114 protein-coding genes, 5 tRNA genes and 2 pseudogenes (1 of these 121 only partly in view) are annotated in these 113,209 nt (G+C 53.1%); 57 read left to right on the top strand and 64 right to left on the bottom strand.

Annotated features, from left to right (window positions below; genetic code table 11):
* Positions 1 to 106: 106 nt before the first annotated feature.
* The 7 genes from AOY23_RS05175 to AOY23_RS05145 form a co-directional block, all read right to left on the bottom strand.
* Positions 107 to 676: a hypothetical protein gene (locus AOY23_RS05175; protein WP_054177747.1), complete on the bottom strand. Its 570-nt coding sequence runs from the start codon at positions 674 to 676 to the stop codon at positions 107 to 109.
* A gap of 196 nt (positions 677 to 872) precedes the next feature.
* Positions 873 to 1,676: an antitermination protein gene (locus AOY23_RS05170; protein WP_054177746.1), complete on the bottom strand. Its 804-nt coding sequence runs from the start codon at positions 1,674 to 1,676 to the stop codon at positions 873 to 875.
* Positions 1,673 to 2,533 carry a hypothetical protein gene (locus AOY23_RS05165; RefSeq protein WP_054177745.1) on the bottom strand — a complete coding sequence of 287 codons (861 nt, stop codon included), beginning with the start codon at positions 2,531 to 2,533 and terminating at the stop codon, positions 1,673 to 1,675. The genes AOY23_RS05170 and AOY23_RS05165 overlap by 4 nt, the downstream gene beginning before the upstream one ends.
* Positions 2,533 to 3,501 carry a toprim domain-containing protein gene (locus AOY23_RS05160; protein WP_054177744.1) on the bottom strand — a complete coding sequence of 323 codons (969 nt, stop codon included), beginning with the start codon at positions 3,499 to 3,501 and terminating at the stop codon, positions 2,533 to 2,535. The genes AOY23_RS05165 and AOY23_RS05160 overlap by 1 nt, the downstream gene beginning before the upstream one ends.
* Positions 3,498 to 5,114, bottom strand: coding sequence for a DEAD/DEAH box helicase (locus AOY23_RS05155; RefSeq protein ID WP_054177743.1), 1,617 nt, complete (start codon positions 5,112 to 5,114; stop codon positions 3,498 to 3,500). Before AOY23_RS05155 ends, AOY23_RS05160 begins: the two co-directional genes overlap by 4 nt.
* Positions 5,115 to 5,528: 414 nt before the next feature.
* Entirely contained in the window at positions 5,529 to 5,846 is a 318-nt protein-coding gene (locus AOY23_RS05150; RefSeq protein WP_054177742.1) for a hypothetical protein, read from the bottom strand.
* The gene (locus AOY23_RS05145) at positions 5,818 to 6,042 is read right to left on the bottom strand and encodes a helix-turn-helix transcriptional regulator (RefSeq protein WP_048236560.1); all 225 of its coding nucleotides are present in this window, start codon (positions 6,040 to 6,042) and stop codon (positions 5,818 to 5,820) included. Before AOY23_RS05145 ends, AOY23_RS05150 begins: the two co-directional genes overlap by 29 nt.
* A gap of 98 nt (positions 6,043 to 6,140) precedes the next feature.
* Between AOY23_RS05145 and AOY23_RS05140 the strand changes: the two genes are divergently transcribed.
* The 18 genes and pseudogenes from AOY23_RS05140 to AOY23_RS05065 all read left to right on the top strand — a co-directional run bounded on the left by AOY23_RS05140 (position 6,141) and on the right by AOY23_RS05065 (position 19,097).
* Positions 6,141 to 6,809, top strand: coding sequence for a LexA family protein (locus tag AOY23_RS05140; RefSeq protein ID WP_054177820.1), 669 nt, complete (start codon positions 6,141 to 6,143; stop codon positions 6,807 to 6,809).
* Between the two features lie 171 nt (positions 6,810 to 6,980).
* Positions 6,981 to 7,274 carry a hypothetical protein gene (locus tag AOY23_RS05135; protein WP_054177741.1) on the top strand — a complete coding sequence of 98 codons (294 nt, stop codon included), beginning with the start codon at positions 6,981 to 6,983 and terminating at the stop codon, positions 7,272 to 7,274.
* Positions 7,275 to 7,347: 73 nt separating this feature from the next.
* On the top strand, positions 7,348 to 7,737 hold the full coding sequence (locus tag AOY23_RS05130) for a S24 family peptidase (protein ID WP_054177740.1): 390 nt from the start codon (positions 7,348 to 7,350) through the stop codon (positions 7,735 to 7,737).
* A gap of 107 nt (positions 7,738 to 7,844) precedes the next feature.
* Positions 7,845 to 8,069 (top strand): hypothetical protein, encoded by a 225-nt coding sequence (locus AOY23_RS05125; protein ID WP_054177739.1) that lies wholly within the window; start codon positions 7,845 to 7,847, stop codon positions 8,067 to 8,069.
* Entirely contained in the window at positions 8,070 to 8,435 is a 366-nt protein-coding gene (locus AOY23_RS05120) for a hypothetical protein (protein ID WP_054177738.1), read from the top strand.
* Entirely contained in the window at positions 8,428 to 8,640 is a 213-nt protein-coding gene (locus AOY23_RS05115; RefSeq protein ID WP_054177737.1) for a hypothetical protein, read from the top strand. The genes AOY23_RS05120 and AOY23_RS05115 overlap by 8 nt, the downstream gene beginning before the upstream one ends.
* Positions 8,612 to 8,833, top strand: coding sequence for a ParE family toxin-like protein (locus AOY23_RS22965; protein WP_023325729.1), 222 nt, complete (start codon positions 8,612 to 8,614; stop codon positions 8,831 to 8,833). Before AOY23_RS05115 ends, AOY23_RS22965 begins: the two co-directional genes overlap by 29 nt.
* Positions 8,830 to 9,054 carry a hypothetical protein gene (locus AOY23_RS22960; protein ID WP_054177736.1) on the top strand — a complete coding sequence of 75 codons (225 nt, stop codon included), beginning with the start codon at positions 8,830 to 8,832 and terminating at the stop codon, positions 9,052 to 9,054. The genes AOY23_RS22965 and AOY23_RS22960 overlap by 4 nt, the downstream gene beginning before the upstream one ends.
* Positions 9,055 to 9,154: 100 nt before the next feature.
* Positions 9,155 to 9,466 (top strand): hypothetical protein, encoded by a 312-nt coding sequence (locus tag AOY23_RS05105; RefSeq protein ID WP_054177735.1) that lies wholly within the window; start codon positions 9,155 to 9,157, stop codon positions 9,464 to 9,466.
* Positions 9,456 to 9,665 (top strand): hypothetical protein, encoded by a 210-nt coding sequence (locus tag AOY23_RS22955; RefSeq protein WP_000050710.1) that lies wholly within the window; start codon positions 9,456 to 9,458, stop codon positions 9,663 to 9,665. Before AOY23_RS05105 ends, AOY23_RS22955 begins: the two co-directional genes overlap by 11 nt.
* The gene (locus AOY23_RS05095) at positions 9,620 to 10,792 is read left to right on the top strand and encodes an Arm DNA-binding domain-containing protein (protein ID WP_054177734.1); all 1,173 of its coding nucleotides are present in this window, start codon (positions 9,620 to 9,622) and stop codon (positions 10,790 to 10,792) included. Before AOY23_RS22955 ends, AOY23_RS05095 begins: the two co-directional genes overlap by 46 nt.
* A 343-nt stretch (positions 10,793 to 11,135) precedes the next feature.
* Positions 11,136 to 12,338 carry an integrase domain-containing protein gene (locus AOY23_RS05090; RefSeq protein WP_054177733.1) on the top strand — a complete coding sequence of 401 codons (1,203 nt, stop codon included), beginning with the start codon at positions 11,136 to 11,138 and terminating at the stop codon, positions 12,336 to 12,338.
* A gap of 87 nt (positions 12,339 to 12,425) precedes the next feature.
* The gene (locus AOY23_RS05085) at positions 12,426 to 13,418 is read left to right on the top strand and encodes a ParA family protein (protein ID WP_054177732.1); all 993 of its coding nucleotides are present in this window, start codon (positions 12,426 to 12,428) and stop codon (positions 13,416 to 13,418) included.
* Positions 13,415 to 14,284 carry an SIR2 family NAD-dependent protein deacylase gene (locus AOY23_RS05080; protein WP_054177731.1) on the top strand — a complete coding sequence of 290 codons (870 nt, stop codon included), beginning with the start codon at positions 13,415 to 13,417 and terminating at the stop codon, positions 14,282 to 14,284. The genes AOY23_RS05085 and AOY23_RS05080 overlap by 4 nt, the downstream gene beginning before the upstream one ends.
* Before the next feature lie 1,216 nt (positions 14,285 to 15,500).
* Complete coding sequence (locus AOY23_RS05075; RefSeq protein ID WP_321164305.1) at positions 15,501 to 18,119, top strand: autotransporter outer membrane beta-barrel domain-containing protein; 2,619 nt, start codon at positions 15,501 to 15,503, stop codon at positions 18,117 to 18,119.
* A 167-nt stretch (positions 18,120 to 18,286) separates the two neighbouring features.
* Positions 18,287 to 18,487, top strand: a pseudogene (locus tag AOY23_RS22950) (transposase); the annotation flags it as partial.
* Between the two features lie 6 nt (positions 18,488 to 18,493).
* Positions 18,494 to 18,664: pseudogene (locus AOY23_RS23185) on the top strand (IS3 family transposase); the annotation flags it as partial.
* Between the two features lie 79 nt (positions 18,665 to 18,743).
* On the top strand, positions 18,744 to 19,097 hold the full coding sequence (locus AOY23_RS05065; RefSeq protein ID WP_054177729.1) for an ester cyclase: 354 nt from the start codon (positions 18,744 to 18,746) through the stop codon (positions 19,095 to 19,097).
* Between the two features lie 140 nt (positions 19,098 to 19,237).
* Here the strand turns inward: AOY23_RS05065 and hxlA are convergent, their stop codons facing one another.
* From hxlA to ptsG, 4 genes are read right to left on the bottom strand one after another with little or no spacing between them, the layout of a single operon-like run.
* Positions 19,238 to 19,870 (bottom strand): 3-hexulose-6-phosphate synthase, encoded by a 633-nt coding sequence (gene hxlA, locus AOY23_RS05060; protein WP_054177728.1) that lies wholly within the window; start codon positions 19,868 to 19,870, stop codon positions 19,238 to 19,240.
* 25 nt (positions 19,871 to 19,895) lie between these two features.
* On the bottom strand, positions 19,896 to 20,459 hold the full coding sequence (hxlB, locus tag AOY23_RS05055; RefSeq protein WP_054177819.1) for a 6-phospho-3-hexuloisomerase: 564 nt from the start codon (positions 20,457 to 20,459) through the stop codon (positions 19,896 to 19,898).
* Positions 20,459 to 21,301, bottom strand: coding sequence for a glucose-6-phosphate isomerase family protein (locus AOY23_RS05050; protein ID WP_054177727.1), 843 nt, complete (start codon positions 21,299 to 21,301; stop codon positions 20,459 to 20,461). The genes hxlB and AOY23_RS05050 overlap by 1 nt, the downstream gene beginning before the upstream one ends.
* Positions 21,302 to 21,320: 19 nt before the next feature.
* Positions 21,321 to 22,847: a glucose-specific PTS transporter subunit IIBC gene (gene ptsG, locus AOY23_RS05045; RefSeq protein WP_054177726.1), complete on the bottom strand. Its 1,527-nt coding sequence runs from the start codon at positions 22,845 to 22,847 to the stop codon at positions 21,321 to 21,323.
* Positions 22,848 to 23,069: 222 nt separating this feature from the next.
* Here ptsG and AOY23_RS05040 point away from each other — a divergent pair, with 222 nt between their 5' ends.
* From AOY23_RS05040 to AOY23_RS05030, 4 genes are all read left to right on the top strand, one after another.
* Positions 23,070 to 24,743, top strand: a complete 1,674-nt coding sequence (locus AOY23_RS05040; protein WP_054177725.1) for an SgrR family transcriptional regulator — start codon at positions 23,070 to 23,072, stop codon at positions 24,741 to 24,743.
* 320 nt (positions 24,744 to 25,063) lie between these two features.
* A complete protein-coding gene (locus AOY23_RS22490; protein ID WP_087603053.1) occupies positions 25,064 to 25,363 on the top strand; it encodes a hypothetical protein in 300 nt (99 codons plus the stop codon).
* Positions 25,364 to 25,848: 485 nt separating this feature from the next.
* On the top strand, positions 25,849 to 27,087 hold the full coding sequence (locus tag AOY23_RS05035; RefSeq protein ID WP_054177724.1) for an AAA family ATPase: 1,239 nt from the start codon (positions 25,849 to 25,851) through the stop codon (positions 27,085 to 27,087).
* A complete protein-coding gene (locus tag AOY23_RS05030) occupies positions 27,080 to 27,838 on the top strand; it encodes an HNH endonuclease (RefSeq protein ID WP_054177723.1) in 759 nt (252 codons plus the stop codon). Before AOY23_RS05035 ends, AOY23_RS05030 begins: the two co-directional genes overlap by 8 nt.
* Positions 27,839 to 27,898: 60 nt before the next feature.
* On the opposite strand, the gene AOY23_RS05025 is transcribed toward AOY23_RS05030, so the two are convergent.
* The 11 genes from AOY23_RS05025 to idnD form a co-directional block, all read right to left on the bottom strand.
* Entirely contained in the window at positions 27,899 to 28,501 is a 603-nt protein-coding gene (locus AOY23_RS05025) for a site-specific integrase (RefSeq protein WP_054177722.1), read from the bottom strand.
* A gap of 214 nt (positions 28,502 to 28,715) precedes the next feature.
* The gene (locus tag AOY23_RS05020; RefSeq protein WP_054177721.1) at positions 28,716 to 29,414 is read right to left on the bottom strand and encodes a hypothetical protein; all 699 of its coding nucleotides are present in this window, start codon (positions 29,412 to 29,414) and stop codon (positions 28,716 to 28,718) included.
* 443 nt (positions 29,415 to 29,857) lie between these two features.
* On the bottom strand, positions 29,858 to 30,790 hold the full coding sequence (locus AOY23_RS05015; RefSeq protein ID WP_054177720.1) for an S-4TM family putative pore-forming effector: 933 nt from the start codon (positions 30,788 to 30,790) through the stop codon (positions 29,858 to 29,860).
* Complete coding sequence (locus AOY23_RS05010; RefSeq protein WP_054177719.1) at positions 30,790 to 31,794, bottom strand: nucleotidyltransferase family protein; 1,005 nt, start codon at positions 31,792 to 31,794, stop codon at positions 30,790 to 30,792. Before AOY23_RS05010 ends, AOY23_RS05015 begins: the two co-directional genes overlap by 1 nt.
* A gap of 490 nt (positions 31,795 to 32,284) precedes the next feature.
* Positions 32,285 to 33,697: a hypothetical protein gene (locus AOY23_RS05005; RefSeq protein WP_054177718.1), complete on the bottom strand. Its 1,413-nt coding sequence runs from the start codon at positions 33,695 to 33,697 to the stop codon at positions 32,285 to 32,287.
* Positions 33,698 to 33,880: 183 nt separating this feature from the next.
* Positions 33,881 to 34,435: a hypothetical protein gene (locus AOY23_RS05000; protein ID WP_054177717.1), complete on the bottom strand. Its 555-nt coding sequence runs from the start codon at positions 34,433 to 34,435 to the stop codon at positions 33,881 to 33,883.
* A 230-nt stretch (positions 34,436 to 34,665) separates the two neighbouring features.
* The gene (locus AOY23_RS04995) at positions 34,666 to 36,291 is read right to left on the bottom strand and encodes a GMC family oxidoreductase (RefSeq protein ID WP_081005625.1); all 1,626 of its coding nucleotides are present in this window, start codon (positions 36,289 to 36,291) and stop codon (positions 34,666 to 34,668) included.
* 424 nt (positions 36,292 to 36,715) lie between these two features.
* Entirely contained in the window at positions 36,716 to 37,714 is a 999-nt protein-coding gene (gene idnR / locus AOY23_RS04990) for a DNA-binding transcriptional regulator IdnR (RefSeq protein WP_054177716.1), read from the bottom strand.
* A 79-nt stretch (positions 37,715 to 37,793) separates the two neighbouring features.
* Positions 37,794 to 39,113, bottom strand: coding sequence for a gluconate:H+ symporter (locus AOY23_RS04985; protein ID WP_054177715.1), 1,320 nt, complete (start codon positions 39,111 to 39,113; stop codon positions 37,794 to 37,796).
* Positions 39,114 to 39,176: 63 nt separating this feature from the next.
* Entirely contained in the window at positions 39,177 to 39,941 is a 765-nt protein-coding gene (gene idnO, locus AOY23_RS04980; protein ID WP_054177714.1) for a gluconate 5-dehydrogenase, read from the bottom strand.
* 23 nt (positions 39,942 to 39,964) lie between these two features.
* A complete protein-coding gene (gene idnD / locus AOY23_RS04975; RefSeq protein ID WP_054177713.1) occupies positions 39,965 to 40,996 on the bottom strand; it encodes an L-idonate 5-dehydrogenase in 1,032 nt (343 codons plus the stop codon).
* A gap of 352 nt (positions 40,997 to 41,348) precedes the next feature.
* On the opposite strand from idnD, the gene yjdI reads away from it, so the two are divergent.
* Both yjdI and AOY23_RS04965 read left to right on the top strand, forming a co-directional pair.
* A complete protein-coding gene (gene yjdI / locus AOY23_RS04970; RefSeq protein ID WP_038157366.1) occupies positions 41,349 to 41,579 on the top strand; it encodes a 4Fe-4S mono-cluster protein YjdI in 231 nt (76 codons plus the stop codon).
* Between the two features lie 11 nt (positions 41,580 to 41,590).
* The gene (locus AOY23_RS04965) at positions 41,591 to 41,863 is read left to right on the top strand and encodes a GNAT family N-acetyltransferase (RefSeq protein WP_054177817.1); all 273 of its coding nucleotides are present in this window, start codon (positions 41,591 to 41,593) and stop codon (positions 41,861 to 41,863) included.
* Between the two features lie 82 nt (positions 41,864 to 41,945).
* On the opposite strand, the gene AOY23_RS04960 is transcribed toward AOY23_RS04965, so the two are convergent.
* Genes AOY23_RS04960 through AOY23_RS04945 form a run of 4 tightly spaced genes read right to left on the bottom strand, consistent with a single transcriptional unit; the run spans position 41,946 to position 46,326 of the window.
* Positions 41,946 to 43,448, bottom strand: coding sequence for an MFS transporter (locus tag AOY23_RS04960; protein ID WP_054177712.1), 1,503 nt, complete (start codon positions 43,446 to 43,448; stop codon positions 41,946 to 41,948).
* Complete coding sequence (locus AOY23_RS04955) at positions 43,448 to 44,680, bottom strand: cytochrome P450 (protein WP_054177711.1); 1,233 nt, start codon at positions 44,678 to 44,680, stop codon at positions 43,448 to 43,450. The genes AOY23_RS04960 and AOY23_RS04955 overlap by 1 nt, the downstream gene beginning before the upstream one ends.
* Positions 44,677 to 45,330: an HAD family hydrolase gene (locus AOY23_RS04950; protein ID WP_054177710.1), complete on the bottom strand. Its 654-nt coding sequence runs from the start codon at positions 45,328 to 45,330 to the stop codon at positions 44,677 to 44,679. Before AOY23_RS04950 ends, AOY23_RS04955 begins: the two co-directional genes overlap by 4 nt.
* A gap of 6 nt (positions 45,331 to 45,336) precedes the next feature.
* Positions 45,337 to 46,326 (bottom strand): ScbA/BarX family gamma-butyrolactone biosynthesis protein, encoded by a 990-nt coding sequence (locus AOY23_RS04945; RefSeq protein WP_054177709.1) that lies wholly within the window; start codon positions 46,324 to 46,326, stop codon positions 45,337 to 45,339.
* A 202-nt stretch (positions 46,327 to 46,528) separates the two neighbouring features.
* Between AOY23_RS04945 and AOY23_RS04940 the strand changes: the two genes are divergently transcribed.
* The 3 genes from AOY23_RS04940 to tcp all read left to right on the top strand — a co-directional run bounded on the left by AOY23_RS04940 (position 46,529) and on the right by tcp (position 49,494).
* Positions 46,529 to 46,843, top strand: a complete 315-nt coding sequence (locus AOY23_RS04940; RefSeq protein WP_038157374.1) for an ArsR/SmtB family transcription factor — start codon at positions 46,529 to 46,531, stop codon at positions 46,841 to 46,843.
* Positions 46,844 to 47,094: 251 nt separating this feature from the next.
* A complete protein-coding gene (locus tag AOY23_RS04935) occupies positions 47,095 to 47,727 on the top strand; it encodes a homoserine/threonine efflux transporter (protein WP_054177708.1) in 633 nt (210 codons plus the stop codon).
* A 102-nt stretch (positions 47,728 to 47,829) separates the two neighbouring features.
* Complete coding sequence (tcp, locus tag AOY23_RS04930) at positions 47,830 to 49,494, top strand: methyl-accepting chemotaxis citrate transducer (RefSeq protein WP_054177707.1); 1,665 nt, start codon at positions 47,830 to 47,832, stop codon at positions 49,492 to 49,494.
* Between the two features lie 43 nt (positions 49,495 to 49,537).
* Here tcp and AOY23_RS04925 read toward each other — a convergent pair whose 3' ends face one another.
* The 7 genes from AOY23_RS04925 to AOY23_RS04895 are packed head-to-tail and all read right to left on the bottom strand — an operon-like array spanning position 49,538 to position 57,908.
* The gene (locus AOY23_RS04925) at positions 49,538 to 50,920 is read right to left on the bottom strand and encodes an amidohydrolase family protein (protein WP_054177706.1); all 1,383 of its coding nucleotides are present in this window, start codon (positions 50,918 to 50,920) and stop codon (positions 49,538 to 49,540) included.
* A gap of 12 nt (positions 50,921 to 50,932) precedes the next feature.
* The gene (locus AOY23_RS04920; RefSeq protein ID WP_054177705.1) at positions 50,933 to 51,883 is read right to left on the bottom strand and encodes a carbamate kinase family protein; all 951 of its coding nucleotides are present in this window, start codon (positions 51,881 to 51,883) and stop codon (positions 50,933 to 50,935) included.
* Positions 51,880 to 53,433, bottom strand: a complete 1,554-nt coding sequence (locus tag AOY23_RS04915) for a xanthine permease (protein WP_054177704.1) — start codon at positions 53,431 to 53,433, stop codon at positions 51,880 to 51,882. The genes AOY23_RS04920 and AOY23_RS04915 overlap by 4 nt, the downstream gene beginning before the upstream one ends.
* Before the next feature lie 11 nt (positions 53,434 to 53,444).
* Entirely contained in the window at positions 53,445 to 54,863 is a 1,419-nt protein-coding gene (locus AOY23_RS04910) for a YlbE family protein (protein ID WP_054177703.1), read from the bottom strand.
* Complete coding sequence (fdrA, locus tag AOY23_RS04905; protein WP_054177702.1) at positions 54,863 to 56,410, bottom strand: acyl-CoA synthetase FdrA; 1,548 nt, start codon at positions 56,408 to 56,410, stop codon at positions 54,863 to 54,865. The genes AOY23_RS04910 and fdrA overlap by 1 nt, the downstream gene beginning before the upstream one ends.
* Positions 56,388 to 57,263 (bottom strand): oxamate carbamoyltransferase subunit AllH family protein, encoded by an 876-nt coding sequence (locus AOY23_RS04900; protein WP_081005624.1) that lies wholly within the window; start codon positions 57,261 to 57,263, stop codon positions 56,388 to 56,390. The genes fdrA and AOY23_RS04900 overlap by 23 nt, the downstream gene beginning before the upstream one ends.
* Before the next feature lie 39 nt (positions 57,264 to 57,302).
* Complete coding sequence (locus AOY23_RS04895; RefSeq protein ID WP_054177701.1) at positions 57,303 to 57,908, bottom strand: ankyrin repeat domain-containing protein; 606 nt, start codon at positions 57,906 to 57,908, stop codon at positions 57,303 to 57,305.
* A 394-nt stretch (positions 57,909 to 58,302) separates the two neighbouring features.
* Here AOY23_RS04895 and AOY23_RS04890 point away from each other — a divergent pair, with 394 nt between their 5' ends.
* From AOY23_RS04890 to AOY23_RS04880, 3 genes are all read left to right on the top strand, one after another.
* Positions 58,303 to 59,235 (top strand): LysR substrate-binding domain-containing protein, encoded by a 933-nt coding sequence (locus AOY23_RS04890; RefSeq protein ID WP_054177700.1) that lies wholly within the window; start codon positions 58,303 to 58,305, stop codon positions 59,233 to 59,235.
* A gap of 68 nt (positions 59,236 to 59,303) precedes the next feature.
* A complete protein-coding gene (locus AOY23_RS04885) occupies positions 59,304 to 59,603 on the top strand; it encodes an ArsR/SmtB family transcription factor (protein WP_054177699.1) in 300 nt (99 codons plus the stop codon).
* Positions 59,604 to 59,612: 9 nt separating this feature from the next.
* Positions 59,613 to 60,140: a rhodanese family protein gene (locus tag AOY23_RS04880; protein WP_054177698.1), complete on the top strand. Its 528-nt coding sequence runs from the start codon at positions 59,613 to 59,615 to the stop codon at positions 60,138 to 60,140.
* A 72-nt stretch (positions 60,141 to 60,212) separates the two neighbouring features.
* Here AOY23_RS04880 and stpA read toward each other — a convergent pair whose 3' ends face one another.
* The gene (gene stpA, locus AOY23_RS04875; RefSeq protein WP_054177697.1) at positions 60,213 to 60,614 is read right to left on the bottom strand and encodes a DNA-binding protein StpA; all 402 of its coding nucleotides are present in this window, start codon (positions 60,612 to 60,614) and stop codon (positions 60,213 to 60,215) included.
* Positions 60,615 to 61,089: 475 nt separating this feature from the next.
* Between stpA and alaE the strand changes: the two genes are divergently transcribed.
* The gene (gene alaE / locus AOY23_RS04870; RefSeq protein ID WP_054177696.1) at positions 61,090 to 61,539 is read left to right on the top strand and encodes an L-alanine exporter AlaE; all 450 of its coding nucleotides are present in this window, start codon (positions 61,090 to 61,092) and stop codon (positions 61,537 to 61,539) included.
* 32 nt (positions 61,540 to 61,571) lie between these two features.
* On the opposite strand, the gene AOY23_RS04865 is transcribed toward alaE, so the two are convergent.
* On the bottom strand, positions 61,572 to 61,919 hold the full coding sequence (locus AOY23_RS04865) for a DUF2002 family protein (RefSeq protein WP_054177695.1): 348 nt from the start codon (positions 61,917 to 61,919) through the stop codon (positions 61,572 to 61,574).
* Between the two features lie 162 nt (positions 61,920 to 62,081).
* Here AOY23_RS04865 and AOY23_RS04860 point away from each other — a divergent pair, with 162 nt between their 5' ends.
* The 8 genes from AOY23_RS04860 (at position 62,082) to proX (ending at position 70,056) form a co-directional block, all read left to right on the top strand.
* The gene (locus AOY23_RS04860) at positions 62,082 to 62,408 is read left to right on the top strand and encodes an ElaB/YgaM/YqjD family protein (protein ID WP_054177694.1); all 327 of its coding nucleotides are present in this window, start codon (positions 62,082 to 62,084) and stop codon (positions 62,406 to 62,408) included.
* Positions 62,409 to 62,680: 272 nt separating this feature from the next.
* Entirely contained in the window at positions 62,681 to 62,926 is a 246-nt protein-coding gene (gene nrdH / locus AOY23_RS04855) for a glutaredoxin-like protein NrdH (RefSeq protein ID WP_054177693.1), read from the top strand.
* Positions 62,923 to 63,333: a class Ib ribonucleoside-diphosphate reductase assembly flavoprotein NrdI gene (nrdI, locus tag AOY23_RS04850; protein ID WP_054177692.1), complete on the top strand. Its 411-nt coding sequence runs from the start codon at positions 62,923 to 62,925 to the stop codon at positions 63,331 to 63,333. The genes nrdH and nrdI overlap by 4 nt, the downstream gene beginning before the upstream one ends.
* A complete protein-coding gene (nrdE, locus tag AOY23_RS04845; RefSeq protein WP_054177691.1) occupies positions 63,306 to 65,450 on the top strand; it encodes a class 1b ribonucleoside-diphosphate reductase subunit alpha in 2,145 nt (714 codons plus the stop codon). The genes nrdI and nrdE overlap by 28 nt, the downstream gene beginning before the upstream one ends.
* A gap of 10 nt (positions 65,451 to 65,460) precedes the next feature.
* Positions 65,461 to 66,423, top strand: coding sequence for a class 1b ribonucleoside-diphosphate reductase subunit beta (gene nrdF, locus AOY23_RS04840; RefSeq protein ID WP_054177690.1), 963 nt, complete (start codon positions 65,461 to 65,463; stop codon positions 66,421 to 66,423).
* Positions 66,424 to 66,778: 355 nt separating this feature from the next.
* On the top strand, positions 66,779 to 67,981 hold the full coding sequence (gene proV / locus AOY23_RS04835) for a glycine betaine/L-proline ABC transporter ATP-binding protein ProV (protein WP_054177689.1): 1,203 nt from the start codon (positions 66,779 to 66,781) through the stop codon (positions 67,979 to 67,981).
* Positions 67,974 to 69,044, top strand: coding sequence for a glycine betaine/L-proline ABC transporter permease ProW (gene proW / locus AOY23_RS04830; protein WP_054177688.1), 1,071 nt, complete (start codon positions 67,974 to 67,976; stop codon positions 69,042 to 69,044). Before proV ends, proW begins: the two co-directional genes overlap by 8 nt.
* A gap of 16 nt (positions 69,045 to 69,060) precedes the next feature.
* The gene (gene proX / locus AOY23_RS04825; RefSeq protein WP_054177687.1) at positions 69,061 to 70,056 is read left to right on the top strand and encodes a glycine betaine/L-proline ABC transporter substrate-binding protein ProX; all 996 of its coding nucleotides are present in this window, start codon (positions 69,061 to 69,063) and stop codon (positions 70,054 to 70,056) included.
* Between the two features lie 45 nt (positions 70,057 to 70,101).
* Here proX and AOY23_RS22485 read toward each other — a convergent pair whose 3' ends face one another.
* Positions 70,102 to 70,443, bottom strand: a complete 342-nt coding sequence (locus AOY23_RS22485) for a hypothetical protein (protein ID WP_152958435.1) — start codon at positions 70,441 to 70,443, stop codon at positions 70,102 to 70,104.
* A gap of 310 nt (positions 70,444 to 70,753) precedes the next feature.
* On the opposite strand from AOY23_RS22485, the gene AOY23_RS04820 reads away from it, so the two are divergent.
* The 6 genes from AOY23_RS04820 to emrB all read left to right on the top strand — a co-directional run bounded on the left by AOY23_RS04820 (position 70,754) and on the right by emrB (position 76,621).
* A complete protein-coding gene (locus AOY23_RS04820; RefSeq protein ID WP_054177686.1) occupies positions 70,754 to 71,938 on the top strand; it encodes an MFS transporter in 1,185 nt (394 codons plus the stop codon).
* Positions 71,939 to 72,073: 135 nt separating this feature from the next.
* Positions 72,074 to 72,820, top strand: a complete 747-nt coding sequence (locus AOY23_RS04815) for an AzlC family ABC transporter permease (RefSeq protein WP_054177685.1) — start codon at positions 72,074 to 72,076, stop codon at positions 72,818 to 72,820.
* Positions 72,810 to 73,145, top strand: a complete 336-nt coding sequence (gene ygaH / locus AOY23_RS04810) for an L-valine transporter subunit YgaH (RefSeq protein WP_054177684.1) — start codon at positions 72,810 to 72,812, stop codon at positions 73,143 to 73,145. Before AOY23_RS04815 ends, ygaH begins: the two co-directional genes overlap by 11 nt.
* 91 nt (positions 73,146 to 73,236) lie before the next feature.
* The gene (gene mprA / locus AOY23_RS04805) at positions 73,237 to 73,767 is read left to right on the top strand and encodes a transcriptional repressor MprA (protein ID WP_049849900.1); all 531 of its coding nucleotides are present in this window, start codon (positions 73,237 to 73,239) and stop codon (positions 73,765 to 73,767) included.
* A gap of 127 nt (positions 73,768 to 73,894) precedes the next feature.
* Positions 73,895 to 75,067 (top strand): multidrug efflux MFS transporter periplasmic adaptor subunit EmrA, encoded by a 1,173-nt coding sequence (emrA, locus tag AOY23_RS04800; RefSeq protein ID WP_054177683.1) that lies wholly within the window; start codon positions 73,895 to 73,897, stop codon positions 75,065 to 75,067.
* A gap of 15 nt (positions 75,068 to 75,082) precedes the next feature.
* A complete protein-coding gene (gene emrB / locus AOY23_RS04795) occupies positions 75,083 to 76,621 on the top strand; it encodes a multidrug efflux MFS transporter permease subunit EmrB (protein WP_054177682.1) in 1,539 nt (512 codons plus the stop codon).
* A gap of 52 nt (positions 76,622 to 76,673) precedes the next feature.
* On the opposite strand, the gene luxS is transcribed toward emrB, so the two are convergent.
* The 16 genes from luxS to mltB form a co-directional block, all read right to left on the bottom strand.
* On the bottom strand, positions 76,674 to 77,189 hold the full coding sequence (gene luxS / locus AOY23_RS04790; RefSeq protein WP_054177681.1) for an S-ribosylhomocysteine lyase: 516 nt from the start codon (positions 77,187 to 77,189) through the stop codon (positions 76,674 to 76,676).
* Between the two features lie 151 nt (positions 77,190 to 77,340).
* On the bottom strand, positions 77,341 to 78,897 hold the full coding sequence (gshA, locus tag AOY23_RS04785) for a glutamate--cysteine ligase (protein ID WP_054177680.1): 1,557 nt from the start codon (positions 78,895 to 78,897) through the stop codon (positions 77,341 to 77,343).
* Positions 78,898 to 78,975: 78 nt separating this feature from the next.
* The gene (locus AOY23_RS04780; protein WP_054177679.1) at positions 78,976 to 79,404 is read right to left on the bottom strand and encodes a YqaA family protein; all 429 of its coding nucleotides are present in this window, start codon (positions 79,402 to 79,404) and stop codon (positions 78,976 to 78,978) included.
* On the bottom strand, positions 79,401 to 79,967 hold the full coding sequence (gene yqaB, locus AOY23_RS04775) for a fructose-1-phosphate/6-phosphogluconate phosphatase (protein ID WP_054177678.1): 567 nt from the start codon (positions 79,965 to 79,967) through the stop codon (positions 79,401 to 79,403). Before yqaB ends, AOY23_RS04780 begins: the two co-directional genes overlap by 4 nt.
* A gap of 119 nt (positions 79,968 to 80,086) precedes the next feature.
* Positions 80,087 to 80,401, bottom strand: a complete 315-nt coding sequence (locus AOY23_RS04770; protein ID WP_054177677.1) for a BON domain-containing protein — start codon at positions 80,399 to 80,401, stop codon at positions 80,087 to 80,089.
* A 251-nt stretch (positions 80,402 to 80,652) separates the two neighbouring features.
* Positions 80,653 to 80,729 (bottom strand) — tRNA-Arg (locus tag AOY23_RS04765).
* 31 nt (positions 80,730 to 80,760) lie between these two features.
* Positions 80,761 to 80,837 (bottom strand) — tRNA-Arg (locus AOY23_RS04760).
* Between the two features lie 31 nt (positions 80,838 to 80,868).
* Positions 80,869 to 80,945, bottom strand: a tRNA-Arg gene (locus AOY23_RS04755).
* Positions 80,946 to 80,976: 31 nt separating this feature from the next.
* A tRNA-Arg gene (locus AOY23_RS04750) sits at positions 80,977 to 81,053 on the bottom strand.
* 4 nt (positions 81,054 to 81,057) lie between these two features.
* Positions 81,058 to 81,150, bottom strand: a tRNA-Ser gene (locus AOY23_RS04745).
* Positions 81,151 to 81,433: 283 nt separating this feature from the next.
* Positions 81,434 to 81,619, bottom strand: coding sequence for a carbon storage regulator CsrA (gene csrA, locus AOY23_RS04740; protein ID WP_000906486.1), 186 nt, complete (start codon positions 81,617 to 81,619; stop codon positions 81,434 to 81,436).
* A gap of 237 nt (positions 81,620 to 81,856) precedes the next feature.
* Positions 81,857 to 84,487 (bottom strand): alanine--tRNA ligase, encoded by a 2,631-nt coding sequence (gene alaS / locus AOY23_RS04735; protein ID WP_054177676.1) that lies wholly within the window; start codon positions 84,485 to 84,487, stop codon positions 81,857 to 81,859.
* Between the two features lie 132 nt (positions 84,488 to 84,619).
* Entirely contained in the window at positions 84,620 to 85,120 is a 501-nt protein-coding gene (recX, locus tag AOY23_RS04730; protein WP_054177815.1) for a recombination regulator RecX, read from the bottom strand.
* 68 nt (positions 85,121 to 85,188) lie between these two features.
* Positions 85,189 to 86,253 carry a recombinase RecA gene (gene recA / locus AOY23_RS04725; RefSeq protein WP_054177675.1) on the bottom strand — a complete coding sequence of 355 codons (1,065 nt, stop codon included), beginning with the start codon at positions 86,251 to 86,253 and terminating at the stop codon, positions 85,189 to 85,191.
* Positions 86,254 to 86,338: 85 nt separating this feature from the next.
* Complete coding sequence (pncC, locus tag AOY23_RS04720; RefSeq protein ID WP_054177674.1) at positions 86,339 to 86,836, bottom strand: nicotinamide-nucleotide amidase; 498 nt, start codon at positions 86,834 to 86,836, stop codon at positions 86,339 to 86,341.
* A gap of 144 nt (positions 86,837 to 86,980) precedes the next feature.
* Positions 86,981 to 88,063 carry a lytic murein transglycosylase B gene (gene mltB / locus AOY23_RS04715; protein ID WP_054177673.1) on the bottom strand — a complete coding sequence of 361 codons (1,083 nt, stop codon included), beginning with the start codon at positions 88,061 to 88,063 and terminating at the stop codon, positions 86,981 to 86,983.
* A 227-nt stretch (positions 88,064 to 88,290) separates the two neighbouring features.
* Here mltB and srlA point away from each other — a divergent pair, with 227 nt between their 5' ends.
* The 7 genes from srlA to gutQ all read left to right on the top strand — a co-directional run bounded on the left by srlA (position 88,291) and on the right by gutQ (position 93,201).
* A complete protein-coding gene (srlA, locus tag AOY23_RS04710; RefSeq protein ID WP_054177672.1) occupies positions 88,291 to 88,854 on the top strand; it encodes a PTS glucitol/sorbitol transporter subunit IIC in 564 nt (187 codons plus the stop codon).
* Positions 88,851 to 89,825, top strand: coding sequence for a PTS glucitol/sorbitol transporter subunit IIB (gene srlE, locus AOY23_RS04705; protein ID WP_054177671.1), 975 nt, complete (start codon positions 88,851 to 88,853; stop codon positions 89,823 to 89,825). Before srlA ends, srlE begins: the two co-directional genes overlap by 4 nt.
* A gap of 12 nt (positions 89,826 to 89,837) precedes the next feature.
* A complete protein-coding gene (srlB, locus tag AOY23_RS04700; RefSeq protein WP_054177670.1) occupies positions 89,838 to 90,200 on the top strand; it encodes a PTS glucitol/sorbitol transporter subunit IIA in 363 nt (120 codons plus the stop codon).
* Positions 90,201 to 90,217: 17 nt separating this feature from the next.
* Positions 90,218 to 90,997, top strand: coding sequence for a sorbitol-6-phosphate dehydrogenase (gene srlD / locus AOY23_RS04695; protein ID WP_054177669.1), 780 nt, complete (start codon positions 90,218 to 90,220; stop codon positions 90,995 to 90,997).
* Positions 90,998 to 91,041: 44 nt separating this feature from the next.
* The gene (gene gutM / locus AOY23_RS04690) at positions 91,042 to 91,401 is read left to right on the top strand and encodes a transcriptional regulator GutM (RefSeq protein WP_054177668.1); all 360 of its coding nucleotides are present in this window, start codon (positions 91,042 to 91,044) and stop codon (positions 91,399 to 91,401) included.
* Between the two features lie 68 nt (positions 91,402 to 91,469).
* The gene (srlR, locus tag AOY23_RS04685) at positions 91,470 to 92,243 is read left to right on the top strand and encodes a glucitol operon DNA-binding transcriptional repressor SrlR (RefSeq protein ID WP_054177667.1); all 774 of its coding nucleotides are present in this window, start codon (positions 91,470 to 91,472) and stop codon (positions 92,241 to 92,243) included.
* Positions 92,236 to 93,201, top strand: coding sequence for an arabinose-5-phosphate isomerase GutQ (gene gutQ, locus AOY23_RS04680; RefSeq protein WP_054177666.1), 966 nt, complete (start codon positions 92,236 to 92,238; stop codon positions 93,199 to 93,201). The genes srlR and gutQ overlap by 8 nt, the downstream gene beginning before the upstream one ends.
* On the opposite strand, the gene norR is transcribed toward gutQ, so the two are convergent.
* Positions 93,198 to 94,712, bottom strand: a complete 1,515-nt coding sequence (norR, locus tag AOY23_RS04675; protein ID WP_054177665.1) for a nitric oxide reductase transcriptional regulator NorR — start codon at positions 94,710 to 94,712, stop codon at positions 93,198 to 93,200. The genes gutQ and norR overlap by 4 nt on opposite strands.
* A gap of 185 nt (positions 94,713 to 94,897) precedes the next feature.
* On the opposite strand from norR, the gene norV reads away from it, so the two are divergent.
* Both norV and norW read left to right on the top strand, forming a co-directional pair.
* Complete coding sequence (gene norV / locus AOY23_RS04670) at positions 94,898 to 96,340, top strand: anaerobic nitric oxide reductase flavorubredoxin (protein ID WP_054177664.1); 1,443 nt, start codon at positions 94,898 to 94,900, stop codon at positions 96,338 to 96,340.
* A complete protein-coding gene (gene norW, locus AOY23_RS04665) occupies positions 96,337 to 97,470 on the top strand; it encodes an NADH:flavorubredoxin reductase NorW (protein ID WP_054177663.1) in 1,134 nt (377 codons plus the stop codon). The genes norV and norW overlap by 4 nt, the downstream gene beginning before the upstream one ends.
* 12 nt (positions 97,471 to 97,482) lie before the next feature.
* Here the strand turns inward: norW and hypF are convergent, their stop codons facing one another.
* From hypF to AOY23_RS04650, 3 genes are all read right to left on the bottom strand, one after another.
* A complete protein-coding gene (hypF, locus tag AOY23_RS04660) occupies positions 97,483 to 99,708 on the bottom strand; it encodes a carbamoyltransferase HypF (RefSeq protein WP_054177662.1) in 2,226 nt (741 codons plus the stop codon).
* A gap of 63 nt (positions 99,709 to 99,771) precedes the next feature.
* Complete coding sequence (gene hydN / locus AOY23_RS04655) at positions 99,772 to 100,317, bottom strand: electron transport protein HydN (protein WP_054177661.1); 546 nt, start codon at positions 100,315 to 100,317, stop codon at positions 99,772 to 99,774.
* Positions 100,318 to 100,450: 133 nt separating this feature from the next.
* The gene (locus AOY23_RS04650; protein WP_054177660.1) at positions 100,451 to 101,464 is read right to left on the bottom strand and encodes a LacI family DNA-binding transcriptional regulator; all 1,014 of its coding nucleotides are present in this window, start codon (positions 101,462 to 101,464) and stop codon (positions 100,451 to 100,453) included.
* A gap of 203 nt (positions 101,465 to 101,667) precedes the next feature.
* Here AOY23_RS04650 and ascF point away from each other — a divergent pair, with 203 nt between their 5' ends.
* Positions 101,668 to 103,113, top strand: a complete 1,446-nt coding sequence (gene ascF, locus AOY23_RS04645) for a PTS cellobiose/arbutin/salicin transporter subunit IIBC (protein ID WP_054177659.1) — start codon at positions 101,668 to 101,670, stop codon at positions 103,111 to 103,113.
* Between the two features lie 24 nt (positions 103,114 to 103,137).
* A complete protein-coding gene (locus AOY23_RS04640; protein ID WP_054177658.1) occupies positions 103,138 to 104,562 on the top strand; it encodes a 6-phospho-beta-glucosidase in 1,425 nt (474 codons plus the stop codon).
* A 43-nt stretch (positions 104,563 to 104,605) separates the two neighbouring features.
* Here the strand turns inward: AOY23_RS04640 and hycI are convergent, their stop codons facing one another.
* Positions 104,606 to 105,061, bottom strand: coding sequence for a hydrogenase maturation peptidase HycI (gene hycI / locus AOY23_RS04635; protein ID WP_054177814.1), 456 nt, complete (start codon positions 105,059 to 105,061; stop codon positions 104,606 to 104,608).
* A 167-nt stretch (positions 105,062 to 105,228) separates the two neighbouring features.
* Between hycI and AOY23_RS04630 the strand changes: the two genes are divergently transcribed.
* Entirely contained in the window at positions 105,229 to 106,923 is a 1,695-nt protein-coding gene (locus AOY23_RS04630; RefSeq protein WP_235501653.1) for a sigma 54-interacting transcriptional regulator, read from the top strand.
* 22 nt (positions 106,924 to 106,945) lie between these two features.
* On the opposite strand, the gene AOY23_RS04625 is transcribed toward AOY23_RS04630, so the two are convergent.
* The 7 genes in view from AOY23_RS04625 to AOY23_RS04595 are tightly spaced (at most 11 nt apart) and all read right to left on the bottom strand, a layout consistent with a single transcriptional unit that may run on beyond the window.
* Positions 106,946 to 107,353 (bottom strand): formate hydrogenlyase maturation HycH family protein, encoded by a 408-nt coding sequence (locus tag AOY23_RS04625; RefSeq protein ID WP_054177656.1) that lies wholly within the window; start codon positions 107,351 to 107,353, stop codon positions 106,946 to 106,948.
* Positions 107,350 to 108,105, bottom strand: a complete 756-nt coding sequence (locus AOY23_RS04620) for an NADH-quinone oxidoreductase subunit B family protein (protein WP_054177655.1) — start codon at positions 108,103 to 108,105, stop codon at positions 107,350 to 107,352. Before AOY23_RS04620 ends, AOY23_RS04625 begins: the two co-directional genes overlap by 4 nt.
* A complete protein-coding gene (gene hyfH, locus AOY23_RS04615; RefSeq protein WP_054177654.1) occupies positions 108,098 to 108,652 on the bottom strand; it encodes a hydrogenase 4 subunit H in 555 nt (184 codons plus the stop codon). The genes AOY23_RS04620 and hyfH overlap by 8 nt, the downstream gene beginning before the upstream one ends.
* A 10-nt stretch (positions 108,653 to 108,662) precedes the next feature.
* On the bottom strand, positions 108,663 to 110,396 hold the full coding sequence (locus AOY23_RS04610; RefSeq protein WP_054177653.1) for a hydrogenase large subunit: 1,734 nt from the start codon (positions 110,394 to 110,396) through the stop codon (positions 108,663 to 108,665).
* Positions 110,393 to 111,982 carry a hydrogenase 4 subunit F gene (locus AOY23_RS04605; protein ID WP_054177652.1) on the bottom strand — a complete coding sequence of 530 codons (1,590 nt, stop codon included), beginning with the start codon at positions 111,980 to 111,982 and terminating at the stop codon, positions 110,393 to 110,395. The genes AOY23_RS04610 and AOY23_RS04605 overlap by 4 nt, the downstream gene beginning before the upstream one ends.
* 4 nt (positions 111,983 to 111,986) lie before the next feature.
* Positions 111,987 to 112,637, bottom strand: coding sequence for a hydrogenase 4 membrane subunit (gene hyfE / locus AOY23_RS04600; protein ID WP_054177651.1), 651 nt, complete (start codon positions 112,635 to 112,637; stop codon positions 111,987 to 111,989).
* Between the two features lie 11 nt (positions 112,638 to 112,648).
* Positions 112,649 to 113,209, bottom strand: partial view of a hydrogenase 4 subunit D gene (locus AOY23_RS04595; protein ID WP_054177650.1) — the 3' end only. 882 nt of this gene lie beyond the right edge of the window; 561 of the gene's 1,443 nt are visible here — the last part of the coding sequence; its start codon lies beyond the right edge, outside the window — the gene reads right to left on this strand; the stop codon is at positions 112,649 to 112,651.

Genomic DNA, 113,209 nt, shown 5'->3' with positions numbered 1-113,209 from the left:
GGTGATAGCAAACCTCAACAACCTGCGGAACAAAAACCAAAGCCATCACAGGGCTCTGCTGACTTTACGACTAAACGCGTACTGGTTGGTGACTCTGCCGATCCATTCAGGAAAAACAAAAAGTAATCGCTGAAACAATTAATGCGATTACCGGGGCGAGGATTGTGACCATTCTCGCCCTGTCAAGGCTTTTCCGAAGGGCTGAGTTTAATATGCGCAATTCATCAGCAGTATCCGTTAAGTTTTTAAGCCGATACCGGCGCAGAACAGGTAAAACCTCTTTAGGTCCGGTGTAACCATTATTCCGCAAATACTGATAATTCAAATCAGTTATATTTTTATATGTTTCTGTATACAGACATTCTGGCGGTGAATGAATAAGAGCGCGCACCTTAGCAGAAAGGCCTGCGTGAACCAGATAAATCGCACACCATGTCCACAAAAAAATAAAAGCTGTCAGTCCTGCGGTCAAATAGTCCCAGCTTGTCTTCTGTGTCAATAGCAGGAATGATGAACCAATCCCTACAATTTGAATATTGAGCAACTTATATCCGTTCTCGATATTGATGGTGTTCGATTGATAGGTTTCCTTGATGGATGCCTCTCCCTGCTTTTCAAGAAAATCAACGAGTTCATCATCAGCATCCAGAAAATAGTCATCGGGTATATTTATCATTTTGTCCCCTACTCAGGATCCTGAAATGCGGTAAATCTTACCTGAATGTCTGCCGACGAGATATCACTGTCATCAGAAAAGCAAAAACCCCGCCAGATGGCAGGGTTCATAATCAGTTTCATTTGGATGTACGTATCCATGATTAGAAGCATACAAGACAACTTCGGACAAAATCAAGTCCTATGTCGTGAAAATGCTAAAATTTATCCACATCATCATTAAAACTGGTCGTTTTCTGAAAAGCAGCATCAGCCTTACGCTCTTCCTGGTAACAAATATCCACCAGCGACTCAAGAAACAGCTTCCAGTTGCGTGTCCATGTCCTTACGTGCAGTTCTGGCAAACGCCTGAGAATCGCTTTATATGCCGCAGTAGACGGTACCGATGAAAAACCGTTTCCAGAGCAACGCTCACAGGTTTTAAACACCGGCGCACCACGTTCTTTTGTAGCAATACGGTCGAGCACTTCGCCTTTTCCACCACAACGGCAGCGGGCTTCCAGTTTCCCCTTACCGTTACAGGCGGTACAGAGACGTTTAACCTGTTCACGTTCAATTTTTGGCGCAACAATCTCATCACCATCGATGTTATAGAGTCCGGGATACTTAACCACATCCTCACACCCTTCAATAAGCCCTGTCCCGTTGCAGGTGTGACATGTCACGCTGGTGGCAGCAGAGCGGGAGTATTCCGCAAAGGCAAACTGCGCCAGTACCAGCATGCTCCAGCCAAATTCACCACCAGCGGCTTTACGCACGTTCTTCGGTGCAGCGTCCATCGCATGACGCGCCAGAGCCTGAACCGCCAGTTGCTCATCCGATTTACTGATGCCCGCCTTACCAAAGAACGCCGCCAGACCAAACCGCGCGCGGCTGCTGGTGGTACCAATGGCCGCCATAACATCGGTGCCGGTGAGACGATCCGGAGAGGTGCCTTTCACGCTGTCGCTGATGTGCATCCCCTGTGGGCTGAAGTGTTTTAGCGATGCCTCAAGCTTCATTGTTCGCACTCCCCAACCAGATTAAGAATGACCGCCGCGCCGTGGTTTTCCATGTACTGACTCTTTTCACTTTCAAGGAACCAGCGACATACCTCGATAGCTTCTGCTCGCGTCACGGGTTTGATGGTTGCCAGCAATTTTTCAAGGTAGCGCTCTCGGTCATATACGGATTCGTGATGCTCGGAATAACCAAACTCATAGCCCTGTTCTTTAGTTGCAGTGTGGCGAACGCTGTAGAGCCAGTCCCAGTAAACAAACTCACGAACAACATCAGACAGCGTATAAGGCTCAGGCATCACATCGCGATACCCCTCAACAAATGCCCGACGCTGTTCATCAATTTCGTTCATACGGCTGCCGTTAATGCTGCCAGCTTTCTTCTCGACAGCAGTCCAGCCCCAAAGGTGATCGTCGATAAATTTCGGGGAAGACTTGATTACTCGCTCGGCCTCCACATCTTCGAGCGCAGCCTCATAGCTACCGAACGTAGCGCGCACATCAGCAGCCTTTTTGATGTTCTTACGCGCATTCTCAATAGCCCTAGCCGGATTATCCATGCCGATGGTACCGAAAGCTACCTGGAAAGGATCGCCACCATTCGCCAGCAGATAACGGGAATACCGTTCCTCGGCCTCTTTTGGAGAGATTTTAATTTTCTCCAGCGCGGCTTCTGCAGCATCCAGATGTGCCGGTTCATTCAGGTGGATGACCTCCAGCACCCAAAGATAAGCATCAGTCTGCTTATGCCCGGTAATTCTCCGTTGCTCAGGCAGAGGCTTGATGTTTGCGAGGGCTGAGCTGTGAGCTGCCGTCGGGATGGTGAATAGTGCTTTATGTTCGTTGTTATCTGTACGCATTACGCAGCCGCCTTTTTCTTGTGGAAAACCAGCTCACGAACCTGATCACCGTTCATGAGCATGTTGTTGAAATCATCGTGATCGGGCCAGTACACGCTCACGCGCTGCAGGTCATTCTTTGCCAGTAGATTGGCATGAGCGCATTCATAGGCCGCAGCCAACCCGGTAGCGCTGTTCTCGTCACGGTCAGCAAAAATAATGAGGTGCTTAACGCCAGCCGGAACGCGGAATTTCTTCATGAAGTTTGCCGTCATGGTTGCCCAGGTATTTACGTTGTAAATCTGGTGCGCTGACAGAGCCGTTTCGATGCCTTCGGCGATGCCAAGTGTGCTGGCTACCGGGAACATCCGGATCGCTACTGAACGGGCGTGATCAAGATAGTTATCTTCCTGCAGGGATTTTTGGCGCTTTGCACTGGTGCCGATATCTGCCTTTTTTGCTCCATCGAGTAATGTCTGGTGCAGATAGCACAGTTCCCCTTTATCGTCGGTGGCGAGGGAATAAAGCGACTGATACACCCTCCCGGCATGGCGCTGCTTGTCGTTGAAGCGAATCGCTTCAAGAGGCAGACTGAAAATACCGCGCGCATTGAGATACGCAGCACCAGAAGTGCCACGCAACGATTGCAGATTCGCAAACTTATTCAGAACCTTTGTACGCAAGCTGGTAGCGCTGCTACTGACCGGGATTTTTACACGCTGAAAATCATTACCGATCAGGTGGTCTATTTCCCTGCAAACCTCATTAAATGGCTTCCCCTGTGTCAGGGAGACAAGCTTCATACCGTCACCGCTGCCGCAGGTACAAATCCACGTCCCCCGACCGTCGCGGTCGTCAATACGTAGCTTGCCGCGCGCTCCACATACCGGGCATTCGCCTTTAAAGTGGTTTTTACCGGTGATCGGCGGAAGGCCGAAGTGCTCAAAGATGGTAGGCCAATGCCCAATTGCTGCTTCTGCCGTCTTCATGCTCGTTTTCCAAACTGCTGTTTGATATCGCTAATCACTTTCTGTGCTTGCCGAATGGAGGATGGCGCAGGTGCACCAGATGCCGCCTGCATACGTTTGGCCTTCTCCTGACCTTTCGCATAAGCAATCAATTTGTGCCGGATGAAATTCGAAACGGTTGGTGTGATCTCCATCGGGAAATCGCTCAGCCCGTTAGGCCACTCGTCAAAACGATCGCGAAAAGTGTTTGCACACCAGCCATCACTAACGGGATTTTTCCCCTGCGATACGCGCTGGCGCTGATAGAATTTGATCTGACTCCACCAGGCCTGTTTCTCTGCCTTTGTGGGCAGATGCTGGTTTTTACCCAACTTTTTGAGTTTGCGGCCGGTATCAGTATCGACGTCCTCACCGCCCAGCGGCTTATGTCCACATTTCGGGCATACGTACACACCAGCGGGTTTCATGTAGTGGCATTGAGAACATTCATGGGGGAGTTTTTCGGCCCGTTCCTCAGCTGCGCGGCGTGCGCTTTCCTCCATGCCATCAGACTTACCAGGGAGATCGTCATACTCGATAGAATCCGGATAACCGAGGCGGTGTACTGTGCCACTATGATCGAAGATGAGGCAGGATTCTTTACCCGGTGCGGTGCGCAGGCCACGCCCGAGCGCCTGCAGCCAGCGAATTTCGCTTTTTGTTGGCCTGGCGTAGATGATGCAACGAACGTCACTATCAAAGCCGGCCACCAGAACGCCCACACTAACGATGATTTTCGTTGCACCGGTTTCAAAGCGGTGAATGATGGTCTGGCGCTCATCCACTGGAGTGTCGGCGGTCATAACCTCAGCGTTAACACCCGCCAGGTTAAACTGGATTGTCAGGTAATTGGCATGGGCTACGTTGACGCAGAAAGCGATGGTAGGCAGATCCCGGCCATTCTCCAGCCAGTTCTGTACGATGTCGCCCACCAGAGTAGAGCCACACATGATTTCAGCCAGCTGCGTTTCGTTGTAATCGCTACCGTACTCAAGCGAAGACTTGGTTTTTACGCCTTTCAGATCCGGCTTTGTTGGCGCGTAAAATTCGTATTTACTCAGATCGCCACGCTGGATTAACTCGCCGATGGTGGTCGGCTTAATCAGTCGGTCATAGTATTTGCCCAGGAACGGTGAAAACGGTGTACCCGACAGGCCAATCACCTTTACGCCTTTGCCGCGTAGACGTTCGATATCCTTCAGGATGCGTTTTTTACGCAGGTGTGCTTCGTCGATAATCAGCAGATCGATATTTTCAGGAAAAACACGACGAATAAGCGTGTCGGCGCTGGCAATCTGAATTTTCCGGTCCGGATCGTAGTTCGGGTGATCCGCCCAGATATACCCGATTTCATCCCCCGGTAGCCCATACTCCACGAACCGATTAGCCGTCTGACCGATCAGGATGGTGTACGGTGCACAGAACAGGACACGCATACCATGGCTGACAAATCCGGCGACGATGAAGGCGGCCAAACCCGTTTTACCGCTACCGGTTGGCGAGTACACCATGAAGGTGTCGTTTGCCTTCCAGTCACGGCGCAACATGTTTAGCGCTCGTTCCTGTGCAAAATTCGGCGTGATCGTCAGCTCCATTGTGCTGCCCCCGTGCTGATGAGATAATAATTTTGTGATGTGGTTTTCATGGATTCCCCCTCACATGACTGGTGGCCTCCCCAAAGGCTGCCAGCCTCCCTTCTGATTCAGCTCCTCTGAAAAATTCACTCTTCCAGGAAGAACCCTTTTCGTTTCTCAGCGCCTGAGCGCTTTGTACTACCTTGCTGATACAGGTGTTTTTTTTAATTGCGCCCTTAAGACAGAGATCTACTTAACCAATGGATCTCTCCTGTTGGAAAAGACCCTATTCCTGCCCCTACACCCAATCCCCCCTTACCCCCCTTTCCCTCTTCCCCATAAAAACGTACTACTTACCTAGTACATGTGAGGAGTTGGGTCAGTTGGTTGCCAACCTGAACAGGCACCTTTAAGCCTGCTCCTGTTCGGGTACCTTTAAACCCGAAACAATGAGGAGCGCGATTGCGATCCAGCCAGGGGAGGTTCGGCGGTATACCCCTGTAAGGCTCTGCCCTGATTTCTCACAAACAGGCGAAGCCTTGTGTTTGCTTCATGCCTTGCCCGGTTCTCCTTGCGGTAGGAAACGGGTTCAGCTTCGAACGTCTCCTGATACACAGCTGCATAACGCTGGATAGCTTTTTGTCGTGCAGTTGGTGTCAGGCTAAGTAACTGCTGCTTAATCCACTCGGCATCCGCTTGTGAGTAGGTTTCCGGCAGCATTGCGTTATCGAAGTTGCTCTCCGGTATGCTCATCGGAAAAAACCTCATCCAGACTGGTTTCATATCCGAGCTGCTTAAAAGCGCTCACAATGCGTTTCCCAACTTCAATATCTGGGATTCGACGACCAGTTTCGTAGTGGCTAACGGCCCCTTGAGAGCTAGCGATCAACGCTGCCAGCTCACCCTGGGTCACTTTTGCTCTCAGCCTTAGGCTCTTGATACCGCTCATTCGGATAGTTCCTATCTAAATAATACATAATGTACTATACACGCTTAAAACAATAATACAAAATGGAAGTTGCTCAAAAAATACGGATTGTAATAATCATGTCTATGAAACAGAGATGGCAGGACCTGGCTAAATCCAGGATGAAAGAAGTCGGAATGACTCAAGAACAGCTAGCTGAAGCACTCGGCATGACGCAGGGTGGGCTAGGCCATTGGCTGAACGGAAGACGTGAACCTAACTTGGAGGTCATAGCTAAAATTTTTAAAATTCTACAAATGCCAGGTTTTGTGGTTGACGCTGAAGGCGCTGTGAGCGACGCAAGAGCTGATCACAATGTGTCATTTCACGGAATCAATGAAGCGAAAGGAAGCTACCCCGTAATCAGTTGGGTGAGCGCAGGGGATTGGATGGAAGCAGTAGAGCCATATCATAGGCGCGCGATCGAACGCTGGTATGATACAACCGTAGAATGTTCAGAAGATTCATTTTGGTTAGACGTCAGAGGGGATTCAATGACCTCGCCAGCAGGGCTTAGCATTCCAGAAGGCATGGTTATACTGGTCGATCCTCAAGTTGAACCCATCAACGGGAAGTTAGTTGTCGCTAAGCTCGATGGGGATAACGAGGCCACTTTCAAAAAGCTGGTTATCGATGCAGGCCAACGATTTCTCAAACCGTTGAATCCTCAATACCCGATCATTCCCATAAACGGTAATTGCCGTATTATCGGCGTCGTAGTAGACGCAAAAATAACCAACCTACCATAGAGCACAAGCCGCGTAAGCGGCTTTTTTTATGTCTATCTCCACTAAAACAGACAAAAACACCTTTATAAACAACAATATAAAAATTAATACATCAGATTAATCCGTTTTGTATTGACGTAATTTAATACGTTATGTATTGTTATTTCATCGGCAAACAACGGAGCCAATGAGATGAACATAACATCCCAACCAAACCCAGCGAGCGAGGAATTTGATATCCACGCTAAGCTCAAAGCAGCAAATTCGCACTGGTCTTATTGTTATGCGGTGCAGCCTTGCGAGAAAGGATTTAATTACCAATTTAATACAACGTTTGTTGGTGAGATGGAGTTCGCCGTTTACGAACGCATCGATAATTATTTTGTATTAGTTGATTTCTTCAAGTCATATGATGGGGCGTGTGATCATGCTAAAAAAATCATTGATGACCATCCTGACATTAAAAAAATGTTCTCTGCCATTTAACTAACTAATTAACTCAATTATTCATTATTAACACCTTTCTCGGTGGGAACAAACTCACCCTGAGGAAATGAAAATGCAAAATGCACCTAACCCAATCAATAAGCCAGTTGCATATCCACGTGAATTATTTATTGCCGAAGAAGGCAAGTATACACCAGGCAAAATAATGACATGTCAGATGGGTGGGGATTCCATGCAGCCAACCAGCCAACCATGCGAACTGATCGCTTTCGCTGACTGTGGAGGGAAGATTTCACAGCCAGGGATTTATGTTCTTACCCGTGATGTTTTCGGTCGACCATGTGTATTTGTTAAGCGTGTTGAGCCAATGTCGGACGGTGCTTTGGTGATAATTTCCGATAATCATCATTACGAGACTTTTACTCTTGATGCCGATGAGCAGAGCGATATGCAAGTGCATGGCCGGGTTATTGCCTCAATGACTATGAGGCGCTTCGTATGACTTTCATCATTGATAAATCGGCATACAGAGCAGCGTGCCTTTATGCGGCGTGCGGTTACGAAGTAATCGCCAGGCTTTATCTTAAAAAAGCATATGGGAGGTAAACAATGCCAATTCAAGAACGCCAAGATATACAAGGCGTAAATGTTAAAGCTGAGCAGTTAAATGCCTTAATGCAAACAATTCACGCACACCACGAACAATTCGACCGTCACCAACTGGATGGCCTTTTAGGTCTGGCTTATGACCTAGCCAGTTTGATTTATAGCTGGACAGAGAAGGAAGAAACAATCGTTTTAGCGAATGAAGATGCGCAAAGAGAGATTAAATGAATGGATAATTTAATTAACACTTATCGCCGACGAATTTTAAAGGCTGCGTTACTACGCCACCAGCGTAAAACCGGAAGCACCTGCATCATTATTAATATGCCTAAGGGTGGAATAAACACAGTCGAATTAACAGAAATACTGCTTGATGGTCTGTTGAGACGATTCGAAAAGCTGGCTCTCAGTGAATACGGGAATGTCGACGGCGTAAAAACTATTAGAGGAATTTACAGCAACGCCGTGGATGTGAATGGCAGCGGTGAGTTCCTGACAGAAAGCGGAAAGGCATTAATCGACGATCTCATTGCTGAGCTGGTCGAGTTTGCCAAGAAACAAAAATCAGTCACAGCGGAGACAAGCCATGAGTGAGCAGACACCAATTATCACGCACGAACCAGTAAATATCGTGCTGACGATCGAGAACGGGAAAGTTATCCACGCGCGCCCGGTTCAGAACGGCGAGGTTACAGCATCGCTGGAGACATTTTTATGGATGGCTGAGCAAGCCGGTTACACGGTCACCCCACCAGCAGGAGAGAAGGACAATGGCCCTGACAGCGATACGAATTCCTGAGTGGGTACACCTGCAGGCGGTCCATGTACTCCGCCAGTTCAGGGCTAGGCGGATTCATCCCTGCCGTATGCACGGCTCCGGAAACCTGAGCCTGAGGGTTAATCGCCGCTGGCGGCTGCTGTCCCGAGACGGCGGCCAGAACTGGGAAGTAATGAGCCATGAACGATACAGCAAACTGAAGGACAGAAAATGAAAATTCAACATCAGGACTATGGCGCCGTGGCAAACATCGTTATCACAAGCACTCTGTTTGAGTTCCGTAAACATAACCGAGTGGTAGATGTCACGCTGCTAAACACCCCCGGCATCGTAGCAACCCGTAGCGGGATGTTCTTCATGAGAACTGTTTTATCCGGCAAGTCCCGGGACATGCTGCGTGCATACAGATCTGTTTTTCGGGAGACGTCACGATGAAGTATTTCCTCCTCTCTGTGCTGTTTGGCCTGTTGCTGGTGGCCGTCGTGTTCGGCGCGCTGATTGAGTATAAATTTTTGATAGGTTTCTGAGGCATGCCATGAAAAAAGGTACCACTGAAATTATTGAACGCTGGACCCGTTTAGCAGCGGAGGCCAAAAAGCTGGGGCTCGCCACCATCCCGATCGACCCTGAAAACATGTTGATGGTACTGGAGGAACTGCCAGCCAGTTCGGCGGAAAAGTCCGCCGATTGCCAGAACGACCATCAGGCTGCGATCGACATCTTGCGCGACAGAGCTGCTCGCGAACTTGATGGTGGTTTTCGCGCACATCACAACGCCCTGATTTATGCAGCGAATGAACTGGAAAATGCCCAGGCTTTCGGGCAGGAGGTCAGCCATGAGTCTTGACTGTGTACCCCTTTCTACGTACTGCAGGGACGCGGGAGAAACGGTAGAAGCCGTTAACAAACGGATACAAAGGGGGTTATGGAAGGAGGGAGTACATGTATTAAAAGTCGATGGCGTTAAAGAACGCTGGATTGACTTAACGGAGGTTTCAAAGTGGGCAAGAAAGAACAAGGATCATTATCTCTCCCAAGAGGAGTAACCATCCGCCAGCATAAAACTGGCGACACTCTGGTTATCACTTTCACATACAAAGGGGTTCTGTGCCGGGAGCCCCTCTCCAAAATGGAAGCAAACGCGCGCGGTGTGAAGTATGCCGAGCGCCTGCTCGGGGAGATACAAAACCAGATCGTCAGTGGCACCTTTGAATATGCGAAATATTTCCCCAACTCCAAAAAGCTGGAGCTGTTCGGGGTAGTGAAGAAGACCAAAAATATAAAGTCTTACCTGGACGAGTACCTGAAAATCTGCCAGAACCGCAACCTGTCCCCGTCGACTATCAACGGTTATGAAAAATGCCTGTCGGCGCTGTCAGCTCTGCATAAACTCCACGTGTCAGAACTGACGCCAGCGGTCCTTAAAAACTGGATAGCCAGCCGGAAAACAAAGCTGAAAACGACCAGGAATAACCTTTCATTTCTGCGCAGCGCCATCGATGAAGCTGTTACGGATGGCCTGCTGACCATTAACCCGGTAACCCTCGTCAGCGCCAGCCGGTACCACGTGATCGACAGCAGCCCAAGCACCGACGATTACGAGGTGGACCCGTTCACGCCAGCGGAAACCCTCGCTATCTACCAGAGCTGCAGGTACCCGGAATGGGAAAACCTGTTCCGCTTTGCTTTCAATACCGGTCTGCGGAGTTCCGAACTGTGCGCGCTGCGCTGGCCTGATCTCGACACCATAGCGAACACAGCTCACGTACAGGCGGCCAGTGTCGTAGGGGTACTCAAAGGCACCAAGACAAAAGCCGGTACCCGTAAGGTTGATCTGAACAGTGAGGCGCTGGCAGCCCTGCAGGCGCAGAAGAAATACACCTTTATGAAAAGTGAGTTCATATTCAGCGATCCGAAAACGGGAGAGCCCTGGGCGAACGCCGACGCGATCCGTAAAAAAGCATGGGTGCCTACCCTGAAAAAAGCTGGCGTGCGCTATCGTAACCCGTACCAGACGCGGCACACATTCGCCACCAAGCATATTAGCCAGGGCGTTAACCTCTTCTGGCTTGCCGGACAGATGGGCCACAAAGGGCCGGAAATGATATTCCGCAACTACGGTAAATACCTGGCTGAATATGACGGTAAAACCGCGATTTCAGCCGCGCTGTAGCGGAGGGCAATATTTCAAAATGTTGGACAGAATCATGACGTTAGACAGACCTCAATATGCACGTAAAATGCACTTAAGGCCTGTCACAGTGACAGAATTGTTTATTTTCAATGAGTTAAATACCTTTCGGACGCGAGTTCAACTCCCGCCAGCTCCACCACTTACTTTTCCGGATACGTCCGGGGAAATCCTGAAAGCCCGCATGGCACAAGCCCTGCGGGCTTTTTTGTGTCTGTCGTTGTCCGAGAACATCCGGCTAAATCCAGAGAAAATTGGTACACGTTTAGGTACACGCTATACTGTGGTCCATTAAACGTGTACCAATTATGGAAGGGATCCAGACATGGCGCGCATCACACGCCCCCTCACTAACAACGAAATCCTTAAAGCCAAACCTCGGGAAAAAGATTTCACCCTGCATGATGGTGACGGCCTATTCTTGCTCGTCAAAACCACCGGTAAAAAACTCTGGCGCTTCCGCTATCAACGTCCGGTCAGTGGCACCCGAACTAATTTGAGTCTCGGCTCATACCCTGCCCTTACTCTCGCAGCAGCTCGTCAGATCCGCGACCAGCACTTAACCACGCTCGCACAAGGTATGGATCCGCAACAGCAACAAGAGCAGACATCAGAACAACGTCAGATTGAGCTGGATAGTATTTTCTCAACTGTGGCCGCCAACTGGTTCAAAATGAAGAGCAAAAGCGTCACTGAAGACTACGCCAAAGATATTTGGCGCTCTTTGGATAAGGATGTGTTCCCTGCAATAGGCGCAATACCAGTTCAGGAGATTAAGGCCAGAACGATTGTTGAAGCATTGGAACCAATCAAAGCACGTGGTGCATTAGAGACGGTTCGCCGCCTGGTACAGCGTATTAACGAGATAATGATTTACGCAGTCAACACTGGCCTGATTGATGCGAACCCGGCATCTGGTGTCGGAATGGCATTTGAGAAACCGAAAAAGCAAAACATGCCGACGCTTCGGCCGGAAGAATTGCCAAAACTCATGCGCTCTCTGGTGATGTCGAATCTCTCAGTTTCGACCCGCTGTCTAATTGAATGGCAACTTCTGACGCTCGTTCGCCCGTCAGAGGCTTCTGGCACTCGCTGGACTGAGATCGACTTGGATGCAAAGCTCTGGACAATTCCTGCCAAACGAATGAAGGCTAAACGTGAGCACATTGTGCCTTTGTCTACTCAGGCATTGGATATTCTTGAAGTGATGAAACCCGTTAGTGGCCATCGCGAACATGTCTTCCCGAGCAGAAACGATCCAAAACAACCGATGAATAGCCAGACTGCTAATGCTGCTTTAAAGCGTATTGGATATGGTGGTAAATTAGTAGCACATGGTTTACGTTCAATAGCCAGCACAGCTATGAACGAGGCGGGTTTTAATGCTGATGTTATTGAATCAGCTCTTGCACATTCTGACAAGAATGAAGTGCGAAGAGCTTATAATCGCTCTACCTACCTTGATAAGAGAGTTGAGCTAATGAACTGGTGGGGTATAGTCTCTAAAAGCAGCGCCATAGTTAAGTAGTAAGGCAGAAATCTTTAGGTAGTTTGGACGTCAGCTTTGCAAAGGCAAGCTGATACTATAAAAAATCATTCCATAACCGGAGTTACTGTGAAAAGTATAGGTTTTTTCAATAATAAAGGTGGTGTTGGTAAAACAACTCTATTGTGTAATGTCGCTGCTTCATTGGCTATCCAGTACAGCAAAAAAGTTTTAGTTATTGACGCTGATCCACAATGCAATGCCTCTGCTTACCTACTTGGCGAAGACGAGCTTGAAAATATTTTCTTAAATACCGATTTTTACAGCATCGATTCTTTTTTTGATCCAGTGCGAAGAGGACAAGGTTACCCTCAACAAATGCCTGAAATCGTCAGAAGTCAAAGGTTTAATGTTGATTTGATTGTAGGAAGCCCAAAACTGTCAATCAGAGAGGATCTTTTAGCAACTGATTGGGCTGCAACAAGAAACGGTGAACACCGTGGCTTCCAAACCACTTATGTATTCAAAGAATTAATTTCTAGGTTAGATGCTTACGATATAATCCTGATTGACATGGGACCATCTCTTGGAGCGTTGAACAGAGCTGTAATTCTTGGTGTTGATACATTCCTAATGCCTCTTTCAGTAGATATATTTAGTATGATGGCCGTTGAGAATATTATTAAATCCTTCAATAACTGGAAGCTGGCACTTTCTGATGCCATTCAAAAATATAAAGATGAGGAGGGTAACGAATTCAAAATTTCAGATAAACCAGTCAAATGGGATTTAGACTTTGCTGGCTATGTCATGCAACAATATAGAGCCAAAAGCAAAGGCGGAGTACGTGAGCCAGTTGCTGCTTTTGAGCGAATAATTAGCAAACAAAAAGACGAGTTAGTTGAACTTTGTAATTTCTTCAACTCAGATATTAATAAACTTAATCTAGGTGAAATTCCGACCCTCAGTAGTGTGGTACCTCTATCCCAACAAGCTCACGCTCCTATTTTTGAATTATCCGCAAAAGACGGCATTGTTGGTTCTCAGTATACTCGTGTGTCGGAAGCTGCGGAATTCTTCCATAATATTGCGTCTAATCTCCTGGAGCGTTTTGAAAAATGATTTCATGGCCAGAGTCTTTGATTGACACTATTGCGCGACGCCGCAGCGTGATTATGATAGGTGCTGGAGTTTCAAAAAACTCAGCCAATAATACTGGGAAAAGACCTGCAACTTGGGAAGAATTTCTCAGGACATGTTTAGATGAGATACAAGATCAAGGTTGTATCACTCAATTATTAGATCAAAAAGACTATTTAAGTGCATGTGAGATAATTAAAGAAAAACTCACAAGAGATGTGTTTATCGACAAGGTTCAAACAGAGTATCAAAGAGCAGGTTACAGGCATGCTGAAATCCATGAGCACATATATAACCTTGACGCATCGATAGTCGCCAGCCCAAATTTTGACACTATTTATGATTCCTATGCCCGTGGCGTCTCAGATGGCACTCTAATAATAAAAGATCATACCAGCATAGATACAGCCAACTATTTGCATGGTGGTGACACAAGACTGCTACTCAAGACTCATGGTTCTGCAAACGACCCTCAAAATATAATATTTACTCGTCGCGACTATGCTGAAGCCAGAACAAAGCATGTTTTATTTTATGAAATAATAAAAGCATTAGCATTGACCCATACTTTTTTATTCCTTGGTTGTGGTACGGACGACCCTGACATCCGAATGTTATTCGAAGATATTCAATTTGCACATGGAAGAATGCCTTACCATTACATGACGCTTCCAAATGGGGAAGTACATGATGATTTATTGAATATTGCATCAAAGTCTATGAGAATAAAATTCTTACCCTATTCACCAGACAATGGTCATTTAGAGTTAACTGAATCATTGAGACTTTTGGTTGAAAAGGTTGAAGAGCATAGGATAGAACATTTAAAAGAGTCGCAAAACTGGTAAAACACAATACCAAGGCCATAATATACAGGAGGCTTTTCATGCCTCCTATGATTAAATTAATTATTACCCCCGTAAACCAAACAAATCCCATCTATGCTATTCCTCTTAAACAACAATTAAATTTCAACACATCCACTGAGCTATCTAAAATAAAATAAATTTGGAACTAACGTCAGCGCGCAATGCTCTCCCCGCCCCGCCTGCCCGCTTAAGGGGGCGCTTTTAATGCAGGTGCATGACCAGACTCAGGGAGCGCCAGTGCTGGTGTAAGTATCCCGCATAATCGTGCCATTCACATTTAGAGATCGCCCGGCATATCCTTACCGAACTGGGTCAGGAAGCGCGCCTGCCGGAGCTGTTGATTTCATCCGAAGCCCCTGACGCACGAGATGTGCGGCTCAACACAAATAAACTGGCCGCTGCGGGGGTGACTTTTACTGAGAGTCGCGCAGCGCTCAGTCAATGTCTCAAAGAATTTGGATTTTAACTTCGCCCAGGTTCATCCCTTATCCCATTTCCGTCAGATTCTGCGTGGTGAATAAAAACAAAAATTCCGCTTTTGCGCCTGGCGAAAGCGGATTCCTGTCACTCGCCCTACTCTTATTCAGCTTTCAAGCCAAAAAAAATAAATAATTTAAGGTTTTTATATCTTAACCCCCTTCCGCTCACCCATTCTCATTCAGGCTTTTAAGCCAAAAAATAAATAATTTAAGGTTTTTTATATCTTAACTCACTCATATAACAGAATTTAATAGCAAGAAAGATTTAAGACTATTTCATTATGATTGGGTCCGATCGGTTGCTAATATAATCACAACAGAAACCAAATAATAAAATACAACCTTAGCGTGTTAATTATATTCCCGGAAAAGATTTCATTATTGGAAATAAAACACTGCGATAGAAACACGCTTATTCAACTTTATTAAAAACCATTCTCTAATATACGGATTTAAAAGGTACATTTATGCTGTCTTTCTATTATCACCGGGAGTTCAAACCGAGAAAAATTGCACTTATTATGAGTACAATACTGGCCTCCGGGTCCGCCTGTGCGGCGGATGACTCGCTTTATATAACTCCCGCATCCCCTGAACAAACGGTCACCATTAATAATGATTCGGTCTGGTCACGCATTAGCGTTTATTCTCCAAATGCTGACGTAATCGTAAATGGCAAAACAACCGTTAATGGCCAGGCCGGAATTTCACCGGATGTGGCAATCAGCCAGAACGGTGGAAAGCTGGATTTAGGCGATGGCTCCGTTGTGAACTTTACCTCTGATCAGATCCACGCAATTGGTAATGACGATGTGATTGAGCTGTATGGCGACGGTCGATTTACGGCGAAGAATCTGACGATCAACAGCACAGGCGCTGCCTTCAACGGGATCGGCGCACATGGCTCGAACCATCTGGTGCTGAAAGGCACCACGAATATTAATCTTAATACGACCAAAGAAAACATGCTGTTTCCTATGGCCCGCGCCGAAGGGATCTATCTTCAGAGCCATGTGTCAATGGACGCCGAAAATATCAATGTAACCTACCGTTCTAATGGCCCGGACACTATTGGTATTAATGAAGCATCCGGCCTTTGGCTATGGAATAATGAAGCCTCGGTTAATATTACCGGGACAACAAATGTTGACCTTGAAACCTCAACCCAGGGTGCGCTCTATGGGGTAAACCTTGCGGATACAAACGACGCAAATGGCGCCCGCAAGCATGTTTTCATGAATGAAGTTAACATCAAAATGCAGAGCAACATCGCCTATAACCCGGCGGTGCATAATGCAGTTTCCGGCTTTTTCACGATTTATGCGAACGCCGAAACGGAAGTTAATAAGCTGAATATTAATGCGTCCAGCAACAATGACCTTTACGGCCTTCATTTTGGTACAAATACCAGCGACGATAAATCGATCACCACGATCCATGAAGCGAACATCTACCTGAAAGGGGGAGAAAAATCCCGCATTTCAGGGGTCACTAATTCAGCAAATAACAGCATCATCGGCAAATTAACCGTCGATACAGAAGGCGGCGAAAACGTCTATTTGCTCGACCGCGTCGGCAAAAAAACACATTTCCTCGGCGACGTCACGCTGGGTAGCCAGAAGGCATACGATACGACCGCCGGCACCCTGTATTCGATTTATAACTCCGCGACGATCGATGGCGTCAAGCTGGTCGCGTGGGGCAAAATCTCTGCCGATCCGTATTCCGTCATTGATATCGCTACGGCGGATAATTCGTATCTTTATGGGGATTCTGAAATCTGGCGAACGGTATCGAATTCGAACATCGGCGTCATCAACATGACGCTGAACGGTGGCAATACGCGCTGGGATATGACCGGAAATTCAAAAGTCACCAACTTGACGCTGAAAGACGCGACGCTGAACTTCCTGCATGAAGACGGCGCCGCAAGCCGATCCACCCGCGCCACACCTGGCTTTAAGACGCTAACGCTGAATGGCGACTACCACGGTGAAAACGGTCATATCGTGATGAACACCGCGCTGGGTGATGACGCTTCGGAAACGGACCATCTGACCATCAACGGCAACACCAGCGGTTCGACGACCGTCCAGGTGAAAAACGCGGGCGGTAACGGCGCGCTGACCACCAACGGTATCGAGTTGATTAGCGTGGCGGGCGCCTCTGACGGTGAATTTAAGCAGTCCGGTCGTATCGTTGCCGGTGCGTATGACTATAACCTGCTGCGCGGCAACGGGCAGAATGCCAACAACTGGTATCTGACCAGCGCCCTGTCGCCGGAACCGGTTGACCCCGTCGATCCAACGCAACCGACGCCTGCGCCAGCCTCACCAGAAGCCCCGGCGACAAAACCGGAAGCGCTGGTCCGCCCGGAAGCGGGCCTGTACGGCGCTAACCTGTACGCCGCGAATACGATGTTTAACCATCGTCTGCAGGACCGTCTGGGCGAAACGCATTACACCGACGCCATCACGGGCAAAGAGTCTGTCACCAGCCTGTGGCTGCGTAACAGCGGCGGTCACACGCGCGCTCATGACAACAGCGGCCAGCTCGGCATTCAGAGCAATCGCTATGTCATGCAACTGGGCGGCGACATTGCCCAGTGGAGCACCGACAATCAGGATCGCTACCATGTCGGCGTGATGGCGGGTTATGCCAACCAGAAGAGCCGCAGCAACAGCAACAAAACGGGTTATCGCGCGGATTCATCCATCGACGGTTACAGCGTCGGGATGTATGGCACCTGGCTGCAAAACAACGAAACTCAGGAAGGCGCGTATGTGGATACGTGGGCGCTGTACAACTGGTTTGACAACACCGTCTCAGGTGAAGACGTTGCCGCGGAGAAATACAAATCCAAAGGTTTTACCGGTTCTGTAGAAGCGGGCTATACCTGGAAACTGAGCGATCTGAGCGAGCGGTCGGCGGTGTATATCCAGCCGAAGGCACAGGCAACCTGGATGGGCGTCAAAGCCGACTCCCATAAAGAAACCAACGGCACGCGTGTCGAAGGCAAAGGGGATGGCAACCTGCAGACCCGCCTCGGCATCCGTCTGTTCGGCAAAGGTCATAACTCGCTCGATGACAACACCGGCCGTAACTTCCAGCCGTTTGTGGAAGTGAACTGGATCCGTAACAGCAAGGACTTTGGCGCAACGCTGAATGGCGAAAGCGTGGACTACGCTGGCACGAAGAATATCGGAGAAGTAAAAGCTGGTGTTGAAGGTCAGTTGAATAAGAATGTCACCCTGTGGGGCAACGTGGCGCAACAAGTGGGGGATAAGGGTTACAGCGATACCTCCGCGATGCTGGGCGTCAAAGTCGCATTCTGATGCTAAGAAAGCCGGGAATTTCCCTAATGCTGGTCACTTAAGGTGATCAGCATTTTTTCATGCTGGCTATTTCTGGGCTTTTACTCTCAATTCCCTGGGGTAACTGAATCGCCACAGGTTTAACAGACACCTCAGAGTCATTTAAAATGGCTTAAAGAGAGGTGCATATGAGCAGTATGCTTTATCCTGAAGAGTTTAAAATTGAAGCCGTCAAGCAGGTTGTTGATCGTGGCCATTCTGTTTTCAGTGTCGCAACACGTCTCGATATCACTACCCACAGTCTTTATGCCTGGATTAAGAAATACGGGCCGGACTCTTCCACCAACAAAGAACAGTCAGATGCTCAGGCCGAGATCTGCCGACTCCAGAAGGAGCTGAAGGGTGAACGGATAAAGAAAAAGATCGACGGAACGCGGGAAGAAGCCCGTAGCGATATTTTTGATTACATCGAAATGTTTTATAACAGTAAGCGTTGGCATGGTTCGAGTGATCAGACGCCACCAACAGAATATGAAAATCAATATTATCAACGGCTCAGAAGTGTCCTGATTACCTGTGGCGATTCAAAGTTTTTGATGCTATGGTACAGCAAAGGGAATATTTACGGGTTTGGAGGAAAATTACATGAAGCCAAAAGAAATAGTTTGCCAATGGGTTGACGCATTTAATAATGCAGATGTAGAAATTATTTCAGAATTATACGATGATAATGCAATAAACCATCAGGTTGCCAATGAGCCAGTTATTGGGAAAGAGGCTATAAAGAAAATGTTTGAACAAGACTTTTCTTTCCCGGAAATGGTTTGTATCGTTGAAAACATTTTCGAAGATGGACAATGGGCAATTTTGGAGTGGCGTGACCCATTAGGTTTGAGAGGTTGCGGTTTTTTTCACATAGTAAATAATAAAATTTTATTTCAAAGAGGCTACTGGGATAAGCTATCTTTCTTAAAACAGCACAATTTGCCTATTGAATAAAATGAATATGTACCTTATATGAATAGTTTGCAAATTTCTTAAAATGTGTATTAAGGGAAGTATAATAACTTCCCTTAAAATGGTTATGATATCAACATTGTATTAAAACATAGCCATTGGTGAAAGTACTGATCATATCATTAATGCTGCAACAAAACCTGTGAAATCTTCCGGGCTTCACCTGCCGGGTCAACCGCATGTGTAATCGCGGACCCCACGATCACCACGTCCGGCCCCAGCAACGCATAGTTCTTCACTGTCTGGCTGCTGATACCGCCCGCAACGGCAATCCGGGCTTTGCGGCGGGCTTTTAGCATCGTTTGCAAATCATCAATCGGCTTGCGTCCCGCTGCCTGCTGGTCTGTGCCGGTGTGTACCGCGAGCATATCTGCGCCCGCCTCTTCCAGCAGGTGAACCCGCGCGGGCAGATCGTCGACACAGATCATATCCACCACTACCTGCTTTCCGGCCTCTTTTGCCGCCCGGATGCAGGACTGAATGGTCAGCACGTCGGTTACACCTAAGACCGTGACATAATCTGCCCCGGCGTCGAACAGCATTTGCGATTCAAAATGACCGCCATCCATAATTTTTGCATCCGCCAGCACTTCTTTATGTGGATATTTTTCTTTAATCGCTTTAATCGCATTCACGCCTTCACGAATAAGAAAGGGCGTCCCCACTTCAATAATATCAATATCGTTAACGACCTTATCAATGAATACCAGTGCTTCAGGCAGGGTTAACTCGTCCAGGGCTAGCTGTAATTTCATGTTTGTTTCCTTAACTATCGAATGACTATTCGAGGTTGGCGTGCAGCGCAAAACCTTTGGTTAAGCGATATCCCGTCGACTGCGCCAGATTCACAATCATGGCGTCGCCCAGCACCATTACCGCCTCCTCAAAAAGGCTGCCGCCGGGCAGAATGCCTTTCACGTTATCGGGTCCATCCGGCAGCTTGTCGGTATAGGCTGGGATCCTGACCGTCACATCCGCCAGGCTACCCAGCGTGGAATCCGGGAAAATGGTCAGTAAAGCCACCCTGCCCTCCAGTTGTTTCGCTTTGGTCGCAACGTTGACCAGCGACGAGGTTTCACCCGATGCACTGGCCAGCAACAGTAAATCGCCTTTTTGCAGCGCAGGCGTGACCACATCGCCGACGATATGTACGTTCAGACCGATATGCATCAGGCGCATCGCAAAGGCTTTCAGCATTAACAGCGAACGCCCGGCGCCAAAAACAAATATCGCGTTTGCCTCAGCGATGGCCTGCTCCAGACGGGCCAGCGCAGCACCATCAATACGCGTCATTGCCTGATGCAAATCAGTACAGGCCACGCCCGCAACAGATTGCGTCTCCATCATTTACCCTCCTGACAGAACGGAAATAAGGCGTCCTGATACTGGAGCATCGCCATGATTTCCCCTACATAATCATCAACATGGCCGAGGAAATGAAAACGTTCCGGTGCGGCGCGATATCGTTGATAAAGCGGCGTATCGAACGTAATACCGAGATGGGAATTCTCTTTGACCGTCGCGAATTTTATTTCCGGAATATGCGGATAGTAGTGATTCTTCCGCACACATAATTGCCCGTTATCTTCAACGATATAACAGGCCATACCGTGGTAAAACTGCACCGTGTCATAGTGAACCGCGCAGGGTTTATACGCCAGGTTACTGAACACCAGCGGCTCGTCGCCGATATTAATGGAGCAGTGACCGTAATTCGGCGGCACAATGATGCTTTGCCCTTCCTTCACCACCGCCACGATGACATCGTCCACCACCAGATCTTTTGGCGCGACAGAAAAGTCCGGCGACTTTTGCAGAATATAGGCCGCCGTGCCCTTAATCACTTCATACACTTCCGGATGAGTATTACGCCGCGTGTCGTTATAACCGTGATAATGACCGCTGGTCTTTTTACGCTCCCCGCCAATCGTCCCCGGCATGATGATGGTGATGTCATACTGATACTGATCGGCAGAAAGCCGGTCCTGATCCTCCGGGAAACTGAGCCCACGATAGACATCGTACGCCTGTTCATCCCGCAACCCCTCGGTGAACTCCGGTAATACCACCGCCATCTGCCCGGCGCTTTTACGGCCAAAACCCAGATAGTTCAACGGTGGTTTCAGCGCCATTACACCGTCATCATCGAGATAAAGCGGTAACCCACTGTGCTGTAGCTGTTTCATTTCGCCTCCTGTATACACGTCATACTTCAAGTTGCCGCTGCGTTTTAACCGCGCGGATCTCCTCTTTCAGTCGATCAGATTTCATGCCAAATACGCTTTGTATGTTGTCCCCAACTTCGACGACACCCGCCGCGCCAAGCTGCTTCAGCAGCGCCTTGTCCACCAGCGTCTTATCGGTAACGTCAATGCGCAGACGCGACATACAGGCTTCGATGCTGGTAATGTTCTCCAGCCCGCCATAAGCCAGAATGATGCCGCTCACCAGCGCGTCCTGTTCGTTTTCCTTTGCCACGGTTTTTTCATCAACTTCACGCCCCGGCGTCAGCAAATTCCAGCGGCGGATGGCAAAGGTAAACAGGAGGAAGTAAACCGTCCCCATCACCAGCCCAACCGGGAAGACCATGTACCAGTGCGGTGCGCGCGGCAAAACGCCAAAGAAGAGATAGTCAATAAGCCCGCCAGAAAATGAGAGCCCGATGTGCACGCTGAACCACTCCATCAGCAGGAAGACCAGGCCAGCCAGCACGGCATGAATGCCATACAGCACGGGCGCGACAAACAGGAAGGAAAACTCAATCGGCTCGGTGATGCCGCAGACAACAGAGGTGATCGCCCCGGAGAGCATAATGCCTTTCACCCGGGCTTTGTTTTCCGGGCTGGCGCAGCGATAAATCGCCAGCGCAATCGCCGGAATACAGAACATCTTGATGGGTGTCAGCCCGGCCATGAAGGTCCCGGCGGTGATCGGCACCTGATCTTTTAACTGGGCAAAGAAGATGAGCTGGTCGCCATGCACTACCTGTCCGGCCTTGTTCACGTACTCACCAAACTGCAGCCAGAACGTCGGCCACCAGACGTGGTTAAGACCAAACGGGATCAACAACCGCTCCACAAAACCGAACAGGAAAGCGGAAACGCCCGGCCCCTGCACCGTCATGGTATTCGACAGACCATTGATCAGATGCTGGACAGGAGGCCAGATAATGGCCATCACCAGCCCGACAAACAGCGCGGCGAAGGAGGTGACAATCGGCACGAAACGCTTGCCGGAGAAGAACTCCAGCCATGACGGGAGCTGGATGCGGTAATACCTTTTGTACAGCCAGGCGGCGATAATCCCGATAATAATGCCACCGAAGACGCCGGTCTGTAGCGAAGGGATGCCGAGCACCATCGCGTAGTCCCGCACCTGCGACACAGACTCCGGCGTGATACCCAGAAACTGGCCGATGGTGACATTCATAATCAGAAAACCGGCGATCGCCGACAGCCCGGCAATCCCCTGATCGTCACTCAGGCCGACCGCAACACCCACCGCAAACAGCAGCGGCAGGTTGGCGAAGATCGCGCTGCCCGCTTCCGCCATCAGCTTTAGCACGTGAACCAGCCAGTCAGCACCGAGAAATGGCAGGCTGGCGACAATGTTGGGATCCTGAAAGCTGACGCCGAAGGCCAGCAAAATACCCGCGGCAGGCAGCATGGCAATGGGGATCATTAATGATCGCCCTATGCTTTGTAACATTTGCAGAAGGTTTATTCTTTTCATCTCGTTCTCCTGAGCGCCTCTTCATTACACGGATTCGCACAACAGCATGTTCTGTTTCAAACACGTTAAGTATCCGAACCTGTGGTGATGAAAAAAACAGCAACCGAAGACGAAAGATATTTCCGGTTTTGGCTTAAAACCGGAAAATTTATGAAGGCAATCACGTCAGAAACGCTCAGAAAGGGATAAAACAGGAAACCGCGTGGGGATGGAGGCACTATCATGAGCACCTTTGAGGCACATTTTCGCAGACTGCACGCCCGCTACGGTGCGGGCCAGACGCATGAATTACAGATGCAGGAGATTGCCACTATCTTCGGCTGTTCGGTGCGTAACTGCCGTATCGCGCTAAAAAAGATGCATCAGGAAAAATGGCTCGACTGGCAACCGCAGCGCGGACGCGGCAGACGATCACGGATCCACCTGTTAACCTCGCCGGAAAAACTGTTCAGCCAGAACGTCAACAAACTGCTGGAGAAACAGGATTACGGCAACGTGCTGCGATTTATCGGCAACGACAAATATCTGCTGGATCGTCTGAGCCTCTGGCGCTTTGGCGTGCAGGACAAAAGCAGCGAAAAGCGGGTGCGCATCCCCTACTATCGTAATCTGGAGCCTCTTAATCCGCTCGTCCCCTTGCGCCGGACCGAACGCCATCTCCTGCGTCAGTGTCTGAGCGGGCTGACACGCTATGATGCCGTTCAGGGCAAGATTGTTCCTGATATCGCGCATTACTGGACCCACAACGACGACTTTACCCGTTGGGAATTCTGGCTCAAATCCACCGCGCGCTTTGCCGATGGCGATGAACTGAATGCCAGTGCCGTTCAGCGCTGCCTGCTCGCCGCCAGCCAGAGCCCGCAGTTCGCGCCACTTTTCAGTCCCCTTAAATCCATTACCGCTGACGCCCCATGGCATCTGGTGATTGAAACGCATCACCCCGTCAGACGCCTCGACTACCTGCTCGCGACCCAGCCCACGATGTTGTTTGATTATCACCACGGCAAAATCCGCTGTACCGGCGCCTTTCATATCCAGGAACACAGCGACAACTTCATGGTTTTGCGGCGCAATGAACACTGGCATCAGGCGCGTCCAGGGCTGGACGAAATCACCATTTTTACCTGGGCGCCGGAACATATCAGCATGAGCTTTATTCCTCTGCTGTTGGGTGAAAAGGCACAGGATGACCGCCCGCTGAATGAGCGTCGTCTCGAGCAGGGATGCTGCTTTGTTCTGCTCGATCATGAAGGCGCCTTTGCGGATGATGCCGGCAGAAGGTTTATCAATTACCTGCTGCAACCCATCGAACTCCTCAACCAGACGCAACTTCCCGACGAATACGCGCTCATCCTCTCTGTTGCTCAGGGCATGCTGCCACAGTGGAATCACCGCCCAGTGGATTTCGGCGGGATCACCGCACCGTTTAATCTTCGTCTGCCCGTCATCATTAGTACCTTTCAGCAGCCGGAACTGGTGGAGCTTGCCGGGGCGATTAGCCGCCTGCTTGAGTGCTGGCATATTCGCAGCGAAATACGGGTCGAGGCATTTGAACGTTTTAACACCCAGGCACAACGACCCGCTGATATCTGGCTCAGCAACTTTATGCTCGATACCCTTTCCGTTCCGGCGTTTCTTGAATGGTTGTCTTCCACCGCACTGTTTACGCGACTGCCTCAACGACAAAACCTCAACACGCTGCTGCCCGCCATTCTTAACAACAGCGATAAACAGGCGTTTTCGGCGATTGCCGCCTTTTTCCATGAAATCACCCACCAGCGATATGTGATCCCTCTGCTGCATCACTGGATGGAATTTGCGACCGAGAAGTCATTTACCTGGCGGGATTTAAATACACTGGGATGGCCGGATTTCCGCCAGGTGTGGCTGGAGTAATGGCTATATTCTGCAATTCCAGAGTCGAAGTGCTCGTGAATTGCTCACCGTTATCTCTCACTGAAGTGGCTGTGCTCATGATGTTTCAGTAGCCTGGCGAGCCAGGGGCAGATTTTCAGTAAAAAATATCGGCTTGTATTGAGAATGACCGCACCGTGAAGATGCAGACTGCCTGGACATCCCTTTGTAGCTCAGAGAAGAAAGATTTTGAGTGCATGATGTCCGCTATGAGCGAGAAGCGGACATTCTTGTACAAAGCATGGCGTCGGATTACAGTGAGATCATTGATTGATAAGTGAGTCGAATCAGAACAGTAGCCAATGAAACAAAAACTTCGCAAACGTAACCAAGACTGGATATCAAGGCAATTGCAACGTGCGCAAAAAGAGGAAATGCCGTTAAGTTTCTTTATTAACTTTCCCTCAATACGAGCAACTGCTTGTAATGGTGAGCGCCTTAAACGGCGTGGTCGTCTCAAGCCGGACTGGAGTCGCGCATTGTTTCATCAGGGTTGGGGAGAAGTGCCGATTGTTGGGCCGAAAGGTACAGTTTACTGGTTTGAAGGATTTGATAAGGAACAGTTGCCTGTTGAATGGGTGCCGCTGTGGGAAGATGCATGAATGTATTGGTTTTGATTTGATCTCACAGTGCAACACACAATCAACTCTTATAGTCTGCTGTGAGCGAGGAGCGGAAACTCGGCTTTCTGACATATACCATGACAACAAGCTCTCCAGAAGTAACAATCCACACAATTCAAAAGCATTTCGCTATCTCATTAGTCTATTTAGATTATTTACAAGCGAAATCATCTTCTCTTTCTGGAACTGGTATAGTTGGTACAGTCAAAGTCTACTTGGATGTCAATGTCGATTTATTGTACTGAAAGCTCATAACGTCTGTAAGACTGGGTATCCCAGCTTTCTTCGACACTTCCGTGAACGCTAACAGAGAGGTATTGATGGTGACTATCACCTTGCCAGTGTTGCGTAGTAATTTATAGACGACTATAACGCATTGACGCTACGAAGAAGTGATAACTACTTAATAATTTGCTAAAAATGTGATTAAATTAACTTACTACTCACATGATTAAGACTTAAAGATGACTATAGAAGCGCTGCATATAAAAAATGTAAGGCATTTTCCGGAGATAAATATCTCATTTAATTCCGGGTTTAATTTCATTACTGGACCAAACGGATGTGGTAAAACTTCACTATTGGCTACAATTGCACATTGCCTAGCTTGGAATCCCGCATACTCCCGGTTTAAAGAAGGCTCTGAGTATTGGGTAGATATAAAGCAATCAGGCAAGCAATTCCGTTTTGGAATGGGCCCAGGATGGTTTCTTTCTAGCTCTTATAGGAACAATGAAATTAAAAGCTGGAATGCTCCAACTTCAGAGTCAGGAAGGGAATCATTTATTCCTAACGCAGTAGATAAAATATTAAGCTTGCCTCCATTATTTATTGGTGCACAAAGAAAAATAAATTATAAACAAATCCAGGGGTTATCTCGCGAGCAAGATGCAGAGCATAGCAAACAACTTTATATACTTGATTCATTAAGCCAGATTTATAGTGAAAGTGAACGAGAAGTGAAGCAGTGGCTTATAAATCGTTATTTCATTATTGAAAAAGAATGGGCGTGGGAAGAAAAGAAAAATTGGAAACACCTTGAGCAATCCCTATCTAAAATAGGGCCATTTAATAGTAATTTTAACTATGTGCGTATTGGCCGAGACCTTGAACCCGTATTCTCTTTATATGGTAAGGAATGTTATCTTGAAGAACTTTCTTCAGGTTTTCAAGCCATATTGTTCATTATTATTGCCATATTTGAGTGGGTTGAATCGTGTTTACCTGAAGGCGAGAGGGATGTTCAAAAGGCATCGGGCACCGTCTTGATTGATGAGCTTGACAATCATTTGCATCCGGAATGGCAGTTCACAGTCAGGGATGGTATTGAAAAACTATTCCCCAATATTCAATTCATTATAACAACTCATTCCCCACATCTTCTTTCTTCAGCAAAAGAAAACGAAATAATCATGCTACCGGGTTCATACCCTGAAGAGCGATATGATTTCTCTCCGTCAGAAGATGCTTATTCCGGTTGGAGTACTGATATGATTTTGAAGGAATTAATGGGAGTGCGTAGTTTAGATAACAAACGCTACGAGAAACTGGTTCATACATGTTTTGATAATATTGTAAAAAATGACCTTAATGCTCTCAAAGAGAGCTTTGCAAAGCTTGAGGCTATATGTCATCCTGGTGATAGCGTCTTAGTGGTACTCAAAGCTCGCATAGCGGGGATGGAGGCTAAAAAGGATGATTAAGTTAGAACGTCCAGCAAAACCACAAGTGCTTGTGGATAACGCAGCAGAATGGACGCGTAATTTGATGTCGCTTGTAGCAAAATATAAGGAATACAAAAAAATCCCTGAAAAGGAAAAAGAAGCAATACTGAAATATTATCGACACCCTGATATTAAGGAAGCACTTAGGAAAAGTTCTTTTGACAAATGCGCATTCTGCGAAGGAATTCCAGGTAAAACCGGTTTTGCTGAGATTGAGCACTTTTACCCAAAGAGTGACTATACTGATAAAGCATTTGAATGGGATAATCTTCTTTATTCCTGTAAGCAATGCAATAACAACAAGCTGAGCCACGATACGATGCGTGAGCCAATTATAAACCCTTATGATATAGATCCACAGGGGGCTTTCACCTATCAGGATATAATGATTTACCCTGTCGACGGACCTCTTAAGGAGGTAGCAAAAAAAACAATTGAAGTTTGCGGACTGGCTGATGGACGGCTCTTCAGTGCAAGAGCCGATGTATTAGTGAGTTTGCGAAATTTCGAGAGCGACATACAGGAGGCTCTAAACGATTACAAAGAAGCAGATACGGACAAAAAAAGATCAAGCCGAATCAGAAAAATAAACAATGCGTTGGGAAAAATTGATGAATTAATTCAGCCACAAGCACAATTATCCGCCTACTGCAAGCATTTCCTCGATAATTCTGTGGTATATAGAACGGCTAAAGAAACTGTGGATGATTTTGTCCAGCAACATAGCTAACTTAGATTGTATGGTTACGTCCGCTCCTGGCACAGGGCTGCTGTTGCAGCCCTGACAACCTTAGACTTCAATCGATTCAGAAATCTCTAGCGCATCATCGACTTCAATGCCCAGATAACGGACTGTGCTTTCCAGTTTCTTATGGCCCAGCAGAAGTTGAATCATCCGGAGATTCTTGGTTTTCTTGTAGATCAGGTAAGGTTTTGTTCTTCTCATGGAATGTGTGCTGTAAAGCGAATCTTCGAGACCAAGCTTTTCTACCCACCCATGAAAAATTCGGTTGTATTGCCGGGTTGATATGTGCTGGTTAGTTCCGACCCGAGATCGAAACAAGAAGTCTTTACTGTGCAAATTGCCAAGCTTTATCAATGCAGCAACAGCTTCTCTTGTCCCCTTGGTTAACTCAAATTGCACCGGGCTACCGGTTTTCTGTTGCAACACAGTTGCTCTGCTTGAAACAGAGCTACCATATGCAACATCAGATACTTTTAGTTTGACCAGATCACAGCCCCGCAGCTTACTGTCCAGGGCCATATTGAACAGAGCTAAATCGCGCGTTTTACCTTCCAGTTCAAGCCGGATTCGTATCCCCCAGATATGAGATATCTGAAATGGTCTTTTTTGGCCGATGATACGGTCTTTGTTCCACGGTGACGTGTTCATACTCAAATCTCCTGCAATGTGGGAGATTTGAGTATGGTTGTCCCTTATGAGGGACGAGCGGAAGCTGGCTGCCGAAGCAGTGGCGATTCATGATGTACAATATGATGAGTAGAATCACTTATTAGTATCTGAATCTGGTTGGACCGTAAATATTTACCCCGCTACTCTGTTGCTCGTGATTTGCCTGTACAAGCCAAGGCGGGGAAACTCACCTTTATATTTTTTTTGAATTCACAATCACTGGTTGTTCACTAAACAAATTCCTATTTAAAGTAAACCTATAGCACTCATTGTTGTTTCTTCGTAGATACATCACTCCCCATTGCTTTACTCCGCAATCAGATAGAAATGACGCATCCGACAAGATAGCTATCTTTGCGACATAATCTGAAGATATAGCGGCAAGAAAGAACGGAATTGCTACAACAATCACCAGAGATTGAAGTATGGTAACAAACCTGACAAAGATTGATTGCTCATAATAAATTTTTGTCCGTTCGGGGAGGAAACCAACAACGTTACCAGTAATCATGCCTACTGCACTGAATATACCGGCGACAAGCACCAAGAAGAAGTACAGAACACAAATAGAAATAGGAATAGCAACAACGGCAGGGGAAAATTTCAAATACTCCTCATCAACACCATAAATCACACTAAGCATTTTTAGTGTCAACACATATGAAATAAACCATATCACTATATTATAAAACTTAATAGCGAATGCACTTTTTATTATTTTTGCCAGCATATATCTTTCTGGGTATAGCTTATACAAGCTGTAGATGAACAAAACTGAAAATGCGATAAAAAAATATTTGAACTTCAGAAGTAGCAGCCCAGTCGCAACAACTCCTAACGATAGCAAAAAATCCTTTGTTTTCTCTCTCGTGGCATCATTCTTATCATTCATAGTAAATTTCCATCAGGGCTTTATGAACAGCAGACATGTAAAATTAACAAATACGCTTCCAATTGTTTACCCTCCCATTTTATTGTTTGGTTTTAAATTATTATGTGGCGAAGAGTTTGGTTTGAAGTGTTCACCTAACTGTTCACCCTTTATATAGGAATGTTAACAACTTCCGCTTCTGGCACGAAGCCGTCGATCAAGGGGGAGGCATGTCCGCTCTGAGCGAGGAGCGGGCGTCCGTAGTCACTCTCACCACTGATTAAGTATTCTTCAAATCACGGTGAGTTAATCAATGGGAGGTGTAAGCACATCTATTTGAGTTCCACATGCCTTTGAGATTTCCGAGTATTCAGCCCTAAGCCAGCACTCTTCTGGCGACAGGTTTCAAAAAATTTCCCGACACTTTATAACCATCAAAATATAAATAATTGATTAAAGAACTACTACGATGGTGTTGCAATGCCTTCTAATTGTGAAGAATATTCTTCAAAAATTCGATCGTATCGCTCTTCATCTGTAGTCCGATTTCGTTTATGCATAAAATCAGGTACCGGATTCCCTGTTGCCCTGTAGTTAAAAATTTGGTCCTGAACTAAACGCGACTGCTTTTCTAACGCTTTTTTGTCGTAAGCATGCTCTTTTACTACTTGCCTAAGAGTATTCTCAACAAGTGTGCGAAGTTCGTCTGCGCGGGCGACAGATTTCTTATTCCCACTAACGTACCGATAATAAAATTGGTAAGTTGGAAGCAATATTGCTACAAATGCAATAAATTGTAGATATGTCGGATTGGTGAAAATAAATGTTATAGCAAACATAATTACGTTCAGCGCCAGGATAATACTCAGAAATGTTGAAGTTTTCCTTTTTAGACCTGCATCCCATCCCATGTTCTTACTTTGACAGAGCATTACCATTAAAGGAGCTGAAACGCTCATGGGAGCATTAAGGTACCAGTTGTGGAGGCGACGTTCACCTTCAGTAGCTAAGTGTTTCTGGGCATACTCTATACTTTCAGAAATAGGTATTTTTTTCCCAGCAACGATATCATTCCATTCCATGTTAAACAAACTGGTATCATACTCCTCCTGAATACGAGCTGCTTTTTTCTTACAGTTACTGACATATTCCATTATGAAGTGGTTAATAATGAAGAATACTAATCCGTAGATCGTAAGAAGTGTTTTTATCCATGGACCCGTATAGCCTGGATAAAAACTCATTACAAAGAAAATTAATGATAGTATTGATGGGATAACTACCCCCGCAAAAAAACCTTTCATTAGAATAGATTTTACTTCAGAGTAGATCTCACGCTGCCCAGCAAGAAGTTTGAGCATATGAGGCTCATTCTGCTTTTCATAGAAATCGTTCATTATACGTTTCCTACTGGAAAATATTTACCTAACACATTCTGCCATATTTTTCCGGATTTTTCGGGGTCAGTAAATTCTATCGATAGAGCCTCTTTTGCCTTGTTGGCATCGTCAAGTGCCATTTCTTGCACCTTTTTCTGCTCTTCTGAACTTAAATGATTTATATCACCTTGGAAGTTTTTTTGATCACCAACATAACCGACGATTGCAGTAGCTAGCACTTGCAAAGCATCTGCAAATTCGATATCGAGATATTCTGACATTGAATCTTTATTAAGTTCGTCATAGTGGTTTAGCATAATAGTTTCGAGTAGATATGAGCCTATTGCAGGTACGCCGCGCTTACGCTTCCAATACTTAACTAAACGAATTACATTCAATACCTTACCACTATGCTTTTGGTTCACTCTAGTCGCACGGTCTTTATCAATACGCGGGTCAGTCTGTTTCCAGTTACCGCTGCCGTCTGGGATCAGGTAAAATGTGTTTCCATAGCTGTCTGGTGAAGTGATGAAGGCTGGAACAATATCAAAATTCCATGTATAGGATTTCAGATTGAGAGTTGCTGCCTCTCCTTGACGTTTGCTATCAGCGCTCGAGTATTGAGGGACAGATTTTAGCGATGAAACAAATTTGTTGACAACTCTGCGTGAATTTACCCACGCACCAGTTTCGTTCAGGTAGTTTTGGAAACGGGAATTTGTCCCCGGAGATATATAGAAGGTTTTGCCGCTTTGAGTGTATGTGCTACCTTCAGCATGCATGACAATCATCATATCGATGTCATCAAGTTCACGAATTTTTGTTCTTCTGGAGAATGAACCAAACCACATTTTAGGCGTAGTGCTCAAAAGTGGGAATTCATCATCTTTATCTGGAAACCTGGTCAACTGCTCATCGACTAACCAGTCACGGCTTCTTCTTCCTTTGCGTGTTTCATCTGCATCTAGATTAACAAAGTTGTTCATGAGGCTATTGAAAGCAGTACTAACCTGATAAGCCATTTGTTTTTTCCTTGTTCTGGTACTACGTAAAGCAAAAGTAAACCATATGGAGGGAATCCGTACAAAAAATCAAACTCACAACATGTGGTGCTTATTTTTTATCTTATACGCACTATGTTGTGTTTTTCATCAAGCAAGTTTTCATTTCTATTGATGTAGAACAAGGTATAAATGTGAAAGCAGGAATGGTGCGGGATTAGAGCGATTGCAAAATTTACATTTTTAATGATGAATTAAAGATCATACTCATCAAGCTATGAGCATTGACATGCTCCCCTCTAATTAATGTTGTGCGGACTTAGCAATGTCCGCTCCTGGCACGAAGCGGACAGCCGACGGTAGATTTAATCATCTTCATCTTTTGAGCGAGGAATGAACGTACGAAATTGTTCTCACCGCTGAGAGGCATTACTAACATTGCCGTGTGTTAAGCATCGAGGATGCAGGTCATAAAAGGCTCACCGGATGAAGCGGTGAGCCTGTTCGCTCATTAACGTATCACACTAACATTTTCCAGTTTCACCAGACTTTCAGGTTTATCACCCAGTTGCTGAGCGACCGGGACGAAAACGTTGAGATCTTGCAACCAAGCTAGTTTGCTACTGCTATCCAGTTGCCCTTCATAAGTTGCATGACACTCAACTAATAGATATTTCCCGCTAAATTCAGGTGCAATGCTATGTGCGTCCCCCTCTCCCGTTACTTCACAGCGTAACGTTGAAGCAGTAACTTTCTTATCGGAATTAATATGGTCCAATTGTGCCTGATATCGTTGACCATTCACTAATGGGAAACGCAGATCCGTCTGCAACTTGTTTAGCAGTGAGGAACCATTACTAATGGACATGGTGAACTTCAGCTGTAACTGATTAGCCAGCGTTAAACGTTGTACCGTCCAGACACCATAATCTTCCAGCTTGCGAATATAACCATCCGGTTGTGCATCCAGCTGTACTTTGACCTTACCGAGCGAGCTTGCTTCTGTATAACGAACCTGTTTAAAACGCGGAAGTGCCCAGGGTTTGATCAATGACTGTACCTGGTGCTCAATTGCAGCAGAAAGGGGAAATTTATCCAGCCACTGCGGATTATTATTACTCAGATCGGGCATTGATGGCCCCATCAACGTTGATGCCGGTTTGTTAGTGTCGGATACAAAGTGCCCTTCGGCTTTGAACGTTTTTCCGGCTGGTAACTGGCAGAGCTGCTCAAAGCGTTGCGCCATTTGAGTGTTAATTTTAAAACTACTCTTGCGGCGAACAATATCAGCAGTGATGAGTGAGTCCGTAACGCGCCCCTCGCTGTCGAAATTCATTGCAGCAACAGCGTCACCCTGGTGGGTTTTGCAGTTATATAAGTAGTGCTCAATCTTTAACTCAAGCGGCGCATCGTAAGGCGGTTCCCAGATGATATCTGCAAAGTCGTATCCCAAGCGTACCGATAAAATGTCACCGACATGATGGATGCTATTCACATCGATAAGATCGGTAATGCCAGCTGTTGACGTGGCTGATAATCTTTCCCACCGAGTATCTTTTATCGGTAGCTGGCAAACCGTGCGGATATCCTCTGCCGTCATCTGCTTATCATCCTGTGCAGGCGCATAGCGAAGATAGTTGTTTCCGTAATAGCGAGCTTTGGTAAGCCCCTCCTCATTCAGTAAATCCTTATACAGAAGCTGTGCCTTGCCCTGCTTACAATCAACAGAACGCCATTGCTGAGCTGTTTTTCCGTTATTGAAGTTTAACGACACCATGTAATTCACACGATCGTGGATTCTGACTACAGACAAGGGGTTAATGCCACCATCTGTCAATGCAGGCTTATCAGCAGCCTGAACGAAAGAAAACGGTAAGAGAGACAGAAAAAAAAGTGGGCACATTAAAGGGCGTACGTAGTACATACATGTTCCTTCATATATTGATTAAGAAATAAAGGTATCGGCATAAGGAATAAATTGTTAGTCTGACTTGACAGGCACCTTATAGAGAAACGTAACATGAGGTTAGCAACGTCCAACTTTATGGGGTCAGTCCACTCGCAGGCTTTCCTCCCCCCAAACATAACGCTTTGCAAACAAACAGCATCAGTTATATTTCTTTTCCCCCAGCATCGAAACGGTATACGGGCATTCATCAAAACTTATCGATTTTGTTTTCTCACCCGTCGTGATATCCGTGATATCGATGTCATTACCGAGGGTGCCGATCTCGTAGGTATGGCCTTTCTCGGCATTAAAGGTAGAACTCCATGTCCGGCTCAGGTCAATGCCGTACTGGCTTTGTTCATGGAAAGTCCACCAAATCTTATACTTTTCTTCAGACTTGATCGCATATTCGAGATAGCCGCGTTTAGCGTAATTCGCGGAAACGGGTGCAATCCCCGGTACGGTTTTGGAATAACTGGTTTTGATGCCCACGACGGCAAGCGATGCTGTCATGCCATAGGGTTTATCCAGCCGTATGCAATTCCCTGTCGGGATGAGTTTCTGGATCCGTAATGCGGTGGGTTGTCCTGAATTATCGACCCGGATATAAGCGACATCGCTGCCCTGATAATCCTTCAATTTATCTGCCATATCCAGTGAACAGCCAGAGAGAAATACACATGCTGATAACGCCACTAACCCCTTGTAAAACATACAACAACTCCATTTATCGTTAAAATTTACTGATAAGATTATTTGTTTTAGCGCACCCAGATTACGGGTTATGGCGACAGAGTGCTATGGGGTTTTTAACAAAAGACATCACGAGAAATACTTCGCCATGATCCTGATAATATTTTAGATATTACCGTTTAATATTCCGGCATAAGTAAAATAAAAGAGCGCTCACACAACACAATGAGCGCTCTGATCACCACGACCTCTCAGAAATAATGCGATCCCATCGTCTGCAACCCATGCGCTGCTTTGATGAGATCGGCGGCACGTTCACCGATGACCACACAAGGCGCCATGATGTTGCCTACAGGGATCCTCGGCATTACTGACGCATCGGCGATGCGTAGATTCTTAATGCCGTATACCCGCAGTTGCCCGTCGACGACCGACATCGCATCGCGCCCCATTTTTGCCGTACCGCATTGATGCCAGAAGGTCACCGCTGAGTTGCGCAGGAACTGCTCCATCTCACGGCGCTCACGGTACAGCGGCGTCACTTCGCGTTTGATGAGGTTATCAAATCGCGGATGGTTGCCAATCGCCCGGCACAGTTCAACGGTGGCGAAGGCCGCTTCCAGATCCTCCGGCTCACTGAGCACGTTAGGATCAATCAACAGCGGATCGTCAGGATTCGGGCCTGTCAGACTCACGCTACCACGGCTTTTCGGACGCGCCAGCCCTGCAAACATGGTCCAGCCATGCTCGGGGGGATCGATCCCCACTTCCGGCGGCGACGGTACGGCGAATTCAAGCTGACACTGCAGGAGATCCGGCGCATCAAGTCGCGAATCGCTCTTCCAGTACAGCGTCGACTCGCAGCCACCCGCGTTGATCGGCTGGGGCGTGCGATACTCCCACGTGCAGCCGAAAGCAATATGATCCTGATGATTTTGCCCCACACCAGGATGATGCTCGACCACGTCGATACCGTGCTTGCGAAGCTCGTGCTGCGGGCCAATCCCCGACTGCATCAGCACTTTCGGGGTCTGGATAGCCCCCATCGACAGAACCACTTCGCACAGCGCGCCAATCCGGCAGAGCTTGCCGTTGATCACTGCTTCCACGCCAATGACCTGCTTGCCTTCGAACAGCAGACGCGTCACCAGCGCATGCGTCACCACCGTCAGGTTGGGCTGATACATACGCGGATAAACGTAGGAGCGGTAGAGCGACTGGCGTCGGCCATCACGAATGCGTAAATCGGCAATCGCCACCCCGCCCGGGCCTTCCATCATCTCACCGTTAGGGCTGTCAAAACGCGGAATGCCGAAGGCGCTGGCGGCCTGCAGCGTGGCATGCACCAACGGCTGCGGTTCTGCTGCCGGGGCGACATAAACCGGCCCGCCGCTACCACGACGTCGCTGATCGGGCGCACCCTGCCAGTTCTCGATTCGTCGGTAATAGCCGAGGATAGACTCATATTCCCAGCCTGAATCGCCCGACTCCGACGCAAAATAATTCCAGTCGGTTTTATGGCCGCGCGACCAGACCATCACATTAATACTTGAACCACCACCCAGCCCCTTTCCCATATTTAAGGGCAGCCGCCGACCGTTAAGGTGCGGATTAGGTTCGCCGACGAAATTCCAGTCGTATTTAGAACCCAGATTCAACGGCCAACTACCGGGGTCGGAGATGGTTGGGCTGACATCATCATCGCCCGCTTCAAGAAGCAAGACTTGTACACCCGGCAGCTCGGATAAACGTGCGGCAACGACACACCCGGCTGAACCAGCGCCACAAACAATGAAGTCATAGTTCGACTTGAGCCCAAAGGTAAGCGAACCGTGCTCGTCCGCAGCACCGATCTTGCTGAAAGAATCAACACTCATTTTAAATCCTCTTAGATATTTACAGTTAGAGTTCCTTACAACCACAACTATTGCGATCGTGCTCCCTGAACATCTCTTAACTGCATACCTGTGCTGAGAAGGATCGTACCTCTGTCGACTACCCGGTCCGTGCCAGCAAACGCGGCAGTATTAGGGAAGCATGAAAAGCAATTCTCCACGCTCTCGCCAGGTTTAAAGGGGTCTCCAGAAATACCCACCCGCGAAAGCAGAACAATGTTTCACCCTAAGACAAACTTGTTAAAATCTTGTGACAAGTAATATGCCGCGATAATAAACAAAGTAAATAGTCGCTATTATGAACAATTCAGATCATTTTCTTATAAGCCCACAGGACGTGGGGTCAAGGCAGGAGGTAAAGTAAAAAGCAGGATAATTCCTGGAGGCGCAAGGCTCAGAAAGGGAATTACAACGTATTACCGTGGTAAATCTGGTACCCAAGATCCACCGTATTGTGGTTGAGATCATCGTTCTTGAGTTTGTCGAGCAGCATTTGCGCGGCCATGCGGCCGATGTCAAAACGAGGGGTTATCACGCTCGCCAGGCTTGGGATCATCTGCTTGCCCATTTCCAGACCGTGGAACCCGGCGATGGAGATCTGCTCCGGGATCGCCATTCCCCGTTCGAAACACAGCAGCAGCGCGCCCATGGCGATATCGTCATTGGTACAGAACACGCCGTCGGTGTCGGGAAAAAGGGTAAGGGCTTCATTCATCAGTTGCATGCCGAGGTTAATCGACGAGCTGGCGCGAGGGTTGATACGATGCGCCTCCAGGCCGCGCCCGGTCATGGCGTCGCAATAGCCGCGAAACCGCAGTTCATCGCGAATGTCGTCTTTCGATCCCAGGTAGATAATTTTACGGCGCTGGCGCTTGTCGAGCATGGTGGTCACCATGTCGAACGCCGCCTGGCGGTTGTCGAACCCCACTTCCATGTCGAGCCGTTCGCCCTGCAGATCCATCAGTTCCACAATCGGAATTTTGGCGGAGCGCAGGAATTTTACCGTCCGCAGCGTGTGGAATTTCTCCGACAGAATAATGCCGTCAATATTATAAGAGAGCAGATTAATGACCGATTCCTCTTCCGATTCGCGGTCATAGTTATAGTTGGCGATCAGCGTCTGATAGTTATGCCCGGACGTCACCGACTCGATCCCGGCAAGAATGTCGGCGAACAGCTGATTCTGAAATGAGGGGATCAATACACCAATGGTATAACTTTGCGCGTTCAGCAGAATGCCCGGCGCGCGGTTAGGAACGTAGTTGATCTCCTCCATGATTCTGGCGATGCGCTCCCCGGTTTCCTTCGAGACCTTTTTCGGGGAACGGAGATAGCGGCTGACCGTCATTTTGGTGACGCCCGCCAGGGTGGCGATATCCTGTAGTGATATCCTGTGGTTTCTCATCATCTCTCCGGATTCGACGCCTGTCCCGGCTGGCGCTGAGGGAAAGCGGCGCCCTTTCCCTCAGTTTTACACCAAATGATTAATGCAAAATAGCGTTCAGGCTCAGAACACCAATTAAACCCATGAATGAAATCAGTGTTTCCATCACGGTCCAGGTCCGCAGCGTTTCGCCCACGCTGAGGTTGAAATAGCCCTTAAACAGCCAGAATCCCGGATCGTTGACGTGAGAGGCAATCACGCTCCCTGCCCCGGTCGCTAGTACCATCAACGCCGGATCGGCATGAGTGACGTTGATGATTGGCAGAACCACGCCAGCCGTGGTGATTGCCGCGACGGTCGCCGAGCCCAGCGCGATACGCAGCACCGCCGCCACGGTCCAGCACATCAGCAACGGAGACAGCGACGTGCCGTTCATCAGTTGCGAAATGTACTGCCCGACGCCGCTGTCCACCAGCACCTGCTTAAAGGCACCGCCACCGGCGATAATAAAGACGATCATCGCGATAGCGCCAATCGAATCCGCCGCCATATCCATCACTTTTTCGAGAGTACGCCCGTTGCGCATCCCGAGAGTGAAAATCGCGATCACGATAGCAATAAACAGCGCCACCGCCGGGTTACCGATAAATTCAAAAAACACCCGTACGCTGTTGCCTTTCGGCATTGTGATTTCACACACCGCCGCGATAGCCATCAGGATCACCGGCATCACTGCGGCGAAAATACTGTTCCAGAAGCCCGGCATCTCTTCTTCACTGAAGATCCGCGGGTTAAACAAGCCTTCCGGCGGCGTTCTTTCAAAGCGGGTCAGCAGTTTGGAAAACAGCGGACCGGCGACGATCACCGTCGGAATGGTGATGATCAGGCCATACAGCAGTGTGGTGCCGAGGTTAGCTTCAAAAATCGTGGCGATCGCGGTCGGGCCGGGGTGCGGCGGCAGAAAACAGTGAGTCACTGACAGCGCGGCCACCATCGGCACACCAACGTACAGCATCGGCAGCCCGGCTGACGCCACCACGGTAAACACCAGCGGTAACAGCAGGACGAAACCGACTTCAAAGAACATCGCCAGACCGACCACCAGACCGGTGATCATCAGCGCCCACTGCACACGTTTTTTACCGAACGTGGCAATCAGCGTGGTGGCGATACGCTGCGCGGCGCCGGTGTCGGAGATCATCCGCCCGAGCATCGCGCCAAAACCAAGGATCATCGCCAGCCCGCCCAGCGTTCCGCCAATTCCCCCCTGAATAGAATGCAGTACCGCCTGCGCATCCATCCCTTCCGCAAAACCTACCACAGCCGCAACAAGGACAAGGGCGATAAAGCCGTTGACCTTAAAGCCAATCATCAGCACCAGCAGCAGTGCAACGCCTGCTGCAATTATTATTAAAGGCATAGTCGTATCTCTTATCAGTGCCAGAAAAGCAGCGCTTGCGCGCTGCACAGGATTGCGACGACGTCAGACAGCCACCAGCATGCCGCCATCGACAAACAACAAATGCCCGTTGACGAAATCAGACGCTTTCGAGGAGAGGAACACCGCGGCGCCAATCAGTTCCTGCGGATCGCCCCAGCGCGCGGCAGGCGTACGTTTGCACAGCCAGGCGGTGAAGGCTTCATCTTCCACCAGCGCTTTGGTCATCTCGGTCTGGAAATAGCCCGGCGCAATGCCGTTGACCTGAATGTTGTAGCGCGCCAGCTCAACGCACATGCCGCGGGTCAGCATTTTCACCGCCCCTTTCGACGCCGCGTACGGGGTGATGGTGTCGCGGCCCAGTTCGCTCTGCATTGAGCAAATGTTGATCACTTTGCCCGCTTTGCGTTCTACCATCCGCCGGGTCACCGCTTGTGACACAAGGAAAACCGCCGTCTGGTTGACCGAAATCACGTCATTCCACTCCTGCTCAGGGAATTCGGTGAACGGATGGCGACGCTGGATCCCGGCGTTATTCACCAGCACATCAATAGGGCCAACCTGCGCTTCAATCCGCGCGATGGCCTCGTCGATTTCCTGTTTGTGGGTGACGTTGAACGGTGCCGCAACCGCGCGGATGCCTGCGCTCTGTAGCTTATCCACCGCCGCTGCTGCACGTTCCTGGGTAATATCGTTGACGATAATCTGCGCGCCATATTTACCCAGCCCGGTCGCCAGTAAATAGCCGATGCCCTGCGCTGCACCGGTAATCAGGACATTTTTGCCCTCAAGAGAAAAAAGATCGTTCATGCTCACATTCCTTATTTAATGTCTCAGAAAACTAGCTGGACTTTTGCTGCCTGCGATTTGTCGCCCGCGAATTTCAGCGCCTGCTCAAGTTCAGTAAAGGGATATTCACCGCTCAGCAGCGGCAACGGATCGATGACGTTATTCGACAGCCACGACACGGCGGTATTGAATTCAGTGGTAAAACGGAACGTGCCTTTGAGGGAAATTTCTTTGGCGATCAGCATCATCATCGGGAATTCCGGGACTGCGCCGCCCATGCCTACCTGCACCATCACGCCTTTGGCGCGGGTTACTTCGAGACACGTGGTGATGGAAGACGGATGACCGGAAACCTCAAAGCTGACATCGAAATAACCTTTCTCCGCTTTCCACGGCGCGAGATCGTCATGCTGCGGGTTAATCAGCGTGTCGGCGCCCATTTTTGCCGCCAGCGACAGTGAACGCGGGCTGACATCGGCGCAGACAATTTCCGCCGCACCGAGCGTTTTCACCGCGCTGAGGATCAGGCAGCCAATCGGGCCGACGCCGGAAATAAAGACCCGTTTGCCCTGTAAATCACCGGCTTCGTGCGCCGCATGGATCGCCACCGCCAGCGGTTCAGCAAAGGCCATCACTTTTTCATTGGCGTCTGGTGAGAACGGAATACACTGCGCGGTATCCACCACTTTGTAGCGGGTAAATCCGCCATCGACGTGCGGAAAGTACATCGCGCTGCCAAAGAAACGCATTTCCGTACACTGGTTTTCTTCATGCTGCAGACAATATTTGCAGTGACCACACGGTTTCGATGGATTCACCGCGACAGTCTGCCCTTCTTTTAATTCTGCGGAATCGGTATGAACAATTTTGCCAATAACTTCATGGCCAAGAATCATTGGCGCTTTTACGGTGAAATTACCGACTTTACCTTCCTGATAATAATGTAAATCGGAACCACAAATACCGCCTCGCGTTATTTGTACGAGTGTTCCTTTATTATTCCACTCTATTTCCTGGTCGCTAACGGCAACAGTTTTCTTGCCCGCGACAACGCAGGATTGTGTTTTAACCTTCATATGTTCCTCACTGGTCAGGCATTAACCTCAGCGGCATTTAAACGGTTTTATTTGCGCCAATTCGTGACCAGAGTCACATTAAAAAATTGTTACACCACAATGTTACGCATAACGTGATACGTCTTTAACTTCTTCCTGCTGATCGTGAAAATGGTTGAAAGTGATATTTTGACGGGCGCATGCAGCTAAAAAACGAAACCGGTTTTATTATTGAAAATAATAATATCGCGATATTTTTCACAATCGCTGTTGCGGCGTAAGACGGAACAGAACGATTCCGGCGCACTACTCTGGCAAGAAAAAGGCTATGCTTATTGTTGCAGCAAATAACAGAGCATTCAGAGGTCATGTCATGGATAAGGAACTTGAGGACGCAGGCTACCGGGTTTATCACGGTGAGAAGATTGACGTCTATTTTAACACCGCCATCTGTCAGCATTCAGGTAACTGCGTGCGCGGCAGTCATCAGTTGTTTAATCTCAAGCGTAAACCGTGGATCATGCCGGACGAAGTCGGGGTGGATACCGTGGTGAGCGTGATTGATACCTGCCCCAGCGGCGCGTTGCAATATCGACACAAATAAGCGAGAAGATGATGGAAATACTGGAAGGCCACAACAAATTCTACGTCAACGACGCACAGGGCCAGCAGGTGGCGGAGATTGTCTTCGTCCCGACGGGCGAGAATCTGAGCATCATTGAACATACCGACGTTGATCCGAGCCTGAAAGGCCAGGGTGTGGGCAAACAACTGGTCGCCCGCGTGGTCGAAAAAATGCGTCAGGAACATCGCAAAATCATTCCACTTTGCCCGTTTGCAAAGCATGAGTTTGATAAAACCCGCGAATATGACGACATCCGCGCATAAAAAAACGCACCGGTTCTCACGCCGGTGCGCAATTCATCCCTGAAATGATACTTCCCTCTACCGTCCCCACAACAGCAAAACGTTAAGCTTTCACCGCCTTATTGCGCATCATCAGCACGATAAACAGCGAGGCGACTAAGGAGATTGCCAGCAACACTAACAACGTGTGGCTGAACGCCTGGGTATAGATGTTTTCCAGAATCGAGGCTTCCTGGCCGGAGACGCGGGCGAAGGCGTTGCCCGACACCACGTCAGCAATAAACTGTTTGCCTGATTCCCCCGCAGGCATCGGTTGCGATCCCAGCGCGTGGAAAATCCCGGTAGCCATCAGCGAACCATAAATCGCTACCGCAATGGCTTCGCTGCCCAGGCGGAAGGTATTCAGAATGCCCGCCGCGCGGCCGACTTCGTGGTGATCGACCACGCTCAGCGCAATGCCATCCACCAGCCCGGCGGAAAGCCCCATCCCGGAACCGACCAGCAACAGGCAAAGGATGATTTCGCCGAGCGGGATATCACCCGCGCTGAACGCCCACAGCAGCAGCAGACCGACGATGAACAGCACCAGGCTGACAATGAACAGCACATCAGCAGACACACCACGCGTGACCAGTTTCCCGGCCACCAACGGCAGCACCAGCACTGGCGTGGTGAGCGCCAGCATCACCAGCCCGGAATCAAGCGGCGACAGGCTTTTCACGGCGATAAGCCAGGTCGGGAACCAGGTCAGCAGGGTGACGAAACAGAAGCTCGCCACCACCGGGATCATGATCATCGACAGAAAATAGTGGTTGCCCAGCAGGGAGAAATTCACCATCGGGTGAGCGGCTTTTTTCTCCACCAGCACAAACAACGCCAGAATCACCACGCCAACGGCAAACAGACCAAGGGTGATGTTGTCCGTCCAGCCGCGCTCTGCGCCCTGGGTGATACCGGTCATCAGCAGGAACAGCGCCACGATGAACAGCACAATGCCCGCCGCATCAAGCGACGGTTTTTCCGTACGCTTTGCTGCCGCCGGAACAGCGCTGGTCAACAGCAACACTACAAACAGCGCAATCGCATGGACGATGAAAATATCCCGCCATCCGGCGATGCTCAGCAGCCAGCCGGAGATGGTTGGCCCGAAGGTGATGCCTAACCCGGCGGTGGTGCCAAACAGCGCAAACGCGCGGGTACGCTGCGCGCCGCTGAAAGTCTGGATCAGAATGGCGCTACCACAAGAGAAGATCGCCGCGCCGCCAATGCCGGCCAGCGCACGCGCGGCATCCAGCACATAAATGTTATCGGCATGCCAGGAGAGCAAAGAAGCAAGGAAATAGAGACTCGCCCCGGCGATGAACGAGCGCTTGCTGCCGAACACATCGGCCAGCCCGCCCCATGCCAGTGTGAAGCTGGCAAAGGTTAAGTTAAACGCATTGACCACCCACTGCAGCGATGCTGTCTGTGAATGGAGATCCGCGCTGATTGCCGGCAGCGCAATGGCCGTCCCGGAAATCGAGGTTGGCACGACGAACACTGCAATCAGAATGCAGAGTAGGATCATGCTATGCGATGATTTTGCTTCGACAACGTGTGTTTCCATTATTTTATTGAGCCTTGTTTACGGGTAATACAAACCGGGAGCTGTGCAGGTCTCCTGAGAATAATTCCTTCATTCCAGATAAAGTTTTCCGGTAATACGTCGTGGGCTAACTGCAAATCAGGCGCAAGCTGGCTTATGGTTTTTATTGCCGTGCAGATTTCCAGTTTTGCCAGTTCCTGTCCCATACAGTGGTGCATGCCATAGCCAAACTGCAGATGGCGAGGCCCGTTGCGGAACGGATTAATGGTCAGCGGTTGCGGATAGACTTCCGGATCGCGGTTGGCGAGAAACACGTCCGGGAAAATGGTGTCGCCCGCCGGGATACGCTGGCCAGACAGTTCGATGTCCTCGCTACAGATGCGCGGAAACGCCGAGGCGGTGCCGAGGTTGGTAAGGCGAATCAGCTCGTCCACCACCTGCGGAATGGTCTCTGGCTCCGCGACCACCTGCTGCCACAGCGTGCCAGTGCACAACAGGGCGTAGAAAATTTTGGTCATCACCGTGAGCGTGTTTTGATCGCCGCCGAGCAGCGAACCGAGCAGGATCGCGGTGATTTCATCGTCATTGAGCGGCGGCGTGGCGCTGTCGCGCATCGCCACAAAGCGGGCGATCAACCCTTCGTCGTGATGCGACCGCACGCCGGTGACATGCTCGCGGACGTAGGTGTAGAGCGCGGTAAACTTCTCAATGAGATCGTCCACCTGCTGCGGATTGGCTTTTTGTACCGTCACGCTCAGCACGCGGAAATAGTCTTTCTCCTCCAGCGGAATGCCGAGCAGCAGGCAGTTGATCTGCACCGCCAGCGGGTCGAGCACATCCTGATAGAGGTCAAAACGCGACGCAGAAAGCGGGCGCTGCATCAGAGTTTCGATGACATCGACAATATGCGGCGCCAGCCACGCCAGACCGCTGGCGCTGTAGTCTTTCGCCACAAAACGCTTCATGCGGGCGTGATGCGGAAAATCCAGGTTCAGCAACAGATCTTTCGGTGTCAGCGTCGGGAGAATACTCGGCGCATCGGGGAGGTTGGACGGACCACGCAGGCAACTGTTACTGGTGAGGACTTTTTTGACGTCGTGGTAGTTAATCACATGCCAGGCTTCATGCCCGCTCAGCAGTCTGATTTTGCCTGCCTGCTGATAGGTGGCGGGTTGCAGCGTTTGATAACCCGGTGTGCAATCGTAATGCGGAATGTCGGCGACGGACGGGAAACGTTCAGATATCACGCTCACAGGGCAATCTCCTGTTTCTGTAGCAGTTGGGCGATCTCCGCCACCACGCTGGAACTCTCTTTGAAGTGCACGCTTCGCCAGCCGCTGCGTTCAGCCGCCATGCAGTTTTCCAGCATGTCGTCGATGAGCAGGCATTCGTCCGGGCGGACACCGGCCTGTTTTGCCGCGATGTCAAAGATTTCCGCTTCGGGTTTGCGGTAGCCCACTTTGCAGGAGTCGACTATCGCATCCGCGAGGTCGCTGATGCCAATGACCCGCTTCCAGTGATCTTCCCATTCCACTACGTTGTTGGTGAGGATCCCGGCCATTAACCCGGCGGCTTTGACCTTGTGAAACAGATCAATCATCAGCTGGTTCGGTAAAATTCCGTCGAACCATTGCGCACCGAACATTTCCAGTTGCGCCCGTGAGAGATCAATTTCCGGCGACGACAGCGCAATCTTTTGCCGGATACGCGCGCCCCACTCGGCTTCGGTAATCAGCGCTTTTTCAATGGGGGTGAGCACCCCCATATTCATGTCGTCGGCGACCTCTTTCATCCCCCGCTGTAATATGGCTGGCGGAATACCGGTTTTCAGGTAATACGAGGTAAAGAGATCCGGAATCGATGGCGACAGCACGCCCCCAAAATCAAACCAAATAATTTTCATACTGTTTTACTTAAAGGTAATAGTGAGTTCAGCCGTAGAGACTGTTTTCTCGTCCTGAGAAATCGTCATCGGAATGACGGTGCTTTTTTTATCTTCCGTCAGGTAAATTTCACCCAGCAACGCATGGCAATACGCTGGCGAATTAAATTCGCAGAAACGGGTAAAATTAACGTTATAACGGCTGATGACCAGATCGTAACAGCGGGTGCCCAGCCGACTGCGCATCGCCAGCAGTGCGGTTTGACGGTAGGCTTCCATCAACAGCATGCCCGGTACATGGTCGAGCGGATGGTCAAAAATGGACGGGTGCGACTGGTCAACAATCACCGTGGTGGTAATGCCAGGCTCACTGATGTCCGCATTGCCGACGACCACGTTCAGCGGCAACTGACGCCCGACTTCCAGCATTTCGGCGGGTACCACGGCGGAATAATCATGATGTTCCAGCGGACGCTGGCTACGCAGACGGTGCCATTTTTTGTCATCCATCCACGAGATATTCATGATTTTCTGCGCGCAGCACAGACCATCGACATAAATATCCATGCGGAAAATAAGGCCGGTCAGTTCTGACTTTCTGAATTTGCGCTCGATAATATCCACTTCGACAATGACGTTTGAGCACTCAGTTTTGTACGGAATTTCACTTTCAAAAAGGGTGAAATCGGCGTCATCAAAGACAAATTTTGCGCTGTAAGGAACGGCGAAAAAGTTATGCGTGACGTAAATCGAGGTCTGACGGCAAATTTCCAGTAACAGGATCGCGTCATATACCCGTTCGCTCGATTTTCGAAAAGGGAGATCGTTAAAGTAAATATGTGATTTGGGTAAATACCCGGCGGTTATGTATTTATTATCGTGGATTTTTCTGATGTCTGTTAAAAAGACTTCGCCCACTGCCGCACGATGCACACAAGATTTCGGTATGGTGTTCTGATAATTATATGAACCGGTCCTGATTATGAATTCTGATTCAACATCTTCGATGAAAGACATGTTAACCCCATTAAATCAATCATTAATCTCAGGATTAGGGTTATCTCACTGAGTCGTAGTAAGATAACCATTAATCGTTCGCCCCACATCGTACGTATCACCCCACGCGTACGTTCGATGTCCATCGAACACCTATAAAATTCAGGATTCCTGGAAATTTGTCAAGAATCTGTTAAGAGAAATCTGTAAATCAGGAGAAAGAATGGAAGAAAAGGTTAGTGAAGAATCGTTACCCTTTGATATGGTTAAAGTATTTAAAGCTCTTGCCGATCCTGTTCGTTTGACGATTGTGCGGGGCTTGCTGGCTGACAGTCCGGGAGCGGAGCGTCACTGTTCCACTTTTGGGCTCACCGTCACACGCGCCACTCGCTCACATCACTTCAAAGTGCTGCGTGAAGCGGGGCTGATCCGCGTCGTTGACAAGGGTAATATGGCCGTCGCTGTACTGCGGTGGGATGAAATTGAACACGAGCTTCCAGGCCTGGTTCAGCTTATTCGTCATACTGACAAAGAATAATCAACGTGCTATGGAGTATCACCAGAAAATAACACACTGAATGTGTGAATATCATTATTAAATACATATCAGTGGAATAAACTTCTGGCTGTTCTGAATAGTCCAGCCAGAAGCGTCTGATTTATTTCCTTGTCCACCGATTTTCTGTTAATTCTTTTTTCAATGTTACACTAACCCGTGACCCTCTTCGCAGCGAAGGGGTTATCTTACCGCTATGATTTCCCGGAGTCTTCAACGCAGGTGAATTCGCCATGGAACCTTTGCACGCCATTCTGCTTACTGTCGGTCTGTTTGTTCTGACCTTTTTCAATCCTGGCGCAAACCTGTTCGTGGTGGTGCAGACCAGCCTCGCCTCCGGGCGGCGCGCGGGTGTGTTGACCGGGCTTGGCGTGGCACTGGGCGACGCACTCTATTCCGGCCTCGGCCTGTTCGGCATGGCGACGCTCATTACTCAGTGCGAGGGGCTCTTTTCGGCGATCAAAATTGGCGGTGGCGTCTATCTGCTGTGGTTCGCGTTTAAAAGCATGCACCGACAACCGTCGCCGATGACGCCCGCGCTGACCCACCCCATCATCGCGCCGTGGTATGTCTTTTTCCGTACCGGGACGATCACTTGTCTTTCCAACCCGCAGACGGTTCTGTTTTTTATCAGTATCTTCTCCGTCACCCTCAGCGCCACGACGCCTGGCTGGGCCAAATTGCTGGCATGGCTGGGGATTGTACTCAGCTCCATCACCTGGCGGCTGTTCTTAAGCCAGGCCTTTTCCCTGCCCGCCGTCCGGCGGTCTTACGCCAGTATGCAGCGCATCGCCAGCCGGGTGATCGGCGCGGTGATTGGCCTGTTTGCTGTCAAGTTGATCTGGGAAGGTGTGATGCGGAAATAACATCAGCAAAAGGGTCGTTTATTGCGCGATTGTTAAATTTAAGTTTGATAATTTCGCGCCGATATTACTTAGGCAAACCTGCCTAAATGATGGACGATCGCTATGCTGAAAAATACTCGCGTTATAACCGGAATTATTATCGCGTTGGGGGTATTTTGCCTACTCCAGGCAGCAACCGGGGGCCTGTTTTATTCTGCGGTCAGTAATGACCGGCACAATTTCCAGCGCTCCGGGATCCTCAATGCTCAACAGGAAAATCTAAGCGACAGTGTTAACACTTTGATCAAAACCCGCGTCACCGTCACCCGTGTGGCGATCCGTTTTCTGAAAAATCAGCGCGATCCGGCCTCTCTGGAGGCGATAAATAAACTGCTCAACACCGCCGGAGACTCCCTCAACAACGCCGAAAATTATTATAAATCCTGGCAGGGACTGCCGCCCGTTGCCGGGCAGAGCGCGGCGCTGACAACGGAGATGGATAAAACCTTCCGGCAGATGCATGACGTACTGCGCCAGTCGATAGACTACCTGCGCGCCGACAACTATCAGGCCTATGGCGATCTTGACGCCCAACAGGCACAGGACGATATGGAAGCCAGCTATAACCGCTGGCGGGCAGAAAACAACACGTTGTTGAAGGGCGCTGCCGAGGCTAACCAGCGCAGTTTCATCAACATGCACTGGACGCTGGGGGTGATCCTGCTCTCTGTGATTGCCGTGCTGATTGTGATCTGGTTTGGCCTGCAGCATCTGCTGCTGAAGCCGCTGCGCAGCATCATGGACCACATCCTCACCATCGCCCGTGGTGATCTGACGCAGACGATGGCCATCGACAGTCGCAACGAAATGGGGCAACTGGCGGCGAGCCTCAATGAGATGCAGCAGTCGCTGGTGACCACCGTCAGCGCCGTGCGTGGCAGCACCGATTCCATCTACACCGGCGCAGGGGAAATTGCCGCAGGCAGTAACGATCTCTCTTCCCGCACCGAACAGCAGGCGTCATCGCTGGAAGAGACCGCCGCCAGCATGGAACAACTGACCGCCACGGTGAAACAGAACACCGATAACGCCCGTCAGGCGACGCAACTGGCGAAAGCCGCCTCGGAAACCGCCGCCCGCGGGGGCCAGGTCGTGAATACCGTAGTGCGCACGATGAGCGAAATTGCCGACAGTTCACAGCAAATCGCCCACATTACCAGCGTCATCGACAGCATCGCGTTCCAGACCAATATTCTGGCGCTGAACGCCGCCGTTGAGGCAGCGCGCGCCGGGGAACAGGGGCGCGGTTTCGCTGTGGTGGCTGGTGAGGTGCGCACGCTGGCCAGCCGCAGCGCACAAGCGGCGAAAGAGATCAAAGGGCTGATCGATAACTCCGTCAGCCGCGTCAACACCGGCTCCAGTCAGGTGTCCGACGCCGGTAATACCATGAAAGAACTGGTGGAAGCAGTGACCCGGGTGACGGATATCATGAGTGAAATCGCCTCGGCGTCTGATGAGCAGAGCCGGGGCATTGAACAGGTGAGTCTGGCCGTGTCGCAGATGGACAGCGTGACGCAGCAGAACGCCGCGCTGGTACAGGAATCCGCAGCCGCCGCGGCGGCGCTGGAAGATCAGGCCGAACAGTTGCGCCAGGCAGTAGCGGCGTTTCGCCTGAATGGTTCATCAACCCCCGACGCGAAACCGGCAGCCAGTGTGAAAGCCCCGGCACGGCTGCGCCCGGTGGCCGCTGCGCCGACCGGTGGCGACGGCAACTGGGAAACATTCTGACAGCCTCTTCAGCCCTCTCCGCACGGAGAGGGCTTCCGGCGTTTTACGCCCCGACGCTTCCCCACACCATTTTCCCTTTGTGGAACGTGGCGGTACGGGGAGAAATGCGCGCCACGGCTTCCGCAGAGCAGGAAGCATCCACCAGCACAAAGCTGGCGTCATCCTGCGCTTTCGGCCAGACGCGTTCCCCTTTGTCGTTCAGCGGCAGCACATCCCCCGTCGCAAAAGAGAGCGCACGGGACAGCGTGCCTTCATTCGGACGGATATAGAGCTGTGCGTAGAGGTTCGCTTTTTCCAGCATGTCGCCGAGACCGTACGGTGACCAGTGGTCGATCACGCTGTCGGTGCCGGTCATTACAAACACGCCGCTATCCCGTAGCTGTTTCAGCGGCATGTGCAGCGTGCCGATCGGCACCGTCGAGGCAATGGTTATCTGCTGCGCCGCCATGCGGGTCGCCAGCGCAGCAACCTGGTTCTCATCGAGCGTGGCCAGCGCAAAGGCGTGACTGATGGTGAGTTTGCCCTTCAGCTGCGGGGTTTTCTCAACCGTTTCCACCATGTAATTCACCGCCGCCACGCCCGCCGGGCTGGTTTCATGCAGGTGAATATCAATGCCTTTGTCGTAGTCGAGTGCAATCTGGAACATAGTATCGAGGGATTTTTCCATCGCGCCGTCAACGTTCGTGGGATCAAGCCCGCCCACGTAGTGCGCTCCCGCCTGCATCGCTTCACGCATCAGCGGTTCGCATTTTGACAACAGTAAACCGTGCTGTGGAAACGCCACGATTTCACAGTCAAAACCCGGCTTGCGCTGCGCCAGCACCGCCTGCAGGTTTTCGAGGTTTTTCAGCCCGGAAACCGGATCAATATTGCAGTGGCTGCGCGCCACGGTGGTACCTTTCGACTGCAGCAGATCGATAAGCTTTCCGGCGCGCTCCTGTGTATAGGGTTGCAGTTCCGGCAGCAGTTTTTGCTCCAGGCGGATCATGTCCTGAATGGTGGTGCCCGCCGGGCGATTCAGCGAGCGCCACGGGCCGCCATAAAAGGTCTTATCCAGATGGATATGCATATCGCGCATCGTCGGCAGCATCAGCTTGCCACCCGCGTCGTAATGCGGCAGCGTGGCATCCGGGTGGGTTTTGTTCTCCCGCAGCGCGACGATTTTGCCGTTGTTGATCTCCACCGTCTGCAACGCGGTCATCGTGTGGACGGGCACACTGCCGTCGAACTCAAAACCAGTTTCCAGAAGCACGTTGTCCAGGTAGTAATGGGTGTCGTTGATATTCACAGTCCCTTTCGCCAGGCAGTTTTCCCCGTGGGTACCGGCAGCATACGCGACCGGCGCGACTGAGCCAAACAGCGCCGCAGCGGTGACCATTTTGCCGCTCTGGGTCAGAAACTCACGGCGACTATTGTTTTCCTTCATCTCTTGATCCTTTCAGCTATGGACGATGTGAGTGCCCGTCTCGCCCCGCAGGGCGGCAGGCAATTTTTCCGGCGTGGTGATAATCACCCGTTTACCGCCGTGCTGTAAGAACGCCAGGCTGGCGACGATTTTTGGCAGCATGCTGCCGGGCGGGAAATGTCCTTCCTGCATGTAGCGCGTCATGTCGCGGACAGTGACGGTATCCAGTGCCTGCTGGTTGGGTTTGCCAAAGTGGATGCAGACTTTTTCAACGCCGGTGGTGATCACCAGAATGTCAGCGCGAATTTCACGCGCCAGCAGCGCGGTGGAGAGGTCTTTATCAATCACCGCGTCCACGCTCTGGTAATCCCCCTGCTCACTGCGAATTACCGGGATCCCACCGCCACCGGCGCCAATGACCACGAATCCCTGCTGCGTCAGCGCCTTGATGGCTTCCGCTTCAACAATCCGCTTTGGCTCTGGCGAGGCGACGACCCGGCGATAACCGCGGCCTGAATCCTCCACGAAGCGCCACGTCGGGTGCGCCTGTTGCAGTTCATCGCGCTGCGATTCGCTAAAGAACGCGCCAATCGGCTTGGTGGGATGGGTAAAACCGGGATCGTTTTTATCCACCTCCACTTGTGTTACCACGGTGACCGCCTTCTGCTCGCCGTGGCGCGCCAGACGGTTATTCAGCGCCTGCTGAATGAGATAACCAATGCCGCCCTGGGTATCGGCGACACAGTTAGCCAGCGGCGTCAGCGGCAGCCCTTCCCGCTCGTGGGCAATCTCCGCACGACGCAGATCCAGCCCCACCTGCGGGCCATTGCCGTGGGTCAGCACGATGTTGAAATCCGATGCCAGCATCTCCAGCACCGTATCCGCCACCGCTTTCACTGCTTCAGCCTGGTGCTCAATCGACTGGCTGGCGTTGTCTTTGATAATGCTGTTGCCGCCAATGGCAACGACCACAAGTTCTTTCATGAGTTTTCCTTCGCCATGGTGCCAGGCTCAACGTGCGCCACTTCGCGACTGTCGAGAAAATGTTTCAGTACAAACATGCCGCTCATCATCAGGTAGGCGATGACGAACATCAGCGAACTGCCTTCGGCGAAACCGACCATCGGCGAGTGAATTACGCCAAACAGCGACAGCAGCGCGCCACAGGCCGCAGAAACTGCGCCGCGCAGCGGTTTATTGAGGATGGCGAAGATAGCGATACAGCCCCACAACATACTGGCGAGCGGCGCGCCGTTGCCCAGGTGCATCAGCCCTTCGTAGTAAATGCCTTTGCTGTGCAGCACGTCGGTGCCAATCTTCGCCGCCGAGGTGCCCGCCGCGCCCATCACGCTGTTCATCATGGTCAGCGCCCAGTTGGCGATCCACGGGAACAGGCAGATGAAAATCACCGGCACCTCCATTTTTGGCGTTTCCCTCACCACCTGGTTAGCGGTGACGACGCCGATAAACACCAGAATCGGCACAATGGCGGTCATCGGGATAATGGCGAGCATGAACGCGCCAAGTCCGAACAACGGCACAAGGAACATAGTGACGCCGGAGGCCAGCGTGTAACCGATGCTTGCGCCCATCGCTTTCCAGCCCGCATGGCCGACGTACACTGTCACCGGGAACGGGTTCCCGAGCAGGCAGCCGAGCATTGAGGAGAGGCCGTTCGCCAGCATCACTTTGCGGGTGTTGTACTCATCGCCCGCCGCGTGAGCGCTCTCGATGTTCTCAAGGTCAAAAATGTAATTCGCCAGCCCCAGCGGTACCGCCGACGCCAGGTACGGCAGCGCGTGCGGCAGCCCCTGCAGGAAGCTGTCGACGTGCAGTTCCGGCGGGTTAAAGCCGAACGAGGACATGGAAGCTTTGATCGCTTCCGGGCTCTGCAGACCGGAAATCCACGCCAGCGCCGTTCCCGCCACCAGCAACAGCAATCCGGTTGGAATGCGGGCGAAAATGGCTTTCTTGCCAAACCAGTTAATGAAGATCAGCAGCAGCACAATGAACGACACCGTCGGCGCTTCAAACGCCTGCAGCATCGGGTTCATCGCCAGCAGCAACAGGCCGAGGCCGGACAGGCAGGAGAGCAGCACCGTACGCGGGATCATCTTGCGGATGGTCTCGCCAAGGAACGACCCGCCCGCGAGGATCAGCGCTTCCACAAAGCACCAGACGAGGCCAATCTGAATGGCAAAATCGGCGTCTTTGGTCTGCTGATATACCGGCATCAGCACCAGAAACGTCACGGTAAAGATCGACGGCGCGCTCGGCCCCGACGGCAGCGCCGTGACGTCTGTGCGCCCGGTCTGGCGCGCCATCTGCATGGCAAACCAGGCGTAGCAAACACTGGCGACCAATACCGCCAGCCCGAAGGCTGGCGCAATACGTCCATAAACAATCTCTTTCGGGATGCCGACGACAAAAATGAGCAACCCCATCATGGTCAGCAAATTGGTCAGGTTGTTGGTCATCAACCCGAAATACGCTGCCCAGTCACCTCTTTTCCACTCCAGTTTCATGTTTTTCATGGATGCTGACCTTATAAAGAGTAGCGATCGCGGTACGTCAGAATGGCCTTTTCAAAGCAGGCGAACGGCGGGTGAACAATCCCCGCGCCGATCATCCCGACACCCGCATCCTTGTGCGCTATCGCGGTGTTGATCACCGGCAGAATGCCGCTGCTGCCCACGCGCGTAATATCAATGGCCGTCGGCACGCCCATAAAGCCGAGCAGGGGAATGGTGACGTTGGGGTTTTCGCCGAGGGTGATTTCGCGCATCTGGCGCGAGAAATCGACGGCTTCTTCCACAGTACCGCCCACCAGCGCCACGATGGCCGGGGCTGTCGCCATCGCAAAACCGCCGATGCCGTAGGTTTCGGTGATCGCGCTGTCGCCGATGTCCAGACCGGAATCTTCCGGCTTATAGCCCGCAAACATCGGGCCGATCACCTGCTGCGCCGGGCCGGTGAACCACTGCCCCGGCAGACCGCTGACGCGCAGACCGAACTCCACGCCGTTACGCGCCATCGTCGTCACCACGGTGCTGTATTCGATGCCGTGTGCCGCGTCCATTGCCGCTTTACACATCGCCATCCACGTCGGGCCGGAGAAGTAATCGCTGCTCAACACGAACTCAAACACCTCACGTTGTTGCGCCACCGGATACCCGGTCTGGATAATCCACGGCGTCAGCGCCTGGATCAGCAGCGCGGTACCGGCGTTGTTGCGATTGTGGCATTCGTCACCCATGTGCAGCGCCTGCGCCAGCATCAGACGCAAATCGATTTCACCCGCCAGCTTCATGGCGTCGCGCAGCATCGGCCCCATCACATCGCGCATCCAGATCAGGCGGTCAATCACGCTCTGATCGTTAGCGCCCATGCGCAGGATCTTCGCCATCTGCTCGCTCATGTTGGTATAAGCGCGGTTGCCGTAGGTTTTGTTTTCAACGATGTGCATAAACATGGACGCCGACGTGACGCCTGCCATCGAGCCCACGCAGTCGTGTTCGTGGCACGGCGAAAAGGTGATTTCGCCGGAGGCCGCCAGTTCAGCGGCTTCATTGAGATCCTTCGCCAGCCCTTCAAACACCAGTGCTCCGGTAACCGCGCCTTTCATCGCACCGCACATCTTTTCCCAGCGCACCGGCGGCCCGGCGTGGAGGATGGTTTTCGGCGTCATGCCGGGGACGACGTTGATTGCCTGGTCATAACCGATCAGCACCGGGTGAGACTGAATAATGCGCTCCAGCGCCTGCTGGTTAGCGGCGGCGATTTTGTCTGCCAGCGACGAACCGGCAATCTGATCCAGCGCCTCAACCACCTGCATGTTGCCCTGCCCTGGCGGCGTCCAGTCGAGCTGGGTCACTGGTGTGTGCTGCTTTTTCAGATCGTCGCTGAACATGGCGATGCCCACGTTGATAACGTTCAGCGGTTGGGTAAACAGTGACTGGCTCATCAGGCTTCCTCCCCTTTCATCACAAATTCACGCGCCAGCAATCCGGTATTGGTGCTGCTGCTCGCCCAGATAACGCCCGCGTCGGTCAGCATCTGGCACTGCTGCGCCAGCGACGGCGTGTCGATGTCGGTGCCAAGCACGTAGCCGAGGATCTCCAGCGGACGGCCATCGGCCTTCGCAATGGCTTTGGCTTCTTTGATGGCGTCGATCATCACGCCGACCGGATCTTCGTGCGAACCGAAGCCGAGGACGAAATCCATCACGATCACCGCCACTTCCGGATCGCGCGCTTCCTGCAACAGGCGGCTGATACGGTTGGTCGGGTCGATCATCGGGTGTGGTTTGCCGTTGGTGAAATCGTCATCGCCAAAATCGAGGAAGGTATGGCCGATGCTGCGATTGAGATCTTTCAGGCGATAAGCCGGATCGGGGTGAATGTTGCTGTAGACCTCGGTATGTTTTTCCATCGCCGCAAACATCGCTTCATCACACAGCGTGCCGCCGCAGAACAGACCACGAATGTATTTCTGCTGTGGCGTCAGACGGGCGCGAACTTCAGCGATCAACGGCAGGTTGAGCGGATGGAGATCCAGGCTCTCCTGCTTAATGCCGGTTAACAGCACTGCTTTCAGCGCCGCTTCTTTAGTGCCGCGGGCGAACTGTAGCCCGGCTTCATCCGCAGGCGGCGCTTCACGGCCGAGGAAGCACACCACTACCGGTTTTTTACAGGCTCGCGCGCGTTCCAGCACCTTGCGAGCCACCGCGGGCGCGGGCGGTTTAGAGATAAGCGTAATGATCTCTGTTTGCGGATCAGCTTCCAGCATGCCTATCGCGTCGAGCATCATCAGGCCGCCGATGCGCTCGCTCAGGTCGCGACCGCCGGTACCAATCAGTTGTGAAATGCCGCCGCCAAATTCGTGGATACGGACGCTCAGTTCCTGACTGCCGGTGCCGGAAGCGCCGACAATGCCGATGTTGCCGCGACGCACCGCATTCCCGAAGCACAGCGCGGCACCGTTAATAATGGCGGTGCCGCAGTCCGGCCCCATCATCAGCAGTCCTTTATCATGCGCCAGCTGTTTCAGCGCCAGCTCGTCTTCAAGGGAAACGTTGTCAGAGAACAGCATCACGTTGAGATCGTTTTGCAGCGCCTGACGCGCTTCACGGGCGGCAAACAGGCCGTTGACAGAGATCACGGCCAGATTGCTGTCAGGGATGTGTTTTTTCGCACTGGCAAGCGTGGCGTAGCGCGCCTCGTGCTGCCCGCCCTGCTCTTTGTGGGTGAACAGATCTTCAATGGCCGCCAGCGATGCGTCGTTGGCCGCGTCGCTGGCTCCTTTAATGACGATCATCAGATCGCCATTTTTCGCTTCTTCCAGTTCAGGCGTCAGTAAGCCGAGATTTTTCAGTACGCCTTTATTCATCTCGGTCGCCATCGCGACAAATGCCTGCTCGACGCCGTCAAGTTTATTGGCTCGCGTCGAAATGGACATCAGTGAGACGGAATCGAAATACGTGTTCTTTTTAACAACTATCCTGATTGACATAATTCCCTCCGGACCAGTGGCTCAGCGCGCAGGCGTCCGCCATGCCAAAAAGCATGTCGCAGCCTGAACTTGAACCGATATTTTTAATGTCGGTAATATGTTGAATCGTTAATTTTTCAGATTCGGTAATCAGGCGGGTAATAAATCGCCCGATATGTTCCCGATAACGCTGCTGAAAAGCGGCTTCAAGAGTCACCGCACTGAGCAACGTGGTATTCTTTCTGGCGCGACTGAGCGCCGATAAAAATACCTCGCGATATTTTTCCGCCGGGTGTCCGCGAATAAATAAAATAACGCCGAGGCCTACCAGATAATCATCCGCCGATGGCGTCAGCCCAATACCCAGGCCAATAAATTCCGCAACGGCATTTTCCACATTGTATTGCTGCACCAGCGCCTGATATAAATCCTGGCGGCGCTGTTGTAATACTCTGGCGATTTCCTGATAAAAAACGTTGTCGCCGCGATAAAGAAATAAGGTCTCGTTTTCCTGTAATTGCTGATGGAGCGTCTCACTCCATCGCTGCCAGGGGATCTGTTGAAATTGTTCTGCGGTAAGCGCCCACTTCGGCGCCAGCCAGCGCTGACAGGAGGATGTGTCTATCCATTTGTCTTCACCTACCGCAATACCTGAATCACTAAACTGAACCTGTTCGCCGGGTCGGAACAGGGTGTCGCACTGCGTGAGCGCCAGCCGACAGCTGTTCGGCGCATTGTCGCAGCCTTCGCTGAGTAACGTCAGCAACTGCTGCGTTTCGGGAATAAACAGGTTCACCGCCCGGGAAAAAACCTGTTCAACCCTGCCGCACAATCTCGTTGTGAGAAAGGCGTCATCCGCCGTTAACGCCTGCACGCACTGCCGTAATGGCGTGGCGATAATGGCTCTCCTCTGTCAGGCACCCGCGGCGATCAACAGCTCAGCAATGGCGTGATAACCTTTTTCCCGCGCCAGCGTCAGCGGGGTTTTGCCGTATTTATCGGTCATGTGTGGATTCGCGCCGTGGTCGAGCAGCAGCTTAACGATCTGCTGCTGTTTTTCGCCGCCGTCATTCAGCACGATGGCTTCCAGCAGTGGCGTCCAGCCAACAAAATTGGTGTGGTTGTAATTAATTTCCGTACGGGTCAATAATTCACGGACAATGTCAACGTGCCCTTTTTCACTGGCGGGAGTAATACCCACGCCGCCAAAACGTGTCAGGCGATCAAGATCGGGATTTGCTGGCAGTACAATACGCAACAGCGTTAAATCATTATTCAGGCAGCTAATCAGGAAAGGGTTAAAACAGGTCTGGTCCTGTTTATTAATATCCGCGCCAGCATCAATCAACAAAGAAACACACTCGTAATGTTTATTCAGGCTGGCGATAATAATAGCCGTGCGACCCTGGCGATTGGTGGCGTTTATATCAACGTTTTTCGCGAGACAGGATTTTAATGCTTCGGCGTTTCCCTGTTCCGCAGCATGCAGAAATTCTGCAATAAGTTCTTTCTCAGACATATTTCGTACTCCGGCAATTTCTGATGTGTCTTGATTTTCCAGTGATCTGAGAATAGCAACAGCGTAACGATAAAAACATCCGCTTAAATTTCATTCATCGTAAGCGCAGCGATTATTGAAAAGGATTTAACAATGGAAGCAAAACGTGCGGTAGTGCAATCTTTTTCTTAGGGTAAACACAGTTTTTGGCAATAACAGCGGCTGCTGAGAAACCGTCACCGTGGCGCGCAGCTTGCGGCCTGCCATGAAAGTTCAGTAGTGTGATTGTCTTCAAATCAAATGTAATCGCAGTGTTAAATTCTGTTCAAAACTGATTGCCCGTCATAAGGATTACAAATACATTCAACAATCGGGCCGTGGCAGACTGAAGTCTTATGATCAGGGAGCGTGTTGCATGAATTCAATATTTACCGAGGAAAACCTGCTGGCGTTCACCACCGCCGCGCGCTACAGCAGTTTCAGCAAGGCCGCCGAAGAGCTTGGCTTAACCACCTCGGCCATCAGCTACACCATCAAGCGGATGGAGACGGGTCTCGACGTGGTGCTGTTTACCCGCAACACCCGCAGCATTGAGCTGACCGAATCCGGTTTCTACTTCTTTCGCAAAGCCACCGACCTGCTGAATGATTTCCACGCCATCAAGCGCAGCATCGATACCATCGCGCAGGGCATCGAAGCGCGGGTGCGTATCTGCATCAATCAGTTGCTGTATACGCCCCGCCATACCGCGCGTTTATTGCAGGTACTGAAAAAACAGTTTCCGACCTGCCAGATAACGGTGACCACCGAGGTGTATAACGGCGTCTGGGATTCGATCATCAACAATCAGGCCAATATCGCCATCGGTGCGCCCGACACGCTGCTTGACGGCGGCGGCATTGATTACACCGAGATAGGCGCGATCCGTTGGGTGTTTGCCTTCCCGCCGGATCATCCGCTGGCGTTTTTGCCGGAGCCGATTTCAGAAAGCCAGTTGCGCCTCTACCCCAACATCATGGTGGAAGACACCGCGCATACGATTAACAAAAAGGTGGGCTGGTTGCTGCACGGTCAGGAGGCGATTCTGGTGCCCGACTTCAACACCAAATGCCAGTGCCAGATCCTCGGCGAAGGCATCGGTTTTTTGCCCGACTACCTGGTGCGGGAAGCGATGGAAGACGGCCTGCTGGTTATCCGCCAGATCCACAATCCACGCCAGGACTCACGCATGCTGCTGGCAACACAACACGCCGCCACCGGGCAGGTCACCCAGTGGATCAAAAAAGAGTTCAGCCCCGGCGGCGTGCTCACCGGCATCTATCAGGATTTACTGCATCGGGAAGTGTGACTTCCCGCTGGTCATTCGCCCTTTTTTATTTTAGTATTTACTAAATTTAGAAAATGCTAAACAAACAAATGACCGAACTCGAACAACTTCAACAAAGCGCCGATCAGGCTGCAGCAATGCTGAAAGCGATGAGTAACCCCCATCGTCTTCTCATTCTGTGCATGCTGAGTGGCTCGCCCGGCACCACCGCGGGTGAGCTGGCGCAAATCACCGGGCTTAGCCCTTCTGCAACGTCCCAGCATCTCGCCAGAATGCGTGATGAAGGGCTGATCGACTGCGAACGCAACGCGCAGCGCCAGCATTACTTCATCCGGCATCCGGCGGTAAATCAAATCATCAGCACCCTGAAAGCCATCTGGTGCCCGTAAGGAGACGATATGACCTGTGCCACTCTGAGCCCGCGCGATGCGGAAGCCCGCATCCGCCAGGGCGCTCAATTGATTGATATTCGCGAAGCCGATGAATATGCCCGCGAGCATATTGCGCAGGCGCGGCTGTTTCCCCTCAGCGCTATTGAGAAAGGCGAATGCCTGTCGTTGCAGGCCAGCGATGAGGTGATTTTTCACTGCAAAGCCGGGAAGCGGTCATCGGATAATGCGGTGAAACTCGTCGCTGCTGCCGCGCCCGGAAAGGTCTGGCTGATGGAGGGCGGCATTGATGCCTGGAAGCAAGCCGGACTGCCGACAGAGGAAGATAAATCCCAGCCGCTACCGCTGATGCGTCAGGTACAGATTGCGGCAGGGGTGCTGATACTCTGCGGCGTGATCCTCGGCTACACCGTTGCGGAAGGCTTTTTCCTGTTGAGCGGATTTGTGGGTGCCGGATTATTACTGGCAGGCGTGAGCGGATTTTGCGGAATGGCACGATTGCTGGCGGTCATGCCGTGGAATCGCCGGGCGTCGTAATCAGAATTTATTAACGATTGCGTTAATCAACAGCAAAAAATAAGGCGGTGAGGCCATGCTCACCGCCACAGATTAAATCAGGAAGTCATCCATTGATTTACCGTTTGCCAACGCCTGGGCAATCGGTTTCGGTGTTCTTCCCTGACCCGTCCAGGTTTTTACTTCACCATCAGTATCGGTAAAGCGATATTTCGCCGGACGTGCTTTGCGTTTCGCCGGACCTTGTGCAGACGCGCTGTTGGCTTTCAGTAATTCTTCCGGCGAGAGGCCGTCAGCTTTGATAAGTTCAAGCCAGGCATTGATTTTTTCCTGCTGCTGCATGCGTTCCTGATGCATCTCCTGCTGATCAGCACGCTTTTCTTCAGTCACGATCCTGAGTTTTTCCAGCATATCTTCAAGAACGTCAATGGAGAATTCCCGCGCCATCGCACGCAAGCTACGAATATTATTAAGTTTTTGCAGTATTAAAGACATATATATTCCAGACCTTTATTTAAAACACAATATTACACACTCCGCCGGTAGCTTAATATAATCGCCATCGTTTTGAAACCCATATTTGTGCTGTCTGGCTTTAATTATTAGCACTCATATTAGTTGTTTAATTATTAATTATAATTCAGAGGTCATCAGAAAAGACTAATAATGCGGTAACAGACGACCATCAACGCTTCCGTTTTTTGAGACGATATATCAGTCACAAACCGAAAGCCTAACTCATTGAAATTAAATAACATTATTAACCTTAAGCAATTAAAATAGCAAAAACTGTAAAAAAGGCCCGATCGCAGAGCATTTTATTGACAAAACGCTTCTAAATAAAAATTTAACACTAGTTGTTACTTTTTATCCAGTTGTATATTCTATAAACACCTGAACCAGCCAACCAATCACGCTGCAAAACAGGACATCCCCTGGTGTTTACGGCTAACTTTTGAGGAGCAAATCGATGTTCTCTGCGCAGTCCCGCCTGCGTCATGCGGCAGCAGATACCTTTGCTATGGTGGTCTACTGTTCCGTCGTGAACATGCTGATTGAGGTTTTTCTCTCAGGTATGACCTTCGAGCAGTCGCTGTCATCGCGGCTGGTGGCGATCCCGGTCAATATTCTTATTGCATGGCCATACGGAATGTATCGCGATGTGATTATGCGTCAGGCAAAACGCCTGAGCCCGGCGGGCTGGATGAGAAATCTGGCGGATGTGCTGGCGTATGTGACGTTCCAGTCGCCGGTGTATGTCGCTATCCTGCTGACGGTAGGCGCTGACTGGCACCAGATTGTCGCGGCGGTGAGTTCGAATATTGTCATTTCGATGTTGATGGGCGCCGCTTACGGCTACTTCCTTGATTATTGCCGCCGCTTGTTCCGCGTAGGCAATTATTACCAGGCCAAAGCCTGATATTTAGCGACTGGCATACGCCAGTCGTTTTTTCAATTGACGGAATCACCAAATAATCCGTTTAAAAAACGCTCCAGCGCGATCCGCGAACTGAAACCATGAGGGATACCATAATGCTCTCGCGCATCACCCGCCAGGTAGAGGGGGAATTGCTGGTAATGATCGCAGGTTTTAATTTCCGACGCAGGTTCCGCCAGCATGTTACTGCGCTCTTTCAGCGCCGGGTGGATGATTAATGCCGTACGCCCCATGCGGGCTTCACGATTGACGTAAACATAATTCTCACCACGGCGATATCCGTACGTTTTTTGGGTTACGCTATCCATCGTAAATCCCGCTTTTTCAAGAACGCGCGCCACCTCATCGGGTCGTAAATACATAATAATTCCTCGTTATCTTTTACTGCATCGCTACCTTATCGTATTCAGCAATAGCATCGCTTTCAGAAAATTCCACAAAGGGAGCAATAAGGCGTGATTTATCTCAGAGGATAAAAAATCTGTTCTACACTTTACTTCACCGCGAAAACGAAGGAGGGTCACATGTTTAACCGACCAAACAGAAACGACGTGAATGACGGTGTACAGGATATTCAGAATGATGTCAGCCAGCTGGCCGACTCGCTGGAAGCCGTGCTGAAATCCTGGGGCAGTGATGCCAAAGACGAAGCCGACGCCGCGCGTCGCAAGGCGCAGTCGCTATTGCGTGAAACCCGCGCCAGAATGCATGGACGGACCGTAGCACACCAGGCGGCCCGCGATGCTGCGGATTGCGCTTATACCTTCGTACGCGATCGTCCCTGGCAGAGCGTTGGCGCTGCTGCCGCTGTCGGTATTTTTATTGGCGCATTGCTGAGTTTACGCCGATAATCATACTGTCAGTGATGAGAATAAATACGCGTCTACCCCTGTGGGCTTCTGCCCGCAGGGGTTTTTATTTTTAGCGGTATGCCCCTGTAATTTCGGGATAAATCCCCCTTCCCCCGCCACGTTCATCAACAGAGGTTAATCAACCTAAAAATACTATATATTGTATGGTTGAAGTTTAATTCAACTACATCTAGTATTTCCTTTGTAGTCACCACACCCTGACCGACGCTCACCATTGCGCCGCTTTGTCATTTTAAACGGAAATACGAATCATGCGCATTACTATTTACACTCGAAATGATTGTGTTCAGTGCCACGCCACGAAACGGGCGATGGAAAGCCGTGGATTTGAATTTGAGATGGTTAACGTCGACCTGCACCCCGAGGCCGTGGATTCCCTGCGCTCGCTGGGTTTCCGTCAGTTGCCGGTCGTGGTGGCGGGTGAGACGAGCTGGTCCGGCTTTCGTCCGGATATGATTAACCGTCTGCGTCCGGATGCCATTGCGGCCAGCGCATGAGTCAGCTCGTTTACTTCTCCAGCAGCTCCGAAAACACGCTCCGCTTTATTGAGCGTCTGGGGCTGCCCGCGGTGCGGATCCCGCTCAATGAGCGCGAACGCATCCAGGTGAACGAACCCTACATTCTGGTGGTCCCGAGCTACGGTGGCGGCGGAACCGCAGGCGCCGTGCCCCGCCAGGTGATCCGCTTTTTAAACGATCCCCATAATCGCGCGCTGATCCGCGGCGTGATTGCCTCGGGCAACCGCAACTTTGGCGAGGCGTTTGCCCGTGCCGGTGATGTCATCGCGCAAAAATGCGGCGTGCCGTACCTGTGGCGCTTTGAGCTGATGGGCACCCAATACGATATCGACAGCGTTCGGAAAGGAGTGAACGAATTTTGGCAACGACAACCGCAGAGCGCGTGATGCAGAGCACGCCGGACTACCATGCCCTGAACGCCATGCTGAATCTGTATGATGCAGAGGGCCGCATTCAGTTCGACAAAGACCGGGAAGCCGTGGCGATGTTTATGAGCAGCCACGTGCAGCCAAACAGCGTCGTGTTTGATTCGCAGGATGCCCGCCTCGACTGGCTGGTCGCCGAAGGGTATTACGACGCCAACGTGCTGGCGCGTTATTCGCGCTCTTTCGTGGTCGAGTTGTTTGCCCACGCGCACGCCAGCGGTTTTCAGTTTCAGACGTTCCTCGGCGCGTGGAAATATTACACCAGCTATACGCTGAAAACCTTCGACGGCAAACGCTATCTGGAACATTTCCCGGACCGGGTGGTGATGGTGGCGCTGACGCTGGCGCAGGGTGATGAAGCCCTCGCCCGCCAGTTGACGGAGGAAATACTCTCCGGGCGTTTTCAGCCAGCCACCCCGACATTCCTCAACGGCGGCAAACAGCAGCGCGGCGAACTGGTCTCCTGCTTTCTGCTGCGCATTGAAGACAATATGGAGTCGATCGGTCGTGCGGTGAATTCAGCGCTACAGTTGTCAAAACGCGGCGGCGGCGTGGCGTTTCTGCTCTCCAACCTGCGTGAAGCGGGTGCGCCAATCAAGCGGATTGAAAACCAGTCCTCCGGGGTCATTCCGGTGATGAAAATGCTGGAAGATGCCTTCTCCTACGCCAATCAGCTCGGCGCGCGTCAGGGCGCGGGAGCCGTTTATTTGCATGCGCATCACCCGGACATTCTGCGTTTCCTTGATACCAAACGCGAAAACGCCGACGAAAAAACCCGGATTAAAACGCTGTCGCTGGGCGTGGTGATCCCGGACATCACCTTCCGTCTGGCGAAAGAAAACGCGCAAATGGCGCTGTTCTCACCGTACGACGTGGAGCGCCTGTACGGGAAAGCGTTTGGCGATATCGCCGTCAGCGAGATGTACAACACGCTGGTTGCCGACGCGCGGGTCCGTAAAAGCTGGATTTCCGCCCGTGACTTCTTCCAGACGCTTGCCGAAATTCAGTTCGAATCCGGTTATCCGTACATTATGTATGAGGACACGGTTAACCGTGCCAACCCCATCGCCGGGCGCGTCAACATGAGCAACCTGTGCTCAGAAATTTTGCAGGTCAACAGCGCATCCACCTACGACGAGAATCTCGATTACGCCAACACCGGGCGCGATATCTCCTGCAATCTGGGGTCGCTGAATATTGCCCACACCATGGATTCCCCCGACTTTGGTCGTACCGTTGAAACCGCAGTACGCGGCCTGACGGCGGTCTCAGACATGAGCCACATCCGTTCGGTACCATCGATCGAAGCGGGCAACGCCGCCTCCCACGCCATTGGCCTCGGGCAGATGAACCTGCACGGTTATCTGGCCCGCGAAGGGATCGCCTACGGCAGTGAAGAGGGGCTGGATTTCACGAATTTTTATTTCTACACCATCACCTGGCATGCGCTGAATACCTCGATGCTGCTGGCGCGCGAACGCGGTCAGCGCTTTGCGGGTTTTGAGCAGTCACGCTATGCCAGCGGTGAGTTTTTCGACCAGTACCTGGAAGGCGACTGGCAGCCAAAAACCGGGAAAGTCCGTGCGCTTTTTGCCCGCGCTGGTATCACCCTGCCCGACCGCGCGATGTGGCAGCAGTTACGTGATGACGTGATGCGCTATGGCATTTATAACCAGAACCTGCAGGCGGTGCCGCCGACCGGGTCTATTTCGTATATCAACCATGCCACCTCCAGCATTCATCCGATTGTCTCGAAGGTGGAAATTCGCAAGGAAGGCAAAACCGGGCGCGTGTATTATCCGGCGCCGTTTATGACCAACGACAACCTGGCGCTGTACCAGGATGCGTATGAAATCGGACCGGAGAAAATCATTGATACCTACGCCGAAGCGACGCGCCATGTCGATCAGGGGCTGTCGCTGACGCTGTTCTTCCCCGATACCGCCACGACACGCGATATCAACAAAGCGCAGATCTACGCGTGGAAGAAAGGGATCAAGACGCTGTATTACATTCGCCTGCGTCAACTGGCGCTGGAAGGTACTGAAATTGAAGGCTGCGTGTCCTGCGCGCTGTAAGGAGAGAAGGATGAACCGATTATCACGCGTCAGCGCCGTCAACTGGAACAAAATTCAGGACGATAAAGATCTTGAAGTCTGGAGCCGTCTGACCAGCAACTTCTGGCTGCCGGAAAAAGTGCCGTTGTCGAACGACATTCCGGCCTGGCAGACGCTCACGCCCGCAGAGCAGCAACTGACGATCCGCGTGTTTACCGGTCTGACACTGCTCGACACCATTCAGAATACCGTGGGTGCGCCGTCGCTGATGCCCGATTCGCTGACGCCGCACGAAGAAGCGGTACTGTCGAATATCAGCTTTATGGAAGCGGTACACGCCCGTTCTTACAGTTCGATTTTCTCGACACTGTGCCAGACCCGGGATGTCGACGCCGCTTATGCCTGGAGTGAAGAAAACGCACCGCTGCAGCGCAAAGCGCAATTGATCCTCGACTATTACGCCGCCGACGAACCGCTGAAAAAGAAAATCGCCAGCGTCTTTCTCGAATCGTTCCTCTTTTATTCCGGTTTCTGGCTGCCAATGTATTTCTCCAGCCGCGGCAAGATGACCAACACCGCGGATCTTATTCGCCTGATCATTCGTGATGAAGCCGTTCACGGTTATTACATCGGCTATAAGTATCAGAAAGGGCTGGAGAAAGTGAGCGCCGGGAAACGCGAAGAACTTAAACACTTTGCTCTGGAACTGCTGATGGAGCTGTATGACAACGAGATAGCCTACACCGACGAACTGTATGCGGGTAGCGGCTGGGAAGAGGACGTAAAAGCGTTCCTTTGCTACAACGCCAACAAGGCGCTGATGAATCTTGGCTACGAGGCGCTGTTCCCGCCCGAGATGGCGGCGGTGAATCCGGCGATCCTCGCCGCGCTGTCACCGAATGCGGACGAAAACCATGACTTCTTTTCCGGCTCAGGATCATCCTATGTAATGGGCAAAGCGGTCGACACCGAAGACGAAGACTGGAATTTCTGATACGCCTGTTTTGGGGGAAATATTTACGGTTATTTACCGAAATATTTCCCCTTTTCTGCCATTTTTTCCACACAAATATTTATCACCGACTACACTGTCATCGCGCCGTCATATTCGACTGAATCATCACGATCCAGCCGAAATTGTGCTGGGTGACAGCAAGTTTTTGACAAAAATTCAATTCCCGCTCAGCCCTTATCTCATGGGAAACTCCGGCGATTCTCGCCAGACCAATGCCACGCCATTTCCCCACCAAGGGTTGTCTCAGATTCTGAGTATGTTAGGGTATTGCCAGACAATTATTTTTAATCGGGTAATTTATAGCGCAAATATATAACAGGAAACTTCTTATTGCATGGCAATTAAATTAGAAATCAAAAATCTCTATAAAATATTTGGCGAGTCTCCACAGCGGGCTTTCAAATATATCGGAAAAGGACTTTCGAAAGAACAAATTCTGGAAAAGACGGGACTGTCGCTTGGCGTTAAAGACGCCAGTCTGGCCATTGAAGAAGGCGAGATATTTGTCATCATGGGATTATCCGGCTCCGGTAAATCCACTATGGTACGCCTTCTCAATCGCCTGATTGAACCCACCCGCGGACAGGTGCTGATTGACGGCGTGGATATCGCCAAAATATCAGACAACGAACTCCGTGAGGTTCGCAGAAAGAAAATTGCGATGGTCTTCCAGTCATTCGCCCTGATGCCACATATGACCGTGGTGGATAATACTGCGTTCGGCATGGAACTCGCCGGAATATCACCACAGGAACGTCAGGAAAAAGCCCTTGATGCATTACGTCAGGTGGGGCTGGAGAATTATGCCCATGCTTATCCTGATGAATTATCCGGCGGCATGCGGCAGCGTGTTGGTCTGGCCCGCGCATTAGCCATCAATCCCGACATCTTATTAATGGACGAAGCCTTCTCAGCGCTTGATCCCTTAATTCGAACTGAGATGCAGGATGAGCTGGTGAAATTGCAGGCGAAACACCAGCGTACCATTGTTTTTATTTCGCATGATCTCGATGAAGCGATGCGAATAGGCGACCGCATTGCCATTATGCAAAATGGCGAAGTGGTTCAGGTCGGTACGCCAGACGAAATTCTGAATAATCCTGCCAACGATTATGTCCGCACTTTCTTCCGTGGCGTGGATATCAGCCAGGTGTTCAGCGCCAAAGACATTGCCCGCCGTTCGCCGAACGGATTGCTTCGCCGTACGCCAGGTTTCGGCCCGCGCTCAGCGCTGAAATTGCTGCAGGATGAAGACCGTGAATTCGGTTACGTCATCGAACGCGGCAATAAATTCGTCGGCGTTGTTTCCATTGATTCCCTGAAAGCCGCACTGACGGAAGGTCAGAGTATCGACGCCGCGTTGATTGACGCGCAGCTGGCTGTCGATGCTCAGACACCGCTCAGCGAGTTGCTCTCCCATGTCGGTCAGGCGCCCTGCGCGGTTCCGGTGGTGGACGAAGAACAACAGTACGTTGGCATCATTTCAAAGCGCATGCTGCTACAGGCTTTAGATCGCGAGGGGGCAAACAATGGCTGATCAAAATAATCCGTGGGATGCCGCACCCGCAAATGACAACGCCGCCGCATCGGCAGATGCCTGGGGCGGCGGCGGTTCAACACCAGCACCGACTGACGGCGGTGGCGCCGACTGGCTGAACAACGCGCCTGCGCCACAGCCGGAACATTTTAATATTATGGATCCGTTCCATAAGACGCTGATCCCGCTCGACAACTGGGTGACGCACGGCATTGACTGGGTGGTGATGCATTTCCGCCCGCTGTTCCAGGGCATTCGCGTGCCGGTGGATTACATTCTGAGCACCTTCCAGCAATTGCTGATGGGGATGCCTGCGCCGGTCGCTATCGTGCTCTTCGCGCTGATCGCCTGGCAGATCGCCAGCCCCGCCATGGGGATCGCGACACTGATTTCGCTGATTGCCATCGGCGCCATCGGTGCCTGGTCGCAGGCAATGGTCACGCTGGCGCTGGTACTCACTGCACTGTTTTTCTGCATGATCATCGGCCTGCCGCTCGGGATCTGGCTGGCGCGCAGCCCGCGCGCATCGAAAATCATTCGTCCGTTACTGGATGCGATGCAGACCACCCCGGCGTTCGTCTACCTGGTGCCGATCGTGATGTTATTCGGTATCGGCAATGTGCCGGGCGTCGTGGTGACCATTATCTTCGCCCTGCCGCCGATTGTCCGTCTGACCATTCTGGGGATTAACCAGGTGCCTGCGGACTTGATTGAAGCATCACGCTCGTTTGGCGCCAGCCCGCGCCAGATGCTGTTCAAAGTGCAGTTGCCGCTGGCGATGCCGACCATTATGGCCGGGGTGAATCAGACCCTGATGCTGGCACTGTCGATGGTAGTAATCGCCTCGATGATCGCCGTCGGCGGTCTCGGTCAGATGGTTCTGCGCGGCATCGGTCGTCTCGATATGGGTCTGGCGACCGTCGGCGGCGTGGGGATTGTCATTCTCGCCATTATTCTCGACCGCCTGACCCAGGCAATGGGTCGCGACGCCCGCAGTCGCGGCAACCGTCGCTGGTACTCTACCGGCCCCATTGGGTTGATCACTCGCCCTTTCACTAAATAACGAATAAGGAACAACGATGCGACATCAAGTACTTTTTGCCACAGCGTTTGCCACCCTTGTATCCACCAGCACATTTGCTGCCGATCTGCCTGGCAAAGGCATTACCGTTCTGCCGGTACAAAGCACCATCACGGAAGAAACCTTCCAGACGCTGCTGGTCAGCCGCGCACTGGAAAAACTGGGTTATACCGTCAGCAAGCCGAGTGAAGTGGATTACAACGTCGGCTACACCTCTATCGCGTCCGGCGACGCCACCTTTACCGCCGTTAACTGGCAGCCGCTGCATGATGACATGTACGCCGCCGCTGGTGGTGACAAGAAATTCTACCGTGAAGGCGTGTTTGTGACTGGCGCGGCGCAGGGTTACCTGATCGACAAGAAAACCGCTGAGCAGTACCACATCAAAAGTATCGATCAGCTAAAAGATCCGAAGATCGCCAGCCTGTTTGATACCAACGGCGACGGCAAAGCGGACCTGACTGGTTGTACGCCGGGCTGGGGCTGCGAAGCGGTGATTAATCACCAGATTGGCGCGTACGACCTGAGCAAAACCGTCGAGCACAATCAGGGGAACTATGCGGCGATGATGGCCGACACCATCACCCGCTTTAAAGAAGGCAAACCCGTGCTGTATTACACCTGGACGCCGTACTGGGTGAGCGACGTGCTGAAACCGGGTAAAGATGTGGTCTGGTTGCAGGTACCGTTCTCTTCAATGCCTGGCGAACAAAAAGACATCGACACCAAACTGCCGAACGGTGCGAACTATGGTTTCCCGGTGAATACCATGCACATTGTCGCCAACAAAGCCTGGGCGGAGAAAAACCCGGCGGCGGCGAAATTGTTCTCGGTGATGAAACTGCCCATCGCCGATATCAACGCCCAGAACGCCATGATGCATCAGGGCAAAGCCTCTGAAGCAGACATTCAGGGTCACGTGGATGGCTGGATCAACGCCCACCAGCAGCAGTTTGATGGCTGGGTAAAAGAAGCGCTGGCGGCGCAGAAGTAACAAGAAAAGCCCCTGGCGATGAAGTGCGCCAGGGGCTTTTTATCTTTAACGGCAGCCCGCCCGTCGTGCTCTCGCCATATAATCAACCGCTTCAGATTCACTGATTACGCTGCCTGTCGCCGATGAGATGCCTGGCGAACGGTTGCCGAGGCCCTTCACTGATGAGACCGGCAGCGCCATTGACGTTAGTACCGTGATACCCGATAAAGGTGGATTGCGTGGTACGGGAAGGTCCGGCGTAAGAGGTGAGCGCTTCATTCGTGCCGCTTCAGGGTTTTTATTTTTCACCGCCTTCGCAGACACACCTGTGGCCACCGATGCTGCTACCGTCACGCCAGTTTCTACAAACCCTGCCGTCGTCACAGCGGCGGCGGCACCTTCTGACATCGCTATCTGTTGATACCGCCTTCGCCAAACGGGCCAGAGAAGCTGACACTCTGCTACGCTTTGCTGCCTCGCCAAACGGCGACCAGCCATGAAGGTCATTCCCGGTTAATTGTAATGTCATAAAAAATACTCCAGTCTGGTGAGATGAGACAGGAGGGTGGTATTTCAGCAATACCAGAATTGCACCTTAAAAAAACAGAGCCAGGCAAAATAAAAACAAATGGCACTTTCCGACACCAGACATACTCCTCATTTTTCTCACTTTGGTTATCATGACGTTATCGCTTAATCCTTTATCTGATGAATATTCATGACCAAACCCAATTCTGGACTGAGCCCGGCGTTAATCGTGCTGATGTCAGTGGCGACCGGGCTGGCTGTTGCCAGCAACTATTACGCGCAACCTTTACTCGACACTATCGCTCGCGCCTTCTCGCTTTCCGCCGGGCAGGCCGGTTTTATCGTCACCGCCGCGCAACTCGGCTATGCCGCAGGGTTGCTGTTTCTGGTGCCGCTGGGCGATATGTTCGAGCGCCGGGGACTTATCGTTACCATGACGCTGCTGGCGGCGGGTGGCATGCTGATCACCGCCTGCAGCCAGTCACTGACGTTGATGATTATCGGTACCCTGTTGACCGGGTTGTTTTCTGTGGTGGCGCAGATTCTGGTGCCGCTGGCCGCCACGCTCGCCACGCCGGACAAACGCGGCAAAGTCGTGGGTACGATCATGAGCGGCCTGCTGCTTGGGATCCTGCTGGCGCGCACCGTCGCAGGGCTGCTCGCCAGTCTCGGTGGCTGGCGCACGGTCTACTGGGTCGCCAGCGTATTGATGGTGCTGATGGCGCTGGCGCTGTGGCGCGGTCTGCCGAAGATTAAGCAGGAAAATCATCTTAACTATCCCCAGTTGCTGGGCTCGATTTTCCGTTTGTTTTCCGGAGAAAAACTGCTGCGCACCCGCGCCCTGCTCGGCTGCCTGACCTTCGCCAATTTCAGCATTCTGTGGACGTCGATGGCTTTTCTGCTGGCGGGCGCACCGTTTCACTTTTCTGAAGGCGTGATCGGCCTGTTTGGCCTCGCAGGTGCAGCAGGTGCATTGGGCGCGCGTCCGGCTGGAGGACTGGCGGATAAAGGCAAATCTCACCTCACCACCACCCTCGGTCTGGTACTGCTGTTGCTGTCGTGGATCGCCATCTGGTTCGGTCATGTTTCTGTGCTGGCGCTGGTTATCGGCATCCTGGTGCTTGACCTCACCGTTCAGGGAGTGCATATCACCAACCAGACGGTGATTTACCGCAGCCACCCCGAGGCGCGCAACCGTCTGACCGCGGGTTACATGACCAGCTACTTTATTGGCGGCGCGGCGGGTTCGCTCCTCTCCGCATCAGCCTGGCAACACGCGGGCTGGACCGGCGTATGTCTCGTGGGTGCCATCGTCGCCGTACTGAATTTGCTGGTCTGGTGGCGTGGCTATCATCGTATGGCGCCCGAGGCTTAAGTAAAATTCACCCGTCTCATGCCTTTACCAGACTGCGGGGTGTTAAGCCGCCCTTCAGTCTGTTAAGGTGTAACGACTTATTAACCCGGGTTACTTTTTCGCCCGTTATTTATTCGTCATTCAGTTAAAACCACTATGGAAACCCCTGCCGAATTGACGGGTGTGCCGTCGCCTGGTCCGTCAACGCTGTTCGAAGGCGTAAAAGACAGTTTACCGATTGTCATCAGCTATATTCCCGTCGCGTTTGCCTTTGGACTGAATGCCACGAAGCTCGGATTTACGCCGCTCGAAAGCGTTTTCTTCTCCTGCATTATTTACGCGGGCGCCAGCCAGTTCGTGATCACCGCGATGCTGGCCGCTGGCAGTTCACTGTGGGTGGCGGCGCTGACCGTGATGGCGATGGATGTGCGCCATGTGCTGTACGGCCCCTCGTTGCGCAGTCGCATTGCGGCACAGTTGCGTAAACCGAAAACCGCGCTGTGGGCCTTCGGGCTGACGGACGAAGTGTTTGCCGCGGCCACCGCAAAGCTGGTGCGTGATCAGCGCGGCTGGAGCGAAAACTGGATGATCGGCATCGCCTTCTGTTCCTGGGCTTCCTGGGTACTCGGTACGGTGATGGGCGCGTATTCCGGCAGCGGTTTGCTGGAGGGGTTCCCGGCGGTGGAAGCGGCGCTCGGCTTTATGCTGCCCGCGCTGTTCCTGAGTTTTCTGCTGGCCTCGTTCCAGCGCAAGCAGTCGCTGTGCGTCACCGCGTCGCTCGTCGGCGCGCTGGCTGGCGTGACGCTGTTTTCGATTCCCGCCGCGATCCTTGCGGGCATCGTCTGCGGCTGCCTGACCGCGCTGGTGCAGTCCATCCTGTCGGGAGAACTCAATGAGCACTGATGTTCTGTTCCTCGGCCTGCTGGTGGGGTGCGCTAACTATCTCTTCCGCTACCTGCCGTTACGCCTGCGAGCCGGGCATCATCGCCCGTCGCGCCGGGGCGCGGTTGGCGTACTGCTCGACACCATCGGCATCGCTTCAATTTGCGCGTTGCTGGTGGTGTCCACCGCGCCAGAAGTGATGACGGATGCCCGTCGCCTGTTACCGACCCTGATCGGTTTTGCCGTGCTGGGCGTCAGCTTCTGGAGAACGCGGAGCATTATTTTCCCCGTGCTGCTGAGCGCGCTGGCCTATGGCCTGGCATGGAAATATTTATTCCTTTTATAGACTTGAATAATGAACTTCGCACAAATAATTCATTTACTTTATTTGTCACTATCGTTACTATATCGGCTGCAATTAATGAGGTTATACCCAAATGGATAGTTCGTTCACGCCCATTGAACAAATGCTAAAATTCCGCGCCAGCCGTCATGAAGATTTTCCCTATCAGGAGATCCTCCTTACCCGCTTAAGCATGCACATGCAGGGCAAGCTGCTGGAAAACCGTAATAAAATGCTGAAAGCTCAGGGGATTAACGAGACGTTGTTCATGGCGCTGATTACGCTTGAGTCTCAGGAAAACCACAGTATTCAGCCGTCTGAGCTGAGCTGTGCGCTGGGCTCTTCCCGCACCAACGCTACCCGTATCGCTGATGAACTGGAAAAACGTGGCTGGATCGAGCGTCGCGAAAGCGACAATGATCGCCGTTGCCTGCACCTGCAACTGACCGAAAAAGGTCACCAGTTCCTGCGCGAGGTTTTGCCTCCGCAACACCACTGCCTGCATCAACTCTGGTCTTCGCTGACAACCGCCGAGAAAGACCAGCTTGAGCACATCACCCGTAAGTTACTGACTCGCCTTGACCAAATGGATGAAGATGGTGCCGTTTTAGAGGCCCTTCGTTAAGCCAGGGATCGCTCACTTATCCTGATTCAATAAAAGAAACCGTCAGGCCAGCAGGTCGAACTGCTGGCCTTTCTGACAAACAGGTCGGCCCAGCCGATGTGAAATAAGAAGATCGTGGAGATACACAATGAGCGCTAATGCGGAGATGCAAACCCCGCAGCAACCTGCCAGTAAGAAAGGTAAACGTAAAGGTGCCCTTCTGCTGCTGACTTTGCTCTTTATTATTATTGCCGTGGCCTATGGCATTTATTGGTTCCTGGTCCTCCGCCATTATGAAGAAACTGACGATGCCTACGTGGCAGGAAATCAGGTTCAGATCATGGCGCAGGTGTCTGGCAGCGTGACGAAAGTCTGGGCTGACAACACCGATTTTGTACAGAAAGGCGACGTGCTGGTCAGCCTGGATCCCACCGATGCGCAGCAGGCTTATGAAAAAGCCAAAACGCAGCTGGCTTCCAGCGTTCGCCAGACTCGCCAGTTGATGATCAACAGCAAGCAGTTGCAGGCGAACATCGACGTCAAAAAAACCGCACTGTCTCAGGCGCAAACCGACCTTAACCGTCGTATTCCGCTCGGCAGCGCTAACCTGATTGGTCGTGAAGAGTTGCAACACGCCCGTGATGCCGTCGCCAGCGCGCAGGCCGAACTGGACGTGGCAATCCAACAGTACAACGCCAATCAGGCAATGGTACTGGCGACTAAGCTGGAAGAACAACCTGCCGTTCAGCAAGCGGCGACTGACGTACGTAACGCATGGCTCGCCCTGCAACGTACGAAAATCGTCAGCCCGATGACCGGTTATGTTTCTCGTCGCGCTGTACAGCCTGGCGCGCAGATCAGCCCGACCACGCCGCTGATGGCGGTGGTGCCAGCGAACAATCTGTGGGTCGATGCCAACTTTAAAGAGACGCAACTGGCGCATATGCGCATTGGTCAGCCCGTCACGGTTATCAGCGATATTTACGGCGATGACGTGAAATACACCGGTAAAGTGGTGGGTCTCGATATGGGTACCGGCAGCGCGTTCTCTCTGCTTCCGGCGCAAAACGCCACCGGTAACTGGATCAAAGTGGTTCAGCGTCTGCCGGTGCGTGTCGAGCTGGATGCGAAGCAGCTCGCCGAACACCCGTTGCGTATTGGTCTGTCAACGCTGGTGGAAGTGGATACGTCAAACCGCGATGGCCAGATGCTGGCAAGTCAGGTCCGTACCGACCCGGCCTATGAAAGCGATGCCCGTGAAATCAGCCTTGATCCGGTGAACAAAGAGATCAACGACATCGTCCAGGCGAACGCTAACTAATCCGGGGTGAGTGTAATGCAACAGCAAAAACCGCTGGAGGGGGCGCAGCTGGTCATCATGACCATTGCGTTGTCTCTTGCGACTTTCATGCAGGTGCTGGACTCCACCATTGCTAACGTGGCGATCCCTACCATCGCCGGTAACCTTGGCTCGTCGCTGAGCCAGGGGACCTGGGTGATCACCTCTTTCGGGGTGGCGAACGCGATCTCCATTCCGATTACCGGCTGGCTGGCGAAGCGTGTCGGCGAAGTGAAACTGTTTTTGTGGTCCACCGTCGCCTTCGTCATCGCCTCCTGGGCCTGTGGCGTGTCAAACAGCCTGACGATGCTGATTTTCTTCCGCGTCATTCAGGGGGTTGTCGCCGGGCCGTTGATCCCGCTGTCGCAGAGTTTGCTGTTAAGTAACTATCCACCCGCCAAACGCTCTATCGCGCTGGCGCTGTGGTCAATGACCGTTATCGTGGCGCCTATCTGTGGCCCGATCCTCGGCGGTTACATCAGCGATAACTATCACTGGGGCTGGATCTTCTTCATCAACGTCCCGATTGGTGTGGTCGTGGTGCTGATGACCCTGCAAACCCTGCGCAATCGCGAAACCCGGACAGAACAGCGGCGGATTGACGGGATTGGTCTGGCGCTGCTGGTGGTGGGTATCGGCAGCCTGCAAATCATGCTCGACCGTGGTAAAGAGCTGGACTGGTTTAACTCCACTGAAGTGGTGACACTGACCATTGTGGCGGTCGTGGCGATAAGCTTCCTGGTTGTCTGGGAACTGACGGACGACAACCCGATCGTCGATTTGTCGCTGTTTAAGTCGCGAAACTTTACCATTGGCTGTTTGTGTATCAGCCTCGCTTATATGCTCTACTTCGGCGCGATCGTTCTGCTGCCGCAGCTGTTGCAGGAGGTGTATGGCTATACCGCCACCTGGGCCGGGCTGGCGTCCGCGCCAGTCGGGGTGATCCCGGTGCTGCTGTCGCCGATCATCGGGCGTTTCGCCCATAAGCTCGACATGCGACGCCTGGTGACCTTCAGCTTCATTATGTATGCCGTGTGCTTCTACTGGCGCGCGTACACCTTTGAACCGGGTATGGACTTCGGCGCCTCCGCGTGGCCGCAGTTTATTCAGGGTTTCGCCGTGGCCTGCTTCTTTATGCCACTGACCACCATCACGCTGTCTGGCTTGCCGCCGGAACGTCTGGCGGCGGCGTCGAGCCTGTCAAACTTTACCCGTACGCTGGCGGGCTCAATAGGCACCTCGATCACCACCACCATGTGGACGAACCGTGAAGCGATGCATCACGCGCAGCTTACGGAGTCAGTGAACCCGTTCAACCCGAACGCGCAACAGACGTATGATCAGTTGCAGGGAATGGGGATGACGCAACAGCAGGCATCCGGCTGGATAGCGCAGCAGATAACTGACCAGGGGCTGATTATCTCGGCTAATGAGATTTTCTGGATCTCCGCCGGGATCTTCCTTGTGCTGCTTGGCCTGGTGTGGTTTGCCCGGCCGCCGTTTGGTGCAGGTGGTGGCGGAGGCGGTGCGCACTAACAAAAAAGCCAGTTCATGTTGAACTGGCTTTTTTTTGCTGCGGGACACGGGACTAGATGTGCAGTTCCTGCAGTTTCTCTTTCGGCAGAGCCAGTTCTGCGTTGCTGTTAACGCGAACGCCGCGCTCGATGATGTGACGGGCGATGTCCTGCGCTTCATCCAGCGAGTGCATGGTGTAGCTGCCGCACTGATAGACGTTCAGCTCCGGGATCTGGTTCTGATCTTTGACTTTCAGCACATCGGCCATTGCCGCTTTCCAGGCATCGGCAACACGCTGCTCATCCGGCGTACCAATCAGGCTCATATAAAAACCGGTACGGCAGCCCATGGGGGAAATATCAATGATTTCAACGCCGTTGCCGTTGAGGTGATCACGCATGAAACCGGCAAACAGGTGCTCCAGAGTGTGGATCCCTTTTTCCGGCATCACTTCTTTGTTCGGGATGCAAAAGCGCAGGTCGAATACGGTGATGTCATCGCCGTGTGGGGTGTGCATATTCTTTGCGACGCGGACTGCAGGTGCTTCCATTCGGGTATGGTCGACAGTGAAACTATCTAGTAATGGCATTCGTCACCTCCGACAGTGATTTTTTTTAAAATAAAATGAACTCTTTCTGGTGGAGCAAGTCTGAGTATATGAAAGACGCGCATTTGTTATCATCATCCCTGTATTCAGAGATGAAAGTTTGGCCACAGTGATGTGGCCTTTTTCTTTTCTGTCACGCGTGCCGCGCAACCAGTGCAGAGAATGGCTCGCTGTCCGCCGCTTCCGCCTCACGCTGGCGCTGCAGTGATGCACTGCGCTCCGCCTCAAACTCGGCTTCCGTCAGGATTTCCAGCGGCTCTTCACGCAACAGATTACGATACGCATCTCCCAGTGCCCTTCCGGTTCCACCAATGCCTTCATCAATCATAGAACGCAGAATGCGTGCTGAGAAAGTTAATTCTGGATTATCAAAGCTGGCGACCAGTTCATCGCACACTTTCTGGTAGGCATTTCCGCCGTCGATGCCGTCCAGCGTCTGCGCCACACGGCTGAGATCGCGGAACAGATCCTTGCCCACCTGCGGCAGCGGGAATTGCGCGGTTTCGCAGCCAATCCCGAGCGTCAGCCCCGGTTTACGGCCTTCGAGGATCACCCGGTTCCAGTTAGTCCGGGTACACAGCAGCTCGTCGCTGCTCATTTCCGGCGCATCCGCCAGCACACACCAGACCATAAACAGGTCGAGGAAACGCACCTGCTGCTCGTCAACGCCAATCGGTGAGAACGGGTTGATGTCTAACGAACGCACTTCGATATATTCGATGCCGCCGCGCAGCAGCGCATCCGACGGGGTTTCACCGCTGCGAGTCACGCGTTTCGGGCGAATTGGCGCATACAGCTCGTTTTCAATCTGCAGAATATTGCTGTTGATTTGCAGATACTTACCGTCTTTCTGCACGCCAATTTTCGCGTACTCTTCCGATGGGGTTTTGATCGCGCGCTTCAATCCTGCCACATAGTCGTGGAGATCGTTAAACGCAATTCCGAGATTGCTTTGCGATTTATTGGTATAGCCGAGGTCGCTCAGACGCAGCGAGGTGGCATACGGCAGGTAGTACATGCCGCAGTCGGTTTTCTCAAACGGCAGTGTCGTTGGCTTGCCCTGCAGGAAAGAGGCGCAGATCGCCGGTGATGCGCCAAACAGGTATGGGATCACCCAGCCAAAACGGTAATAGTTGCGGATCAGGCGGAAATAGCCAGCTGAAATCGCCTCTTTGCCGCTGTCGACGTCATCAACCCCACACTTCGCTTTCCAGAATGCCATCGGCAGCGAGAAGTTGTAATGGACGCCGGAAATGGTTTGCATCAGCGCGCCATAGCGGTTTTTCAGCCCTTCGCGATAGAGCGTTTTCAGCCGCCCCATATTCGAGGTGCCGTATTGCGCCAGTTCGATATCCTGACCGGGTGCGATGTAGCAGGGCATACTCAGCGGCCACATCCGCTCTTCGCCCAGTTGACGCGCGGTATGACGATGCACGTCGCGCATAAAAGTCAGCATATGATCGATGTCGCCATCCACCGGAGTAATAAACTCCAGCAAAGCTTCGGCAAAATCGGTGGTAATCCATTTATGCGTTAACGCCGAGCCTAACGCTTCCGGGTGTCCGGTAGTCGCCAGCGTGCCGTCTGCATTCACACGCAGCGTTTCGCGCTCAAGACCGCGCTGGATCCCTTTTAACGCCTGAGGGTGTTTTTCCAGCCAGGCCAGAGCCTGTGATACGTCCGGGATCAAATTGACCTCCCGCCTGTCAAAATCGTTTTATTAAGCATAATTGTAATGGTGGACGCTTAAAGGTCACCAAAAAAGCAATTAGTGCCACCACATCATCCCCTGGAGTGTTGCCGCCGCCACGACGACATAGCGCAACGCTTTTCCAAGGCATAAAAAAAAGAGTACCGGCCCCCAGGGAATGCGCATCCATCCCGCCAGCAGGCACAGCAAATCGCCCATAACAGGCATCCAGCTCAACAGCAGCGCGACCGCGCCGTAGCGCTTCAACCATCCCGTTGCTTTTTCCTGCCACCGCGACGTCTTGCGCAACGGAAACAGGCGACCAAGAATAACGTTAGTTGCCCCTCCAGCGCTATTACCTATTGTTGCTATTAACACAAGAAGCCAGGGTTTGCTGGCGCCGGACAGCAACAACGCAACCAGTACGGCTTCAGAGTTGCCGGGCAGCAAGGTTGCACTGAGAAAACTGCTGGCAAACAGTGAAAGGAGCGACAGGCCATCACTCACAATAGCCGGACATCCACTACGTCCATGCCTGCGCTTGCCGCGGCCTGTAAGCCGAAATCCGCATCTTCAAACACGATACATTTTGCAGGTTCGACGCCCATGCGCTCAGCGCAAAGCAGGAAGGTGTCAGGGGCAGGTTTATGATGCCGGACGTGATCGGCGGCAACGACGGCAGAAAAGTAGTGACGTAATCCCAGATGCGCCAGCAGCGCCTCGGCTATCGCGCTTTCGCTGCCGGTACCGACAGACATCGGGCGACGGCCATGCCACGCTTTGACAACGTCAATCAGCGGTAATGGCTGTACCGAATCCAGCAGCATGATTTTAACCGCGTCCGTTTTCTCGCGGGCCAGCGCGTGGGGATCGAGATCGGCCTGATTCAGCGTGATAATTTCCTGCGCGATGCGCCAGGTCGGCGAACCGTTCAACGCAATGATGGACTGTTCGTCAAAGCGAATTCCGTAACGCCCCAGTACCTCATGCCACGCTTTACGGTGGGTGGGTTCGGTGTCCAGAATCGTGCCGTCCATGTCGAAAATCAGCCCTGCATAGCGTTCGTACATTGCGCCCTCACAAACCGAATATCAAAACGTTACTTTATCGCAAAAGGCGTTTTTTGTCGCCGCCGGATAGAGAAACGAGAAAGGCACCTTGCGGTGCCTTTCGTGACATAGTGTCTGATTTAACGGATCCGCAGATCATTTTCAACAACGCGTACGCCAGGAACCTTACGCGCCGCTTCTACCGCCCGTTTCGCATCGGCTTCGGAATCCACAAAACCGCTCAGTTGCACGCGCCCTTTGAATGTCTCAACGCTGATTTGGCTGGATTTTATCGCTTTGTCGCCGAATAACGCAGATTTCACTTTGGTGGTCACGACAGTATCGTCAATATAACCGCCAGTGCTTTCTTTGGTGGAAGAGCCTGCGCAGCCGGACAGGGATAATGCGACCAGTGCCGCAACGCCGAATGCAGCCAATGCTTTGAAACCTTTCATGGAATATTCTCCTTGCTACCCGCAAACGTATTAATGACAAATATAAACTAGCCGGAAACCAGAAGATTTGCCAATAGGAAACAGGGAGTTATCGGGAGAGAAAATTTCAATAAGAGAGATGGTGCATCCGAGAGGATTACTCGGCTGCGCCTCGCCCTGCGGGCCGTTGCTTACGCAACGTTATCCTCCCTGGTGCTTGCGGGCATTCCGCAGACCATGAAACAACAGTATCGCTGTTATACTGGAGAATATGGTGCATCCGGGAGGATTCGAACCTCCGACCGCTCGGTTCGTAGCCGAGTACTCTATCCAGCTGAGCTACGGATGCATCGGGAAACGTGCATGTTACTTCAATAAGATGGTGCATCCGAGAGGATTCGAACCTCTGACCGCTCGGTTCGTAGCCGAGTACTCTATCCAGCTGAGCTACGGATGCATCAGGAGACGTACATGTTACTTCGAGAAGATGGTGCATCCGAGAGGATTCGAACCTCTGACCGCTCGGTTCGTAGCCGAGTACTCTATCCAGCTGAGCTACGGATGCATCAGGAGACGTACATATTACTTCAGAAATATGGTGCATCCGGGAGGATTCGAACCTCCGACCGCTCGGTTCGTAGCCGAGTACTCTATCCAGCTGAGCTACGGATGCAAAATGGCGGTGAGGCGGGGATTCGAACCCCGGATGCAGCTTTTGACCGCATACTCCCTTAGCAGGGGAGCGCCTTCAGCCTCTCGGCCACCTCACCACACGCCTCTTACGAGTGCTTCGAAGAACTTAGTTAAGCTCATCGTCGCTGCGTGGCGCACATATTACTTTCTGAGACTTATAAGTCAAACAATTTTTCCGAACCTTTCATCGTTTGCACACTTCACGCGCAATTAGCCTGCAAAAACGGCAAAAAGGGTGTTTTATCAACAGCCAACCTGCGTCAGCACAGCAATGTCAGTGCGGCGGAAACGGGATTAAATACGGTGAAAGAGGAGGTAAATCGTGGGTTGCGTCTCACCACAGAGTGAGACGCAAGAACCTTAGTAACTGGACTGCTGGGATTTTTCAGCCTGGATACGCTGGTAGATTTCTTCACGATGAACAGAGACTTCTTTAGGGGCGTTTACACCGATGCGAACCTGGTTACCCTTAACCCCTAAAACTGTCACAGTGACCTCATCTCCAATCATGAGGGTCTCACCAACTCGACGAGTCAGAATCAGCATTCTTTGCTCCTTGAAAGATTAAAAGAGTCGGGTCTCTCTGTATCCCGGCATTATCCATCATATAACGCCAAAAAGTAAGCGATGACAAACGCGCGGGCGCGTAAGCAGTCATGGCATCACATTCTGTTAAACGTAAGTTTAGCCGATATACACAATTTCAACCTGACTTTATCGTTATCGATACCGCATAGCAAGGCGCCGTAACCCCTGAGTTTTGGCGCCTGCAAGCGTTTATAGTTATTGCAGTTTTGTGCTCACCCAGTCTTTAACACTGGCCAGAGCTATCGGGAGTGCAGCCGCGTCAGTACCACCGGCCTGAGCCATATCCGGACGTCCGCCCCCCTTCCCACCTACCTGCTGAGCAACCATACCAATCAGTTCGCCTGCTTTGACACGGTCGGTAACATCTTTCGACACGCCCGCAATCAGAGAAACCTTACCCTCAGCCACTGTCGCCAGAACGATAATCGTGGAACCCAACTGATTTTTCAGGTCGTCAACCATCGTGCGCAGCATCTTAGGTTCAACGTCGGACAGCTCGCTAACCAGCAGCTTCACACCGTTGATATCGATGGCTTTACTGGAGAGATTTGCACTCTCCTGCGCCGCAGCCTGATCCTTCATCTGCTGCAGCTCTTTTTCCAGCTGACGGGTGCGTTCCATGACGGTTCGTACTTTATCAGTCAGATTATGGCTGTCGCCCTTCAGCAGTTGCGCCACTTCACTGAGAAGATCGCTTTCTGCATGCAGGTTAGCCAGGGCACCCTCACCGGTAACAGCCTCAATGCGTCGAACGCCTGCGGCAGTACCCGATTCGGAAGTGATACGGAAAAGACCGATATCACCAGTACGGCTGGCATGAGTCCCGCCGCACAATTCTGTAGAGAAATCGCCCATGCTCAGGACGCGCACCCGCTCGTCATACTTCTCGCCGAACAGCGCCATCGCCCCTTTTGCTTTCGCCGCATCGAGATCCATGATGTTGGTTTCGATCGGCAGGTTGCGGCGGATCTGGGCGTTGACCAGGTCTTCCACGCGGCGGATCTCTTCCGGTTTCATGGCTTCGAAATGGGAGAAGTCAAAGCGCAGTGCTTTGTCGTTAACCAGCGAGCCTTTCTGCGCAACGTGTGTACCCAGCACTTCACGCAGCGCGGCGTGCATCAGGTGCGTAGCGGAGTGGTTCAGACGGATCCGTGCGCGACGCGCTTCATCGACATCGGCCTGTACCGCATCACCCACTTTCAGTGAGCCGGTTGCCAGCGTGCCGAGATGGCCGATAGCCTGACCATATTTCTGCGTATCGCTGACGGTAAAGGTAAAGCCCGCGCCTTTCAGCACGCCTTTATCGCCAACCTGGCCGCCGGATTCCGCATAAAACGGTGTTTGATCCAGTACGACAACCGCATCCTGGCCTGCACTGACGCTATCCACAGACTTGCCGTCGATAAACAGCGCCGTCACTTTGCCGTTCAGTTCAAGGTGATCGTAACCTTTGAATTCTGACGCCCCGTCAACGCGGATCATCGCGTTATAGTCGGCGCCGAAACCGCTGGATTCACGGGCGCGGCGGCGCTGTGCTTCCATCGCGGCTTCAAAGCCCGCTTCGTCAACTTTGATATTGCGCTCGCGGCACACATCGGCAGTCAGATCCACCGGGAAACCGTAGGTGTCGTACAGGCGGAAAGCGGTTTCGCCGTCCAGCGTGTCGCCCTTCAATTTCGCCAGTTCTTCGTCGAGCAGCGCCAGTCCGCGTTCCAGCGTGCGGGCAAACTGCTCTTCTTCGGTTTTCAGCACCTGCTCAACCTGCGCCTGCTGGCGTTTCAGGTCTTCACCGGCGGAGCCCATGACCTCAATCAGCGGCGCAACCAGTTTGTAGAAGAAGGTGTCCTTCGCGCCCAGCATATTGCCGTGGCGAATGGCGCGACGAATGATGCGGCGCAGCACATAGCCACGGTTTTCATTCGACGGGATAACACCATCGGCAATCAGGAACGCACAGGAACGAATATGATCCGCGATAACCCGCAGCGATTTATTGTTGAGATCGGTCGCACCGGTTACACGAGCCACAGACTGGATCAGCTTGCTGAACAGATCGATTTCATAGTTGGAGTTCACATGCTGCAGCACAGCCGCAATACGCTCCAGCCCCATACCGGTATCAACGGACGGTTTTGGCAGCGGCTCCATGGTGCCGTCAGCCTGGCGGTTGAACTGCATGAAGACGATGTTCCAGATTTCAATGTAGCGATCGCCGTCTTCTTCCGGGCTGCCCGGAGGTCCACCCCAGATATGGTCGCCGTGATCGAAGAAGATTTCGGTGCACGGACCGCACGGACCGGTATCGCCCATCTGCCAGAAGTTGTCAGAGGCAAACGGTGCGCCTTTGTTATCGCCAATACGAATGATGCGTTCACGCGGAACACCGACTTCGTTTGCCCAGATATCAAAGGCTTCATCATCGGTTTCGTAAACGGTCACCCACAGGCGATCTTTTGGCAGGTTGAACCAGTTTTCACCGGTTAACAGTTCCCATGCGTAATTGATGGCGTCGTGTTTGAAATAGTCGCCGAAGCTGAAGTTACCCAGCATTTCGAAGAAAGTGTGGTGACGTGCAGTGTAGCCGACGTTTTCCAGGTCGTTGTGTTTACCGCCCGCACGCACGCAACGCTGCGCGGTAGTCGCGCGGGAATAATTACGTTTGTCGAGACCAAGGAACACATCCTTGAACTGGTTCATCCCGGCGTTGGTAAACAGCAGGGTCGGATCGTTGTTCGGCACCAGGGAGCTGCTGGCAACAACCTGGTGTCCCTTGCTATGGAAAAAGTCGAGAAACGCCTGACGGATCTCAGCGGTGCTCTTGCTCATAATTATCCTGAAATCAAGCTAACGAATTGCGCAGGTGCCGGTTGACCACTTTTTGAGCGGGTCAGCGTCCTGACGGAAAAAAGTGGGAATAAGATAAGTTTTCTTTAAAGGGAAGTAAAATCCCCGATGGGGTCAATCTGCAAAATTTCGCCATATTTCCTGGATATCTTCCATCAGATACCCCCGATAAAGCAAAAATCGCTGCACTTTTGCTTTTAGCGCAAATTCCGTCGGCAGGGGTTCGCCATATTTCCGCACGGCCTGCTCGCGCGCCTTCTCTGCCCAGTCCACATCACATTCATACAGGGCTAATTCACTGATTTCACGCGTAATTCCTTTTTGATTCAGCTCCTGACGGATGCGTGACGGACCATAACCTTTACGGCTGCGGCTGTTGATGAACTGGCGGGCAAAGCGCGCATCATCAAGATAATGGCTCTCTTTGCACCAGTTGATGACGTTTTCGATGTCATCCGGTGTCGCGTCCGTCTCTTCAGGGCCATTTTTTGTCATTACCGGCGCAGCAAGTTTGCGACGAAGCTCCTGTTCACCGTGGTCGCGCATCGCCAGAATTCGTACGGCCCTGTCCAGCAAACGGGCATACGCGGAACGGCGCCCTGTTGATTCAGACATGATAAAACCCATTAGTGAGAAAAAACAAAAGGGCCGCATCCGCAGCCCTTTTTCTTTTTATGACGTTATCAGAAATCTTCGTTGGTTTCTTCGACGCCTTCACCGCTGTCATCAACAGCGAAGTCCGGTGTGGAAGTCTGGTTGCCGAGCAGCAACTCACGCACTTTCTTCTCGATCTCTTTCGCCGCCGCCGGGTTCTCTTTCAGCCAGCTAATTGCGTTAGCTTTACCCTGACCGATTTTGTCGCCGTTATAGCTGTACCATGCACCGGCTTTTTCGATGAGCTTCTCTTTCACGCCCAGGTCAACCAGCTCGCCGTAGAAGTTAATGCCTTCGCCGTAGAGGATCTGGAATTCAGCCTGTTTGAACGGTGCGGCGATTTTGTTTTTCACTACCTTCACGCGGGTTTCGCTACCAATGACGTTGTCGCCCTCTTTCACCGCACCGATGCGGCGGATATCCAGGCGCACGGAGGCGTAGAATTTCAGCGCGTTACCACCGGTGGTGGTTTCCGGGTTACCGAACATCACGCCAATTTTCATACGGATCTGGTTGATGAAGATCAGCAGCGTGTTGGACTGTTTCAGGTTACCGGCCAGCTTACGCATCGCCTGGCTCATCATACGTGCCGCGAGGCCCATGTGAGAGTCACCGATTTCACCTTCAATTTCTGCTTTCGGCGTCAGCGCTGCGACGGAGTCAACAACGATAACGTCGACCGCGCCGGAACGCGCCAGCGCGTCACAGATTTCCAGCGCCTGCTCGCCGGTGTCCGGCTGGGAGCACAGCAGGTTGTCGATATCAACACCCAGCTTACGTGCGTAGATTGGGTCCAGCGCGTGTTCCGCATCGATAAAGGCACAGGTTTTGCCTTCACGCTGTGCAGCGGCAATCACCTGCAGGGTCAGCGTTGTTTTACCGGAAGATTCCGGCCCGTAGATTTCGACGATACGGCCCATCGGCAGACCGCCTGCGCCCAGTGCGATATCCAGTGAAAGCGAGCCGGTCGGGATGGTTTCTACATCCATAGAGCGGTCTTCACCCAGGCGCATGATGGAGCCTTTACCGAATTGTTTTTCGATCTGGCCCAGTGCTGCCGCCAACGCTTTCTGTTTGTTTTCGTCGATAGCCATTATTACTCCTGTCATGCTTTCATGCCGGGTGTTACCGGGTAAACTCTGTTTTGTTGAAGCAATTATACTGTACAATCATACAGTATCAAGTATTTTGTAGAAATTGTTGCCAGAGGGTATTTAGCGCGTAGGCCGTCGCCTGACGGCGCACCGCATCGCGGTCGCCCGTAAAGTGTTCGCAGCGCGTAATTCCCTGCCCGTTGGCGCAGGCGAAACCAAACCAGACGGTGCCCACCGGTTTTGCTTCGCTGCCGCCGTCCGGCCCGGCAATGCCGCTGACCGACAGCGCGTAGGTGGCTCTCGCCGCCCGCAGTGCGCCGATGGCCATTTCAACCACCACCGGTTCGCTGACCGCGCCATGCGCTTCCAGCGTCACGCCGCGTACGCCAATCATCTGCTCTTTGGCTTCATTACTGTAGGTGACAAAGCTGCGCTCAAACCAGGCAGAGCTTCCCGCAATATCGGTGATCACTTTCGCAATCCAACCGCCGGTGCAGGATTCCGCCGTGGTGACCGTTGCGCCCTGCGCCTTCAGCGCCTGCCCAATCTGCTCGCTCAGTTGCATCAATTCTTGATCGGTCATGCATCACCCCGAATAGCCAAAATAACGAGCCTCACGATACCACTTTCCACACACAGATGGGGATGACGTGAAGATTTTACGAGGAGGCTTCAGAAAAATCGTCCGCAACGCCCTTTCCGCCAGGCAGAAAGGGCGCATTGTTGATCACTGTACGCGCGCCAGCGCCACGGCTTGCCCCAGTTGCCAGACGGCCATCGCATAGTGGGTGCTGTGGTTATAGCGGGTGATGGTGTAGAAGTTTGGCAAGCCGAACCAGTACTCATAACCGGTACCGACATCCAGACGCAGCAGGCTCGCCTGCTGATGGTTTCCCAGCGACTGTGTGGGCGACAGACCCACTGCTGTCAGTTGCGAAACACTGTAGTTGGTTTTAAAGCCGTTCGCCAGCCCTGGCGCCTGCCCCATCGCTGGTACCGCCACGGTGTCGCCCGCCACCCAGCCGTGCTGTTTGAAATAGTTTGCCACGCTGCCGATGGCGTCTTCCGGGTCCCACAGGTTGATGTGACCATCGCCGTTGAAATCCACTGCGTACTGTTTATAGGAAGATGGCATGAACTGGCCGTAACCCATCGCCCCGGCAAACGACCCGGTCAGGTCGAGCGGATCGTCCTGTTCATCACGCGCCATCAGCAGGAACGTTTCCAGCTCACCGGAGAAGTATTCCGCGCGGCGCGGGTAGTTAAAGGAGAGCGTCGCCAGCGCGTCGAGAATGCGGGTTTTGCCCATGATGCGCCCCCAGCGGGTTTCGACGCCAATAATGCCGACGATGATTTCCGGCGGCACCCCGTAGACCTGCCAGGCGCGGTTAAGCGCATCCTGATACTGATTCCAGAACGCCACGCCGTTTTGCACGTTATCCGGTGTGATGAACTGCTTGCGGTAGCGCAGCCACGCCCCGTTAGGCCCGGTCGGTACCTGTGCCGTTGGCGCCTGTCTGTCCATCAGACGCAACACATAATCCAGCCGTTTGGCCTGCGACAAAATGTCGTGCAGTTGTTCGCGGTTGAAACCGTGCTTGCTCACCATCTTATCAATGAACTGCTCCGCCGCCGGGTTGTTGGCAAAGTCACCGCTCATCACCATCACATTATGCTGCGGCTCCAGCAAAAAACCGCCAGAAGGCGCGGGAGCAGTTACCGTTTGCGGGGTAGCGGTTTTCGGGGAGCTGCTGCAGGCAGCGATCAGAACGGCAAGAGGGAGCAAAACCAGGAAACGACGCTTCAACATGGGACATCCATTCAACAAATTTCGGCAAGAAATGAGTATGGTAAAGCATCCCACCGCCGACAAGGAAGCAGTACTCTCCCCGGCGCGCCAAATTTTCTCTCTTCCCACCAATCTTTCAAATTAAAAGATTTATCTTTCATTTTGAGATCACACTAACACTTTTAAATCTTTCAAAGTGATTAAAATAGCTCACGACCTGAAAAATAAAACCTCTAAAGGAGACAATAATGATAGAAATCATTACCCATGGTGCCGAGTGGTTCATCGGGCTGTTTCAGAAAGGTGGGGAAGTTTTCACCGGGATGGTGACCGGGATCCTGCCGCTGCTGATCAGTTTACTGGTGATCATGAACGCATTGATCAACTTTATCGGTCAACACCGGATCGAAAAGCTGGCGCAAAAGTGCGCGGGAAATCCAATCAGCCGCTATCTGCTGCTCCCGTGCATCGGCACCTTTGTATTCTGTAACCCCATGACGCTGAGCCTCGGTCGCTTTATGCCGGAAAAATACAAGCCCAGCTACTACGCCGCAGCCTCCTACAGCTGCCACTCCATGAACGGTTTATTCCCGCACATCAACCCCGGTGAATTGTTTGTCTATCTCGGCATCGCCAGCGGTCTGACTACGCTCGGCTTACCGCTCGGCCCGCTGGCTGTCAGCTATCTGCTGGTCGGTCTGGTGACGAACTTCTTCCGCGGCTGGGTCACCGATCTGACCACCTCTATTTTTGAGAAAAAGATGGCCATTGAACTTGAGCAGAAAGTGCATTTAACAGGGGCAACATCATGACGCGCATTCGTATAGAGAAAGGCGCCAGTGGCTGGGGCGGCCCGCTGGAACTGGACGTGACAGACGGGAAAAAAATTGTCTACATCACGGCAGGAACGCGTCCGGCCATTGTTGACCGACTGGCTGATCTGACCGGCTGGCAGGCGGTTGACGGTTTTAAAGAAGGCGAGCCGCCGGAAAATGAAATCGGTGTGGCGATCATCGACTGCGGCGGCACACTGCGCTGCGGGCTCTATCCGAAGCGTCGTATTCCGACTATCAATATCCACGCCACGGGCAAATCTGGCCCACTGGCGCAGTACATCACCGAAGATATTTATGTCTCCGGCGTGAAAGAAGAAAACATTCGCCTCACCGGTGACGCGCCGCAGCAGGCTCCGCAGCCCGCAGCCAAAGCCGCGCCGCGCGAATACGACACCAGCAAGAAAATCACCGAACAGAGTGACGGTCTGCTGGCCAAAGTCGGGATGGGGATGGGTTCTGCCGTGGCGGTACTGTTCCAGGCCGGACGCGACACCATCGACACGGTGCTGAAAACCATTCTTCCTTTTATGGCCTTCGTGTCGGCGCTGATCGGGATCATCATGGCGTCAGGGCTTGGCGACTGGATTGCGCACGGACTCGCACCGCTTGCCAGCCATCCGCTGGGGCTGGTGACGCTGGCGCTCATCTGTTCTTTCCCGTTGCTGTCGCCTTTCCTTGGGCCAGGCGCGGTTATTGCGCAGGTTATCGGTGTACTGATTGGCGTGCAGATTGGTCAGGGCAACATCCCGCCGCATCTGGCGCTGCCCGCCCTGTTTGCCATTAACGCTCAGGCGGCGTGTGATTTTATTCCGGTTGGACTGTCGCTGGCGGAAGCGCGCCAGGAGACAGTGCGTGTGGGCGTGCCCTCCGTGCTGGTCAGCCGCTTCCTGACCGGTGCGCCAACCGTCCTGATTGCCTGGTTTGTTTCCGGATTTATTTATCAATAAGAGGTTCCGCAAATGACGGTCATTTACCAGACCACGATTACCCAAATTGGCGCCAGTGCCTGTCTGGCGCTGGAAGACAGCATGTTAATCACCTTTCGCGAGGGAGCGTCTGCCGATATCGAGGAGTACTGCTTTATCCACTGTCATGGCGAGCTGTCCGGCTCGCTGCATGCCGGGGCGGCACTGGAACTGGGTGAGCATCGCTATCCGGTAACCGCGGTGGGTGACGTCGCGGAACAAAACTTGCGCGAGCTGGGCCACATCACGCTGCGCTTTGACGGGCAAACCACGGCGGAGTTCCCGGGCACCGTCCACGTTGCCGGTCCGGTTCCGGTCGCTATCGCACCGGGCTGCGTTCTGAAATTTTTAGCTTAAGTTGTAAGGAGAAAGAGATGAGTCAGGTTGCCGTTGTCATCGGTGGAGGACAAACGTTAGGCGCATTTTTGTGCCACGGGCTTGCTGCTGAAGGGTATCGTGTGGCGGTGGTGGATATTCAGAGTGAAAAAGCCAACCACGTCGCACAGGAAATTAACGCTCAATATGGCGAGGGAATGGCGTATGGTTTTGGCTCGGATGCCACCAGCGAAGCCAGCGTTCAGGCGCTCTCACGGGGAGTAGATGATGTTTTCGGTCGCGTTGATTTACTTATCTATAGCGCAGGGATCGCGAAAGCCGCGTTCATCAGCGACTTTACGTTAGGTGATTTTGATCGGTCGTTGCAGGTCAATCTGGTGGGTTACTTCCTGTGCGCCCGCGAGTTTTCACGGCTGATGATCCGCGACGGCATCGCTGGCAGGATCATTCAGATCAACTCGAAATCCGGCAAAGTGGGCAGTAAACACAACTCCGGGTACAGCGCCGCGAAATTTGGCGGCGTCGGGCTGACGCAGTCGCTGGCACTCGATTTAGCGGAATACGGCATTACCGTGCATTCGCTGATGCTGGGTAACCTGCTGAAATCGCCGATGTTCCAGTCATTGCTGCCACAGTATGCGGAAAAACTGGGCATTGCCGCGGATGAAGTCGAGCAGTATTACATCGACAAAGTTCCGCTCAAACGCGGCTGCGACTATCAGGATGTGCTGAACGTATTGCTGTTCTACGCAAGCCCGGGCGCCGCGTACTGCACCGGACAGTCGATCAATATCACCGGCGGACAGGTGATGTTCTGATAAAATCGGCCCCGCTCTGGGGCCGATATTACAAGGAGGGAAGCATGGTTTCTGCATTAATCACGGTCGCTGTTATCGCCTGGCTTTCGCAGATGGCGTTGGGCGGCTGGCAGATCCACCTGTTTAATCGCGCATTCGACAAGCTCTGCCAGCAAGGACGTGTGGGCGTGGGTCGTTCGAGTGGGCGCTTCAAACCTCGCGTTATTGTAGCGATCGCGCTGGATAATAACGATAACGTCGTCGATACGTTGATGTTGAGAGGCATAACCGTTTTTGCCAGACCGAAAAAAATAGCCGATCTGGAAGGAAAACCCCTCAAGGAATTACAGCCTGATGTGATCTTTCCCCATGATCCGCTCTGTCAGAATGCACTATCATTAGCGCTTAAATTGAAACATGGATAATTTCGTTTCGAACGTTTATATCTTGCGAAATTATCATTGTGAAATCTGAACGCAGGATACTAACGTCTATGAAACCACGTCAGCGCCAGGCAGCGATTATCGAATATTTGCAGGCGCAGGGAAAAGGTTCGGTTGAAGAGCTGGCGCAGCACTTTGACACAACCGGCACAACCATTCGAAAGGATCTGGTGGCTCTCGAACATGCAGGGACTGTCATTCGCACCTACGGCGGCGTCGTACTGAATAAAGATGAAGCGGACCCTCCCATTGATCATAAGACGCTGATCAACACCCACAAAAAAGCGCTGATCGCCGACGCGGCGGTACGTTTCATTCACGATGGCGATTCGATTATCCTCGACGCGGGCAGCACCGTATTGCAAATGGTCCCGCTCCTCAACCGCTTCAGCAATATCACCGTGATGACCAACAGCCTGCATATTGTCAACGCGCTCGCGGAGTTTGATAACGAGCAGACGATCCTGATGCCCGGCGGCACTTTCCGCAAAAAATCGGCCTCATTCCACGGCCAGCTGGCGGAAAACGCCTTTGAGCAGTTCAGCTTCGACAAGCTGTTTATGGGCACCGACGGCCTTGATTTGATCGCAGGCGTCACCACGTTCAATGAGGTGTATACGGTCAGCAAGGCGATGTGTAACGCGGCCCGTGAAGTGATCCTGATGGCCGACTCCTCGAAGTTTGGTCGCAAGAGCCCGAACATCGTCTGCGGTCTGGAAACCGTCGACAAAATTATCACCGACGCTGGTATCGATCCGGCGTTCCGCGAAGCCCTCGAAGCGAAGGGCATTGATGTCATTATTACCGGAGAATCTCATGAGTAATGTTCTGCTGAACACCGGGCGTCAGACGCTGTTACTGGAACTGCAGGAAGCCAGCCGACTCCCGGATCGCCTCGACGAAAGCTTCGTCCGCGCGGCGGAAACCATCATCAACTGCAAGGGCAAGCTGATCGTCTCCGGCATTGGTAAATCCGGGCACATCGGGAAAAAACTCGCCGCCACCTTCGCCAGCACCGGCACACCGGCGTTTTTTGTTCACCCGGCGGAAGCGCTGCACGGCGATCTGGGGATGATCGACAGCCGCGACGTCATGCTGTTTATCTCCTATTCCGGCAGTGCAAAAGAGCTGGAGCTGATTATTCCCCGCCTCAAAGAGCGCAACGTGACGCTGCTGGCGATGACCGGCAAATCACAGTCGCCGCTGGCGCTGGCCGCCGCGGCGGTGCTGGATATCTCCGTCGAGCGGGAAGCCTGCCCGATGCACCTCGCGCCGACGTCCAGTACGGTCAATACCCTGATGCTTGGCGATGCGCTGGCGATGGCGGTCATGCAGGCGCGTGGTTTCAGTGAAGAGGATTTCGCCCGTTCGCACCCGGCGGGGGCGCTGGGCGCACGTCTGTTGAACCATGTACATCATCTGATGCGTAAGGATGACGCGGTGCCGCAGGTCCGCAACAGCGCCAGCGTGATGGACGCGATGCTGGAACTGAGCCGTACCGGGCTGGGTCTGGTGGCGGTCTGCAATGAAAACGGCGGCGTGGAAGGTGTCTTCACCGACGGCGACCTGCGTCGCTGGCTGGTCAAAGGCGGCTCGCTCAACGATGCGGTGAACACGGCAATGACCCGCGGCGGCGTGACGCTCCAGGCGCAGGAGCGCGCCATCGACGCCAAAGAAATCCTGATGCGCCACAAAATCAGCGCTGCGCCGGTGGTTGATGAACAGGGTCGGCTGTGCGGCGCCATCAACCTGCAAAACTTCTATCAGGCCGGTATTCTCTAAGGCTTCATTCCCAGACGTTTCGCCAGCCGGTGCAGGTTGGCGACGTCCATCTCCAGCGCGCGGGCGGCCGCCGACCACGTCTGTTGGTTCGCCGTCAGCGCCCGCGCAATCGCTTCACGCTGAAACGCCTCCGTCGCTTCGCGCAGATTCTGCGGCTCCGGCAGTACAGTCGGTTTGATGTCAGTAACGATGTTCTCATCACTCAACTGGAAATGTTGCGGCGCCAGCATCACGTCATCTCCGGCCCGCGTGGCGCGTGCCAGTACCACCGCGCGATGAATCGCATGTTCCAGCTCGCGTACGTTGCCCGGCCAGCCATATTCCAGCAGTCGCGCCCGCGCCCCGGCGCTGAGCAACACCTGCGACAGGCCGAGCCGTAACCGACACTGCTCGCAAAAATAACCCGCCAGCAGCAGCACATCATCACCGCGCTCGCGCAGCGGCGGCACCGACAGCGGGAACACGCTCAGACGATGAAACAGATCGGCACGAAAACGGCCTGCCAGTACCTCTTCACGCAGATCGCGATTAGTGGCGGCTAATACACGCACGTTCACGCGCAGACTGCGATCGTCACCGACACGCTGAATATCGCCATACTGCAGAACACGCAGCAGCTTGGCCTGCAACGCCAGCGACAGCTCGCCAATTTCGTCAAGAAACAACGTACCATTATCAGCCATCTCAAACTTGCCGCTGCGATTGCTGATAGCGCCGGTGAACGCCCCTTTGACATGACCAAACAGCTCGCTCTCGGCGACGCTCTCCGGCAGTGCGGCGCAGTTGAGATAGACCAGCGGATCCGCGGCCCGCGGCGAACCTTCGTGGATCGCTTTCGCCACCAGCTCCTTTCCGGTGCCGGTTTCGCCGCCAATCAGCACGTTGAGATCGGATGCCGCCACAATCTCTATCTCTTTTTTCAGCTGCATCATGCGATCGGAAAGGCCAATCATTTCCTGAACCACCGGCTCGCTGTAACTGATGGCGGCGTCCGGTAGCACGTTCTGGCTTTCGAGACGGGCGATCAGCAGCGCATTATTCAGCGCACCTGACACCAGCGCCGCAATCAACCGCAGTTCTTCGTCGCTGAAACTGTCGAACTGATCCGCCGACATGCCGTCCAGCGTCAGCGCGCCAATCAGATTTTGCCCGGCAAACAGCGGCAACCCAAGACAGGCATGCACTTTCAGGCTTTCATGACCGGGGATCATCCCGTCGTAGGGATCAGGCAGCGTGCTGTCAGCGGGAAAACGCACCACATCCCCTGCCCGCGCAATGGCTTCAAGGCGCGGATGCCCCGCAAGGGTAAAGCGTCGCCCCAGCACGTCTTTCGCCAGCCCGTCGATGGCCAGCGGAATAAACTGGTGCGCCTCGTAACGCAACAGCGCCGAGGCATCGCAGCCCAGCACTTCTCGCAGCGTTGTGATAAGCCGCGCGAAACGATCCGGATGGCCGATATCACTTTGTAAATCGATGGCGATCTTCGCCAGCACGTCAACGGAAAAACTCATCGCCACCTCGTTGTCATTTTGACTATGCATGTTGTCATATTGACGAAATTAATGATAGTCATTTTGACAACCACAATGCTTCACGAAATTAATTAACCGTTTAAAATCAATAAAATAAAAATTGGCACGACATTTGATAATAGCCATTTATCTTTTTCAACGATGCAGAGATCACTGAGGTTGTCATGGCTATTCATGTAAAAAATAACATTCATTGGGTTGGACAACGTGACTGGGAAGTACGCGACTTCCACGGGACGGAATACAAAACGCTCAGAGGCAGCAGCTATAACAGCTATTTGATTCGCGAAGAGAAAAACGTCCTGATTGACACTGTCGATCACAAATTCAGTCGCGAATTTGTCCAGAACCTGCGCGCGGAAATCGACCTCACCGATATCGACTACATCATCATCAACCATGCCGAAGAGGACCACGCCGGGGCGCTGACCGAACTGATGGCATGCATTCCTGATACGCCGATTTACTGTACCGCCAACGCCATCGACTCCATTACCGGTCACCATCACCACCCGGAATGGCACTTTAACGTCGTTAAAACGGGTGACAGCCTGGATATTGGCAACGGCAAGCAGTTGATCTTCGTGGAAACGCCGATGCTGCACTGGCCGGACAGCATGATGACTTACCTGACCGGTGACGCGGTGCTGTTCAGCAACGACGCCTTCGGCCAGCACTACTGCGATGAACGCCTGTTTAATGATGAAGTGGATCAAACGGAACTGTATGAGCAGTGCCTGCGCTATTACGCCAACATCCTGACGCCGTTCAGCCGCCTGGTGACGCCGAAAATTACTGAAATCCTCGGTTTCAACCTGCCGGTCGATATGATTGCCACCTCGCACGGTGTGGTGTGGCGCGACAACCCGACACAAATCGTTGAGCAGTACCTGAAGTGGGCGGCGGATTACCAGGAAGACAGGATCACGATTTTCTACGACACCATGTCCAACAACACCCGGATGATGGCCGACGCCATCGCCCAGGGGATCAACGAGGTCGATCCACGCGTCGCAGTGAAAATTTTTAACGTTTCCCGCAGCGATAAAAACGACATTCTGACCAACGTTTTCCGCTCCAAAGGCGTACTGGTCGGCACCTCAACCATGAACAATGTGATGATGCCGAAGATTGCCGGTCTGGTGGAAGAGATGACCGGCCTGCGTTTTCGTAATAAACACGCCAGCGCGTTTGGTTCTCACGGCTGGAGCGGCGGCGCGGTTGACCGTCTGTCGACCCGCCTGCAGGATGCCGGTTTTGAGATGTCGCTGAGTCTGAAAGCCAAATGGCGCCCGGATCAGGATGCGCTGGAAGTCTGCCGCGAGCATGGTCGTGACATCGCCCGTCAGTGGGCACTCGCGCCGCTGCCCGTTAATGAGAAAGCCGCAGCGGCAGAAGTTTGTGCCTGTGCCGCTGCAACCGCAGCAGACCTGGGACCATCCATGCAATGCAGCGTGTGTCAGTGGGTTTACGATCCTGCGAAAGGCGAGCCCAATCAGGACGTGCAGCCGGGCACGCCGTGGAATGACGTGCAGGACAGTTTCCTGTGCCCGGAATGCTCGCTGGGCAAAGAGGTCTTTGATGTACTGGCAACGGAGGCAAAATGAGCCACGGTATCGTGATAATTGGTTCAGGCTTCGCCGCCCGCCAGCTGGTAAAAAATATTCGTAAACAGGATGCTGCAATCCCACTCACCCTGATTGCGGCTGACTGCATGGACGAATACAACAAACCGGACATCAGCCACGTGATCAGCCGCGGCATGCACGCCGCCGATCTCACACTGCAATCCGCCGGGGATTTCGCCGAACAGTATAACTTGCGTCTGTTTCCGCACACCTGGATAACCGACATCGACGCCGACGCCCATGTGGTGAAATGCCGCGATAAGCAGTGGCATTTTGACAAACTGGTACTGGCGACGGGGGCCACGCCGTTTATTCCGCCCGTTCCTGGCCGTGAGCTGATGCTGACGCTCAACAGCCAGCAGGAGTATGCGGCTTCGCAAACGCAACTGCATGACGCGAAGCGCGTGCTGATCGTCGGTGGTGGTCTGATTGGCACTGAACTGGCGATGGATTTCAGCCGCGCCGGGAAAGCGGTCACGGTGGTGGACAACGCCGCCAGCCTGCTCGCCTCGCTGATGCCGCCAGAAGCCAGTAGCCGGTTGCAGCACCGTCTGACTGACATGGGCGTACATCTGCTGCTGAAAAGCCAGTTGCAGGCGCTGGAGAAGTCAGCCAGCGGGATTCGCGTGATGCTCGATCGTCAGCGGATCATTGAAGTCGATGCGGTGGTTGCCGCTGCGGGTCTGCGCCCGGAAACCGCCCTCGCCCGCCGCGCCGGTTTACAGACTCGTCACGGCGTCGAGGTCAACGACATGTTGCAGACCAGCCACCCGGATATCTATGCGCTGGGTGACTGCGCGGAGATCAACGGCCAAGTGCTGCCGTTCCTGCAACCCATTCTGCTGAGCGCCATGACGCTCGCCCGCAACCTGCTGGGCCAGCCGGGCACACTGAAACTGTCGCCGATGCTGGTGAAGGTTAAAACGCCGGACGTGCCGCTGCACCTGGCAGGAGATACCCGTCGCGCCGATCTGACCTGGCATATCGTCAGCAACGCGCAGGGGATGGTGGCGAAAGGTGTCGATGCCCGGGAAAAACTGTGCGCTTTCGTGGTCAGTGAAGATCACATGAAAGAGGGTTTTGCGCTGCTGAAGGCATTATCGCTATAACCCTTGTTACCCTCACGCACAGGGACGTGCGGCGGCAATCACCGCCTGACCGAAAGCAATTGCGCCATCGCCTGCCGGTAAACGCGACGGGAAAAGCAGCGTGAAATCGTTCAGATACAGCGACAGTTGCGCGCACAGCAGGCGGTTATGCATCACGCCGCCGCTGAATACCAGCGTCTGAATGCCGCGGGACTGCGCATGGTGGCGCATCATCGCGGCGAACCCTTGCGCCAGCGCATCATGAAACGCCCAGGCTTTTTGCGCGGGCGTCGCCTGCCAGTGCAGCCACTGCTGCCAGAACGTGGCGAGATCCAGCAAACCTTCCCGGCAGGGCAGCGTCACCGGATGCTCGCGGTCCTCACACGTTGCCGCCAGCGCTTCCAGCAGACAGGCGGCCTCGCCTTCATAGCTCAGGGTTTCTGGGGCGCAATCCAGCGCACAGGCCACGGCATCAAACAGTCGCCCGCAGGACGACGCCTTCGGCGCGTTAATCCCTTTTTCAATCGCCCGTGCCACCACCGGCCAGTTATAGGCCTGCAATTTCTGCAACATGGGTTCCTGCTGCCAGTCAGGAATGAACGCCAGACTCTGCGCCAGCAGGTTTCGCCACGGCTGACGCGCGGCCAGATCGCCCCCCGGCAGCGCCACCGCAGGCAGTCCGCCAAGACGCTCGCACTCACGATAATTAACGCGCAGACACTCTCCGCCCCACAATGTGTCGTGTTCCCCCATCCCGGTGCCATCGAGCGTCAGGGCGATCACATCACCACCCGCGAGCGGCCAGCCGTGTTCGGCGAGACAGGCGGCAGCATGAGCGTGATGATGCAACACGGTCTGCACCGGCAGCGCCATTGATGCTGCCCATTGTGATGAGCAGTAACCAGGGTGTGCGTCCGCCACCACCTGCTGTGGCGTGAAATCGTAGATGTCCTGCATCAGCGTCAGCGCATCGCGCCACTGCTTTTCAACGCCCTCATCGCTCAAATCGCCCAGATGCTGGCTCAGCACCGCCTGGTCACCGCGCACCAGGCAGAAGGTATTTTTCAGATCAGCGCCCAGACACAGCATCGGCGGGACATCGGCGAATCCCGGCGGCAACGGCAGCGCATCCGGCACGTAACCCCGCGAACGACGCAGCATTTCACCGCTGGCGCGGACAACCGAATCATCCATGCGCTGCACGATATCGCGATTGTGCAATAAAAATCCGTCAGCGATCCCCTGCAAATCCGCCAGCGCCTGTTCGTTAGTTATGGCGGGCGGTTTGCCGCTCAGGTTGCCGGAGGTCATCACCAGCGGGCACTGAAGCGCCTGCATCAGCAGATGCTGCAACGGGTTTGCCGCCAGCATCACGCCCACTTCATCCAGCCCCGGGGCGATGGCGTCGCTCAGATCGGGCACACAGGATTTCGCCACCAGCACAATGGGCGCAGCAGGCGTCGTCAACAGCTGGCGCGCTTCTGATGGAACAACACTGGCATCCGGGATCATCACCGCCAGCGGTTTGGCCGGACGATGTTTGCGGGTGCGCAGCAGTGCGACCGCAGCGTCGTTGCGGGCATCACAGGCAAGATGAAAACCACCGATACCTTTGATGGCGACAATGCCGCCCGTGCGCAGCAGGTCAATCGCCGCCTGCAATGCCGCTTCTTTATGTTGCGTTTGCGTTCCCTGTTGCCACAGCAGTTGCGGCCCACAGACGGGGCATGCCACTGGCTGGGCGTGGAAACGGCGATCCGCCGGATTACGGTATTCGGCGGCGCAGTCAGCGCACAGCGGAAACGCCGCCATCACTGTAAAGGGGCGGTCATAGGGCATGGCGTTGATGATGGTAAAGCGCGGACCACAATGGGTGCAGTTGATAAAGGGGTAACGGTAACGACGATCACGCGGGTCATTCATTTCGGCGACGCAGTCCGCACAGGTGGCCGCATCGGGGACGATCTGCGTCGCCATGCTACCCGCGCCGCTTTCGCGGATCGTAAAGTCAGTGGGGATCGGCGACCAGTCAAACGGTGAACGTTCCACGCTGTCGATTTTCGCCAGTGGCGGGCAGTGCGCCTGCAACTGAGTGACGAAATCCCCTTCCTCGCCCAGCAGGCGGATCAGCACGCCCGCGCCATCATTGCAGACATCACCCACGCGCTGAGACTGGCAGGCCAGTTGCCAGACAAACGGTCGAAACCCGACTCCCTGCACTTTGCCGCGAATGCGCAGCTGTACGCCGTTACTGTTCATGTGCCTCACTAATGTCGTCGCTACCTGCCCTTTCACGCCGACATTAGCGCGGTTGATGAGAATTTAAAAGGGGAGCGACACGCGGGTGTCGAGCACCGCACGGCGACGTTTTTCCGCGCTGAGTTGTTCAAGTTTGTCGCGGTCAACGCACACCAGCGCATGCGTCGGGCACGACGCCACGCAGGACGGGCCATCGGCGCGGTGAAAACAGAGATCGCACTTGTTGGCTTCGGCTTTTTCTGCCCGCACTTTCAGCCCCGCGCCGCTGCTGCGGATCACCGGACGCACCACCACTTCCATCGCGCCATACGGGCAGGCCACCACGCAGGTTTTGCACCCGATGCAGCGTTCCTGCATCACATGCACAAATCCCTGTTCGCGGCTGATGGCGCCGTTCGGGCAGACGTTAGCGCAGGGCGCGTCCTCGCACTGGCGACAGGCGGTAGCCGTGGAGATATTCACGCCTTTAATCACATGAATACGTGGCAGGAAGGTTTGTGGCGTCAGCGCCGCGCAGTCCTGATTTTCCTGATGGGAAACCACGCAGGCCACTTCACAGGTGCGGCAGCCAATACATCTGCTCGCATCAGCGATGATGAAACGGTTCATCCAGTTCTCCAGCATTAACAGTTAACACCGGAAGAATGCATAAATCACGCCATCTTTTAACGCATTGATTTATTGACAAATTCTGAGGCAGGATCGCTGTCATCGACACTAGTGACGATGACAGCTGACGACATCAGGCGTGCGGCCCGTGAGTGACAGAATCGCGTGAAATCAGCTCGCCGGTAAAACGCTGTTGTAATTTAAACTCACCGCCGTTGAGCATAAAAATCACCCGGCCAATCGTCTCTTTGATCATCTCGGTGACGGGTATTCTGACGCTCGCCAGCGACGGGATCATATAAGGCGCTAATGCGATGTCATCGAACCCGATCACCGACACCTGCTGCGGTACCTGAACGCCGTGATGATGCAATTGTTTGAGGACGCCGACGGCCATATCGTCGTTGCTGGCAACAATCGCGCTGAACCTCTCCTGGCGCGTCAGCAGCGTATCCACCGCTTCCGTGCCGCTGGCAGGCGTCCATTTCCCTGAGACGATCAACGACTCGCGCAGCGGGATGCTATGCCGGAAGAGTGCCTCTTTGTAACCCGAAAGACGTTCCACGCCGGTCGGCGAATCAAGCGACCCCGTCACGAAGGCAATGTCGCGGTGGCCCAACGTAATCAGTTGCTCAACCGCCGCCTGACTGGTGGCTTTGTGATCGCAGAACACGCTGTGACTGCTGTTATGCCGCAGGCGGCGATTCAGCACCACAATTGGCCGTGAATGACTCTCAACGATCTCATCCATCTCTTCGACGCTGAGAAAACGCGGGTAAATCACGATCGCGTCGCAGCGCATATCGAGCAGATACTGGATCGCCTCGCGCTCTTCTTCAGCACTGTGTTTACCATCCGCCAGAATCAGCTGACGCCCCTGGTCTTCTGTCATGCGCGCGGCATGAAACAGTAGCTCGCTGAAATAGACGCCGTGATAAAGCGTGTTGGTGACCACCAGACCCAGGGTCTGGGTTTTTTGCGTTGCCAGATTGCGCGCCAGCAGATTCGGGCGGTAACCGCTCTCTTCGATGGCATGAAAAACGCGATCTTTGGTCTCCTGGCTGACATAGCCATTCCCCGAAAGTACCCGGGAAACCGTGGCCTTCGAGACCCCGGCACGCTTTGCCACTTCCAGCATCGTTGCCATGTTGCGTATCCATCTGAAATTAATCTTCGCAGTGTACTTCAGCCGTTGTGCTTTTTCAGCACCCCGCTGCAATTGACGATCTGAATCACAAAAAGAAAAAATGATTCGAAATTTCCATTGCTTCAATTTATGAAACTCATCATGATTTTGTGGAACCGGTTTCCTACGTGATGTTCGTACCCCTAAAACAGGATGACAATCCGATGTCCAAAAATTATCCGGCTCTGGCCCGCGCCGTCATCGATGCTCTCGGTGGCGTCGATAATATTACCGCAGTCACCCACTGCATGACCCGTCTGCGCTTCGTGGTGAAAGATAACGACCGCGTCGACAGCGCCACGCTGAAAGGCCTCAACGGCGTGCTGGGCGTGGTGCGCAGCGACAATCAATGTCAGGTGATTATCGGCAACACCGTTTCCCAGGCTTATCAGGAAGTGGTCGCCCTGCTGCCGGGGGATCTGAAACCCACAGAGCCGACGGAAAAACCGAAACTGACGCTCCGCCGTATCGGCGCCGGGATCCTCGACGCGCTGATCGGCACCATGTCGCCGCTGATCCCGGCCATCATCGGCGGCTCGATGATCAAACTGCTGGCGATGGTGCTGGAAATGTCTGGCGCGCTGCCAAAAGCGTCGCCCACGCTGACTATTCTGACGGTAATTGGCGACGGCGCGTTCTTCTTCCTGCCGCTGATGGTGGCAGCCTCAGCCGCGCTAAAATTCAAAACCAACATGTCGCTGGCGATTGCCATTGCTGGCGTGCTGGTGCATCCGGCATTTATCGATCTGATGGCGAAAGCCGCTCAGGGCGAGCAGGTGCAGTTCGCGTTGATTCCAGTCACCGCCGTGAAATACACCTATACGGTTATCCCGGCGCTGGTGATGACCTGGTGCCTGTCGTATATCGAACGCTGGGTCGACAGAATCACCCCGGCAGTGACCAAAAACTTCCTCAAGCCGATGCTGATTGTGCTGATCGCGGCACCGCTGGCTATCCTGTTAATCGGGCCAATTGGCATCTGGATTGGTAGCGCGATTTCCGCGCTGGTGTACACCATTCACGGTTATCTCGGCTGGCTGTCGGTCGCCATTATGGGCGCCCTGTGGCCGCTGCTGGTGATGACCGGGATGCACCGCGTGTTTACCCCGACCATCATTCAGACCATCGCCGAAACCGGTAAAGAAGGCATGGTTATGCCGTCGGAAATCGGTGCTAACCTGTCGCTCGGTGGCTCTTCGCTGGCGGTGGCATGGAAAACCAAAAACCCGGAACTGCGCCAGACGGCGCTGGCTGCGGCGGCTTCCGCGATTCTGGCGGGGATTTCTGAACCGGCGCTGTACGGGGTAGCCGTTCGCCTGAAACGTCCGCTTATCGCCAGTCTGATCAGCGGTTTCGTCTGCGGCGCGGTCGCCGGTGCCGCCGGGCTTGCCAGCCATTCGATGGCAGCGCCTGGCCTGTTCACCAGCGTCCAGTTCTTTGATCCGGCCAACCCGATCTCCATCGTCTGGGTGGTTGGCGTGATGGCGCTGGCGGTCGTACTTTCCTTTGTCCTGACGCTGCTGCTTGGCTTTGAGGATATCCCGGTTGAAGAGGACGCAGCGAAAGCCCGGGCGCTGCATGCCGCCGACACTCACGCGGCAAAAGCCTGACTTAACACAGTAAAGAGGTAACGGATGTCGAGTTTTCCGCAAGGATTTTTATGGGGCGGCGCACTGGCCGCCAACCAGTCTGAAGGCGCATATCAGGAAGGCGGCAAGGGATTAACCACCGTCGATATGATCCCACACGGCGCAGGCAGAATGCCGGTCAAGCTGGGTCTGGAAAAGCGTTTTCAGTTGCGTGACGACGAATTTTACCCAAGCCACGTGGCGATCGATTTTTATCATCGCTACAAAGAGGACATCGCCCTGATGGCGGAGATGGGGTTCAGCGTATTCCGCACCTCTATCGCCTGGAGCCGCCTGTACCCGAACGGTGACGAGCCGTTTCCCTGTGAAGCTGGGATCGCCTTTTACCGTTCGGTGTTCGAAGAGTGCAAAAAGTACAACATCGAACCACTGGTGACGCTGTGCCATTTTGACGTACCGATGCATCTGGTAACGGAATATGGCTCCTGGCGCAACCGCAAGATGATCGACTTCTTCACCCGCTATGCGCGCACCTGTTTTGAAGCCTTTGATGGTCTGGTGAAATACTGGCTGACCTTCAATGAAATCAACATCATGCTGCACAGCCCTTTTTCCGGTGCCGGACTGGTGTTTGAAGCCGGTGAAAATCAGGATCAGGTGAAGTATCAGGCGGCGCATCACGAACTGGTGGCGAGCGCGCTGGCGACGAAAATCGCCCATGAGGTCAACCCGGCCAACCAGGTGGGTTGCATGCTGGCAGGCGGCAATTTCTACCCTTACTCCTGCAAGCCGGAAGATGTCTGGACAGCACTGGAGAAAGATCGCGAAAACCTGTTCTTTATTGATGTGCAGGCGCGTGGCGCTTATCCGGCCTATTCCGCGCGAGTGTTTCGTGAAAAAGGGGTGGTGATTGTCAAAGATCCGGGTGACGACGAGGCGCTGAAAAACACCGTCGATTTCGTCTCTTTCAGCTATTACGCCTCACGCTGTGCGTCGGCGGAGATGAACACCAACAACACCAGCGCGGCGAACGTCGTTAAGTCACTGAAAAACCCTTACCTTGAAGCCAGCGACTGGGGCTGGGGTATTGATCCGCTGGGGCTGCGTATCACCATGAACATGATGTACGACCGCTATCAGAAGCCGCTGTTTCTGGTGGAGAACGGGCTTGGCGCGCGTGATGAGCCGGATGCCAGTGGCGAAATCAACGACGACTACCGCATCGATTACCTGCGCGAGCATATCAAAGCGATGCGCGACGCCATTGACGACGGGATCCCGCTGATAGGTTACACCACCTGGGGTTGCATTGACCTGGTAGCCGCCTCGACCGGGGAAATGAGCAAGCGCTACGGTTTTGTCTATGTTGATCGCGATGACGAGGGCAACGGCACGCTGGCGCGTACGCGGAAGAAATCGTTCTGGTGGTACAAGAAAGTGATTGCCAGTAACGGGGCGGATTTAACGTAGTGTTTTTACAAGCCCGGTAAGCGCAGCGCCACCGGGCTAAAACTCAAAGCGGAAGAAACCCGCCGTTCCCTTCCCACGCGGCCAGCCGCGAATAAACGGTTTCGACCGCCGCTTTAATGTTCGGCGTCATCGGATAGTAAAACCCGACAATATCCGGTTGAATGCCGACAAAAATCACTTCGCCAACGTCTTCTTTCAGTTGATCCACCAGGTAGTTCAGCGGCATGTTGTGAGTGGTCATCAGGAACATTTCCGCGATATCGTCCGGGTCGACAATGCGAATTTCGCCAGGGTCGAGCCCCATATCGGTGGCATCGACGATCATCAGGCGCTGTGGCTGAAGTTCACGGATCGCCGCCACGTCTCGTTCCGGCGCGCTCCCCCCGTCGAAAACGATCCACTCGCCCTGCGGCGCGGCGGCACACATTTCCGCCAGCAACGGACCGGCGCCGTCGTCACCCATCATGCTATTGCCGACACACAGTAATACGCTGGTCACCTTCATCCCCCACCTGTATTCATCTTAATTGCAGAAAAACCCACTGATATCAACGAAACCTCAGCGCCGATTATTTTATATTGCACGCTGCACATGAATAATGATCTTAAATAGTATTGCTGAATCATTGCTACTATCAGACGATATCTCCCGAACAGGCTGAACAGATGAATGATGTAAAGAAGCTGTCAGGCAAGAAAATAAGAACCATTCCCATCTCAAATGAAGAGTGGAATAACCATCTGATAGCAATGATTAATTCCGGCGTCGAGCCGGAACTGCTGGAATTCTTTCATCAGTTAAAAGACGAACGAGACGAATATCGTATTCTGGTGGATATCACCAACTCCGTGCTCGCGCACCTAGACCGCGACGGAATGGTCGGCGCCATTTCGGAAGATATTCACCGTTACTTCGCCATTCCTTCAGTTGCTATCGCGTTTCTTGACGGTGGTAATGCGGGTCATTTTCCGGTCACCCACTGTCTGTGGAAAGAGGACCAGGGCTATTATTGCGAGCAGAAAAGCTATTCGCTGGCAGAGAGCGATATTCAGAACCGGATCCGGCATCCGCAGGCGGTTGCCCTGACTGCAGAAACCCGCGAGCCGCTGTTGCATGATCTTTATTCCGCCGGAATGCAGGTCGCGTTGTTGTTACCGCTGACCTTTAATTCCCACTCGCCGGGTATTCTGATCCTGGCGCATACCGATATCAGCGCGTTTACCCCCGCCGTCTGTTCCCTGTTAGGGCAAATCGCCTCGCGGATCAGCATTGGCGTGGATAACTCCAACGCCTGGGATGAAATAACCCGACTTAAGGACGCGTTAAAACAGGAAAATACCTGGCTTAACGAACAAATTCAAAATGCCGAAAGCCTGAACGATATTATTTTTCAAAGCACGGCGATGAAAAATTTACTCCGTCAGGTGGAAATCGTCGCCACCAGCGACAGCACGGTTCTGCTGCTGGGGGAAACCGGCACCGGCAAGGAGCTTATCGCCCGCGCGATCCACAAACTCAGCCCGCGTTCTGCCGGGCCGCTGGTGAAAATAAACTGTGCGGCGATCCCCGCCAGTCTGCTGGAAAGCGATCTGTTCGGTCATGAAAAAGGGGCGTTTACCGGCGCCACCAGCACCCATATCGGACGTTTTGAAATGGCAAAAGGCGGGACGCTGTTTCTCGACGAGATCGGCGACATGCCGCTGGAGCTTCAGCCCAAACTGCTGCGGGTTCTGCAGGAACGCGAAATTGAGCGCGTGGGCGGTCATCAGGTGATCCCGGTCAACGTGCGCGTGGTGGCTGCCACCAACCGCAATCTGAAACAGATGGTTGAAGAGAAAACCTTCCGTAGCGATCTCTTTTACCGCCTGAACGTTTTCCCGGTGGAAGTGCCGCCATTGCGCGATCGCCCGGAAGACATTCCTCCGCTGGTGACCAGCTTTACCCGTAAGTTGGCGGCGCGCATGAATAAAACCATCGACACCGTCCCTGCCGCCGGAATTCAGGCGCTGTGCCGCTACCCGTGGCCGGGTAACGCGCGGGAACTGCAGAACGTGATTGAACGCGCGGTGATCCTCACCGAAGGCAGCACGCTGAACCTGCAACTCAACGAGCTGAAAATACCGGCGGCAGCGGGCCCGATCGCCCCGCAACTCCCCACCACGACGCGAAAACTGCCCGCCATGTTCAACCCGCAGACGCCGGAAAACGACGATGACGAACGGGCGCGTATTGTGCAGGCGTTGCGTGAAACCAATGGTATTGTCGCCGGGCCGAGAGGAGCAGCCAGTAAGCTTGGGCTGAAACGCACCACGCTGTTGTCGAGGATGCAGCGGCTGGGAATTAATACGCGGGAGCTATAGTCGCTTCCCGCGTGGCGCGCTTTTAGTGACGCTTCGCAATGAGGTAGATAGCCGGTTCGCGTTCAATTTCCGCCAGCAGTTCAATCAGGCGCAGGCTCCAGCTTTTGAAAGGCTCTGCGCCGGTTTTGCTGAGTGCATCAACCGTAAAGGCCAGCAGCGAAGTGTGCGTCGAATCGATGGTGATTTCGCCAAACTTCAGCAACCCGCTCAGCTTGCGCCGCCCTTCTCCTTCCGGTAACAACGCCAGCCAGTCGTTGTATCCGTCCAGCGGGCATTGCAGTTCCGTTTTCAGACAGTCAATCATGCCGACGTGGTGACCAATCGCCAGCGAGTAGTACATCACCTGCTGGCTTTCGGCGGGAATGTCGTCATCGCTGTCGACAAACTTCTGCCGCAGCGACCAGAAGGTGACTTTTCCTGTTTCGCTCATGCCACCACCTGCCCGGCAACAATGCCTGTCAGTCGCTGCACAATTTCCGTCAGCCGGGGATCATTTTCCTGTTTAAGCCAGGCGTCAACACCCGCGGTCTCCTGATGTTGCAGGAGGTCGAGGAAGCGGTGGCTAATCATTTTCCCCTGCCGGTAACCCGCCATCCGCCGCGCTTCGCGCTCAACCGAGACGCGCAGACTTAACGGAATGCCCGGCAGGATCGGCACTGGTTTTTCGTCCTCGCCCTGAATGTGATTCACCCCTTTGAGTTTCTGCTCCAGCAGCCCCAGCGCCACGGCAAAACCGTGGATAGTGGCCGCAGGCGTCGGTGGGCAACCGGGGATCCACACATCCACTGGCACGATGGTGTCGCTGCCGCCCCAGACGCAGTAGAGATCGTGGAAAATCCCGCCGCCAACGCCGCAGGCCCCGTAAGAGATGCAGATTTTCGGGTCCGGTGCCGACTCGTACGCCCGCAGCGCAGGCATGCGCATGGCGCGGGTGACGGCGCCGGTAAACAGCAGAATATCGGCATGGCGCGGTGAGGCCACGACCTTGATACCAAAGCGTTCGGCATCAAAGACCGGGGTGATGGCGGAAAAGATCTCGATTTCACAGCCGTTGCAGCCGCCGCAGTCCACGCGGTAAACATAAGCTGAACGCTTAATATCTTTCAGCAGTGTTTGCTTCATCCGCGCGACGTCGTCAGTCAGCGTAATCGGCTGGCTGACGTGATGATTAAATTCACTCATGACGCTCCTCCGCGACGGTAAAACTCATAGGCTGCCGGTCATGGCTGGCGAGAGTCTGTTTGCGTTTGCACGCCGGGCAGGTACTGAACTGCGTACTCATGCCCGCCAGCGCCTCATCGCTGACCCCGGAATGGCGCAGCAGCTCCACGGCATACTGCACTGATTTTTCCGACGTGAAAGGCTGATGGCACGCCACACAGTGCTGCAGACGAAACACCACTTTCACATACAGATCAGCTTTGTTGGTCACCGCCAGTTCGAAGTCTTCCGACAACCGAATGGCGTTCGTCGGGCACACTTCTTCGCAGCGGCCACAGAAAATGCAGCGGCCGATAAACAACTGCCAGATGCGCTCGTTGCTTTCCGGATGGGTTTCCATGGTCAGCGCATTGGCCGGGCACGCCATCGTGCAGGCGGCGCAGGCGATGCACTGCTGCGGATCCAGCTCCGGCTTGCCACGGAAGCCCGGGCACACCTCCAGCGGTTTGAACGGGTATTTCACCGTCGGTTCACCCGCTTTCAGGATGGTTTTAAACAGTTTCAGCATCGTTCAATCCTTACTTAAGCGGCGACTGTGTACGCTCAATGCCATAACGCTCAATCTCTTTGTACGGCACCGTGGTGGACTTGCGTTTACGCACATCCACTAAGGTCACGCGATCGGTACAGGAGTAGCACGGATCGAGGCTCCCGATAATCAGCGGCGCATCGGAGACGGTGTTACCGCGCAGCATGTAGCGCAGCACCGGCCAGTTGGCGTAGGTCGCCGCACGGCAGCGCCAGCGGAACAGCTTCTGGTTATCGCCGAGCATGCTCCAGTGGACGTCTTCGCCACGCGGCGCTTCGACATAACCCAGTGCGAACTTGTGCGGCTGATAGGTAAAGCCTTCGGTCAGCAACGGCCCTTCCCCCATGGTTTCCAGCGCGTATTCGATCATCGCCAGTGAGTCGAACGTTTCTTTCACGCGAACCATCACGCGGGAGAACACATCACCGCCGTCGAAAGAGAACAGGGTTTTCGGCAGGTTGCCGTAATCGGCGTACGGGTGATCAAAGCGCATATCGCGGTTGAAACCACTGCCGCGGATCAGCGGGCCGACCGGGCTGTAATCACGCGCCACCTTGCGGTCGAGGATCCCGACGCCCTGGGTACGCTGCCCGATGTTCGGCGTCGCCAGCAGCATCTCAACCAGGTCGCTGACCTCGGCGCGCATCTCGCGCACCAGTTGCAGGGTTTTAATCCGCTGTTCTTTCAGAATATCGCGGCGAATACCACCAATCAGGTTGAGGCCGTAGGTTTTACGCGAACCGGTGAGCAGTTCCGCCATGGTCATCGACTTCTCACGCACGCGGAAGAACTGCATAAAACCGGTGTCAAAACCAACAAAATGGCTGGAAAGCCCGATATTCAGCAGGTGGCTGTGCAGGCGTTCGACTTCCAGCAGCACCGAGCGAATAGTGTGCGCCCGTTGCGGTACCACAATGCCTAACGCATTTTCGACCGAGGTGGCGTACGCCACGCTGTGAGCAAAGCCGCAGATGCCGCACACACGGTCAGAAAGGAAGGTGACTTCGTTATAGCCCATTCGCGTTTCGGCGAGTTTTTCCATGCCGCGATGCACGTAAAACAGGCGGTAATCGGCATCCACAATCTGCTCGCCGTCAACAAACAGCCGGAAGTGGCCTGGCTCATCAGAGGTGATATGCATCGGACCCACGGGGACGACGCGTGAACGTTTGTCGCCATCGTTGATGAACGGATAGGTTTCGGTCTCCGTGGTCGGCGCCGGGCGCTGGCGATAGTCCATGGTGTCTTTACGCAGCGGGTGCATATCGTCCGGCCAGTCATCCGGCAGCACCAGACGACGCTCATCCGGCAGACCAATCGGCTTCAGACCAAACATGTCACGAATTTCGCGTTCGCCCCACACCGCCGCCGGAACGCGGGGCGTGACTGACGGGAACTCAAGGGAGTGATCCACCAGCGCCTTCACCACCACCCAGCACTTCTCGCCCTCTTCCATCGACAGCGCATAGTAGACGGCGAAATGGCCGTTAAGCGTGCGCTCGTCGTTACCGAACAGCACCGGCAGCCAGCCGCCGCACTGATAGTAGAGAAACTCGACAATCTCCGGCATCACGTTCATTTTGACGGTAATGGTGAGCTGGTCGTTGGTCTGGCGTTCTTCATCGAGAATGGCGCCGGGGAATTTCTCCCGCACCGCCGCCACATAGCCCATACCACGGAGATCACCCTGCGCAAGGCCGTTCATATATTGTTGATAACTCACTTCATTTCTCCAGTACACTCGCGGGTGCAATCACTGTGATTCGAGGAGGTGGCGCGACTCGCCGCCCAGGGCCACTGAAAGGTCTGCTGCGGGGAGGCTTTCATCACCACCGAGGCGGCGTTCTCCAGTATCTGACTTACCGGCTGCGGAATATGCGTACCCATCAGCAGCATCAGCGCCAGCAGGATCGCCATCGGCAGCGTGGTCAGCAGACCAAGCTCACCGCGGCTGGTGGCCTCCGGGGCGGCGCCAAACAGCAGGCAGGCCACCATGCGTATCAGGCCGCCGAGCACCACGGTTAATAACAACAACAACAGGATAGTCAGCCACAGATGTCCGGCCGCAAGCCCGGCGGTCACGGTCATAAATTCACTGAGGAAAATGTTGAATGGCGGCATCCCGGCGAGCGCCAGCGCACCGCCTGCCAGCAGTACCGCGCTGAACGGCATCAGTTTGAGCATGCCACGCACAACGCCCAAGTCGCGGGTGCCGTATTTGAGCAGCACGTTGCCGGAACCGCAGAACAGCAGCGTTTTCGCGAGGCTGTGATTGAGGGTGTGCAGCAGTGCGGCCAGCACGCCCAGCGGGCCGCCAATCCCCAGTGCCACGGCGATAAGCCCCATGTTTTCCACGCTGGAATAGGCCAGCAGACGTTTAACGTCGTGTTGTACCAGAATGAAGAACGCCGCCACCGCCACCGACAGCAGACCAAAGATCAGCAGCAATGTGCTGGGGAACTGCGGGCCGATGGCCTGGCTGATGATGATGTAGAAGCGAATGATCACCAGCAACGCGCAGTTGAGCAGCACCGCCGACAGCAACGCACTGGTGGGGCTTGGCGCTTCACTGTGCGCGTCCGGCAGCCAGGCATGCATCGGGAACAGCCCGGTTTTGGTGCCAAAGCCAATCAGCACGAACACAAACGCCAGGTGCATCAGCGTCGGGTCAAGCTGTCCGGCGTGTTTCAGCACTTCAGTCCAGAAAATGGCGTTGCCCGGATCCGGCATAAAGCTTGCCGCATTGGCGTACACCAGGATCGTGCCGAACAGGCCAAATGCCACGCCGACGGTACAGATGATGATGTACTTCCACGCTGCTTCCAGCGAAGAGCGCTGGCCGTAAATCCCCACCAGGAACGCCGAACTGAGCGTGGTGGCTTCAATCGCCGCCCACATCACAATCAGGTTATTACTGGTCACCACCAGCATCATGGTGAACAGGAACAGATGGAAGAAACCGTAGTAGTTGCACAGCGTGGCGACGGAGATTTCTCCTTCGTCCACCTCATGACGCATATACCCCATCGAGTACAGCCCGGTCAGGAAACCGATGAGTCCGAGGATGGCGAGAAACAGCGCGCTCAGGCTGTCCACGTGCAGCCACAGGTTGCTGGAGAAAATCTCCCCCTGCAGATACACCGCGCGAACGGCGTAGAACGTGACACCCAGCAGCGCGAGAATGCCGAGGCCGTGCAGCAACGTGACCGCCGTACGGGCCGCAGCGCCAAGTGGTCTGCAGGCAAACGCCAGCAGCGAAAACAGCAGCGGCGTGACGATGAGTAAAGTGAAAATAGCGTTATGACTCATGGTGTTATCCCTTCAGCGCCGTCAGTTTGTTGACATCCAGCGTGCCGAGCGTGCGCCAGATTTTCCTCACCAGCAGCACCATGACGATCACCGCGAAGATGGCGTCGGTGGCAATCCCTATCTCCACCAGTTCTGGCGCTTTATACGCCAGCAGAGCGAGAACCAGATGCGAACCGTTTTCCATCAGGCAGTAGCCAAACACCTGTTTGAGGATGTTGCGTTGGGTGACGATACACAGCAGCCCCAGCAGGAAGTGGCCCAGCGCCACAGCCAGCGCGGGTTTCAGTTCATGCAGCATCGGCAGTGCCACCGGATGCACTACAAACCAGCACAGCACCACAATCACTGCCGCCGAGACCATTAACATCGCCGGGCTTATCAGGCTTACATCCGCCGCCGGGTCGGTGAGTTTACGCAGGGCATAGCCCATAATCAGCGGCACCAGCACCACCTTGGTGAGGAAGGCGCTGAACGACCACATCAGCAGTTGTTCGGAATCCAGCGTTCTGGAAAGCGTGAAGAAAATCAGCACCAGCACCAGCGACTGCAGGGCGTAGAACCAGCAGGAGCTACGCGGATGCCTGGCACCAATCACCAGCAGCGATGTCACCATCATCAGCCCGGCGAGATTATTAACAATTAAGGTTCCGGTCATCATCGACTCCCTTAGTTAAGCCAGAGGGCAGCAATCACGCTCGAGCACAGCGACATCACTACCAGCACGACCAATACCACACGCATTGCCAGCGGCAGCGGCGACATCTGCGCCACTTCCGGGCTCGGCTCCCCGGGCACAACGCGACCAAACCAGTAAATCAGCCAGCCGAAACTTGCCACCGACTCAATCAGCACCAGCACCATGACCGGGATGAGCGCCCAGTCGTGGGTGGAGAGTGAGAAACCGGCGGCAAAAATCGGGAATTTACTGAAGAAACCGTTAAACGGCGGCACACCGGCAATCGCCAGTGCGGCGACGCAAAAGCCGATGCCGAGCAGCGGAGACTTACCCATCACACCACGCAACTTCGGCAACAGACGCGTACCACAGCTGTAGCTGAATGCCCCGGCCACCAGGAAGAACAGGCTCTTGGCGAACGCGTGGTTGAAGATGTAGGCAATCCCGCCGTCGAAGGCTTCTTTTGAACCCAGCACCGCCAGCGACAGCGCGAGGAAGATGTACGCGAGTTGGGTGATGGTGGACCACGCCAGCAGGCGTTTCATGTCTTT

The sequence above is a fragment of the Trabulsiella odontotermitis genome, from assembly GCF_001297775.1.
GTDB classification, from domain to species: Bacteria; Pseudomonadota; Gammaproteobacteria; order Enterobacterales; family Enterobacteriaceae; genus Trabulsiella; species Trabulsiella odontotermitis.
Note: the sequence above shows the minus strand (reverse complement) of the source record. Positions and strands in the feature narration are given on the sequence as shown.

What these genes read in the sequence shown, in the direction of transcription:
- hypF (WP_054177662.1), bottom strand. Translation starts at nt 99,708, where the DNA reads ATGAACAGTAACGGCGTACAGCTGCGCATTCGCGGCAAAGTGCAGGGA.
- AOY23_RS05030 (WP_054177723.1), top strand. Translation starts at nt 27,080, where the DNA reads ATGATTAAGTTAGAACGTCCAGCAAAACCACAAGTGCTTGTGGATAAC.
- recA (WP_054177675.1), bottom strand. Translation starts at nt 86,253, where the DNA reads ATGGCTATCGACGAAAACAAACAGAAAGCGTTGGCGGCAGCACTGGGC.
- yqaB (WP_054177678.1), bottom strand. Translation starts at nt 79,967, where the DNA reads ATGTACGAACGCTATGCAGGGCTGATTTTCGACATGGACGGCACGATT.
- AOY23_RS05005 (WP_054177718.1), bottom strand. Translation starts at nt 33,697, where the DNA reads ATGTACTACGTACGCCCTTTAATGTGCCCACTTTTTTTTCTGTCTCTC.
- hxlA (WP_054177728.1), bottom strand. Translation starts at nt 19,870, where the DNA reads ATGAAATTACAGCTAGCCCTGGACGAGTTAACCCTGCCTGAAGCACTG.
- AOY23_RS05170 (WP_054177746.1), bottom strand. Translation starts at nt 1,676, where the DNA reads ATGAAGCTTGAGGCATCGCTAAAACACTTCAGCCCACAGGGGATGCAC.
- AOY23_RS04815 (WP_054177685.1), top strand. Translation starts at nt 72,074, where the DNA reads ATGGAAACCCCTGCCGAATTGACGGGTGTGCCGTCGCCTGGTCCGTCA.
- hydN (WP_054177661.1), bottom strand. Translation starts at nt 100,317, where the DNA reads ATGAACCGTTTCATCATCGCTGATGCGAGCAGATGTATTGGCTGCCGC.
- AOY23_RS05105 (WP_054177735.1), top strand. Translation starts at nt 9,155, where the DNA reads ATGAAAAAAGGTACCACTGAAATTATTGAACGCTGGACCCGTTTAGCA.
- AOY23_RS04885 (WP_054177699.1), top strand. Translation starts at nt 59,304, where the DNA reads ATGACCGAACTCGAACAACTTCAACAAAGCGCCGATCAGGCTGCAGCA.
- srlB (WP_054177670.1), top strand. Translation starts at nt 89,838, where the DNA reads ATGACGGTCATTTACCAGACCACGATTACCCAAATTGGCGCCAGTGCC.
- yjdI (WP_038157366.1), top strand. Translation starts at nt 41,349, where the DNA reads ATGGATAAGGAACTTGAGGACGCAGGCTACCGGGTTTATCACGGTGAG.
- recX (WP_054177815.1), bottom strand. Translation starts at nt 85,120, where the DNA reads ATGTCTGAATCAACAGGGCGCCGTTCCGCGTATGCCCGTTTGCTGGAC.
- AOY23_RS04940 (WP_038157374.1), top strand. Translation starts at nt 46,529, where the DNA reads ATGGAAGAAAAGGTTAGTGAAGAATCGTTACCCTTTGATATGGTTAAA.
- AOY23_RS05035 (WP_054177724.1), top strand. Translation starts at nt 25,849, where the DNA reads ATGACTATAGAAGCGCTGCATATAAAAAATGTAAGGCATTTTCCGGAG.
- hyfE (WP_054177651.1), bottom strand. Translation starts at nt 112,637, where the DNA reads ATGACCGGAACCTTAATTGTTAATAATCTCGCCGGGCTGATGATGGTG.
- AOY23_RS04910 (WP_054177703.1), bottom strand. Translation starts at nt 54,863, where the DNA reads ATGAGCCAGTCACTGTTTACCCAACCGCTGAACGTTATCAACGTGGGC.
- tcp (WP_054177707.1), top strand. Translation starts at nt 47,830, where the DNA reads ATGCTGAAAAATACTCGCGTTATAACCGGAATTATTATCGCGTTGGGG.
- norV (WP_054177664.1), top strand. Translation starts at nt 94,898, where the DNA reads ATGGCTATTCATGTAAAAAATAACATTCATTGGGTTGGACAACGTGAC.
- AOY23_RS05135 (WP_054177741.1), top strand. Translation starts at nt 6,981, where the DNA reads ATGAACATAACATCCCAACCAAACCCAGCGAGCGAGGAATTTGATATC.
- AOY23_RS05155 (WP_054177743.1), bottom strand. Translation starts at nt 5,114, where the DNA reads ATGGAGCTGACGATCACGCCGAATTTTGCACAGGAACGAGCGCTAAAC.
- nrdI (WP_054177692.1), top strand. Translation starts at nt 62,923, where the DNA reads ATGAGTCAGCTCGTTTACTTCTCCAGCAGCTCCGAAAACACGCTCCGC.
- AOY23_RS05160 (WP_054177744.1), bottom strand. Translation starts at nt 3,501, where the DNA reads ATGAAGACGGCAGAAGCAGCAATTGGGCATTGGCCTACCATCTTTGAG.
- AOY23_RS05090 (WP_054177733.1), top strand. Translation starts at nt 11,136, where the DNA reads ATGGCGCGCATCACACGCCCCCTCACTAACAACGAAATCCTTAAAGCC.
- stpA (WP_054177697.1), bottom strand. Translation starts at nt 60,614, where the DNA reads ATGTCTTTAATACTGCAAAAACTTAATAATATTCGTAGCTTGCGTGCG.
- proV (WP_054177689.1), top strand. Translation starts at nt 66,779, where the DNA reads ATGGCAATTAAATTAGAAATCAAAAATCTCTATAAAATATTTGGCGAG.
- AOY23_RS04860 (WP_054177694.1), top strand. Translation starts at nt 62,082, where the DNA reads ATGTTTAACCGACCAAACAGAAACGACGTGAATGACGGTGTACAGGAT.
- csrA (WP_000906486.1), bottom strand. Translation starts at nt 81,619, where the DNA reads ATGCTGATTCTGACTCGTCGAGTTGGTGAGACCCTCATGATTGGAGAT.
- srlR (WP_054177667.1), top strand. Translation starts at nt 91,470, where the DNA reads ATGAAACCACGTCAGCGCCAGGCAGCGATTATCGAATATTTGCAGGCG.
- pncC (WP_054177674.1), bottom strand. Translation starts at nt 86,836, where the DNA reads ATGACCGATCAAGAATTGATGCAACTGAGCGAGCAGATTGGGCAGGCG.
- ygaH (WP_054177684.1), top strand. Translation starts at nt 72,810, where the DNA reads ATGAGCACTGATGTTCTGTTCCTCGGCCTGCTGGTGGGGTGCGCTAAC.
- norW (WP_054177663.1), top strand. Translation starts at nt 96,337, where the DNA reads ATGAGCCACGGTATCGTGATAATTGGTTCAGGCTTCGCCGCCCGCCAG.
- AOY23_RS04865 (WP_054177695.1), bottom strand. Translation starts at nt 61,919, where the DNA reads ATGTATTTACGACCCGATGAGGTGGCGCGCGTTCTTGAAAAAGCGGGA.
- AOY23_RS22965 (WP_023325729.1), top strand. Translation starts at nt 8,612, where the DNA reads ATGGCCCTGACAGCGATACGAATTCCTGAGTGGGTACACCTGCAGGCG.
- hyfH (WP_054177654.1), bottom strand. Translation starts at nt 108,652, where the DNA reads ATGCTGAAACTGTTTAAAACCATCCTGAAAGCGGGTGAACCGACGGTG.
- ascF (WP_054177659.1), top strand. Translation starts at nt 101,668, where the DNA reads ATGTCCAAAAATTATCCGGCTCTGGCCCGCGCCGTCATCGATGCTCTC.
- AOY23_RS05165 (WP_054177745.1), bottom strand. Translation starts at nt 2,533, where the DNA reads ATGCGTACAGATAACAACGAACATAAAGCACTATTCACCATCCCGACG.
- AOY23_RS05000 (WP_054177717.1), bottom strand. Translation starts at nt 34,435, where the DNA reads ATGTTTTACAAGGGGTTAGTGGCGTTATCAGCATGTGTATTTCTCTCT.
- mprA (WP_049849900.1), top strand. Translation starts at nt 73,237, where the DNA reads ATGGATAGTTCGTTCACGCCCATTGAACAAATGCTAAAATTCCGCGCC.
- idnD (WP_054177713.1), bottom strand. Translation starts at nt 40,996, where the DNA reads ATGAAGGTTAAAACACAATCCTGCGTTGTCGCGGGCAAGAAAACTGTT.
- srlA (WP_054177672.1), top strand. Translation starts at nt 88,291, where the DNA reads ATGATAGAAATCATTACCCATGGTGCCGAGTGGTTCATCGGGCTGTTT.
- AOY23_RS04770 (WP_054177677.1), bottom strand. Translation starts at nt 80,401, where the DNA reads ATGAAAGGTTTCAAAGCATTGGCTGCATTCGGCGTTGCGGCACTGGTC.
- AOY23_RS04620 (WP_054177655.1), bottom strand. Translation starts at nt 108,105, where the DNA reads ATGAGTGAATTTAATCATCACGTCAGCCAGCCGATTACGCTGACTGAC.
- hxlB (WP_054177819.1), bottom strand. Translation starts at nt 20,459, where the DNA reads ATGGAGACGCAATCTGTTGCGGGCGTGGCCTGTACTGATTTGCATCAG.
- alaE (WP_054177696.1), top strand. Translation starts at nt 61,090, where the DNA reads ATGTTCTCTGCGCAGTCCCGCCTGCGTCATGCGGCAGCAGATACCTTT.
- AOY23_RS05115 (WP_054177737.1), top strand. Translation starts at nt 8,428, where the DNA reads ATGAGTGAGCAGACACCAATTATCACGCACGAACCAGTAAATATCGTG.
- AOY23_RS05010 (WP_054177719.1), bottom strand. Translation starts at nt 31,794, where the DNA reads ATGGCTTATCAGGTTAGTACTGCTTTCAATAGCCTCATGAACAACTTT.
- AOY23_RS04995 (WP_081005625.1), bottom strand. Translation starts at nt 36,291, where the DNA reads ATGAGTGTTGATTCTTTCAGCAAGATCGGTGCTGCGGACGAGCACGGT.
- AOY23_RS05150 (WP_054177742.1), bottom strand. Translation starts at nt 5,846, where the DNA reads ATGAGCATACCGGAGAGCAACTTCGATAACGCAATGCTGCCGGAAACC.
- ptsG (WP_054177726.1), bottom strand. Translation starts at nt 22,847, where the DNA reads ATGAAAAGAATAAACCTTCTGCAAATGTTACAAAGCATAGGGCGATCA.
- AOY23_RS04925 (WP_054177706.1), bottom strand. Translation starts at nt 50,920, where the DNA reads ATGAAGGAAAACAATAGTCGCCGTGAGTTTCTGACCCAGAGCGGCAAA.
- AOY23_RS05125 (WP_054177739.1), top strand. Translation starts at nt 7,845, where the DNA reads ATGCCAATTCAAGAACGCCAAGATATACAAGGCGTAAATGTTAAAGCT.
- gutQ (WP_054177666.1), top strand. Translation starts at nt 92,236, where the DNA reads ATGAGTAATGTTCTGCTGAACACCGGGCGTCAGACGCTGTTACTGGAA.
- AOY23_RS05040 (WP_054177725.1), top strand. Translation starts at nt 23,070, where the DNA reads ATGAGCACCTTTGAGGCACATTTTCGCAGACTGCACGCCCGCTACGGT.
- AOY23_RS05175 (WP_054177747.1), bottom strand. Translation starts at nt 676, where the DNA reads ATGATAAATATACCCGATGACTATTTTCTGGATGCTGATGATGAACTC.
- AOY23_RS04985 (WP_054177715.1), bottom strand. Translation starts at nt 39,113, where the DNA reads ATGCCTTTAATAATAATTGCAGCAGGCGTTGCACTGCTGCTGGTGCTG.
- srlE (WP_054177671.1), top strand. Translation starts at nt 88,851, where the DNA reads ATGACGCGCATTCGTATAGAGAAAGGCGCCAGTGGCTGGGGCGGCCCG.
- AOY23_RS04895 (WP_054177701.1), bottom strand. Translation starts at nt 57,908, where the DNA reads ATGTCTGAGAAAGAACTTATTGCAGAATTTCTGCATGCTGCGGAACAG.
- AOY23_RS04965 (WP_054177817.1), top strand. Translation starts at nt 41,591, where the DNA reads ATGGAAATACTGGAAGGCCACAACAAATTCTACGTCAACGACGCACAG.
- luxS (WP_054177681.1), bottom strand. Translation starts at nt 77,189, where the DNA reads ATGCCATTACTAGATAGTTTCACTGTCGACCATACCCGAATGGAAGCA.
- proX (WP_054177687.1), top strand. Translation starts at nt 69,061, where the DNA reads ATGCGACATCAAGTACTTTTTGCCACAGCGTTTGCCACCCTTGTATCC.
- AOY23_RS04890 (WP_054177700.1), top strand. Translation starts at nt 58,303, where the DNA reads ATGAATTCAATATTTACCGAGGAAAACCTGCTGGCGTTCACCACCGCC.
- mltB (WP_054177673.1), bottom strand. Translation starts at nt 88,063, where the DNA reads ATGTTGAAGCGTCGTTTCCTGGTTTTGCTCCCTCTTGCCGTTCTGATC.
- norR (WP_054177665.1), bottom strand. Translation starts at nt 94,712, where the DNA reads ATGAGTTTTTCCGTTGACGTGCTGGCGAAGATCGCCATCGATTTACAA.
- AOY23_RS05120 (WP_054177738.1), top strand. Translation starts at nt 8,070, where the DNA reads ATGGATAATTTAATTAACACTTATCGCCGACGAATTTTAAAGGCTGCG.
- AOY23_RS04950 (WP_054177710.1), bottom strand. Translation starts at nt 45,330, where the DNA reads ATGAAAATTATTTGGTTTGATTTTGGGGGCGTGCTGTCGCCATCGATT.
- srlD (WP_054177669.1), top strand. Translation starts at nt 90,218, where the DNA reads ATGAGTCAGGTTGCCGTTGTCATCGGTGGAGGACAAACGTTAGGCGCA.
- idnR (WP_054177716.1), bottom strand. Translation starts at nt 37,714, where the DNA reads ATGAGAAACCACAGGATATCACTACAGGATATCGCCACCCTGGCGGGC.
- nrdH (WP_054177693.1), top strand. Translation starts at nt 62,681, where the DNA reads ATGCGCATTACTATTTACACTCGAAATGATTGTGTTCAGTGCCACGCC.
- AOY23_RS05130 (WP_054177740.1), top strand. Translation starts at nt 7,348, where the DNA reads ATGCAAAATGCACCTAACCCAATCAATAAGCCAGTTGCATATCCACGT.
- AOY23_RS04625 (WP_054177656.1), bottom strand. Translation starts at nt 107,353, where the DNA reads ATGAGCGAAACAGGAAAAGTCACCTTCTGGTCGCTGCGGCAGAAGTTT.
- AOY23_RS04605 (WP_054177652.1), bottom strand. Translation starts at nt 111,982, where the DNA reads ATGAGTCATAACGCTATTTTCACTTTACTCATCGTCACGCCGCTGCTG.
- AOY23_RS05025 (WP_054177722.1), bottom strand. Translation starts at nt 28,501, where the DNA reads ATGAACACGTCACCGTGGAACAAAGACCGTATCATCGGCCAAAAAAGA.
- emrA (WP_054177683.1), top strand. Translation starts at nt 73,895, where the DNA reads ATGAGCGCTAATGCGGAGATGCAAACCCCGCAGCAACCTGCCAGTAAG.
- AOY23_RS05140 (WP_054177820.1), top strand. Translation starts at nt 6,141, where the DNA reads ATGTCTATGAAACAGAGATGGCAGGACCTGGCTAAATCCAGGATGAAA.
- proW (WP_054177688.1), top strand. Translation starts at nt 67,974, where the DNA reads ATGGCTGATCAAAATAATCCGTGGGATGCCGCACCCGCAAATGACAAC.
- AOY23_RS04935 (WP_054177708.1), top strand. Translation starts at nt 47,095, where the DNA reads ATGGAACCTTTGCACGCCATTCTGCTTACTGTCGGTCTGTTTGTTCTG.
- emrB (WP_054177682.1), top strand. Translation starts at nt 75,083, where the DNA reads ATGCAACAGCAAAAACCGCTGGAGGGGGCGCAGCTGGTCATCATGACC.
- alaS (WP_054177676.1), bottom strand. Translation starts at nt 84,487, where the DNA reads ATGAGCAAGAGCACCGCTGAGATCCGTCAGGCGTTTCTCGACTTTTTC.
- AOY23_RS05050 (WP_054177727.1), bottom strand. Translation starts at nt 21,301, where the DNA reads ATGAAACAGCTACAGCACAGTGGGTTACCGCTTTATCTCGATGATGAC.
- AOY23_RS22485 (WP_152958435.1), bottom strand. Translation starts at nt 70,443, where the DNA reads ATGTCAGAAGGTGCCGCCGCCGCTGTGACGACGGCAGGGTTTGTAGAA.
- nrdF (WP_054177690.1), top strand. Translation starts at nt 65,461, where the DNA reads ATGAACCGATTATCACGCGTCAGCGCCGTCAACTGGAACAAAATTCAG.
- fdrA (WP_054177702.1), bottom strand. Translation starts at nt 56,410, where the DNA reads ATGTCAATCAGGATAGTTGTTAAAAAGAACACGTATTTCGATTCCGTC.
- AOY23_RS04640 (WP_054177658.1), top strand. Translation starts at nt 103,138, where the DNA reads ATGTCGAGTTTTCCGCAAGGATTTTTATGGGGCGGCGCACTGGCCGCC.
- AOY23_RS04960 (WP_054177712.1), bottom strand. Translation starts at nt 43,448, where the DNA reads ATGGAAACACACGTTGTCGAAGCAAAATCATCGCATAGCATGATCCTA.
- AOY23_RS04945 (WP_054177709.1), bottom strand. Translation starts at nt 46,326, where the DNA reads ATGTCTTTCATCGAAGATGTTGAATCAGAATTCATAATCAGGACCGGT.
- AOY23_RS22490 (WP_087603053.1), top strand. Translation starts at nt 25,064, where the DNA reads ATGAAACAAAAACTTCGCAAACGTAACCAAGACTGGATATCAAGGCAA.
- AOY23_RS04920 (WP_054177705.1), bottom strand. Translation starts at nt 51,883, where the DNA reads ATGAAAGAACTTGTGGTCGTTGCCATTGGCGGCAACAGCATTATCAAA.
- AOY23_RS04880 (WP_054177698.1), top strand. Translation starts at nt 59,613, where the DNA reads ATGACCTGTGCCACTCTGAGCCCGCGCGATGCGGAAGCCCGCATCCGC.
- AOY23_RS22955 (WP_000050710.1), top strand. Translation starts at nt 9,456, where the DNA reads ATGAGTCTTGACTGTGTACCCCTTTCTACGTACTGCAGGGACGCGGGA.
- gutM (WP_054177668.1), top strand. Translation starts at nt 91,042, where the DNA reads ATGGTTTCTGCATTAATCACGGTCGCTGTTATCGCCTGGCTTTCGCAG.
- AOY23_RS04915 (WP_054177704.1), bottom strand. Translation starts at nt 53,433, where the DNA reads ATGAAAAACATGAAACTGGAGTGGAAAAGAGGTGACTGGGCAGCGTAT.
- AOY23_RS04630 (WP_235501653.1), top strand. Translation starts at nt 105,229, where the DNA reads ATGAATGATGTAAAGAAGCTGTCAGGCAAGAAAATAAGAACCATTCCC.
- idnO (WP_054177714.1), bottom strand. Translation starts at nt 39,941, where the DNA reads ATGAACGATCTTTTTTCTCTTGAGGGCAAAAATGTCCTGATTACCGGT.
- AOY23_RS05080 (WP_054177731.1), top strand. Translation starts at nt 13,415, where the DNA reads ATGATTTCATGGCCAGAGTCTTTGATTGACACTATTGCGCGACGCCGC.
- AOY23_RS04820 (WP_054177686.1), top strand. Translation starts at nt 70,754, where the DNA reads ATGACCAAACCCAATTCTGGACTGAGCCCGGCGTTAATCGTGCTGATG.
- AOY23_RS04650 (WP_054177660.1), bottom strand. Translation starts at nt 101,464, where the DNA reads ATGGCAACGATGCTGGAAGTGGCAAAGCGTGCCGGGGTCTCGAAGGCC.
- AOY23_RS05020 (WP_054177721.1), bottom strand. Translation starts at nt 29,414, where the DNA reads ATGAATGATAAGAATGATGCCACGAGAGAGAAAACAAAGGATTTTTTG.
- AOY23_RS22960 (WP_054177736.1), top strand. Translation starts at nt 8,830, where the DNA reads ATGAAAATTCAACATCAGGACTATGGCGCCGTGGCAAACATCGTTATC.
- AOY23_RS05065 (WP_054177729.1), top strand. Translation starts at nt 18,744, where the DNA reads ATGAAGCCAAAAGAAATAGTTTGCCAATGGGTTGACGCATTTAATAAT.
- AOY23_RS05145 (WP_048236560.1), bottom strand. Translation starts at nt 6,042, where the DNA reads ATGAGCGGTATCAAGAGCCTAAGGCTGAGAGCAAAAGTGACCCAGGGT.
- AOY23_RS05015 (WP_054177720.1), bottom strand. Translation starts at nt 30,790, where the DNA reads ATGAACGATTTCTATGAAAAGCAGAATGAGCCTCATATGCTCAAACTT.